The 112,135-nt window shown below is 71.8% G+C and carries 109 protein-coding genes and 2 pseudogenes (1 of these 111 only partly in view); 53 read left to right on the top strand and 58 right to left on the bottom strand.

Annotated elements, in window-relative coordinates; genetic code table 11:
* Positions 1-323: 323 nt before the first annotated feature.
* Entirely contained in the window at positions 324-1,211 is an 888-nt protein-coding gene (locus ACIRL2_RS09405; RefSeq protein WP_395858877.1) for a TIGR03620 family F420-dependent LLM class oxidoreductase, read from the top strand.
* On the opposite strand, the gene ACIRL2_RS09400 is transcribed toward ACIRL2_RS09405, so the two are convergent.
* Positions 1,212-2,210, bottom strand: a complete 999-nt coding sequence (locus ACIRL2_RS09400) for a GlxA family transcriptional regulator (protein WP_395858875.1) — start codon at positions 2,208-2,210, stop codon at positions 1,212-1,214.
* Between the two features lie 141 nt (positions 2,211-2,351).
* Here ACIRL2_RS09400 and ACIRL2_RS09395 point away from each other — a divergent pair, with 141 nt between their 5' ends.
* The 8 genes from ACIRL2_RS09395 (at position 2,352) to ACIRL2_RS09360 (ending at position 14,434) form a co-directional block, all read left to right on the top strand.
* Positions 2,352-3,191: a S1 family peptidase gene (locus ACIRL2_RS09395; RefSeq protein ID WP_395858874.1), complete on the top strand. Its 840-nt coding sequence runs from the start codon at positions 2,352-2,354 to the stop codon at positions 3,189-3,191.
* Positions 3,192-3,364: 173 nt separating this feature from the next.
* Positions 3,365-4,342 (top strand): GlxA family transcriptional regulator, encoded by a 978-nt coding sequence (locus ACIRL2_RS09390; RefSeq protein WP_395858873.1) that lies wholly within the window; start codon positions 3,365-3,367, stop codon positions 4,340-4,342.
* Between the two features lie 128 nt (positions 4,343-4,470).
* Complete coding sequence (locus ACIRL2_RS09385; protein WP_395859313.1) at positions 4,471-4,806, top strand: winged helix-turn-helix transcriptional regulator; 336 nt, start codon at positions 4,471-4,473, stop codon at positions 4,804-4,806.
* Positions 4,807-4,927: 121 nt separating this feature from the next.
* On the top strand, positions 4,928-5,437 hold the full coding sequence (locus tag ACIRL2_RS09380; protein WP_395858872.1) for a DUF664 domain-containing protein: 510 nt from the start codon (positions 4,928-4,930) through the stop codon (positions 5,435-5,437).
* Positions 5,438-5,573: 136 nt separating this feature from the next.
* On the top strand, positions 5,574-6,245 hold the full coding sequence (locus ACIRL2_RS09375) for a class I SAM-dependent DNA methyltransferase (RefSeq protein ID WP_395858871.1): 672 nt from the start codon (positions 5,574-5,576) through the stop codon (positions 6,243-6,245).
* 146 nt (positions 6,246-6,391) lie between these two features.
* Positions 6,392-8,464, top strand: a complete 2,073-nt coding sequence (locus tag ACIRL2_RS09370) for an FUSC family protein (RefSeq protein ID WP_402231257.1) — start codon at positions 6,392-6,394, stop codon at positions 8,462-8,464.
* Between the two features lie 67 nt (positions 8,465-8,531).
* Positions 8,532-9,275 (top strand): Clp protease N-terminal domain-containing protein, encoded by a 744-nt coding sequence (locus ACIRL2_RS09365; protein ID WP_395858869.1) that lies wholly within the window; start codon positions 8,532-8,534, stop codon positions 9,273-9,275.
* A gap of 923 nt (positions 9,276-10,198) precedes the next feature.
* Positions 10,199-14,434: a molybdopterin-dependent oxidoreductase gene (locus ACIRL2_RS09360; protein WP_402231255.1), complete on the top strand. Its 4,236-nt coding sequence runs from the start codon at positions 10,199-10,201 to the stop codon at positions 14,432-14,434.
* A gap of 220 nt (positions 14,435-14,654) precedes the next feature.
* Here ACIRL2_RS09360 and ACIRL2_RS09355 read toward each other — a convergent pair whose 3' ends face one another.
* Both ACIRL2_RS09355 and ACIRL2_RS09350 read right to left on the bottom strand, forming a co-directional pair.
* On the bottom strand, positions 14,655-15,236 hold the full coding sequence (locus ACIRL2_RS09355) for an ABC transporter permease (RefSeq protein WP_402231253.1): 582 nt from the start codon (positions 15,234-15,236) through the stop codon (positions 14,655-14,657).
* 95 nt (positions 15,237-15,331) lie between these two features.
* Positions 15,332-15,862: an MOSC domain-containing protein gene (locus tag ACIRL2_RS09350; RefSeq protein WP_402231552.1), complete on the bottom strand. Its 531-nt coding sequence runs from the start codon at positions 15,860-15,862 to the stop codon at positions 15,332-15,334.
* 413 nt (positions 15,863-16,275) lie between these two features.
* Here ACIRL2_RS09350 and ACIRL2_RS09345 point away from each other — a divergent pair, with 413 nt between their 5' ends.
* The 5 genes from ACIRL2_RS09345 to ACIRL2_RS09325 all read left to right on the top strand — a co-directional run bounded on the left by ACIRL2_RS09345 (position 16,276) and on the right by ACIRL2_RS09325 (position 19,709).
* The gene (locus tag ACIRL2_RS09345) at positions 16,276-16,725 is read left to right on the top strand and encodes a hypothetical protein (protein WP_402231251.1); all 450 of its coding nucleotides are present in this window, start codon (positions 16,276-16,278) and stop codon (positions 16,723-16,725) included.
* The gene (locus ACIRL2_RS09340; protein WP_402231249.1) at positions 16,722-16,937 is read left to right on the top strand and encodes a hypothetical protein; all 216 of its coding nucleotides are present in this window, start codon (positions 16,722-16,724) and stop codon (positions 16,935-16,937) included. The genes ACIRL2_RS09345 and ACIRL2_RS09340 overlap by 4 nt, the downstream gene beginning before the upstream one ends.
* Positions 16,938-17,360: 423 nt before the next feature.
* Positions 17,361-18,020 carry a pentapeptide repeat-containing protein gene (locus ACIRL2_RS09335; protein WP_402231248.1) on the top strand — a complete coding sequence of 220 codons (660 nt, stop codon included), beginning with the start codon at positions 17,361-17,363 and terminating at the stop codon, positions 18,018-18,020.
* 372 nt (positions 18,021-18,392) lie between these two features.
* Positions 18,393-18,725, top strand: a complete 333-nt coding sequence (locus tag ACIRL2_RS09330) for a hypothetical protein (RefSeq protein ID WP_402231246.1) — start codon at positions 18,393-18,395, stop codon at positions 18,723-18,725.
* Between the two features lie 201 nt (positions 18,726-18,926).
* Complete coding sequence (locus ACIRL2_RS09325) at positions 18,927-19,709, top strand: AAA family ATPase (protein ID WP_395858861.1); 783 nt, start codon at positions 18,927-18,929, stop codon at positions 19,707-19,709.
* A 34-nt stretch (positions 19,710-19,743) separates the two neighbouring features.
* Here the strand turns inward: ACIRL2_RS09325 and ACIRL2_RS09320 are convergent, their stop codons facing one another.
* The 3 genes from ACIRL2_RS09320 to ACIRL2_RS09310 form a co-directional block, all read right to left on the bottom strand.
* Positions 19,744-20,892, bottom strand: a complete 1,149-nt coding sequence (locus ACIRL2_RS09320; protein WP_402231244.1) for an aminoglycoside N(3)-acetyltransferase — start codon at positions 20,890-20,892, stop codon at positions 19,744-19,746.
* A gap of 212 nt (positions 20,893-21,104) precedes the next feature.
* A complete protein-coding gene (locus tag ACIRL2_RS09315; RefSeq protein WP_402231242.1) occupies positions 21,105-21,311 on the bottom strand; it encodes a hypothetical protein in 207 nt (68 codons plus the stop codon).
* A gap of 242 nt (positions 21,312-21,553) precedes the next feature.
* Complete coding sequence (locus ACIRL2_RS09310; RefSeq protein ID WP_402231240.1) at positions 21,554-22,633, bottom strand: enoyl-CoA hydratase/isomerase family protein; 1,080 nt, start codon at positions 22,631-22,633, stop codon at positions 21,554-21,556.
* A gap of 149 nt (positions 22,634-22,782) precedes the next feature.
* Here ACIRL2_RS09310 and ACIRL2_RS09305 point away from each other — a divergent pair.
* A pseudogene (locus ACIRL2_RS09305) lies at positions 22,783-22,911 on the top strand (SIP domain-containing protein); the annotation flags it as partial.
* Positions 22,912-23,005: 94 nt separating this feature from the next.
* A pseudogene (locus tag ACIRL2_RS09300) lies at positions 23,006-23,146 on the top strand (siderophore-interacting protein); the annotation flags it as partial.
* A gap of 196 nt (positions 23,147-23,342) precedes the next feature.
* On the opposite strand, the gene ACIRL2_RS09295 reads toward ACIRL2_RS09300, so the two are convergent.
* From ACIRL2_RS09295 to ACIRL2_RS09285, 3 genes are all read right to left on the bottom strand, one after another.
* Positions 23,343-23,945, bottom strand: coding sequence for a TIGR03086 family metal-binding protein (locus ACIRL2_RS09295; RefSeq protein ID WP_402231238.1), 603 nt, complete (start codon positions 23,943-23,945; stop codon positions 23,343-23,345).
* A gap of 240 nt (positions 23,946-24,185) precedes the next feature.
* A complete protein-coding gene (locus ACIRL2_RS09290) occupies positions 24,186-24,407 on the bottom strand; it encodes a hypothetical protein (RefSeq protein WP_402231236.1) in 222 nt (73 codons plus the stop codon).
* A complete protein-coding gene (locus tag ACIRL2_RS09285; protein ID WP_402231234.1) occupies positions 24,404-24,949 on the bottom strand; it encodes a carboxymuconolactone decarboxylase family protein in 546 nt (181 codons plus the stop codon). Before ACIRL2_RS09285 ends, ACIRL2_RS09290 begins: the two co-directional genes overlap by 4 nt.
* Positions 24,950-25,053: 104 nt before the next feature.
* Here ACIRL2_RS09285 and ACIRL2_RS09280 point away from each other — a divergent pair, with 104 nt between their 5' ends.
* A complete protein-coding gene (locus tag ACIRL2_RS09280) occupies positions 25,054-25,611 on the top strand; it encodes a TetR/AcrR family transcriptional regulator (protein WP_395858853.1) in 558 nt (185 codons plus the stop codon).
* Between the two features lie 124 nt (positions 25,612-25,735).
* Here ACIRL2_RS09280 and ACIRL2_RS09275 read toward each other — a convergent pair whose 3' ends face one another.
* The 3 genes from ACIRL2_RS09275 to ACIRL2_RS09265 form a co-directional block, all read right to left on the bottom strand.
* On the bottom strand, positions 25,736-26,347 hold the full coding sequence (locus tag ACIRL2_RS09275) for a CatB-related O-acetyltransferase (protein WP_395859310.1): 612 nt from the start codon (positions 26,345-26,347) through the stop codon (positions 25,736-25,738).
* Between the two features lie 163 nt (positions 26,348-26,510).
* Positions 26,511-27,215: an MSMEG_1061 family FMN-dependent PPOX-type flavoprotein gene (locus ACIRL2_RS09270; protein ID WP_402231232.1), complete on the bottom strand. Its 705-nt coding sequence runs from the start codon at positions 27,213-27,215 to the stop codon at positions 26,511-26,513.
* A gap of 10 nt (positions 27,216-27,225) precedes the next feature.
* A complete protein-coding gene (locus ACIRL2_RS09265) occupies positions 27,226-27,561 on the bottom strand; it encodes a hypothetical protein (RefSeq protein ID WP_402231230.1) in 336 nt (111 codons plus the stop codon).
* Positions 27,562-27,673: 112 nt separating this feature from the next.
* On the opposite strand from ACIRL2_RS09265, the gene ACIRL2_RS09260 reads away from it, so the two are divergent.
* Positions 27,674-28,351, top strand: coding sequence for a TetR/AcrR family transcriptional regulator (locus ACIRL2_RS09260; protein WP_395858850.1), 678 nt, complete (start codon positions 27,674-27,676; stop codon positions 28,349-28,351).
* 71 nt (positions 28,352-28,422) lie between these two features.
* On the top strand, positions 28,423-29,178 hold the full coding sequence (locus tag ACIRL2_RS09255) for a helical backbone metal receptor (protein ID WP_395858849.1): 756 nt from the start codon (positions 28,423-28,425) through the stop codon (positions 29,176-29,178).
* A gap of 84 nt (positions 29,179-29,262) precedes the next feature.
* On the opposite strand, the gene ACIRL2_RS09250 is transcribed toward ACIRL2_RS09255, so the two are convergent.
* The 11 genes from ACIRL2_RS09250 to ACIRL2_RS09200 all read right to left on the bottom strand — a co-directional run bounded on the left by ACIRL2_RS09250 (position 29,263) and on the right by ACIRL2_RS09200 (position 35,664).
* A complete protein-coding gene (locus ACIRL2_RS09250) occupies positions 29,263-29,694 on the bottom strand; it encodes a GNAT family N-acetyltransferase (protein ID WP_402231228.1) in 432 nt (143 codons plus the stop codon).
* Positions 29,695-29,977: 283 nt separating this feature from the next.
* Positions 29,978-30,313 (bottom strand): MazG-like family protein, encoded by a 336-nt coding sequence (locus ACIRL2_RS09245; RefSeq protein ID WP_395858847.1) that lies wholly within the window; start codon positions 30,311-30,313, stop codon positions 29,978-29,980.
* Positions 30,314-30,339: 26 nt separating this feature from the next.
* The gene (locus ACIRL2_RS09240) at positions 30,340-31,161 is read right to left on the bottom strand and encodes an endonuclease/exonuclease/phosphatase family protein (RefSeq protein WP_402231226.1); all 822 of its coding nucleotides are present in this window, start codon (positions 31,159-31,161) and stop codon (positions 30,340-30,342) included.
* Positions 31,158-31,772: a dTMP kinase gene (tmk, locus tag ACIRL2_RS09235; protein ID WP_402231224.1), complete on the bottom strand. Its 615-nt coding sequence runs from the start codon at positions 31,770-31,772 to the stop codon at positions 31,158-31,160. Before tmk ends, ACIRL2_RS09240 begins: the two co-directional genes overlap by 4 nt.
* Positions 31,772-32,884 carry a radical SAM protein gene (locus ACIRL2_RS09230; protein ID WP_402231222.1) on the bottom strand — a complete coding sequence of 371 codons (1,113 nt, stop codon included), beginning with the start codon at positions 32,882-32,884 and terminating at the stop codon, positions 31,772-31,774. The genes tmk and ACIRL2_RS09230 overlap by 1 nt, the downstream gene beginning before the upstream one ends.
* Before the next feature lie 85 nt (positions 32,885-32,969).
* Positions 32,970-33,305: a hypothetical protein gene (locus tag ACIRL2_RS09225; RefSeq protein WP_402231220.1), complete on the bottom strand. Its 336-nt coding sequence runs from the start codon at positions 33,303-33,305 to the stop codon at positions 32,970-32,972.
* A 358-nt stretch (positions 33,306-33,663) separates the two neighbouring features.
* Positions 33,664-34,038, bottom strand: a complete 375-nt coding sequence (locus tag ACIRL2_RS09220; protein ID WP_402231218.1) for a hypothetical protein — start codon at positions 34,036-34,038, stop codon at positions 33,664-33,666.
* 184 nt (positions 34,039-34,222) lie between these two features.
* Positions 34,223-34,405, bottom strand: a complete 183-nt coding sequence (locus ACIRL2_RS09215; RefSeq protein WP_395858840.1) for a hypothetical protein — start codon at positions 34,403-34,405, stop codon at positions 34,223-34,225.
* 10 nt (positions 34,406-34,415) lie between these two features.
* On the bottom strand, positions 34,416-34,838 hold the full coding sequence (locus ACIRL2_RS09210; protein WP_402231217.1) for an ATP-binding protein: 423 nt from the start codon (positions 34,836-34,838) through the stop codon (positions 34,416-34,418).
* A 92-nt stretch (positions 34,839-34,930) separates the two neighbouring features.
* The gene (locus ACIRL2_RS09205; protein WP_402231215.1) at positions 34,931-35,461 is read right to left on the bottom strand and encodes a hypothetical protein; all 531 of its coding nucleotides are present in this window, start codon (positions 35,459-35,461) and stop codon (positions 34,931-34,933) included.
* Positions 35,458-35,664 carry a hypothetical protein gene (locus ACIRL2_RS09200; RefSeq protein WP_395858837.1) on the bottom strand — a complete coding sequence of 69 codons (207 nt, stop codon included), beginning with the start codon at positions 35,662-35,664 and terminating at the stop codon, positions 35,458-35,460. Before ACIRL2_RS09200 ends, ACIRL2_RS09205 begins: the two co-directional genes overlap by 4 nt.
* A gap of 220 nt (positions 35,665-35,884) precedes the next feature.
* Between ACIRL2_RS09200 and ACIRL2_RS09195 the strand changes: the two genes are divergently transcribed.
* The 3 genes from ACIRL2_RS09195 to ACIRL2_RS09185 all read left to right on the top strand — a co-directional run bounded on the left by ACIRL2_RS09195 (position 35,885) and on the right by ACIRL2_RS09185 (position 38,570).
* Positions 35,885-37,192 (top strand): hypothetical protein, encoded by a 1,308-nt coding sequence (locus ACIRL2_RS09195; RefSeq protein ID WP_402231213.1) that lies wholly within the window; start codon positions 35,885-35,887, stop codon positions 37,190-37,192.
* Positions 37,192-37,758 carry a GNAT family N-acetyltransferase gene (locus tag ACIRL2_RS09190; RefSeq protein WP_402231211.1) on the top strand — a complete coding sequence of 189 codons (567 nt, stop codon included), beginning with the start codon at positions 37,192-37,194 and terminating at the stop codon, positions 37,756-37,758. The genes ACIRL2_RS09195 and ACIRL2_RS09190 overlap by 1 nt, the downstream gene beginning before the upstream one ends.
* A 398-nt stretch (positions 37,759-38,156) precedes the next feature.
* Complete coding sequence (locus ACIRL2_RS09185; protein WP_395858833.1) at positions 38,157-38,570, top strand: hypothetical protein; 414 nt, start codon at positions 38,157-38,159, stop codon at positions 38,568-38,570.
* 424 nt (positions 38,571-38,994) lie between these two features.
* On the opposite strand, the gene ACIRL2_RS09180 is transcribed toward ACIRL2_RS09185, so the two are convergent.
* Together ACIRL2_RS09180 and ACIRL2_RS09175 are read right to left on the bottom strand one after the other, a co-directional pair.
* Positions 38,995-39,648, bottom strand: coding sequence for a M15 family metallopeptidase (locus ACIRL2_RS09180; protein ID WP_402231209.1), 654 nt, complete (start codon positions 39,646-39,648; stop codon positions 38,995-38,997).
* Between the two features lie 92 nt (positions 39,649-39,740).
* Entirely contained in the window at positions 39,741-40,196 is a 456-nt protein-coding gene (locus ACIRL2_RS09175; protein WP_402231207.1) for an ankyrin repeat domain-containing protein, read from the bottom strand.
* Between the two features lie 193 nt (positions 40,197-40,389).
* On the opposite strand from ACIRL2_RS09175, the gene ACIRL2_RS09170 reads away from it, so the two are divergent.
* Positions 40,390-41,364: a zinc-binding dehydrogenase gene (locus tag ACIRL2_RS09170; RefSeq protein WP_402231205.1), complete on the top strand. Its 975-nt coding sequence runs from the start codon at positions 40,390-40,392 to the stop codon at positions 41,362-41,364.
* Between the two features lie 186 nt (positions 41,365-41,550).
* Positions 41,551-42,654 (top strand): WD40 repeat domain-containing protein, encoded by a 1,104-nt coding sequence (locus ACIRL2_RS09165; RefSeq protein ID WP_402231203.1) that lies wholly within the window; start codon positions 41,551-41,553, stop codon positions 42,652-42,654.
* A 109-nt stretch (positions 42,655-42,763) separates the two neighbouring features.
* Here the strand turns inward: ACIRL2_RS09165 and xylA are convergent, their stop codons facing one another.
* Positions 42,764-43,975 carry a xylose isomerase gene (gene xylA, locus ACIRL2_RS09160; protein WP_402231202.1) on the bottom strand — a complete coding sequence of 404 codons (1,212 nt, stop codon included), beginning with the start codon at positions 43,973-43,975 and terminating at the stop codon, positions 42,764-42,766.
* A 160-nt stretch (positions 43,976-44,135) separates the two neighbouring features.
* On the opposite strand from xylA, the gene xylB reads away from it, so the two are divergent.
* From xylB to ACIRL2_RS09145, 3 genes are all read left to right on the top strand, one after another.
* Positions 44,136-45,566: a xylulokinase gene (gene xylB, locus ACIRL2_RS09155; RefSeq protein ID WP_402231200.1), complete on the top strand. Its 1,431-nt coding sequence runs from the start codon at positions 44,136-44,138 to the stop codon at positions 45,564-45,566.
* 74 nt (positions 45,567-45,640) lie between these two features.
* Positions 45,641-46,813, top strand: a complete 1,173-nt coding sequence (locus tag ACIRL2_RS09150) for an ROK family protein (RefSeq protein ID WP_395859309.1) — start codon at positions 45,641-45,643, stop codon at positions 46,811-46,813.
* Between the two features lie 181 nt (positions 46,814-46,994).
* Positions 46,995-47,630 (top strand): acyl-CoA thioesterase/BAAT N-terminal domain-containing protein, encoded by a 636-nt coding sequence (locus ACIRL2_RS09145; RefSeq protein ID WP_402231199.1) that lies wholly within the window; start codon positions 46,995-46,997, stop codon positions 47,628-47,630.
* A gap of 244 nt (positions 47,631-47,874) precedes the next feature.
* Here ACIRL2_RS09145 and ACIRL2_RS09140 read toward each other — a convergent pair whose 3' ends face one another.
* From ACIRL2_RS09140 to ACIRL2_RS09110, 7 genes are all read right to left on the bottom strand, one after another.
* Positions 47,875-48,912, bottom strand: coding sequence for an NADP-dependent oxidoreductase (locus ACIRL2_RS09140; protein ID WP_402231197.1), 1,038 nt, complete (start codon positions 48,910-48,912; stop codon positions 47,875-47,877).
* Positions 48,909-50,447 (bottom strand): long-chain fatty acid--CoA ligase, encoded by a 1,539-nt coding sequence (locus tag ACIRL2_RS09135; protein WP_402231195.1) that lies wholly within the window; start codon positions 50,445-50,447, stop codon positions 48,909-48,911. Before ACIRL2_RS09135 ends, ACIRL2_RS09140 begins: the two co-directional genes overlap by 4 nt.
* 145 nt (positions 50,448-50,592) lie before the next feature.
* The gene (locus ACIRL2_RS09130; protein WP_395858822.1) at positions 50,593-51,045 is read right to left on the bottom strand and encodes a MaoC family dehydratase; all 453 of its coding nucleotides are present in this window, start codon (positions 51,043-51,045) and stop codon (positions 50,593-50,595) included.
* A 55-nt stretch (positions 51,046-51,100) separates the two neighbouring features.
* A complete protein-coding gene (locus ACIRL2_RS09125) occupies positions 51,101-52,219 on the bottom strand; it encodes an acyl-CoA dehydrogenase family protein (RefSeq protein ID WP_402231193.1) in 1,119 nt (372 codons plus the stop codon).
* Positions 52,216-53,394, bottom strand: coding sequence for an acyl-CoA dehydrogenase family protein (locus ACIRL2_RS09120; protein ID WP_402231191.1), 1,179 nt, complete (start codon positions 53,392-53,394; stop codon positions 52,216-52,218). The genes ACIRL2_RS09125 and ACIRL2_RS09120 overlap by 4 nt, the downstream gene beginning before the upstream one ends.
* Positions 53,388-54,179 (bottom strand): SDR family oxidoreductase, encoded by a 792-nt coding sequence (locus tag ACIRL2_RS09115; RefSeq protein WP_395858818.1) that lies wholly within the window; start codon positions 54,177-54,179, stop codon positions 53,388-53,390. Before ACIRL2_RS09115 ends, ACIRL2_RS09120 begins: the two co-directional genes overlap by 7 nt.
* A gap of 522 nt (positions 54,180-54,701) precedes the next feature.
* Positions 54,702-55,853, bottom strand: a complete 1,152-nt coding sequence (locus ACIRL2_RS09110) for a PP2C family protein-serine/threonine phosphatase (protein WP_395858817.1) — start codon at positions 55,851-55,853, stop codon at positions 54,702-54,704.
* 320 nt (positions 55,854-56,173) lie between these two features.
* Here ACIRL2_RS09110 and ACIRL2_RS09105 point away from each other — a divergent pair, with 320 nt between their 5' ends.
* Positions 56,174-56,518: a zinc-binding dehydrogenase gene (locus tag ACIRL2_RS09105; RefSeq protein WP_402231189.1), complete on the top strand. Its 345-nt coding sequence runs from the start codon at positions 56,174-56,176 to the stop codon at positions 56,516-56,518.
* A 67-nt stretch (positions 56,519-56,585) separates the two neighbouring features.
* Here the strand turns inward: ACIRL2_RS09105 and ACIRL2_RS09100 are convergent, their stop codons facing one another.
* Positions 56,586-57,503 (bottom strand): SDR family oxidoreductase, encoded by a 918-nt coding sequence (locus ACIRL2_RS09100; protein ID WP_402231187.1) that lies wholly within the window; start codon positions 57,501-57,503, stop codon positions 56,586-56,588.
* A gap of 140 nt (positions 57,504-57,643) precedes the next feature.
* On the opposite strand from ACIRL2_RS09100, the gene ACIRL2_RS09095 reads away from it, so the two are divergent.
* Positions 57,644-57,913 (top strand): hypothetical protein, encoded by a 270-nt coding sequence (locus ACIRL2_RS09095; RefSeq protein WP_395858814.1) that lies wholly within the window; start codon positions 57,644-57,646, stop codon positions 57,911-57,913.
* A 393-nt stretch (positions 57,914-58,306) separates the two neighbouring features.
* Here ACIRL2_RS09095 and ACIRL2_RS09090 read toward each other — a convergent pair whose 3' ends face one another.
* From ACIRL2_RS09090 to ACIRL2_RS09070, 5 genes are all read right to left on the bottom strand, one after another.
* Complete coding sequence (locus ACIRL2_RS09090; protein ID WP_395858813.1) at positions 58,307-59,488, bottom strand: ROK family protein; 1,182 nt, start codon at positions 59,486-59,488, stop codon at positions 58,307-58,309.
* 56 nt (positions 59,489-59,544) lie between these two features.
* On the bottom strand, positions 59,545-60,807 hold the full coding sequence (locus ACIRL2_RS09085) for a sugar ABC transporter permease (protein WP_395858812.1): 1,263 nt from the start codon (positions 60,805-60,807) through the stop codon (positions 59,545-59,547).
* Positions 60,804-61,613: an ATP-binding cassette domain-containing protein gene (locus ACIRL2_RS09080; protein WP_395858810.1), complete on the bottom strand. Its 810-nt coding sequence runs from the start codon at positions 61,611-61,613 to the stop codon at positions 60,804-60,806. The genes ACIRL2_RS09085 and ACIRL2_RS09080 overlap by 4 nt, the downstream gene beginning before the upstream one ends.
* A gap of 99 nt (positions 61,614-61,712) precedes the next feature.
* Entirely contained in the window at positions 61,713-62,819 is a 1,107-nt protein-coding gene (locus ACIRL2_RS09075) for a sugar ABC transporter substrate-binding protein (protein WP_395858809.1), read from the bottom strand.
* Between the two features lie 1,178 nt (positions 62,820-63,997).
* The gene (locus ACIRL2_RS09070; RefSeq protein WP_402231183.1) at positions 63,998-64,861 is read right to left on the bottom strand and encodes a LysR family transcriptional regulator; all 864 of its coding nucleotides are present in this window, start codon (positions 64,859-64,861) and stop codon (positions 63,998-64,000) included.
* A gap of 93 nt (positions 64,862-64,954) precedes the next feature.
* Here ACIRL2_RS09070 and ACIRL2_RS09065 point away from each other — a divergent pair, with 93 nt between their 5' ends.
* On the top strand, positions 64,955-65,839 hold the full coding sequence (locus ACIRL2_RS09065) for an aldo/keto reductase family oxidoreductase (protein ID WP_402231182.1): 885 nt from the start codon (positions 64,955-64,957) through the stop codon (positions 65,837-65,839).
* 327 nt (positions 65,840-66,166) lie between these two features.
* Here ACIRL2_RS09065 and ACIRL2_RS09060 read toward each other — a convergent pair whose 3' ends face one another.
* The gene (locus ACIRL2_RS09060; protein WP_402231180.1) at positions 66,167-66,514 is read right to left on the bottom strand and encodes a hypothetical protein; all 348 of its coding nucleotides are present in this window, start codon (positions 66,512-66,514) and stop codon (positions 66,167-66,169) included.
* A gap of 544 nt (positions 66,515-67,058) precedes the next feature.
* Here ACIRL2_RS09060 and ACIRL2_RS09055 point away from each other — a divergent pair.
* Positions 67,059-67,379, top strand: coding sequence for a DUF6191 domain-containing protein (locus tag ACIRL2_RS09055; protein WP_395858805.1), 321 nt, complete (start codon positions 67,059-67,061; stop codon positions 67,377-67,379).
* Positions 67,380-67,567: 188 nt separating this feature from the next.
* Here ACIRL2_RS09055 and ACIRL2_RS09050 read toward each other — a convergent pair whose 3' ends face one another.
* Positions 67,568-68,461 carry an NAD(P)-dependent oxidoreductase gene (locus tag ACIRL2_RS09050; protein WP_402231178.1) on the bottom strand — a complete coding sequence of 298 codons (894 nt, stop codon included), beginning with the start codon at positions 68,459-68,461 and terminating at the stop codon, positions 67,568-67,570.
* A gap of 106 nt (positions 68,462-68,567) precedes the next feature.
* Between ACIRL2_RS09050 and ACIRL2_RS09045 the strand changes: the two genes are divergently transcribed.
* Both ACIRL2_RS09045 and ACIRL2_RS09040 read left to right on the top strand, forming a co-directional pair.
* On the top strand, positions 68,568-68,975 hold the full coding sequence (locus ACIRL2_RS09045; protein WP_402231177.1) for an ArsR/SmtB family transcription factor: 408 nt from the start codon (positions 68,568-68,570) through the stop codon (positions 68,973-68,975).
* Between the two features lie 232 nt (positions 68,976-69,207).
* A complete protein-coding gene (locus tag ACIRL2_RS09040) occupies positions 69,208-70,686 on the top strand; it encodes a hypothetical protein (protein WP_402231175.1) in 1,479 nt (492 codons plus the stop codon).
* On the opposite strand, the gene ACIRL2_RS09035 is transcribed toward ACIRL2_RS09040, so the two are convergent.
* The gene (locus tag ACIRL2_RS09035) at positions 70,639-71,838 is read right to left on the bottom strand and encodes a helix-turn-helix transcriptional regulator (protein WP_402231173.1); all 1,200 of its coding nucleotides are present in this window, start codon (positions 71,836-71,838) and stop codon (positions 70,639-70,641) included. The two genes, ACIRL2_RS09040 and ACIRL2_RS09035, sit on opposite strands and share 48 nt — an antisense overlap.
* Positions 71,839-72,096: 258 nt before the next feature.
* On the opposite strand from ACIRL2_RS09035, the gene ACIRL2_RS09030 reads away from it, so the two are divergent.
* The 5 genes from ACIRL2_RS09030 (at position 72,097) to ACIRL2_RS09010 (ending at position 78,707) form a co-directional block, all read left to right on the top strand.
* Positions 72,097-72,519, top strand: a complete 423-nt coding sequence (locus ACIRL2_RS09030) for a VOC family protein (protein ID WP_402231171.1) — start codon at positions 72,097-72,099, stop codon at positions 72,517-72,519.
* A gap of 439 nt (positions 72,520-72,958) precedes the next feature.
* A complete protein-coding gene (locus ACIRL2_RS09025) occupies positions 72,959-74,059 on the top strand; it encodes a winged helix DNA-binding domain-containing protein (protein WP_395858799.1) in 1,101 nt (366 codons plus the stop codon).
* A 635-nt stretch (positions 74,060-74,694) separates the two neighbouring features.
* A complete protein-coding gene (locus tag ACIRL2_RS09020) occupies positions 74,695-75,387 on the top strand; it encodes an alpha/beta fold hydrolase (RefSeq protein ID WP_402231169.1) in 693 nt (230 codons plus the stop codon).
* A gap of 157 nt (positions 75,388-75,544) precedes the next feature.
* Positions 75,545-76,291, top strand: coding sequence for an alpha/beta fold hydrolase (locus tag ACIRL2_RS09015; RefSeq protein ID WP_395858797.1), 747 nt, complete (start codon positions 75,545-75,547; stop codon positions 76,289-76,291).
* Between the two features lie 484 nt (positions 76,292-76,775).
* Positions 76,776-78,707, top strand: a complete 1,932-nt coding sequence (locus ACIRL2_RS09010) for a LamG-like jellyroll fold domain-containing protein (RefSeq protein WP_402231167.1) — start codon at positions 76,776-76,778, stop codon at positions 78,705-78,707.
* 148 nt (positions 78,708-78,855) lie between these two features.
* Here the strand turns inward: ACIRL2_RS09010 and ACIRL2_RS09005 are convergent, their stop codons facing one another.
* Both ACIRL2_RS09005 and ACIRL2_RS09000 read right to left on the bottom strand, forming a co-directional pair.
* Complete coding sequence (locus ACIRL2_RS09005) at positions 78,856-80,508, bottom strand: long-chain fatty acid--CoA ligase (protein WP_402231165.1); 1,653 nt, start codon at positions 80,506-80,508, stop codon at positions 78,856-78,858.
* 58 nt (positions 80,509-80,566) lie between these two features.
* The gene (locus ACIRL2_RS09000) at positions 80,567-81,055 is read right to left on the bottom strand and encodes an SRPBCC family protein (protein ID WP_402231163.1); all 489 of its coding nucleotides are present in this window, start codon (positions 81,053-81,055) and stop codon (positions 80,567-80,569) included.
* A 351-nt stretch (positions 81,056-81,406) separates the two neighbouring features.
* On the opposite strand from ACIRL2_RS09000, the gene ACIRL2_RS08995 reads away from it, so the two are divergent.
* Entirely contained in the window at positions 81,407-82,621 is a 1,215-nt protein-coding gene (locus tag ACIRL2_RS08995) for an alpha/beta hydrolase family protein (protein WP_402231161.1), read from the top strand.
* A 192-nt stretch (positions 82,622-82,813) separates the two neighbouring features.
* Here ACIRL2_RS08995 and ACIRL2_RS08990 read toward each other — a convergent pair whose 3' ends face one another.
* Entirely contained in the window at positions 82,814-84,370 is a 1,557-nt protein-coding gene (locus ACIRL2_RS08990) for a cellulose binding domain-containing protein (protein ID WP_395858792.1), read from the bottom strand.
* 813 nt (positions 84,371-85,183) lie between these two features.
* Here ACIRL2_RS08990 and ACIRL2_RS08985 point away from each other — a divergent pair.
* From ACIRL2_RS08985 to ACIRL2_RS08975, 3 genes are all read left to right on the top strand, one after another.
* Entirely contained in the window at positions 85,184-86,083 is a 900-nt protein-coding gene (locus ACIRL2_RS08985) for a lytic polysaccharide monooxygenase (protein ID WP_395858791.1), read from the top strand.
* 294 nt (positions 86,084-86,377) lie between these two features.
* The gene (locus ACIRL2_RS08980) at positions 86,378-88,498 is read left to right on the top strand and encodes a glycosyl hydrolase family 18 protein (protein WP_402231159.1); all 2,121 of its coding nucleotides are present in this window, start codon (positions 86,378-86,380) and stop codon (positions 88,496-88,498) included.
* Positions 88,499-89,023: 525 nt separating this feature from the next.
* A complete protein-coding gene (locus ACIRL2_RS08975) occupies positions 89,024-89,215 on the top strand; it encodes a hypothetical protein (RefSeq protein WP_402231157.1) in 192 nt (63 codons plus the stop codon).
* Positions 89,216-89,351: 136 nt separating this feature from the next.
* Here ACIRL2_RS08975 and ACIRL2_RS08970 read toward each other — a convergent pair whose 3' ends face one another.
* Complete coding sequence (locus tag ACIRL2_RS08970; protein WP_395858788.1) at positions 89,352-90,194, bottom strand: carbohydrate-binding protein; 843 nt, start codon at positions 90,192-90,194, stop codon at positions 89,352-89,354.
* A 77-nt stretch (positions 90,195-90,271) separates the two neighbouring features.
* A complete protein-coding gene (locus tag ACIRL2_RS08965) occupies positions 90,272-91,210 on the bottom strand; it encodes an AraC family transcriptional regulator (protein ID WP_395858787.1) in 939 nt (312 codons plus the stop codon).
* Between the two features lie 373 nt (positions 91,211-91,583).
* On the opposite strand from ACIRL2_RS08965, the gene ACIRL2_RS08960 reads away from it, so the two are divergent.
* Positions 91,584-91,919 (top strand): alpha/beta fold hydrolase, encoded by a 336-nt coding sequence (locus ACIRL2_RS08960; protein ID WP_395858786.1) that lies wholly within the window; start codon positions 91,584-91,586, stop codon positions 91,917-91,919.
* Here ACIRL2_RS08960 and argF read toward each other — a convergent pair.
* Positions 91,903-92,886 (bottom strand): ornithine carbamoyltransferase, encoded by a 984-nt coding sequence (gene argF, locus ACIRL2_RS08955; protein WP_395858785.1) that lies wholly within the window; start codon positions 92,884-92,886, stop codon positions 91,903-91,905. The genes ACIRL2_RS08960 and argF overlap by 17 nt on opposite strands.
* A 436-nt stretch (positions 92,887-93,322) precedes the next feature.
* On the opposite strand from argF, the gene ACIRL2_RS08950 reads away from it, so the two are divergent.
* Positions 93,323-94,576, top strand: coding sequence for a Cmx/CmrA family chloramphenicol efflux MFS transporter (locus tag ACIRL2_RS08950; RefSeq protein WP_402231153.1), 1,254 nt, complete (start codon positions 93,323-93,325; stop codon positions 94,574-94,576).
* A 96-nt stretch (positions 94,577-94,672) separates the two neighbouring features.
* Here the strand turns inward: ACIRL2_RS08950 and ACIRL2_RS08945 are convergent, their stop codons facing one another.
* Genes ACIRL2_RS08945 through ACIRL2_RS08930 form a run of 4 tightly spaced genes read right to left on the bottom strand, consistent with a single transcriptional unit; the run spans position 94,673 to position 99,552 of the window.
* A complete protein-coding gene (locus tag ACIRL2_RS08945) occupies positions 94,673-96,481 on the bottom strand; it encodes an SDR family oxidoreductase (RefSeq protein ID WP_402231151.1) in 1,809 nt (602 codons plus the stop codon).
* Positions 96,478-97,353 carry a M24 family metallopeptidase gene (locus ACIRL2_RS08940; protein WP_402231149.1) on the bottom strand — a complete coding sequence of 292 codons (876 nt, stop codon included), beginning with the start codon at positions 97,351-97,353 and terminating at the stop codon, positions 96,478-96,480. Before ACIRL2_RS08940 ends, ACIRL2_RS08945 begins: the two co-directional genes overlap by 4 nt.
* Positions 97,354-97,411: 58 nt before the next feature.
* On the bottom strand, positions 97,412-98,545 hold the full coding sequence (locus ACIRL2_RS08935) for a PDR/VanB family oxidoreductase (RefSeq protein WP_402231148.1): 1,134 nt from the start codon (positions 98,543-98,545) through the stop codon (positions 97,412-97,414).
* A 53-nt stretch (positions 98,546-98,598) separates the two neighbouring features.
* Positions 98,599-99,552 (bottom strand): metal-dependent hydrolase, encoded by a 954-nt coding sequence (locus tag ACIRL2_RS08930; protein ID WP_402231146.1) that lies wholly within the window; start codon positions 99,550-99,552, stop codon positions 98,599-98,601.
* Positions 99,553-99,935: 383 nt separating this feature from the next.
* On the opposite strand from ACIRL2_RS08930, the gene ACIRL2_RS08925 reads away from it, so the two are divergent.
* The 6 genes from ACIRL2_RS08925 (at position 99,936) to ACIRL2_RS08900 (ending at position 104,749) form a co-directional block, all read left to right on the top strand.
* Positions 99,936-100,619 (top strand): TetR/AcrR family transcriptional regulator, encoded by a 684-nt coding sequence (locus tag ACIRL2_RS08925; RefSeq protein ID WP_402231144.1) that lies wholly within the window; start codon positions 99,936-99,938, stop codon positions 100,617-100,619.
* Between the two features lie 198 nt (positions 100,620-100,817).
* Positions 100,818-101,783: an ATP-binding cassette domain-containing protein gene (locus ACIRL2_RS08920; RefSeq protein WP_331770861.1), complete on the top strand. Its 966-nt coding sequence runs from the start codon at positions 100,818-100,820 to the stop codon at positions 101,781-101,783.
* On the top strand, positions 101,783-102,634 hold the full coding sequence (locus tag ACIRL2_RS08915; RefSeq protein ID WP_395858778.1) for an ABC transporter permease: 852 nt from the start codon (positions 101,783-101,785) through the stop codon (positions 102,632-102,634). The genes ACIRL2_RS08920 and ACIRL2_RS08915 overlap by 1 nt, the downstream gene beginning before the upstream one ends.
* Entirely contained in the window at positions 102,631-103,842 is a 1,212-nt protein-coding gene (locus ACIRL2_RS08910) for a sensor histidine kinase (RefSeq protein WP_402231141.1), read from the top strand. The genes ACIRL2_RS08915 and ACIRL2_RS08910 overlap by 4 nt, the downstream gene beginning before the upstream one ends.
* Before the next feature lies 1 nt (position 103,843).
* Positions 103,844-104,512: a response regulator gene (locus ACIRL2_RS08905; protein WP_395858775.1), complete on the top strand. Its 669-nt coding sequence runs from the start codon at positions 103,844-103,846 to the stop codon at positions 104,510-104,512.
* Positions 104,513-104,557: 45 nt separating this feature from the next.
* A complete protein-coding gene (locus tag ACIRL2_RS08900; protein WP_395858774.1) occupies positions 104,558-104,749 on the top strand; it encodes a hypothetical protein in 192 nt (63 codons plus the stop codon).
* Between the two features lie 143 nt (positions 104,750-104,892).
* Here ACIRL2_RS08900 and ACIRL2_RS08895 read toward each other — a convergent pair whose 3' ends face one another.
* Positions 104,893-105,786, bottom strand: a complete 894-nt coding sequence (locus ACIRL2_RS08895; RefSeq protein ID WP_402231550.1) for an alpha/beta fold hydrolase — start codon at positions 105,784-105,786, stop codon at positions 104,893-104,895.
* Positions 105,787-105,885: 99 nt separating this feature from the next.
* Here ACIRL2_RS08895 and ACIRL2_RS08890 point away from each other — a divergent pair, with 99 nt between their 5' ends.
* On the top strand, positions 105,886-106,638 hold the full coding sequence (locus ACIRL2_RS08890) for a TetR/AcrR family transcriptional regulator (protein ID WP_395858773.1): 753 nt from the start codon (positions 105,886-105,888) through the stop codon (positions 106,636-106,638).
* Between the two features lie 75 nt (positions 106,639-106,713).
* Positions 106,714-107,406: an RraA family protein gene (locus tag ACIRL2_RS08885; protein ID WP_395858772.1), complete on the top strand. Its 693-nt coding sequence runs from the start codon at positions 106,714-106,716 to the stop codon at positions 107,404-107,406.
* A 106-nt stretch (positions 107,407-107,512) separates the two neighbouring features.
* Here the strand turns inward: ACIRL2_RS08885 and ACIRL2_RS08880 are convergent, their stop codons facing one another.
* The 5 genes from ACIRL2_RS08880 to ACIRL2_RS08860 all read right to left on the bottom strand — a co-directional run bounded on the left by ACIRL2_RS08880 (position 107,513) and on the right by ACIRL2_RS08860 (position 111,555).
* A complete protein-coding gene (locus ACIRL2_RS08880; protein WP_402231139.1) occupies positions 107,513-108,646 on the bottom strand; it encodes a PP2C family protein-serine/threonine phosphatase in 1,134 nt (377 codons plus the stop codon).
* 199 nt (positions 108,647-108,845) lie between these two features.
* Positions 108,846-109,625 (bottom strand): VOC family protein, encoded by a 780-nt coding sequence (locus tag ACIRL2_RS08875; protein WP_395858770.1) that lies wholly within the window; start codon positions 109,623-109,625, stop codon positions 108,846-108,848.
* A gap of 176 nt (positions 109,626-109,801) precedes the next feature.
* The gene (locus ACIRL2_RS08870; RefSeq protein WP_402231137.1) at positions 109,802-110,674 is read right to left on the bottom strand and encodes an arginase family protein; all 873 of its coding nucleotides are present in this window, start codon (positions 110,672-110,674) and stop codon (positions 109,802-109,804) included.
* A gap of 108 nt (positions 110,675-110,782) precedes the next feature.
* On the bottom strand, positions 110,783-111,244 hold the full coding sequence (locus ACIRL2_RS08865; protein WP_402231135.1) for a universal stress protein: 462 nt from the start codon (positions 111,242-111,244) through the stop codon (positions 110,783-110,785).
* 110 nt (positions 111,245-111,354) lie between these two features.
* Positions 111,355-111,555, bottom strand: coding sequence for a DUF1918 domain-containing protein (locus ACIRL2_RS08860; protein ID WP_331770851.1), 201 nt, complete (start codon positions 111,553-111,555; stop codon positions 111,355-111,357).
* A gap of 181 nt (positions 111,556-111,736) precedes the next feature.
* Here ACIRL2_RS08860 and ACIRL2_RS08855 point away from each other — a divergent pair, with 181 nt between their 5' ends.
* Positions 111,737-112,135, top strand: partial view of an ATP-binding protein gene (locus ACIRL2_RS08855; RefSeq protein WP_402231133.1) — the 5' portion only. 117 nt of this gene lie beyond the right edge of the window; 399 of the gene's 516 nt are visible here — the first part of the coding sequence; its start codon is at positions 111,737-111,739; the stop codon falls past the right edge of the window.

Genomic DNA, 112,135 nt, shown 5'->3' with positions numbered 1-112,135 from the left:
CGCGGGCGGGGCGATCGTGCCGGACTCCGAACCGGTCGCCGAGTACGCCGAGATGTCGCCGAAGGCATGCGCCACGCTGCAGGCATTCCCCGATGCGCGTGGTCGACCGGCATAGGGTGCGAACGGGCCGTTTTGCCCCGGTACGCGGAGGCCGTCGGGTGGTGATTCGGCTCGACCTGCGGGATCGGGAAGAGAATGCCGCGCCGAGGACTTCGGATGGAGGGCCGGCCCCGGACCGCCGGCGGTGGAGCGGCCGCGGTCCCGACCACCGTCCCCGGAAACCGACCGAGGACCGACGCAAGACCGACGGAAGGACCGAACTCATGGACGCGCAACGGGCAATCGAGCGAGTCGGCCGGATCGGCGTCTGGCAACACCACGACCGGTACGCCGCCGACGCGGACGCGGCGGGCGCCGCGGCCGAGTTGGAGGAACTCGGCTTCACCGGTGCCTGGATCGGCGGCGCGCCGGTGGACGGGCTGTTCGCGGTGACGAACCGACTACTCGGCGGCTCCCGCCGGCTCGGCGTCGCGTCCGGGATCCTCAACATCCGAACCTTCCCCCACCCGGACACGATCGCCGAGGTGTCCGCGGTCGAGAAGGCCCATCCCGGCCGGTTCCTGCTCGGACTGGGGGTGAGTCACGTCGAGTTGACCGACCATCTCGGCATCGAGTACACCCCGCCGCTGGCCGCGATGAACGCGTACCTGGACGCCCTGGACGCCGACGGCCCGGAGGTCCCGCGCGTGCTGGCCGCGCTCGGCCCGCGCATGTTGCGTCTGTCCCGCGATCGTGCGCAGGGCGCGCACCCGTACTTCACCACGCCCGCGCACACCCGCGAGGCGCGCGAGACGTTGGGCGAGGGGGTGTTCCTGGCGCCGGAGCAGAAGGTGGTGCTGAGCACCGACCCGACGGTCGCGCGGGCGGTGATCCGGGATGCCTCGGCGCTGTACCTCGGCCTGGACAACTACCGGCGCAGCTTCCTCCGGCTCGGCTTCACCGAAGCCGACCTGGCCGACGGTGGCAGCGACCGGCTGATCGACACCCTGGTGGTGTGGGGCGACGAGGAGACCATCGCCGCCCGGGTCGGCGAGCACCTCGCCGCGGGCGCGGACCACGTGGGCATTCAGGTGCTCACCACCGAGCCCGGCCACACCGGTCTGCCGCGCGCGGAGTGGGCCCGGCTGGCCCCGGCGCTGCGCGAGCTCTGATCACCCACCCGACCCGGTGAGGTCGGCGACGAAGGTGCGAAAGACCGTGCGGTAGGTGCTCGGGGTGGTGCCCGTCAGACGTTGGAAGTGGCGGCGCAGATTGGCCGGGGTACCCAGGCCGGTCTGCGTCGCGATCCGCTCCACCGGGTCCTCGGTGCGTTCGAGCAACCATTGGGCCCGCTGGATCCGGGTGCGCAGCAGGTACTGGAGCGGGGTGAGCCCGGTCTCGGCGCGGAAACGACGGGTCAGGTTGCGCACGCCCAGCCCCGCGTGCGCGGCGATGTCGTCGAGGGTGAGCGGGAGCCGGAGGTTGGCCTCCATCCAGCGGGTGGTCGCCGCGACGGTGCTGCCGGGTGGTGTGTAGGCGCTGTACCCCGCGTCGGCGGCGCCGCGGGCGAGGTCGTCGGCCGGGTCGTGGAGGTGCAGGAAGACCTGCCGCTCCGTCTCGATGGCCACCGGCACACCGTGGTCCAGGGTGATCAGATCCAGGCACAGGTCGATGCCTCCCAGCACCCCGGCGGCACTGTGGAAGGGGCCGTCCGCGACCACCGAGCCCTCCGGGTCGACCTCGACCAGCGGGTACCGGCGGGCGAGTTCAGCGGTGTCACGGCGGCTGGTCGCGGCGCGCCGGCCGTCGAGCAGACCGGTCGCCGCGAGCGTGAACGTACCGGTGCCGACCGCGCCGATGCGGCAGCCGCGCGCGGCGACGGCACGAAGGGCGTCGACGACGTCGTCCGGGGGCGCGTCACGAAAGCCCGCGTGGCCCGGCAGCAGCACGGTGTCGCCGTCGTCGAGCCCGGCCAACGTGTCCAGACCCCAGGGGGTCTCGATGTGGAAGGATGCGGGGCCGCCCGTCGCCGTGAAGCCCGGAGCGGTGCAGATCCGCAGGTCGTAGCCGATCCGAGGGTGATGCCGGGCGGCGGTGCCGAACGCGAGTCCGGGCGCGGTGAGCTGGTGCCCGGGGACCCCGTCGAGAGCGAGGACGGCGATCACTGGCATGTCCGGAATCTAGCCGAGGATGACATCGAGACGGCTGTTTGCGTCGGGGACGCGCCACGGAGGATGAGTGGGACGAGGACGGACGCGGGGGACGTCCGACTCGTGTACGGCAGCACCACCATCCTCTCGAAAGGTCACCACATGCCCTCTTCGAACTCTCGGCCCACGCTCGACGCCCGCCCCGAGCGCCGGCGGCGCGGCCTGTTCGCGAAATCGATGGCGGCGGTCGGCGCCGCGGTCGTGCTCGGCGCGACGGCGATGGCCGGCAGCGCGGGCGCCATCGTCAACGGGCAGGACTCGACGCAGCGCTACCCGTTCATGGCGATGGTCCCGGAGGTCGCGGCAGGCATCGACGCCCAGTGCGGGGCGACGTTGATCGACCGGCAGTGGGTCCTCACCGCGGCGCACTGTGTCGATCCCGAACTGCCGATCGTGCTGGAGGGGAAGGTGCGAATCGGCAGCCCGGACCGCGCCACCGGAGGCACGGTCCGCAACATCGACAAGATCGTGACCCACCCGGGCTACAAACTGGACGACCCCAACAAGGACGACCTCGCGCTGATCCGGCTGGACCGCCCGGTCTCCCAGCAGCCGATCAAGATCGCCAAGAAGGCGGGACCGGTCGGTACGCCCACCCGGATCCTCGGCTTCGGCACCACCGTCGACAAGGACATCGAGCACGCGGTGTTCCCCGACCGGCTCCAGCAGTTGGACACCCGCCGCGGCTCCGAGGCGGAGTGCTTCGGCCGCGCCGATGCGACCCGGTTGTGCACGGTCAGCCAAAAGCCCGGGGCCATGGCGTGCTTCGGGGACTCCGGCGGCCCGCAGATCCAGCGCGGCAAGGGTGGCCGCTGGGAGCTGATCGGGACCACATCGGGCGACGGTGACGGCAAGGAGGGCTGCGCGACCGGCCCGGGTCTGTACACCAACGTGACCGTCTACAAGGACTGGATCAACAAGACGATCCGGCACAACCACTGATCCCGAAGACGTGACCCGGCCCGCGCCGGTGGCCCCCGTTCCGGGCCATCGGCGCGGGCCGACCCGGTCCCGTCCGCATCCGCGCCGTCCCCGCGAACGGCGCGGATGCGGATGGGACCGATGTCGAGGCCGAGAACAGGAGAAATCGTCCGGTCGCGGACTAGATTCCAGGTATGTCAGTGATCGCCGTCCTGGCCTCGGAGGGGGTTCCGGGGTCTCAACTCACCACTCCCGGACTGGTGTTCGGGACCGCCTGCCGTGAACATCCCGGTGTGGCGTACGAGGTCCGGCTCTGTGCGGCCCCCGGACTGCGCACCACCGGCGCCCCGGGCTCGCTCCGGATCGACACGCCGTTCGGCCTCGACGGCCTCGCCGACGCGGACGTCGTACTGGTCCTCGGACACGACGGCCATCGCGACGAGCCACCCGCCCGCGTCACGGCCGCGCTCCGCGCGGCGGCGGCGCGCGGCAGCCGGATCGCCGCCGTCGGCACCGGCACGTTCACCCTCGCCGCGACCGGACTCCTCGACGGCCGCCGCGCCACGACCGCGTGGCGACACACCGAGGAACTGGCGGATCTGCATCCGCGGATCGAGGTCGACCCACTGGGCACCGTGGTCGAGGACGGGCCGTTCCTGACGACGGCGGGCATCTTCGGGGGCCTGGACGTCTGCCTGTCCGTACTGCGCCGGGACCACGGCCGGCGGGTGGCGGTCGAGACGAGCCGCGAACTCATCACACCGCTGCACACCTACGCCGACGACGTCCGGGACACCATCGACCGCGAGGTCACCGAAAGCGTCGGTCTGGAACCCACCCTGCGCTGGATGGAAGCCAACCTGCACCGCCCGCTGACCGTCCCCGACCTCGCCGCCCACGCGCGCACCAGCGTCAGCAGCCTCACCCGCCGCTTTCACGCCCACACCGGTCTCAGTCCGCTCCGATACCTGCTCCGCGCCCGCCTGAACGAGGCTCGGCGACTGCTGACCGAAACGGACGTCCCCGTCGAGCGCATCGCGGCCCGAACCGGATTCGGCTCGCCCGCCGCCCTGCGTCGACACTTCCGCGCCCTCACCGGCACCGCCCCCCGCGATTACCGCCGGGCCCACCGCGAGTGTGACCATGGCGGTTCGTGCGAGGAGGTACTTTGACGTCCCGGAGCAACATCGACGAACCCGTCCAGGTCACCGAGTGTCCCGCGGCCCGAAGCCCGGGGCGGGAGGACCGGGATCTCCCGGACACCGACCCGGATCGGGTCACCTGGGCGAACGCGTGTCGGGTGGTGGGCACGCTCGACCACGTCGCGGGCAAGTGGAGTATCGGCATTCTCGTGTCCGTCGCCGAGGGCCCGATCCGCTTCACCGAGCTCGAGCGCATGCTGGAGGGCATCAGCAGACGGGTCCTCACCTTGAATCTGCGCCGGCTGGAGCGCGACGGACTGCTGATCCGCACCGTGTATCCGACCGTGCCGCCGAGGGTCGAGTACACGCTCACCGACGTGGCGCGCGAGCTGACCGTGTCGCTCAGCGGCCTGGTGCGTTGGGCCGATCGGCACGGGCCGAGCATCGAGGCGGCCCGGCAGGTGTACGACCGGGAGCAGGCTGGGCAGGAGTAGCAGGGTCGACGGGGTCGAGCACCGCGCCGGAGCGCGGCGGCGGGGCTCGATGGGCCGATCGGGTCGGATCGGATCGATCGGGTCGGGTGGATCGGGTGGGACGGACGGAGCGAGGAGTTCGATGAACAGCGCGGAGCTACTGGTCGACGGGTTCGGTCGGGTGCGCGAGGTGGTGCACGAGGCGGTCGACGGGCTGACCGCGAAGCAGTTGACCGAGCGGCTGGACGCCGACGCCAACTCGATCGCGTGGCTGATCTGGCATCTGGCCCGGGTCCAGGACGACCACGTCTCGGACGTCGCGGGCCTGGAACAGGTGTGGACGGCGAAGGACTGGCACGGTCGATTCGAACTGCCCTTCCCGGTCCGGGCGATCGGCTACGGCCACGACACCGAGGCGGTGGCCGCGGTCCGGGTCGACTCGGCGGAACTGCTCACCGGCTACTACGACGCGGTGCACGAGCAGACCATCGGGTTCGTGCGCGGTCTGTCGGCCGCGGACCTGGATCGTGTGGTCGACGAGGCGTGGACCCCGGCGGTCACCCTGGGCGTGCGGCTGGTCAGCGTGATCGCCGACGACCTTCAGCACGCGGGGCAGGCGGCGTTCATCCGGGGCATCCTGCTGCGCCGATAGCCCGTGCTCCCGCGGCCGGACCCGGGAGCCGCGCCGGCGCGGTCGGACGCTCGCCGACCCGGTATCCGCATCATCGACTCGTGTTTCGCGCGAGAAGATCGGGACCACTTACTCAAGGATTAGGACGCCCTCTCCCATGAGCCCCGAACCTGCTTCGCACTCGCCGCTGGCCCACGGCGCCGAGTCCCCGGCCGCCGCCCTGTTCGACGCCGTCGGGGCCGCGTACGAGACCGCCTTCGCCGGGTTGCCCGAGCAACTGGCCGCGCTGGACTGGCTGATCGCCGAACTCCCGCCCGGCTCGAAGGTGCTCGACATCGGTTCCGGAACCGGGCGGCCGACCGCCGAACGGCTGGCCGCGGCCGGTCATCGGGTGACCGGGATCGATGTCTCGGCGACGATGGTCGACCTGGCCCGGACCCAGGTCGAGAGCGCGACGTTCGAGCAACTGGACGCGCGCGATCTGGTCGACGACGACGGCGCGTGGGACGCGGTGTGCGCGTTCTTCCCGTTCCTTCAACTCCCCAGGGCCGATCTGGACGCCCAACTGGACCGCCTCGGCGCGCGGCTGGCCCCCGGCGGGCTGCTCGCGTTCGCGACGGTACCGGCCGAGGCGGACGGCGTGGAGATCCTGTGGCTGGGTCACCGGGCGCGGGTGACCAGCCACGGCACCGACGAACTGCTCGTACGGCTGCGCGCGACCGGCCTGGAGATCGTCCACCACGCGGTCACCGTCTTCCGGCCGAACCACCCCGAGGCCGGGCCCGAGGAACAACTCTTCGTTCACGCGCGCAAGTCCGCGTCGGGCTGAGCGCTTGGCCGGGCGACGCGCGGGCGGGGCGGGGCGGTCGTCGGCGCGCGGCAGGCGATCGGTACCGTGGTCCGCGTAGCGGAATGCCGCACTCGTCCGGCGCCGCGCGCCTTGTCCGTTTGCCTCGTCTCGTTCGGGATCCTGTGATGACCATGACCGAACGTGAGGATCCGAGCGGTGACCGGCGCGCCGAGGGTACGGAGAGCGCCGACGGCGCGGCCCGCCCGGGTCGGCTCGCGCCGCCCGAGTGGCTCACCCTGACACTGCGCGCCACCCCCGGTCCGATGCCCAAGGCCGCCGCGGTACGGGCCGCGATCGGCATCGCGGCGCCGCTCGCGGTCGGGGTGGCCGTCGGCGACAGCGCGTCCGGCGCGTTGGTGTCCATCGGCGCGCTCGGCGCGGTGTTCGGGGACACCGCGGACGCCTACCGGCTGCGCGTCCTCAACATCGCGGTGCCGCAGATCGTGGGCGCGATCGGACTCGCGCTCGGCAGCGCGCAGTTCGGCCACGGCTGGTCGGCCGTCGCGATGCTGACCGTGCTCGCCCTGGTCGCCGGGATGATCAGCACGATCGGCGCGGTGGCCTCCGCGTCCGGGCTGAACCTGCTGTTGATGGCGGTGATCGGGGCGGGCCTGCCGATGCCCTCGCCGTGGTGGCGGGCGCCGATGTTGACGCTGGTCGGGGCCGGGCTGGTCCTGGTGATGGCGCTGCTCGCCTGGCCCGCGCGCTCGCGCGTTCCCGAACGGGCCGCCGTCGCCGACGCGTACGACGCGACCGCGAATCTGCTCGCCGCGGCGGGTACCGCCGAGTGGGAGACGGCCCGGGCCGAGGTGACGGCGACCCTCAACCACGCGTACGACCTGCTGCTCGGCCGCCGCGCGGTGGCGCCCGGCCGCAGCCGCGGCATGTCGCGCCTGGTCGCGCTGCTGAACTCGGTCGGCCTGCTGGTCGAGGCGGCCACTGCGGTACACGCCGACGACCGGCGGGTGGGCGAGGCGGACGTGGACACGGTACGGGAGATCGCGGCGGCGGTCCGCGGCGGCACGGTGCCCACCGGCGCGGCTCCGCGCAGCGCCGCGACCGACCCCGCGGACCGTGCGGTCGCCGCCGCCATCGAGCACGCGCACGAGACGTTGTCCGGCGCGTACCGCACCCCCGACCGGGTCGGCCGGCCCGGAACTCTGCCCGAACGGGTGGCCGCCGGCGCGCGGAACCTGCTGGTGTCGGCGGAGTCCTGGCGCTACGGCCTGCGGCTGACCCTGTGCATCGGGGTGGCCCAGGTGCTGGTGTCCGTGGTGGACGTACCGCGCTCGTACTGGGTGCCGCTGACCGTCACCTTCGTGCTCAAGCCGGATTTCGGTTCGGTCTTCTCCCGCGCCCTGCTGCGCGCGCTGGGCACGGCGGCGGGGCTGGTGGTGGCGGGCGTGATCCTGGAGTTCGTGCCGCGTGGCTGGTGGGAGGTGCCGGTCGTGGTCGTGCTCGCGGCGGCGTTGCCGATCCTCTCCCGACGCGGCTACGGCTATCAGACCGCGGTGATCACCCCGCTGATCCTGATCCTGTCCGACCTGCTCGGGCATCAGGGCGTCGGGCTGCTCGCGCCGCGCCTGGTGGACAGTCTGATCGGCTGCGCGATCGTGTTGGTGGCGGGCTACGCGTTGTGGCCGGAGAGCTGGCACACCCGGGTCGGCGCCCGACTGGCCACGGCGGTCGAGGATACCGCGCGGTACATCGAGTGCGCGTTCGACGAGAAGACCGATCAGGCCGCGCGGGCGCGGACCCGGCGGCGGATCTACCGCGATCTGTCCGACGTGCGTACCGAGTTCCAGCGTGCGCTGGGCGAGCCGCCGCCGGCCGGCGCGCGGGCCGCGGCGTGGTGGCCGCTGATCGTCGCGGTCGAGCGGGTGATCGACACCGGCACGGCGGCGGCGGTACACACCGCGCACGGCGCGCCGCCGCCCTCGCCCGAGGCGGCCGCGCACATGGCCGCCGAACTGCGCGCGCTGGCCGCCTCGATGCGCAGCGGTGACGCGCCCGATCGGGCGGCGCGGCCGGCCGCCGAGGACCCGCGCGACGCGCTCACCGACGTGCGCCGGGAGGTCCGCTCGGCACGCTCGATGCTGGACGGGCCGGCAGGCGCGGGGGACGGGAAGGACGCGGGAGGCGGGACGGGCGCGGGCGAGCGGAAGGGCGGGGCGGAATCGGGGGAGGAGAGCGGGTAGGAGAGCGGATGGGATCAGCCGTCAACTGTTGGTTGACGAACCATGATCGTCAACCTATGGTTGACGCATGGAGAATCCTGTGCGCATGACGAATCCGGTGCGGCTCGACGACCTCATCGAGAGCATCAAGCAGACCCATCCCGACGCCCTCCGGCAGTTGTCCGACGCGGTACTCGTCTCGGACCACCTCGGGGAGTTGGCCGACCATCTGATCGGGCACTTCGTGGACCAGGCGCGTCGATCGGGCGCGTCCTGGAAGGACATCGGTACGAGCATGGGCGTCACCAAGCAGGCGGCACAGAAGCGCTTCGTCGCGAAGGCGTCCGGCGAGGCCGACCTCGATCCGAGCCAGGGCTTCGGCCGGTTCACCGACCGGGCCCGCAACGTGGTGGTGGCGGCGCAGAACGAGGCCCGGGCGGCGGGCAACTCCGAGATCGGTCCGGCACACCTGGTGCTGGGACTGCTCGCCGAGCCGGCGGGCCTGGCCGGGCGGGCCCTGGTCGCCCAGGGCGTGACCCCGGAGGCCCTTCGGGAGGCGGTCGTCGCCGTGCTGCCGCCGACCGCCGAGCGGGTACCGGACCTGATTCCGTACGACGCGTCGGCCCGCAAGGTACTGGAGTTGACCTTCCGCGAGGCGCTGCGGCTCGGGCACAACTACGTCGGCACCGAGCACCTCCTGCTCGCCCTGCTGGAGTTCGAGGACGGCACGGGCGTGCTCGCCGGCCTGGGCGTGGACAAGGCCACCACCGACGCGCACATCGTCGCGGCGCTCGCCGCGCTGCTCGCCGGGCAGCAGGGGCAGGAGTCCTGACGCTCGCCGCAAGCTCGGCGTCTCGACCCGCGCGGAGTTGATCCGCCGAGGCATCGCCCCCAACTCCCCGGCGCGGCCCGGGGAGCGGGGCGTCCATCCGGATCGAACACGCGCGAACAAGGGCCGAGTTCGCCGGTGCGTACGCGGCCGAGACGGATCGGCAATGGCCGGCGCCGTGGCCGATCACCCACGAATCGCGGTTCGCGAAGGCGCTCGTGCGCCCGGACGTGGCGGGGCTGCCGGGCCGGCGCGCTCGCGGTCGCACCCGTCGACGAACGCCGGCGCCGCGTCGAGGACACCGTGCCGACCCGCCGGCGAGGAGGGCGCGGCGCGCCGGCGTACTCGCCGTCCGGCGGGTCCTCGTCGGCCGATTCCTCGTCCGATCCGCCGGCGTCTCGCGCGGGCAATCGCGGCGGAGGACGGGAAGCGGTATCGTCCGCGGCCGATCCGTACGGCGCCCGCCGCGGACGGATCCGGATCCCGCGCCCCGTCCTTCGAGCCCATCCCACCGTCCCCACCGCCGACCGAACCGGGCCGGCGTTTGCGGCGCCATGCTCCCGGCGCGGGCGATGCGCCGTATCGTCACGACAACTCGTGAATCGACCGAGAGTCCTCGACGCGTTACGGAGCGCCCCCGCGCGGCGGATCGCCACACCGGGTACGCGGCGCGCCTCACCGTCCGGCCATCGCGCCCGTGCGATCGACGTAACCCCCGACGCCGAGGTGTGTCACGCCGCCGAAACCACCGCTCTCTAGCGTCCGGAACGTGGGCTTCACCCCGCCATGGGCCGAGACCACGTGCGCGCTCCGCGTAACGGCATATCGAGCCTCTGAGGCCCGAACCGCCCGAACCGCCCAAACAACCTGAACAACCCGAACAACCCGAACAACCCGAACAACCCGAACGACGAGGAGGAACGCCCGTGTCGGCAACGGTTCCCCGGGCAGCCGACACCACCGTGCGGACCGTCTGCTCCTACTGCGGCGTGGGCTGCGGCATGCTGCTCGACGTCACCATCGACACCGCGACCGGACGCCGCACCGTGGTCAAGGCCCGTGGTGACAGCAAGCATCCGACCAACCGCGGTCGGTTGTGTACGAAGGGTGCCACCAGCGCCGATCTGCTCGCCGCGCCGGGCCGACTGGGCACTGCCCTGGTCCGGGACGACCGCGGCGCGCCGCCCGTGCCGACCGGCGTGGACGCCGCGATCGGCGCGACCGCACGGCGACTGCGGGAGATCCTGGACGCACACGGGCCGGACGCGCTGTCCTTCTACGTCTCCGGCCAACTCACTCTGGAGGCCCAATACTTGGCCAACAAGCTGGCCAAGGGCTTCGTCGGGACCAACCTGATCGAGTCGAACTCCCGGCTGTGCATGGCCAGCGCGGGCAGCGGCTACAAGCTCTCCCTCGGCGCCGACGGACCGCCCGGCTCGTACCAGGACTTCGAGCACGCCGACGTGTTCTTCGTGATCGGCGCGAACATGGCCGACTGCCACCCGATCCTGTTCCTGCGGATGATGGATCGGGTCCGGGCCGGCGCCAAGCTGATCGTGGTGGACCCGCGCCGCACCGCCACCGCCGACAAGGCCGATCTGTTCCTGCGGATCAAGCCCGGCACCGACCTCGCGCTGTTGAACGGTCTGTTGCACCTGCTGGTGGAAAACGGCGACACCGATCCCGCGTTCATCGCCGAGTTCACCGAGGGCTGGGAGGTGATGCCCGACTTCCTGCGGGACTATCCGCCCGCCCGGGTCGCCGAGATCACCGGCATCCCGGAGGCGGACATCCGGCAGGCCGCGCGCTGGATCGGCGCGGCGGGGGAGTGGACGAGCTGTTGGACGATGGGGCTCAACCAGAGCACGCACGGCACCTGGAACACCAACGCGCTGTGCAACCTGCACCTTGCCACCGGCGCGATCTGCCGACCGGGCAGCGGCCCGCTCTCACTGACCGGTCAGCCGAACGCGATGGGCGGGCGGGAGATGGGCTACATGGGGCCGGGACTGCCCGGCCAGCGCTCGGTCATGGTGGCCGAGGAGCGGGAGTTCGTCGAGGACCTGTGGGGTGTGCCGCCGGGCACGCTGCGGCCGGAACCGGGTCTGGGCACGGTGGACATGTTCACCCGGATGGCCGCCGGCGAGATCAAGGCGTGCTGGATCATCTGCACCAACCCGGTCGCCTCGGTGGCGAACCGCGCGACCGTGATCGCGGGTCTGGAGGCGGCCGAATTCGTGGTCGTCCAGGACGTGTTCGCGGACACCGAGACCAACGCCTACGCCGACGTGGTGTTGCCGGCCGCGATGTGGGCGGAGACCGAGGGTGTCATGGTCAACTCCGAGCGCAACCTCACCCTTTCCCGGCAGGCCGCCGATCCGGTCGGCGAGGCGCTGCCGGACTGGCGGATCATCGCCCGGGTGGCGAGCGAGATGGGGTTCGCCGACGCCTTCGACTACGACAGCGCCGAGGAGGTGTTCGAGGAGCTGAAGCGGGCGTGGAACCCGACCACCGGCTACGACCTGCGCGGGGTCGGTTACCGGCGACTGCGCGATACGCCCGTGCAGTGGCCGAGTTCGGCTCCCGACGGCCCAAACCGGAACCCGATCCGCTACCTGGTCCAAGACGACACACCGACGGCGGGCGGCCGGCCGCGGTTGCGCTTTCCGAGGCCCGGCGGTCGGGCGGCGTTCTTCGCCCGGCCGCACCTGCCGCCGGCCGAACTGCCGGACGACGACTACCCGATGGTGCTCAATACCGGACGACTACCGCACCAGTGGCACACCATGACCAAGACCGGCACGATCGCCACCCTCAATCGGCTCAACCCAGGTCCGTTCGTCGAGATCCACCCGGAGGACGCACGCGCGCTGGGCGTCGCGGCGGGCGATCGGGTCGAGGTGGCCTCCCGGCGCGGGCGCGCGGTACTGCCCGCTCAGGTGAGCGACCGCGTCCGGCCCGGCGATTGTTTCGCGCCGTTCCACTGGAACGACCGGTTCGGCGAGTACCTCGGCATCAACGCGGTCACCAACGACGCGGTCGACCCGATCTCCTTCCAGCCCGAATTCAAGGCCTGCGCGGTGGCGTTGACCAAGGTGGCCGGGCCGTCCCGAACCGAGTCCGGAAACGCGCACCCGGTACCGGAGCAACAGCCCGCGGCGTCGCCGGGCGGCGGCGAACCGGCCGGGTTCGGCGATTTCGCGGACCTCGCGCCGCCCGTGTTCACCGACGAGGAACGACGTTACCTGGCCGGGTTCATGGCCGGCGCGACGCGCTCCCTGGCGACGGTCGGAGCCGCCCGCGTCCCGGTGCTGCCGGCGCGCTCCCCGATCGCGCCGGAGCGGGTGACCTGGGTCAACGGGTATCTGGCCGGGATGTTCTCCGGCGCGGACGCCGAGCCGGCGCTCCGACCCGAGCCCGCCCACCGACCGGAGCCGGCGACCGAACCCGGGCCGGCGAGGCCGGCGGCGGATGACGACCACGACGTGCTGGTGTTGTGGGCCTCGCAGACCGGCAACGCCGAGGACGTCGCCGGCGCGGCCGCGCGCCGGCTGACCGAGGCGGGCCTGCGGCCGAGCGTTGTGGAGATGGCCGACCGCACCCCCGATTCGCTGCCGATCGGCGTGCCCGTCCTGATGATCACCAGCACCTTCGGCGACGGTGAGGCACCGGACGGCGGGGCCGGGTTCTGGGCCGCGCTCGCCGTGGACGGGCGGCCCCGGCTGGACGGGTTGCGCTACGGCGTGCTCGCCCTCGGCGACTCCGGCTACAGCGACTTCTGTGCGCACGGGCGGCGGCTCGACGAGCGGTTCGCCGAACTCGGCGGCACCCGGATCACCCCGCGCGCCGATTGCGAACCCGACTACGAGCGGACCGCCGCGCAGTGGCTGGAGCGAGTGATCGCGGCCCTGACCGGCGATGGCGCACCGGGCTCGCCGGCCGCGGACGCGGCCGGCCCACTCTCGACCACCGCCGTGCAGCCCGCGCCCGCGAGTGCACCTCCCACCGCGCCGCCCGCCGGCCTCGGCTACTCGAAGGCGACGCCCTTTCCCGCTCCACTGATCGGCGATCGGCTGCTCGGGCTGCCCGGATCCGCCAAGGAGGTGCGGGAGTTCGTCTTCGACGCGCGCGGAGGCGGCGAGCAGGCCGCCCTGGAATACGCGCCGGGGGACGCGCTCGGGATATGGCCGGTCAACCACCCCGAGACCGTGGCCGAGTGGCTGGCCGCGACCGGTCTGGACCCGACGGCGCCGATCACCCTGCCCGACCTGGGCGAACTACCGCTCGGCGAGGCGTTGCGGACGCGGTTGGAGATCGCCCGGATCACCCCGGAACTGTTGCGGTTCGTCGCCGATCGCACCCGCGACCGGGACCTGGCGCGGTTGCTCCGCGCGGACAACCGGGGCGAACTGGCCAAGTGGAGCTGGGGTCGACAGGCGGTCGATGTCCTGGAAGCCTTCCCGATCCGTGCCGCGGCGGACGAATGGGCCGGTGTGCTTCGCCGGTTGGAGCCGCGGATGTACTCGATCTCGTCCAGCCCACTGGCCCACCCCCACGAGATTCGGATCACGGTGTCGGTGGTGCGCTACCGCAACGAGGCCGGCGCCGTGCGCAAGGGGGTGTGCTCGACCTATCTGGCCGAGGCCGCCGCGGCCGGCGGTCCGGTGTCGATCTTCGTCCGGCGCGCGCCGCACTTCCGGCCGCCGGCCGACCCGCTGGCACCGGCCATCATGGTCGGCCCGGGCACCGGGGTGGCGCCATTCCTCGGCTTCCTGGCCGACCGCGAGGCACGCGGCCACCCGGGCCCGAACTGGCTGTTCTTCGGCGAGCAGCGCCGGGCGACCGACTTCTACTACCGCGACGAGCTCGCCGAGTTCCGGCGCACCGGCCGACTGGAACGCCTCGACCTGGCGTTCTCCCGCGACCAACGGGCCAAGATCTACGTCCAGGACCGGATGCGTGAGCACGGACCCAGACTGTGGGACTGGCTCCAACGCGGAGCGCACTTCTACGTCTGCGGCGACGCGGGCCGGATGGCCAAGGACGTCGACCGCGCGCTGCGCGAGATCGCCACGGCGCACGGTGGCCTGTCCGAGGACGACGCCGAGGCGTACGTGCGGCAACTCGCGGGCGAACGAAGGTACGTCCGAGACGTGTACTGAGGCGACCTCCACCTGCCGCGGTCAGGCGGCCTCGTCGGGTCGGGCGTCCTGCGCCGCCAGTGCGCGCCGGGCCACGCCGATCGCCCGAGGGTCCCAGCCGGGACGCGGCACCAAACCAGCGCGACCGTGTCGGACGCCCCGACGCTCAGGTCGACGCCGTCCAGGACCGGGCGGGCGGTGTGCGGGAGCCGCAGCCGCAGCCCGCGGATGTCGAGTGTGCTCACCGCCGCCTCCCGGCTACTCGGTCGGCCCAGCGCTCGCCGACGACGTTGAAGGCGACAACGGTCAGGACGATCACCACACACGGGACGATTGCCGAGAGCGGATAACCGCTCTGGATGGCGGATTTGCCGTCGAAGACCATGCGTCCCCAGTCGGGGGTGAGGGCGGGCACGCCGAGGCCGAGGAAGGACAGGCCGGCCAGGTCGATCAGGGCGTACCCGAAGTTGACGGTGGACTGCGCCGGCACCACCGGCGCGATGTTGGGGATCACGTGCCGCAGGCAGATCTGCGCCCCGGAGTGGCCCTGCACCTTGTACGCGGCGATGTAGGGGCGTTCGCGTTCGGCGAGCACGAGCGAGCGGGTCAGCCGACTCACGTACGGGAAGTACGCGATCGCCAGCGCGACGACCGGTGCCATCAATCCCTCGCCGTACACCGACACGATCAGGATCGCCAGGAGCAACCCGGGAAAGGCGAGGGTGAGTTCCGACCCGCGCGAGAGCAGCGAGTCGAGCAGGCCGCCGCGCCATCCGGCGGCGACACCGACGGCGGCGCCGAGCAGCGTGGAGAACACCACCACCGGCGCGGGCCGGTGTGGCCGGCCATGGGGTGGATGGCCGCGACCTTGATCGCCCTGGCGGCGTTCCGGAACTCGGTGCCGGGCGAGTGGGTCGCTCAGACGCGTTCGAGTGCGCGGTGGGGTGGCGCGGGCAACTCGACGGCGATCGCGTCGCCGGGCCGGATGTCGCCACCGGTGCGCACGATGGCCATGATGCCCGCCTTGCGGACGATGCCGCCCGCCTCGTCGCGGCCGACGACGGCCTTGAGCAGGCCGTCCTGGAAGGCGTTGATCTGCGGACACGGGTTGCGCAGCCCGGTCACCTCGACCACGGCTTCGGCGCCCAGGCGCAGCAGCGTCCCGGTGGGCAGACCGAGCAGGTCGACCCCGCCGGTGGTGACGTTCTCGCCCAACTCGCCCGCCGCGACGGTGAAGCCGGCCTCGGCCAGTTCCTCGAACAACTCGGCGTGGATCAGGTGGACCTGACGCAGATTGGGCTGCGTGGGGTCGGCCGCGACCCGGGAACGATGTTGCACGGTGACCCCGAGATGGGCATCGCCCTCGACTCCGAGTCCGGCCAACAGCCGAATGCTCTCCACATTCGCCTTCGTGAACCGATGCTCCGCTTCCCGGCTCACCGCCACCACACGCGCGCCCACGCCCACACCCACTCTCCCGAGTCTCGATTCGATACCCACGACCCTAGGGCCCGAGCGCCCACGGGACACAAGAGGGCGTCGGGGCGGTGCGTCGGTGCGTAGGGTGCGGGCCGTCGGGTGTCGGTGGGCGTGGCCGCGTCGGCGTGGTTCGGAAACGTGTGGGTCGTGGGTCGGCGTGGGTCCGGTTCGCGTGGGCGCGAGCGGGAAGTGGCCGGTGGGGGCGGCGCGGGATCCGTGACGCTCCATCGTGGGTGTCGGCCCGGCCGCCCGGGGTGGGTGTGGGCGTCCCGTGGTTTGGGTGGGTCGTGGATGTCGATCCGAGTGGTCAGGGTGTGGTTGTCGTGCCCAAGGCCAGGCTTACGCCGGTGCGCTCGAACCAGCCGGTGACGCGGGATCGGGTCGTGCGTGTGACCACCGCGTTGACCGCCGAGGTGGGGTTGGAGGGCTGGACGATCCGGAGTCGGGCCACCGCGCTCGACTCGTGGCCGCAGGTGCTCCAGCACCACGTGGGTGATCGGGACGCGGTGGCACACGCGGTGGGCGAGGAGGTCGTGGCCCGCTTCCCGGTGCCCGATCCCGATCTGCCGTGGCGGGAATGGTTCCGCGAGTTGTTGTTGGCCGCCCGGCCGATCCTGCGCGCCTATCCCGGGGTCGCGCGGCGGCTCGCGCTGCGTGGGCCGAACGTGCCGGCCGCGCTGCCGATCATCGACCACGGTGTCGCGCTGCCGGCCCGCAGCGGCCTGGGCGTCGAGGCGATGGCGGCTTGCCACGTGCTGTTCGCTGGGGCGATGTCGCCGATCGCGATCGAGGACGACCGTTCCGCGGCGGGGGTGTGTCCGCGGTGGACATGAGCGAACTCTGCGAGCAACCGGCCGCCGGCGGCCAGGGTCTGCGGGCCTTCGCCGCGACGCCGGCCCACCTGCGCCAGGGCCCCGACGAACGCGAGGCGTACGCCCTGCACATCTACACCCAGACCCCCGATCGATCCCTGGACGGCATCGCCGCGCGCATCGAGGCCCTGGCCGCCGGCGCAGAACCACCACTGGCCCCGTTCCCCTCCTGACACACGGATGACCGTGAAGCGAGCCGGACCGGCAACGGCACCTCGGCCGCAGAATCGTTTTCAGCGAACTCGGCGCGGAGGGCACGTTCGCGGCCGCCGTGCGCTCGACCGTGCGGCAACAGCCCTGGTGGGACGCTCGGTCGGGTTGTGGCGAGGGCTCGGAGGGCGGCCGGCCGGGCAGCCGATGGCGGGGAGTGACAAGAATTACAGGTGCCCTTCGGCGCTGAAATGGGGTGATTTACGACTGCCTTCGCATCGGTACGGCGCTATCCGATCGACCCTCGTGCGCGCCTCGACGATTCGGTGAAACGGCGCGTCGCACGATAGGCATGGGGCACTCCCGCCCCGGCCGAACGATGCACTGTCGCGGGTGGGAGTCGCCAGTGGGACCCGGTCCCGACGATGCGTCCATGGAGGATTCCGATGCGTGCCCGCACCCCGCGTGAACTCGCGCAACTGCCCTACGCACACCGCCTCGTGGCGTTCGAGGGCGAACTCGACCGGGACGGCGACCACGAACTCGCGCACTTCGACGGCAATGCCTTCGTGGAGGTGGAGGGCGGCGGCTCCGCGTTCACGTCGTCGGCGTTCTCGGCGGTCACGTTCACCGGCGGCCGGTACCGGCGGGCCCGGTTCGACGACGTGTGGCTGCACGGCGCGCGCGTCGTGGGGGTCGACTTCGCGGAGACCGCGTGGATGGACGCCGAGTTCACCGCGTGCGTACTGGCCGGGACCGAGGTCTTCGGCGCCACGATGCGGCGCGTGGTCTTTCATCAGTGCAAGTTCGACTCGGTCAACCTGCGGCAGACCAAGCTGCGCGAGGTCACCTTCGTGGACTGCCTGCTCCGCGACGTCGACTTCGCCGGCGCGACCCTGACCGACGTGGGCTTCCCCGGCTCGACCCTGGAGCGGGCCCGCCTGGACGGCGCCCGAATGACCCGGGTCGACCTGCGCGAGGCCGGCGCCCTCGACATCGCGTCCGGCCTCGAAGCGCTACGCGGCGCCACCATCAACACCGCCCAACTCCTCACCCTGGCGCCCGCCTTCGCGCATCTCCTGGGCCTGACCGTCAAGGACCACTGACGGCCCCCCTCCCGCCCACCACGCCGCCCCCGGCACCACCGCCGCAGTCGCCCGCCCTCACGCACCGCACTGCGCTTGAGACCGGGTCCGGTCCGCGCCGATGCCCGACGCCGCCGCGCACCGGCCCGCCGTCGTGTGGACCGTGCTGCTTCGCCGCATGAGCCGCGCCTACGAACGGCCCGGCCACGCACTCCGACTCGGCCATAAGCGCGCCGCGCCCTCAGCGCCACCGCCTCGCCATCCGTCGGAGGCGGCCCACCCGGTTCCGCGCCCGGCCCCGCTTTCCGCTCCGCGTCGCGCCCGACTCCGTCCCGCAGCCACGTTCAGGCCGCGTCCCCGGCCGCGGCCGCCCGGGCCTCCGGTGCGACCAACATGCTCTTCTCGCTGGGCACTTCGATCGGGGTCGCCGCCGGCGGCGCGCTGCTGACCGCACGGGTGGGGGACGAACTGGGCGGCGACGTGCCGGCGCGCGGCGGGGTGCCCGAAGGCGCCGTCGACCAGGCTCGGGACGGCGTGGTCTCCGGGCGGTTCGAGCCGCTGTCCGAGCATCCGGCCGCGCTGGACAGCGCCCGCGAGGCGTTCACGGCGGGCCTGGCACAGGTGTGCCTGCTGATGTCCGTCCTGGCGTTCGCGGCGGCGGTGTTGTGCACGTGGCTGATCCGGGACGGGGACCGGCACGAGCCGCGGGAGGCGAAGACGGGCTGAACATCCTGGGGCCCCGCTCGCCGGTCCGGTCGGCGGGCACGTGCGGAAGTCCGGGCCGGCCACCGACCGGGTGACCGGGCGGTGGCCGGGCGCGTCCACTCCCACGCGGCGGCGGCCGTCGACGATGATTATCGTTGGCGGCCCCGGCTGCCCCGCAGGCGGCGCGACCTGTGAGGATGTCCGCTTGTGGGGGAGGCGACAGTGGGCGAGCCGCACAGGCCGGACCGGACGGACGCGCGGGAAAAACCGCCGGCCGATCCCGGCCTGCCGCTGCGCCCGCGCGGGATGGTGGACCTGCGCGGACGCGAGCGCGGGCCCGCCGTATTGGGCTACCCGAGCGACTCGGTGGTGGTGGTCTCCGGGCTGCCCGGCAGTGGCAAGAGCACGTTGCTGCACCGCTGGTCCCGATCGGCGACGGTGATCGACCCGCGCACGGTGCACGTCGAATATCAGACCCGGATGCCCGGCTGGCTGCCGTACGCGGTCTATCGGCCGTGGGTGCGACTGCAACACGTGCGGCGGCTGCGCACGCAGGTGCGCGGCGGCGGACCGGTGCTGGTGCACGACTGCGGCAGCAGACCCTGGATGCGCCGCTGGCTGGCCCGATCCGCCGGCCGACAGCGGCGCGAACTTCACCTGGTACTGCTCGCGGTGGACGCGGCCGACGCGCTGGCCGGCCAAGAGCGGCGCGGGCGCTGGGTCCCCGGGCGGGTCTTCGACAAACACCGGCGCGGTCTGGCGCAGTTGTTGCTGGCGCTGTCCGTACAGGGCGGCGCGGTCGTACCCGAGGCGGCCTCCGTCGTCCTGCTCGACCGCACCCTGCGCGAACACGTGATCGCGCTCGAGTTCGGCCCGGGGCGGACCCCTCGCCCGCTGCCGGGGCCGGTGCCGGAGCCCACCGAACCACCCCCGATTCTGCCCACCACCACAACCACCCGCGTGATCACCCGGCGGGGCCCGCGCACACCCGAACCGACGCCGTGAAAGCGAAGCCCACGGCGGACCCGGGCGGCCGGACTCACTCCGAGGAGATTTCCCGGGGGCGCGACACCGCGGCTCGGTAGGCCGGGCTCTGGTCGGTCACCCGATCGCGGTGACTGAGGTCCTTCCGGGGCGTTCGCAGCGCCTCGGACGCGGGCGTCATGGTCAATCCGAGCTGCTTCGACGAAATACGCGCCCCCACCGGGCGGAGCAGAAAGCTCTGCCGCTCCTGCGAGAACTCTTTGGTCTGGGTATACCCGTCGACCAGGTCCCGCTGCATCGTGAATTTCCTCAGGTCCTCCGGCGCGAGCGGTACACGATTCTCTTCCATGTACCGAACCGCAAAGTCGACGGCCGGTTTGAAGGGCACCAAAAGGCATTTCGCGCCTCCGATGAAGCCACCCTTCGTGAGGCCGGCACCGTGTTCCATGAAGGCTTTGCCGATGCCCATGAAGTCACTGTCGTCAAGGACCACGTCGCGGTACTGGGTGAATTCACCGCGACCGTTGAGCGGGCTGTACACCCGAGTCTGGTAGTGCCGCTCCTGTGGATTCTCCCGCTTGTACTCCGCCAGGTGGAAGGCCGTGCACGTGTCCCAGTCGGTGCCCGCCATGAGAATGTGGGTGTTCGGCGTTCGGTACAGGGCGCCGAGCGGGGAAGCCTCGCCCAAGTGACTGCGCGGGTCGTGACCGTCGACAATTTCGCGACCACGTTTCCCGATGGCGGCAAACGACGTCTGTGGATGTCTGCTGCGAAATCCGCGCCGCCGGATCACCTCGGTCAGGAAGCCGACCTCCTCCGACGGGGTGGTTGCGGGATCGAAAGCGGGCAGGGCGGCTTCGATGCGGGCGCGATCCTCGGGGGTCTTCCCCTCGACCGCGGCCCGATAGGCGTGCGAGGTCAGCGAGTTCCAGGAGGTGAAGGTCGGTACGGCAAGGGTGGCGTCGCGTCCCAGGCCGTCGACGACCCCGTCCACGACGACCTTCGCCATATCGGCCTCGGGGCCCGACCGTACGACACCGGGACCCGCACCGTCACGACCGCGGGTCGCTTCCCGGGCGGACAGGGGCTCCAGAAAGGCTCTGAGCGATGAATGCAGCAAAATCGTGCGGTCGGGCGGGATGTCACGAAGCAGGTACCGCGTATCCTCGGCGATGCGCTCTGGAGTGAGATCGAGGACCGACACAGTTCCACACCTCTATCGTGCCCATCCGGGGTTCGGCGCGTGCGGCGATCACTCTCCCACGGGAGTCGTCGCGCGGGAAGAGCCGACCACGGGCCATGCTCGGCGGCGCCCGAGGACACCCGCCGCGCGACGGGAACAGACCTGCCACGAAGCGCCGTTGGGCGTGCTCCCGGTGCTCCCGGTGCTCCCGGTGCTCCCGGTGCTCCCGGTGCTCACCGAGCCAAGAGGTGCAACTGCCGGTGCACGTCGCCTACCTCGATCACCGCGAGGGTGGCCAGCGCCGCCGCCCCCACACGCTCGGCCCGGCGCGCCTTCGCCTCGGCCCGGCGCGCCCGCCACGCCGCCTGCCGCACTCGTGACTGCTCCGCGCTGGCGAGGATCTCGCGCTCACGTGCCTTGAACATGTCGTACTCGACCATGACCCGCTCCCGTTCCCTCCGACCCGGTGCGTCCGGCTCGTGGTCACAGCCTCGCGGGCCAGTCGGGTCGCCGACATCGGGCGGATGCCGCATCCGCCGGGCCACTCCCGCCCGGCGGGTGCCTAAGGTGGCTCAGGCATCCCTGGGACAGGTCTCGCCCGCCGGGGCCACGTGGCACCGCGGCCCGCGGCCGGATGGGCCCGTCGGGTCGGCGACGGACGAACCGACCGGCGACGCAGCGCTCAGCGGGTCGTCGCCGCCAACCCCAACTCCCGTTCACCCAGCGGCGCGAAGAACGCCGCGACCTCGGCCGGACCGACCTGCGCCAACGTCGCGGGCGACCAGCGCGGATCACGGTCCTTGTCCACCACCTGCGCGCGGATGCCCTCGACCAGGTCCGCCGTGGCCAGCGACGCGCACGAGACCCGATACTCCTGGTCCAACACGAGAGCCAGCGAATCCAACTCCCGGGCCCGGCGCAGCGCGGCCAGGGTGACCTTGAGCGACGTCGGCGACTTCCCGGCGATCGATTCGGCGGCCTCCTTCGCGGCCGGCTCGCCGCTGCCGAGCAGCCGGTCCATGATCTCCTCGACGCTGTCCGCCGCGTAGCACGCGTCGATCCACTCGCGCCGCTCGGCCAGTTCGCCCGCCGGCGCGATCTCGGCGTGGCGTGCGGCGGCATCGGCCGGGTCCTCGGCGGCGAGCGCGTCGAGCAGCGCCGGCAACCGGTCGACCGGTACGAAGTGGTCGGCGAGCCCGCACAGGATCGCGTCGGCGGCGCCGATCGGCCCGGCGGTCAGCGCCAGATGCGTGCCCAGTTCGCCGGGCGCGCGGGAGAGCAGGTAGGTGCCGCCGACGTCGGGCACGAAGCCGATCCCGGTCTCCGGCATGGCAACCGTCGAGCGTTCGGTGACGATCCGGACGTCGCCGTGTGCGGAGACGCCGACGCCGCCGCCCATCACCACGCCGTCCATGATCGCCACGTAGGGCTTCGGGTAGGCCGCGATCCGCGCGTTGAGCAGGTATTCGTCCCGCCAGAACTCGCGCGCCGCGTGCCCGCCCACGAGTGCGTCGGCACGGATCGCCCGGATGTCGCCACCCGCGCAGAGCCCGCGCTCGCCGGCTCCGGTCACCAACACCGCGGCGACCTCGTCGTAGCCCGCCCATTCCGCGAGCGCGGCGTGCATCCGGCGCACCATCGGGTGGTCGAGCGCGTTGATCGCGCGCGGGCGGTTCAGCGTGATCCGTCCGAGTCGACCCGCCGGGCCGACCCGATCGACCAGCACCGTGTCCTCGTGCGGGCTCTGCGCTTGCGGCGTCATCGTGCGGCTCGTTCCCTTCGCGGTCCGTGCTCCCGGAAGATCCGGTACGCCTCGCACGCTACCCGGCCGCCGCCCCGGCGGTTCGTAGCGGGCTCTCGGTCTCTCTCGAACCCTTGGATTCTCGGGCCCGGACGGCCCGGCCCGGCGACATGCTGGGCCGCTGCGGCCCGTCGGCGAGCTACGCCCGCGCGCTCGGCGCCGCCGATACGTACCTCCTCGTCGGCGACGAGACCGCGCTGCCCGCGATCGGCTCGATTCTGGCATCGCTGCCGGCGGGCGCTCGCGCGATCGTGTACGCCGAGGTGCCGACACGGCCGAGAATCAACACTTCGCGAGCCGAGCCGAGCCGAGCCGAGCCGAGCCGAACTCACCGTGCACTGGCTGCATCGCGGCGAAGTCCCGCCCGGGGACCGCGACGTGCTGTTGGGCGTGGTGCGCGGTGCGGAGCTGCCCGGCGGCTCGGTGCGGGCCTGGATCGCGGGCGCGGCCGGTGTGGTGCGGGCGCCGCGCCGACACCTGGTGGACGAACGCGGCCTGGCCAAGGGGCGGATCGAGTTCGCGGGCTACTGGCGACCGCGGCTGACCCAGGACGACGCGCCGACGGAGGAGGACCTGGCCGAGGCGCACGAGCGTTCGGCGGACGCGGCGCGGGCGGGCGACTCCGCAGCGATCCGGCCGGTACGATCCGCCCGCCCGTCGCGGCCCGCGCCTACTCCGCCGCAGGCCAGTTCGGGGCTCGTCCGGCCATGGCCACCACGCGGTCGAGCAGCGGAGCGTCGGCAGGCAGCGGCACCGCGCGGGCGAACAGGCCCTGGGCGTCCACGGGGGCGTCGACGGAGTGGTCGGCGTCCGGCGGCGGGGTGAGGAAGGCCAGGGACGCCTCCAGGTTCGCGGTGTCCACCGTGTAGTCCCGGCCCAGCGCGCGGGCCAGGTCCCAGCCGTGCAGGACGAGTTCGTTGTGTGCGACCAGGCCCATGATCTCGGCGGGCAACGTCACGCCACCGGCCTGGGTCTCGCCCTCCCACGCGTCCGGCTTGCGCCAGGCGTCCACCATCTCGGGCAACTGCCGAGACAGCAGATCGCGCCACCGCGGATCCAGGGCGGGCATCGTGCCACCGGGTGCGGTCTGCGTCGACGGGCCGAACTCCTTGCGCGCCGCGTCGCGGAACGCGGCGGTCAGCCCGACCAGGTGGGAAAGCAGATCCCGGATCCTGTAGTGCGTACACGGCGTCGGATCGTCGAGTCGTTCGTCCTCGATCCCGTCCGCGAGCCGGGCGATGGTCGCGGCCGGCGATTGCAGGTCCAGTGTCATGGGGTGACTCCTCTGCGGCGGTGCCGCGCGTCGTCGTTCGATTCCGGTCCGAAATCCACCGCGGGTCCACTACGAGTCCAGCGGGTCCTCGAGGGGTGGACTCGAATGGTCGGAAGAACTCATCGCGATCGGTCGGGAAAACTCATCGCGATTACCCGACCGCGACGACGCGCATGCCGCTGTTGCCCGGGACGGGCGCGCCGGCCGGACTCCCGTACCGGCCGGCGCGCCACCGCGGGGTCAGCTCGCCGTCGGCTCGATCCGGTGGGTGATCCGGCGTACGGCAGGCGCCGAGACGATCTGGACGACGCCGGTGCCGGGGATGCCCAGGTGTGCGAACCCGCCCTCGAAGGCGACCCGGGCGTTCGGCACGAAGACGGTGGACTCGCCGTCGGCGCCGATCACCGGGTAGCCGTCGACGAGCTCGACGGACGCGTCCAGCCAGGTGCGGTGCGAGGTCATGCCTGCACCTCCGGGAAGTCCAGCTCCGGCCGGGCCAGGTGGTTGTAGTAGTTGGACAGCGTGTTCAGCGCGATGTGCGCGACGATCTCGGCCTGTTCGGCCTCGGTGACCCCGGCCGCGCGGGCCGCCGCGCGGTCCGGCTCGGCGACCCGGCCCCGGGTGCGCAGGATCGCCCGGGCCAGGCCCAGGACGGCGTCGGTGTGCGGATCCGCGTCGTGCCCGTCGCGGGTGGCCCGCAGCTCCTGCTCGGTCAGCCCGATCAGGCCGCCGCGGAAGGAGTGCGCGCTGACGCAGTAGGTGCACTCGTTCTCCTGGGCGATCAGCAGCGCGAGCTGCTCCCGCAGGCGCGGTGGCAGCACGCCTCGGGTGAGGTGGTCGCGCATCGCGAGGTAGCCCTCCAGCGCGGCCGGGCCGCTCGCGAGCGCGGCGTACAGGTTCGGTACCCGGCCGAGTTGGCGGGCGACCCGGGCGAGGAGTTCCTCGCCGTCGGTCTCCTCGGCGGCGACCGCCGGGGGTGTGGTCGTGGTGGGTGTGGACGACATGCGGACTCCCGAGAGCCTCGAAACCCAAACGGTACCGATCGGTGCCGTTTCGCAGACGGTACTGATCGGTACCGTTTTCGGTCAAGAGGAGTTAGGATCCGAACGTGCCCGTCAACGCCCGCGACCGCCTGCTCGCCACCGCCGAGGAACTCTTCTATGCCGAGGGCATCCGTGCCGTCGGCGTCGAGCGCATCCTGGCCGAGTCCGGCGTGGGCCGGGCCTCGATGTATCGGCACTTCCCGAGCAAGGACGACCTCGTGGTCGCCGTCCTGGAGGCCCGTGACCGGCGGTGGCGAAGCTGGCTCGCCGAACGGGTCGAGGCCCTGGGCGGGCATCCGCTCACCGTCTTCGACGCGCTCGCCGAGCGCTTCGAGCGGGAGGACTTCCGGGGCTGCGCGTTCATCAACACGATGATCGAGTCGGCCGACCCGGACAGCCCGGCACATCGGGTCGCGGCGGCCCACAAGGAACACGTGGTCGACTACCTGGAACAACTCCTGACCGCCGCCGAAATCGCCGAACCGGCCGTCCAGGCAAGCCGATTCGCCCTCCTGATGGACGGCGCCATCGTCACCGCGCTCCGCGAGCGCACCCCGGCCCCGGCCACTCGGGCCCGCCACCTGGCCCACGCCCTGCTCGCGGCCGTCCCGCCCGCGACATGAGCCCGCGCCGCGCCCCGGTGCGGGGGCGGCGCGGTACGGGCGGTGCGGGGCGCGCCGTGGGTGCGGCGCAAAACAGGCGCGACACGCCGCGACCCGGCGAAGGTTTCCGGGGCGCGGCGGCCGATCAGTCGGTCGGGGTGGGGGCGACCGCCGCCAGTTCGGCGACCGTGCCGGACATGACGGTGCGCAGGTGCCGGGTGATGTGCTCGATCGGCCAGTCCCACCAGGCCAGTTCGAGCAGACGGGTGATGTCTTCGGGACTGTGTCGGGTGCGGATCGGGCGGGCCGGATTGCCGCCGACGATCGTGTAGTCGGGGACGTCGTCGACCACCACCGCGCCCGAGGCGACGATCGCGCCGTGGCCGATGCGTACGCCCGGCATCACGGTGGACCGGTAGCCGAACCACACGTCGTTGCCGACCACCGTGTCACCGCGACCCGGGAGGCCGGTGATCAGGTCGAAGTGCTCGGCCCAGGACCCACCCATGATCGGAAAGGGAAACGTCGAGGGGCCGTCCATCCGGTGGTTGGCGCCGTTCATGATGAACCGTACGCCCTCGCCCAGCGCGCAGAACCGGCCGATCACCAGTCGATCCGGGCCGTAGTGGTAGAGCACGTTGCGGGTCTCGAACGCGGTGGGATCGTCCGGGTCGTCGTAGTACGAGAATTCCCCGACCTCGATCAATGGCGACGTCACCAACGGCTTGAGCAGCACCACGCGCCGCTGCCCCGGCATCGGGTGCAGCACGGTGGGATCGGCGGGTGGCAGCGCGTTCACGTGATGTACTCCAAGGTCTCGAAGTCCTCCGCGGGTCCGTCACTCGAAAACGGGAGGCGGATTCCCGGTCCGGTCCGGTGCCAACCCCGGAGCGGCCGGCCCCCCCCGCCGACCCCTTCGGCTATTCGTAGCGGTACTTGAGCGAGTCCGCCTCCGCCTGCCGGATGTCCTCGATGGTCAACCCGGGCATCCGCAGTTGGGCCAGCGTCACCTCGGCGGAACTCGGCTGCGCGTCGGCGGGCAGCCAGCCCTCCGGCTTCCAGGCCGAACTGCGCAGCAGTGCCTTGGGGCAGTGCGGGTAGACCTCGTCCACCTCGACCACGAGGGCGCTCACCGGCGGCTTGCCCACGGGGGTCAACTGCTCCAGCAGGTCCGGTCGCGCCGACACGCACGCGCGGCCGTTGGCGCGCAGTGTGGTGGTGCGCCCGGGAATCACGAACAGCAGCCCGACCCGGCCGGTCTCCAGCACGTTGTGCAGCGTGTCCAGGCGCTTGTTGCCGGTGGCGTCGGGGATCACCAGGGTGCGGTCGTCCAGCACGGTGACGAAGCCGGCCGGGCCGCCGCGCGGGGTCACGTCGCAGCGGCCCTGCGCGTCCGTGCTGGCGACGAAGACCAGCGACGCGCAGCCGACCAGCGCGCGGGTCTTCTCGGTGAGCCGGTCCATCTCCTTGGCGGCCGCGGCCGCGCCGGGTTGTTCGTACAACTCGCGCAGACTCGTGACGTCGGCTATCGCGTCCGCGCGCAGTGCGTCGAACAGCCCGGTGTCGAAGCGTCCCTCGGCGCCGGCCGCGTCGTCCGAGGTGCTGCTTTCCGTGCGTGTGCTCATGGAACCCACCCTAGGAGAGGCCCCGACCGCCGACCGGGCCCGGGTTCCCCGTGGTCCACGGGCCGGCGGTCCGCACCCACCCGACTCGGCCCACCACCCGGCGCCGGAAATGGTGGACTTCCCGCCCGAGCAGCGGTGCGGTGCGGCCGAGCAGCACCGGATACACGACATACAGCCCGAGGTGATCGGCCGGCGTGACCGCGGCGCGGAAGCCCTCGCTCACGTAGGTCAGCGGATTGAGCAGGGATACGGTCTGGACCCAGCGGATCGTGCCCAGTGTGCTCCACGGGTACAGCGTGCAGCCGAGATAGAGCAGCGTGGTGAGCAGGATCGAGAACAGGGCCATCACGCTGCGCGCCTCCAGGCAAGGAGGGTGACGACGCGGCTGCTCCCGGGTGTCGACCGAATTTGTTGACTGGACCGTCCAGTAAAAATACTGCTCCGCTAGTATTGGACGCATGAGTCCAAGTGGTCAAGGCCGACGGGATACCGGATCGGCCGGGCAGTCGCCGCGTCCCGCCGCGCGGCCGGGGCGACCCGACAAGCGCCAAGCCATCGTCGAGGCGGCCAAGCGGGTGTTTCTGCGGTACGGCTTCACCGATACGAGCGTCGATGTGATCGCCGCCGAGGCGGGCGCCTCCAAGCAGACCGTGTACAACCACTTCGGCGACAAGAAGACGCTGTTCGTCGCGGTTGTCGAGACGGCCCAGCGGGACGCGGCGAATCGTTCCGTCGCCCGCTTCGCCGCGCTCTTCCACGAGTCGGGCGACCTGGAGCACGACCTGCGCGCGGCGGCCCGGATCTGGACCGAACTCGTGCTGGATCGGGAGATGGTGGCCCTGCGGCGGGTGATAGTGGCCGAGCAGTGGCGTCATCCCGAACTGGCCGAGGAATGGGCCCGGCCCCGCCCGGCCTTCGACGAGGCGGTGGCCCGCGAGATCGGCAAGTACGTCGAGGCGGGCGTCCTGGACATTCCCGATGTGCCCCTGGCGACACACCAGTTGGTCCTGCTCACCGCGCACGAGGCGATCCATCGCTCCCGGGACGGCCTGCACGAGGTCACCTCCGCCGAGATCGGGCGGATCGTCGACGACGGCGTGCGGATGTGGCTGCGCAGCTACCGGGCGCGCCCGTGACGCGAGCCCGCGGCGCGACGACCGCCCCGGTGCCCGGGCGTCCCGCGCCCGCGCGGTCGTAGGGTCGGCGTATGCGTGACGACCTCGACCTGAGCGTGCCCGTACCGGACGACGTCCGTCGGGTGGTCTCGCTGGTGCCCTCGCTCACCGAGGCGGTCGCGGCGAGCGCGCCCGGATTGTTGGTCGGCGCCACCGACTGGTGCACGCATCCCGCCGAGCTGGACGTGGTCCGGGTGCGCGGTACCAAGAACCCCGACCTGGACACGATTCGCGCGCTCGCCCCGGACCTGGTCCTGGCCAACGAGGAGGAGAACCGCGCGGTGGATCTGGCCGCGCTGCGAGCCGCCGGAATCGCCGTGTGGGTTACCCGGGTTCGCGGCCTGGACGAGGCGTTCACCGCGCTCGAACGCATGCTCGCGATCGGGTGCCGGCTGCCCGTCCCGCCCTGGCTCGACCGCTGCCGCGCCGCGTGGGCCGCGCTGCCGCCGGCTCCGCCGCCGCGACGGGCGATCATCCCGGTGTGGCGCCGTCCCTGGATGGTGGCCGGCCGGGACACCTTCGCCGGCGACGTCCTCGCCCGCTTCGGCGTCGTGAACGTCTTCGCGTCCCACCCCGAGCGCTGGCCCGGGATCCCGTTGGAGGAACTGCGGGCCGCCGCACCGGATCTGGTGGTCCTGCCGGACGAACCCTACGCGTTCAGCGCGGACGACGGCCCCGAGGCGTTCCCCGGCGTCCCGGCCGCACTCGTCAGCGGCCGCCACCTCACCTGGTACGGCCCGTCCCTGGCCGAGGCCCCCGCGCTGCTCGCCGCCCGACTCGCGCCGTAGCCGCACACGCCGCGCCCGGCGTCCCGGCGTCGCCGGTGCCCTGGGCCCCCGGGCCCGGTGCCCGGTGCCCGGTGCCCGGTGCCCTCAGAGGGTGATCTGGTACAGCACGAAGCCCCGGTTCAGCCCCACCCGGTCGTAGAGCCGGCGGGCCGGGGCGTTGTCCTGATGGGTCGACCAGTACACCCGCGAGCACTCGCGTTCGCGGGCCCAATCGGCCACCGCGGCGATCAACGCGCCCGCAACCCCCTTGCCCCGGGCCTTCGGTGCGGTGAACAGGTCCTGGAGATAGCACACGTCGGGCGCCGTCGTGCTGGCGTGCACGAGGAAGTGGGTGATGCCCACCAGCTCGCCGTCCACCTTCGCGCCCAGCGCGTGCATCCGGGTGTCCTCCCCTCGCGCGGAACCCCGCCTGACCTGCGCAAATGCCGCGACCTCGACTAACGCGAACCCGTCCCGGCACGTCTCGGCCCGTTCCAGCCCGACACTACCCGGATCGGCACAGGCCCGTGCGCCCATGGGTACACGGGCGGGCGAACCTTCGAACAAGCAAGGGGGCCCGGCGCCGAATCAGCGCCGAGCCCCTGCTCAGCGGGCCACCAGCTTTGCGGAGCACGGCCACCCGCCGGCCACCGCAGCCCCGAAGGGCGGGTGGGGCCCGACACGCCTCGGCGATGGCCGAAACGCGTCTGTCCACGGTTAACGGGTGAGCCCGAGCGTTCGTCACGCTCATTTGAGCAAGACCCAGCAGAGCCGACTCTGCCCCATCCCCCGGGCCACCCGTTCCCTCTCGCGCCCGGCTCTACGAGGACCCGGCGGACGGCGACAGGACGCGATCCACGAGACCGTTGAGCCGCTCGTCGAAGACGTTCCGCGCGTCGGGGGTGAGTGTCGCGAGTGCTACCAACGTCGTCACCGCGACGTCCACCAACTCCTTCCGCACGTCATCCCACGAGTGCGACGCGCCCTTCCTCGGGTTCGCGGCGAGAGCCCCGTGCAGGGCCTCCGCGACCTCGCCGTACTCCTCGCCGACCTTGAGCACGCGCAGCAGCGTGCGTTCCCGCTCGGTCTGCTCGCCGGCGTTCTCGTCCAACCAGCGGCGGAGCCGGTTGATCTGTTCCCAGGTGTTCTCGTCCATCCACATCTCCCACGGTCGTACGGGTGTCAGAACAGGGCGGGCACGGGTTCTTCGGCCCGCGTGGGGTCAGTCACCGGCAGCGGCACCGAAGCGGTGACGGCGAGCCGCACGGTCAGCGCCGAGTGGTCGGTCAGCCGATTCGGTCCGGTGCGGGGCTCGTGGACGTACGAGCAGTCGAGCAGCGCGCCGCCCAGGCCGGCCGAGACGTGCGCGTGGTCGTAGCGGTATCCGTCACCGGTCTTCCCGACCCACGAATACTCGAGTGCGTCCGCGTACAGCGTCCGGAACGCGTCCGCGTACCCGGCCCGGCCGAACGCCCCGTAGAAGTCGTACTCGAACGGGGCGAAGAACCGGTAGCGCGGGGAGTGATCAGGCTCCAGGACGTTGAGGTCACCAAGCACGACCCGGGCGCCGGTCCGGCCATCGGGAAGCACCGCCGCGCACTCCCTCAGCCATCGCTCTTTGCGTTCCCGCTTCTCCGGTGACGCGTCCCGCGACGGCACGTACAGACCGATCACGTCGAGCGGCCCCCGGTCGGTGTCGACCGTGACCGCGACCGCGCGGTGCGGCAGGTACCCGACGGCGAACGGCGCCGGACGGGTGGCGAGACGGCTGACGACCATCACGCCGCGTTCGCCCCGCTGCTCGGGGCGGGGGAACGTCACCGAGTACCCGGCCGCGGTGAAGCGCTCCTCCAGGAACGCGCACCCGGCGCTGTCGGCCGTCTCGGTGAGCACGTGCACCTGCTCGGGCCGCGCCGCGAGGTAGGCGAGCTGGCGCTCGGCCCGCTGCCGGCTCGGGTTGTTCAGGTTGAACGTCAGCACGTCGAGCGTGCTCGGGCTGGTCATGAATTGCCTTTCATCCACGGGCCCCTGACGGCCGCGACCACGGCACTGGCGACGGCGGCCGGGCCTTCGTCGCTCGCGTCGAGTTGGAGGACGCGGACGCCGGCGGCCATGAGGAACGTAGCGGCCTTGCGGAACGCAGCGCATTCCCGCGCGGTGCTGCCAGGGTCGCGCTCGTACCGGCTGTGCGCGCCACGGCTGGTCAGCCGCGTCTCGATCACGTCGGTGCGGGCGTTGAGGATCACGGCGACGTCGGGCATGTCGGCGTGCCGGTTCAGCTCCCACACCACATCGACGTTCACGCCGTCCAGGACTTGGAGCACCAGCGACGAGGCGATGTACCGGTCACACACGACCGTCTCGCCGCGCGCGAGCGCCGGCCGAATCTCCTCGTCCAGGTGCGCGTACCGGTCCGCCGCGATCAGGCAGGACATCGCCATACCCCGGTACGTGTCGGTGCCATTCCGGGCGAGCAGCCCCAACGGAGTGTCGCTTGGCTCCCGGGTCTGGCACACCGCGACACCGATCGTCCGCAGCTCCAACGCCACGGCGGCCGTCACCGTCGACTTCCCCACGCCGCCCGGCCCGTCGATCGTGAAGAACTCCCCGGCCATCACGCACCGACCACGGGCAACATCCGTGCCTGCCTCGGGACGACTGGGCACTGCTCGGTGTCGAGCGCGCCGATCCGTTCCCCGGCGGCCACGACAGCCGCAGGGCATCCCTTCCCGCACGAGGCCGACATCGAGCAGGCCCCGCACGTCGAGTTGCCGCCCAAATCCCACCGATCACTGAACTTGCCGTACGCGTCCAGCCGCGCCGCGACATCGTCGTGCTCCCACACGTTCCCGACAAGGAAGTCGGTGTCCGGGTGCCGGGAAACCTTCGTCCGGGCGGCGAACACCAGGTACGGGCAGATCGCCACACCACCATCGGTGAAGACGTAGATGATGTTCCCGGCCTCGCACGGCGCCAACGGCTTGTCCGCATTGGGGAACCGGATGTTCACCATCTCCAGGCCGTCGGCCTCGAACGGCGCGGTCATCCGCCGGATCTCCCGCATCTGCTCGTCGGGCGTGCGCAGCTTCTCCTGCGCCGACTTGGACGCGCCCCGCCCCATCGACCCCAGCGGGATCATCAGCACGTACTTCGCGCCCTGGTCCCGGGCGAACTCGACCAGCTTCCGATACTCCTCGTCCTCCGCGAGGTTGTTCGGCGTGCAAAGCAAACCCTGGAGGATGCCGGCCGCAGCGAACCGCCGGATCGTTAGGACCGTTTCCTCAAAGCACCCAGGGAGGCCGCGGAACACGGAGTGCGACTCCTCCGCGAACCCGTCCAGGCTCACATTCATGTGGGCGTCCAGCGCGGCCAGCGCGGTCACGTCCGCGTCGCTCACGCCCGTGCCGTTGGTGCAGACGCCGACGGAGAGCCCGGCCGGGCGGAACTCCGCGACGATCTCGATCAGGTCCTCGTGGACGAACGGCTCCCCGCCGGTCACCGTGACGCGCGTGACCCGGGCGGCCAGGAGGGCCGGGATCAGCCGCTCCCGGATCTGGACGACGGACATGAACGTGCCGCGCTTCGTGGCGTTGACGAAGCAGTGACGGCACAGCATGTTGCACGGCTCGCAGATCTGAACGAGCGCCTTGCGGTAGGGGTGATCGACCGTCGTTCGGAAGTAGCAGGACGCGGCTTGATCTCCGGTGCTGATCGGACGTGCGGTCACGCGGACCTCCACGATGAGATGGAAGGGGCCCGCTCCCCGGCCGGGCGCACAACAGCACGGCCGGGGCGGGAGTTCGATGGGCCGGTCAGGAGACGAGCCGAGCCGGCTCGATCACTTCGACGTTGATGCTCGTCGACTCGGCGATTCGCCAACCGGTGTCGATCAGGAACCGCCGGTACTCCGTGTACCAGTCGTGAACCTGAGCCGCGGTACCGACCAACCAGCGCGCCCCGATGTCGTCCACGCGAGCCCCCGCCGGCAGCACCTTGAACCAGACCGGCCCGGTGCCGTCGATCGGGAACTCGCGGAGCAGGGTGACGTGCGATCCAGTCGGGCAGTCCAAGGCGTCGTACACCCCGCCCCGGTCGGGGTGCTCGAACACCTCGGTCAGATATGAGTCCGGGGCTCGCGCGGCAGGCACCACCCGGCGCCCGCCTCCGCGATTGCCTCGTCCAGACGGCGCAGTCTCTCGGGATTGACTTTGTTCCTGTGGTGCACTCGAACCAACCTCCTGCACGTTCTGTCGTCGGTGCCCCACGCCCGGCCTCGCGGTGGGCGCGGCTTCTCCGGCCGGGCGTGGGGCAATGGGGGACCGGTCCCGCAGCCGCGCGAGTTTGCCCGCAGGACCGGGTGCCGCCCGTCTCGTGGGACCGGGAGCGGGCGGCGGCAGGGGACAGGTCTGGGTCAGCCGTACACCGCAGTGGGTGGACGGCCATCGAACCGCCCGGCGGACGCGTCCCTGATCGCGTCCCCCAGGCGCCGGTAGGTCTGCTCCCGGATCACTCGTCCAGCCACCTTCCGCGACCGGCGTTGACGAGCCGGGTCAATGCCCGTGTCGAACAGAAGCCTTTCGACTCCTCTACCGAGACCACCCACCACGGGCCGGTGCGCTCCGGCGTGTACCGATCGGGCGCGGGAATCAGCAGGGGCCGGTGAGCAGGCTCCAGGGTCGTCAACGGCACGACCCAGCGGCGACCCACGGAGTAGGGCACGAGACCCGTGTACGTGTCGTCGTCGCTGCCGCGCGTCCTCGGCCGGTAGAACATCGGCCCGTCGATCACCGACGTGAGGTGTTCGGCGAACTGGTTCCACGTCCGCCAGTTGCCGATCGCGGCGTGAACCGCCCCGGCCGGGAGCGACACGGCGGAGAACACCGTTCCCGGCGTGAACCACCGGCCCGAGCGTGCGCCCACTCGGCGCGCGCCTGCGGCGCCAACGGGGCTGCTTTCAGCAGCCATTCCCACGGCTCACCCCCCTCCGGCGATGCGTCCGAAGGAACAGGAGGATCAATGGACATCGTGGTTCCCTTCACGACAAGAGGGATGGCGGATCGCTTCGTCATTCACCGGCCCGCTGGTCCTGGTAGGCACGGACGAGGGCTTCCAGGCGGCGAATACACGGCTCGCAGACGTAGAAAGGTCCGGCGCCCTCGAAGTCGGTGTGCACGGGGCCGAGCCACAACACCGGAACGTCGACCTGCTCGCACCGCCAACACAGGCCGACCACCCATCGGCGATCCACGGCTCGCCCCTCACGTGGGACCGTCCGCTGCGGTCACCGTCACCTGCGCCCACACCCGCTTGCCGACAGGCAACGGCTCCACCCCCCACCGACCCTGGGACAGCGCGTCCACCAGCGTCAGCCCCCGTCCGCCGACGGAACCGGCATCCGGGGGCCGGACCAGCGGCATGACGTCCGACCGGTCCACCACGAAGACCCGCACCAGTCGCGGCCCCATCCGCCGTACGCCGACGCGGATCGTCGGGGTAGCGGTGTGGAGGTGGGCATTCGACACCAACTCGCTGATGACGACGAGCGCCTGGCCGTCGTCGTCGGCGAGCCCCCACGCGGCCAGCGCCGAGGTCACAAACCGGCGGGCTTCCCAGGCGGATTCCCGCCGGGACGGCAGGCACCTCGTGTAGACCTGGCTGCCAGCGCTCGGGCGGCTGGTCATCGGGGCGGTACTCCTCACCGCAGCGCTCTCCCGAGCAGGTCCCCCGATTCGGCGGACCGTGGCCCGCCTCGACAGCAACCACCGGCGCCTCATCACCCCGACCACCGCAACGGTTCCGTGCGAGAGCGCAGAACGAGCGCGGCCAAGTCGACCGCCGCGCACAACGAGTCGCCGTCACCGGCGACAACCCACCACGGACACCCATCGGGCGCCGGCAGGTACCGGCCGGGCGCCGGCACCCACAGCAGCCCCTGACCCGAGCACAGCCGCGTCTGCGGCTCGCGCCACGTCCGTCCCTCCGCCACAGGCAGCAGCGCCGTGTACGACGACTCGTGCTCGGCCCCCGGGGGGCTGTAGAACACCGGACCGGCCAGGAGCCGCGCCAACGGCTTGACGCACTCTTCCGGTTTCCGCACTCGGAGCGCGACGTGAACCAGCCGGGCCGGGACGACGACGGCCGAGAACACCATCCCCGGGCGCAGCCACGCCGCGCCCGACTCGTACCACTGCACATGTGCCTGCGCCTTCGACGGCGCGGCCGACGACAGCCATGTCCCGAACGCCACCAGACGTGCGGGACGTCCGGCGTTGGGAAGGCGAACACCCGGCGAACGACTCGTCATCGCGCATCACCAGTCGTCAGCGAGGGCGCGGGGTACCGGGCGAGCCGGGTGCCGATGTGCGCGTGCAACTCCCAAAGCTGGGTCAGGGTGACGTCGAAGTCTCGGCCGTCGGGCTCATCCCAATTCACCTGGAGCTGGAGCTGTACGGGCTGTTCCGGGTCGTTGGTCTCCACGACACGAACCGCGGTGAGTCGATCACTCACGAGGGTGCATCCTCCGCGTGTGTGCTCGGCATTGCTCTGCAACTTCCGAGCGGGTCGATGGCTAGTACGTGCTTGTCGAGCTCTCAAACCAGCCAACGCCCCTAGAACCGGCGCAACCGGACATTCCGGCGGACTTTCGGCCGGACTCTTCGCGGACATCGGACCTTGCGGCGCCCGGAGAGTCGCTACCGTTCGTAGTGATTCAGATCACGGAGGTGACGTGGTGCCGGAGCAGACGCCCTTCGAACACGCCTGTAGCGCGCGCGGCTGGGACAAGCCGGCGGACTTTCTGCGGGCCTTCCACACCGCGGCACACCTGCTCGGCGAAGCGGTCACCCTGACGGACCGCCAGTACCGCCGGTGGCGTCAACCCGACCCACCTGCACCCCGGGCACGCGCCTGGCGGACCCTCCACGCCATGTTCGCCGTCTGCCCAAGCGAGATCGGGTTTCCTGGACCACCGCCAGGTGTCACCGTGGGGAGTGCACCACTCCTCGCGCAGAAGGGCACCGGCGTGGACCGACGGGCTTTCCTGGCCGACTCCATCGGCGCAGCCTCCGCTTTGAGCTTGCCCGCCCACGTGGTCCCCCTGAACCCGGCCGGAGGCACCGGCGCCATCGGCACCACACATCTGCTCGAACTCCGGGACGGCCTTCACGTCCTCTTCCAGCTCGACGCGACGTACGGCGGCAGCGACGTCCGATCCCTGGCCGTCCGCCACCTGAGCCGCGTCCGCCGCATCATCAACACCAGCAAGTATCCGGACACGATCGGCCGTCAACTCCGCCTCCTCTCGGGGGAAGTCGCCGAACACTGCGGCTGGCTGTACTACGACGCCGACAAGCAGGACGACGCGCGACGCTATTGGGGCGAGGCCCTGACGACGGCCACGATGCTCCGCGACACCAACCTCGAAATCCTGGTCTTCTCCTCCATGAGCCTCCAGGCGTGCCACGAGGGACGACCTCGCGACGGCCTCGACTTGGCCCGGGCCGCTCAGGACCGTGCGACCCGCCTGGGGTCGCCGATCCTCCAATCCCTTATCGCCGCCCGGGAAGCACGCGCCTTGTCGCTGCTGGCCGACGACACATCCGCTCGACGTCGCATGAGCGACGCCCTGCGGCTCGTCGACCGCGACGGGCGCGGGCGCCCCTCCCCCGAGTGGGCCGCGTTCCACGGGCATGCCGAGCTGGACTACGCGCAGGGACTCCTCTACACCGAACTTGGCCACCACCAAGCGGCAACCGCGTTCTTGCGAGCTGCGCTCGCCCATCAGGAGGCCAACTACGGACGCAACCGGGCCCTGTACCGCCTCACTCTGGCCCGGGGCCTGATCGGCGCCGGGGAAGTCGACGAAGGCGCCGCCCAAGCCGTAGCAAGCTTGACCGACCTGGAAGAGGTGGAATCGGGACGCGTCATGCGACGTCTCACCGAGGTGGTCGGCGCGCTGCGCGCCGTCGACGCCGTCTCCGCCCGGGAGGCCACCGACGAATTGGCCGAATACGTGAAAACGAAGGGGGCAGCGTGATGACCGAGGTGACGTACGAGCGATACGAGGGCCAGGAGGCCGCAGGACAGCTCGACGCCTTCCTGCCGGCCTACGAGGAGGTCTACGCCGAACCGCCGTACAGCGAAGGCCCCTCGGACGTAGCCCAGTTCATCGACCACTATCTTTTCCACACGCAGCGGCCGGGCATGCGTCTGATCATCGCCCGCGACGGCGAAGACGTCATCGGGTTCACGTACGGATACCTTCTCCCCCGCGACACCGGGTGGTGGAACAACGTGGACCAGGTCCTCGCGGACGACTTCAAGCGCGAGGACGGCACCCGCACGTGGGTGATCCTCGAACTCGCGGTCCGTGAAAAGTGGCGCCGCCGCGGTATCGCCGCTGCTCTCCACGCCGCGCTACTCGAGGGCCTGCACGTCGAACGGGTGACACTCACCGTCCGCCCGGAACCGGAGGCGGTCCCGGCGCAGTCCGCGTACGCGTCGTGGGGTTACCGCCCCGTCGGCGTGTCCCACCCGTGGGACGGCGCGCCGTTCTACAACGCCATGGTTCTCGAACTCGCCGACCGGCCCGCCCGAGCCTGACGCCGGCCAACACGGAGCACGTCAGGCCGCATTCACGTCCAACCCATGAATCGAAAAGAACTGGAGCCACTCGCTCACTGCCGCCTGAGCGAGGTCGAGCGCGTCTCGGGTGCCGGTCGTGCCGTCTGGAGCGGTCCACTTGATCGTGAAGCGTGCCGCATTTCGGTCATCAATCCAGGCTTCCGACACCACAGCCGTCGTCTGCCCATGGCGTCGCGTGTGGTGCTTGTAGGTGTTGATGACGTCACCGGATCTCCGTAGAAACGCCGCCGAGCCCCGTGCTGCAGTTCGTACATGAGAGGGGCCACTCGGGTTCTTCATTGCTCGACACGATCAGCTCCGATCCTGCCGCCCGATTTCCAAAGTAGGTCCAGGTTGCCGAGAGAGCCCGGCATGCGATGATTCGAACTGATGAACGAGCACGACGACGTCGCACCCTGGGAGCAGCCCAGCCGGTTCGACGTCGCGAGCCAACGGGCCGCTACCACGCCGGCCCGGCGACTCTGCCCGTCCCGGCCGCCCTGGATCCGCGCACGGCCGAGGCGCTGTACGAACTCTGCCCGCCCGGGTACCGCGACCACGAGGTCCTGCGCCGCCACCCGCGCCTGCTGCCCCGCCTCGCGCGGCATCACCTCCTGGCCGACCTCGCTGAGCTCCGCCAGGGCTACTCCGACCTGCGCCGCGACCTGCGAGACCAGGTGCCCGTACACGTCATCCCGCAGGCCCTCGCGACCTACAAGGCCGAGGCCGCGGAACTCCACCGCGCGCTCGAACGCCTCAACGCCATCGAATGGACCCTGCCGCCCCGCTGATGCCGCGTCCGTCCTCACGATCGAGCCCACTTGCGCGGGGATCTGCGTACGACGCTGCGAGCTGTGCCGGGACGTGGTGGCGCTTGTCGGGCCCAACTCCCTCGGATGAACGACGCTGGGCGTGAGCGTTCTGGTCGCGTGACCGGCACGTCCCAGATGCGAAAGGGCAAACCCTATCCACGTGTTCGGCCCGAGCGTCCGCCGGCACGGCCGGTGCCCGAACATGCCGCTGCCCGCAGGCGGGTGCCCGCGGGCAGCGGTGCCGGGCAAGGCCGAACGCCCGACCGGGTCGAGGGGCGAAGAACAGATGACGTGTCGAGTACGGCCGCGTGGCCGTTGCCCGCCCCCCACAAGCCGAGGGAATCCGCCGAAATGCCGAGCGGTGTGGCACTGTCCGTCATCGCAGTGCCACCCGCCGGCATCGTCAGTCGAGTTCGCACGGGCCGTAGCGGGCGGCCTCCGCGTTCGTGGCCAGCGCCCAGTAGCGGTCGCCGTAGGACCAGTGCCACCACTCCGTGGGGTAGTTGACCAGTCCGGCGGCGGTCAGTGCGGCGCTCAGCACGTCGCGGTTGGTGCGGGCGGTCGCGTCGATGTTCTCGGCGGCGGTGTAGCAGGCTTCGGCGCTGTCCTCCGGACTGGCGTTCATCGGGGTGCCGAGGTCGAGTTCGCGGCCGTCCGGGTCGACCAGCGTCAGGTCGACCGCCGCGCCGGCGCTGTGCGGAGCGATGTCGGGTGGTGAGACGTACCGGCTGGCCGCGACGTGGATCCGGTCGGCGGACCAATCGGGATGCGCGGCCCGCAACTCGTCCGAGTACTCCTCGAAGTAGTGCCGTTGCAGTGCCGGCGGCCGGTACCCCTCGACGAACAACAACCGCAGCCCGTCCGGCAGCGCCGCCTGGGCCTTGATCAACCGGTCGAGCACGCCCACCCGCAGGAACGAGAACGTCTCGGCTCGATCCGCCTGGCGCAGGTCCACCGGCAGTGAGCCGTCCAGGCGGACATCGACGAGCGGTTCGTCGCACTCGTGTACGGGGACGGCGGCCACGCGAGGATCGGACATCAAGATGATCTGTTGCATGCGGTGATCATCTCGTGCCGCACCCGGAGCACTTGCGCGTGGTCCGGTCGTGGCGTCCCGGGTCGCGTGCGGCGTGCCGGGGTGTGCCCCGATCAGACCACGGGAGCGCCATGCTCGCGCAACAACCGCACCAGTTCCGTCCGGTTGCCCGGCACCCGTCCCAGCGCGGTGTACCCCTCGTCGTTGCGGACTCCGGCGTCCGCTCCCGCGTCGAGCAGCAGTCGGGCGCACTCCAGGTTCCCGGCGTTGCACGTACGCATCAGCGCCGTCCATCCCGACGCCGACCGGGCGTTCACCGCCGCGCCGTGGTCGAGCAGCAGCCGCACCAGGTCCGGGTGTGCCATCGAGGCCGCGGCGATCAGCGGAGTCGTGCCGTCGAGGAAGCTCGATCTCGGATCCCGCCCCTCGATCTCCGCGCCGGCGGCCAGGAGTTCGCGCACGGCCTCGGGATCACCCCGCTCGATGGCCACGAACAGCTCGCTCCCGGGCGCGTGCGGATCCCATCCGGCGGGCCCCGGGCCCGGCCCCTGCGACTCGGTCGACGACATTCCGACACCCTCGCACACCCGCGCTCCCCGGGCCGGGAACCGGCACTCGATGTGCGGACCGGGACAGGGGTCGGCGGGGCGACCAAGGGCCGCTTGACCTCAACTCGACTTGAAGTTCGATAGTGATCTCGGAACCGGCGAACGCGGGCCATCGGGCCCGCGAACGTCCACCATCGAACCCGGGAGCCACCACATGCGCGCGATCCGACTGCACTCCTTCGGTCCCGCCGAGAACCTGCGCCTCGAAGAGCTGCCCGAGCCGGTGCCCGCCGAGGGGCAGGTGCGCGTGGATGTCCGAGTGAGCGGCGTGCACCTGATCGAGACCAGGCTCCGGCGGGGCATCGCGGTCGGCCCGCACCGCCCGCCCGAGCTGCCGATCACCCCCGGCAGCGAGGTGGCGGGTGTGGTGGGGGCGGTCGGCCCCGGCGTGTCGGCCGACTGGCTGGGCCGCCGGGTCGTCGTGCAGCTGGGCGACGCGGGCGGGTACGCCGAGCAGGCGCTCGCCGACGAGTCCGCGCTGTACCCGATCCCCGACGAATTGGCCGACGACGTCGCGGTCGCGGCGATCACCACCGGCACCACGGCGCAGGGGGTGCTGGGTGTGGCCCGGTTGACCGAGCGGGACGTGGTGCTGGTGATGTCGGCCGCCGGTGGTCTGGGCAGCCTGTTCGTCCAGGCGGCGAAGGCCGCGGGCGCGCTGGTGGTCGGGGTCGCGGGCGGCGCCGCGAAGGTGGCCCGGGTGCGTGCGCTCGGCGCCGACGTGGCGGTGGACTACTCCGCCGCGGACTGGCCCGAGCGGGTACGGACGGCTTTGGCGGGCCGCGAGGTCGGCATCGTGCTCGACGGCGTCGGCGGCGCTTCGGGCCGACAGGCGCTGGAACTGCTCGGGCCCGGTGGGCGCTTCCTGATGTACGGCTGGGCGGCCGGCGAGCCGACCGAGATCACCACGCGCGACCTGGTCGAGCGCCAATTGACCGCGACCTGGGCGATCGGCCCGAACATGGTGCCGCCCGGCGGATGGCGCGAGTTGACCACCCGGGCGTTGCGCGAGGCGGCCCGGGGCCGGCTGGTCCCGACCATCACCCGCTTCCCGCTCGACCGGGCCGCCGACGCGCACGCCGCGCTGGAGGGTCGGGCGGCCGAGGGGAAGGTGGTGTTGACGGTGTAGCCCCACCGCCGTCGACGCGCCGGGCGGGCACAACCGCGTCGGCGGGTCGGGTTCGCGACGCCGGAGGCGGCCGTGACGGCGAGGGTGATCGCGAGGTCGAGGGCGACCGTGATCGTGACCGCCACGGTCACGCGGATCGGCTCGGCGATCGTGCACCCGAGGGGCTATGACGGGCACAATGGTGATATGTCCCACGTTGCGCAGGACGATATTTCTTGGCTCGCGACGGTCGACGACCTCGGCGCCGCCGCCGGTGGCGGGTCGGCGGTGCGCACGCCCGCGGCCCCCACGGGGCGCGAACTCCCTTCGCGATGGCGGTTGGACTGGGTGACCGGGCCGTGGGCGGCGGCCGAACACCGGGCCGCGCCGCCGGTTCGGGTAGGACAGCCGGGCGGGTCGGGCCCATCGGCCGAACTCCCGGCCGAGCAGGCCGCGGGGGACGACCGCCGCCCGCCGCCGGTGCGCGCGGTGGTCCCCGAGCAGCCGATCGGTGAGCCGCTGACCGGTCACGACGGGCGCGTGGACGCGGTGGCCACCGCGCTGGTCGGTGGTCGTCCGGTCGTGGTCGCGGGCACCGCCGGGTGGGGTGCGACGGTGCGTGTGTTCGACCTCGAACGCGGACACCAGTTGTGCCGGCCGCTGACCGGCCGGACCGCGTGGGTGGGTGCGGCGCGGGCCGTCGTGGCCGGCCGGCCGGTCGCGGTGACCGGCGACGCGGCCGGTGTACGGGTATGGGATCCGGCCACCGGGCTGCCGGTCGGTGAACCGCTGTCCGACTCGGTGTGGGCGGTGGCCACGGCCGTGCTGGACGGCCGCGCAGTCGTCGTCGCCGGGGTGGAGTCCGGTCGGGACGCCGGGCACGAGCACCCGGTGCGGATCTTCGACCTGGCCACCGGCGCCGCGTTCGGCGCGCCCCTGGTCGGACACACCTGCGTGGTCACGGGCGTGGCCACGGCCGTGGTCCGAGGCCGCCCGGTCGCCGTCACCGGCGGTTGGGACGCGGCGCGGCTGTGGGACCTGACCACCCGCGAGCCGATCGGCGAACCCCTGGCCGAGTACGTGTCGGCCGTGGCGACCGGGCTGCTCGACGGCCGCCCGATCGCGGTGGTCGGCGGCGCGAGCGGTGCGACCGAGGAGCGCGGGACGGTACGGGTGTGGGACCTGAGCACCCGCAGCCCGATCGGCCCCTGCCTGGTCTTCCCGTTGTCGGTGGACGCCCTCGCGGTGGCCCCGGGCGGCCGGCTGGTGGTCGGCTTCGGCCGCGAACTCGCCGCGCTGCGGTGCGACTGAGCGGCGGACCTCACGGCGCCACGGTTCCACGCCACCGACGACCCGGCCGGCCGACACCCGGCACCGGCGTCGGCCAGGCGTCGACACCGGCAGCGCGTCGGGCGCTCGCTCAGCGGGTCCCGAGCAGGTGATCCATCGCCAACTGGTCCAGTCGCTCGAACGCCATGCCGCGTCGGGCCGCCGCCTCGACGTCGAAGTCCTCGTAGGCCGTGCGGTCCGCGAGCAGATCGGCCGCGGACTCGCCGGCGCCCAGCGTCGGCTGCGCGAGCCGGTCCGACCGGGCCGCCGCGAGCGCGTCGCGGACCGCCGGATCCGCCCGGAACGCCGCCGCCTTCGCCTTGAGCACCAGGTAGTTGCGCATGCAGGCGGCGGCCGACACCCACACCCCGTCGACGTCCTCGGTGCGCGGCGGCTTGAAGTCGAAGTGGCGCGGCCCCCGGTAGCCCGCCGATTCGAGCAGGTCGACCAGCCAGAACGCGGCGCGCACGTCGCCCGCCCCGAACCGCAGGTCCTGGTCGTACTTGATACCGGTCTGTCCGTTCAGATCGATGTGGAACAGCTTGCCCGCCCACAGCGCCTGCGCGACGCCGTGCGCGACGTTCAGGCCGGCCATCTGTTCGTGGCCCACCTCCGGATTCACCCCGAACAGGTCGGGGTGTTCGAGCCGTTCGATGAACGCGAGGGCGTGGCCGATGGTGGGCAGCAGCAGGTCGCCGCGCGGCTCGTTCGGCTTGGGCTCGATCGCGAAGCGCAGCGGGTAACCCTGGTCGAGCACGTACCGCGCGAGCAGGTCGAACGCCTCCTTCAACCGGTCCAGCGCGGTCCGCACGTCCTTCGCGGCACCCGACTCCGCGCCCTCCCGACCGCCCCACGCGACGTACGTCTCGGCACCCAGTTCGACCGCGAGATCGATGTTGCGCAGGGTCTTGCGCAACGCGTACCGCCGCACGTCGCGATCGTTGGCGGTGAACGCCCCGTCCTTGAACACCGGGTGGGTGAACAGGTTGGTGGTGGCCATCGGGACCTTCATCCCGGTCGCGTCCAAGGCCTGCCGGAAGCGCTTGACATGCATCTCGCGCGCGGTGTCGGAGCTGCCGAACGGGATCAGGTCGTCGTCGTGGAAGGTCACGCCGTACGCGCCGAGTTCGGCCAGCCGGGAGACCGTCTCGACCGGGTCGAGCGCGGGTCGGGTCGGCTCGCCGAACGGGTCGCGGCCGGGCCAGCCGACGGTCCACAGGCCGAAGGTGAAGCGGTCGTCGGGGGTGGGGATGAAGGGATCCTCGGGGGTGAAGGGATCTTCGGGGGTGAAGGGGTCCGTCATGGGTGCCGCTCCCGGATCGTGGCGGATGGTGGCCGAGCCCTATTAGTAAACGCGAAAAACAAACTAGTATCGGCGCGGTACGGAAGGGAACCCTCGCCCGTCGACCCGCGCCCGCGCCGCCCGGGTCGATCCGGCCTCGGACACGACACCAGGAGGCGGCATGCGCGCACAGCGTGTGGTCATCGGCGTGGACAGTTCCACCCAGGCCACCAAGGCCCTCGCCGTGGACGTCGACACCGGTGAGGTCCTGGCCGGCGGCCGAGCCCCGCACCGGGTGAGCACCGGCGACGCCCGGGAGAGCGATCCCCTCCGGTGGTGGCACGCGCTGTCCGCCGCCCTCGCCGCTACCGGTTGGGCCGAACACGCGCGAGCCGTGTCGATCGCCGGCCAACAGCACGGTCTGGTCACCCTCGACGCCGCCGGTGATCCGGTCCGGCCCGCCATGTTGTGGAACGACGTACGCGCCGCGCCCCAGGCCGCCGCACTGGTGGCCGAATCCGGCGCGGCCGACTGGGCCGCGCGCGCCGGCAGCGTACCCACCGCCGCGTTCACCGCCGCCAAGTGGCGCTGGCTCACCGAACACGAACCCGCAGCCGCCGTGCGCGTCGCCGCCGTCCGGCTCCCGCACGACTTCCTCACCGAGCGGCTCACCGGCGCGGCCGTCACCGACCGCGGCGACGCGTCCGGCACGGGGTGGTGGACCCCGACCGGATACGACACCGAACTGCTCGACCGTCTCGGCCTGCCCGTCGAGTTCCTGCCCGCCGTCGCCGACCCGGGCGTGCCGGTCGGCAGCGCGCGGCCCGGAACCCCGCTGCGACCGGGCACCCTCGTGGCCGCCGGTACCGGCGACAACATGGCCGCCGCGCTCGGCCTGGGCATCACCGCAGGCCTGCCCGTGCTCAGCCTGGGCACCTCGGGCACCGTGTACGCGGTCACCCGCGGCCGGCCCGCCGACCCCACCGGCACGGTGGCCGGCTTCGCCGACGCGCTGAGCGGCTGGCTGCCCCTGGCCTGCACGCTCAACTGCGCGGTGGCCGTCGACCGGATCGCCGCGCTGCTCGGCCGCGAGCGCGACGCGGTCGAACCCGGCGGCGACACCGTGGTCCTGCCCTTCCTCGACGGCGAGCGCACCCCCGACCTGCCGTACGCCGCCGGCCTGATCCACGGCCTGCGCCACGAGACCACCGGCGGGCAACTCCTCCAGGCCGCCTACGACGGCGCGGTTTACCCACTGCTCACCGCGCTGGACGAGGTGCTGCGCGCGGGCGGCGAATCCGACGATTCCGACGTGCCGTTGCTGCTGATCGGCGGCGGGGCTCGGGGCAGTGCCTGGCGGGACACCGTACGCCGACTCTCCGGTCGCCCGGTGCGGATACCGGTCGCCGAGGAAGCGGTCGCGCTGGGCGCCGCCGCGCAGGCCGCCGGACTGCTCACCGGCGAACCCGCCGACGCCGTCGCGCGTCGGTGGCGCACCGCCGACGGGCCGCTGCTGGAGCCGCTGCCCAGGGACGACGCGGCGATGGAGCGGATCGCGGATACGCTGCGCAACGCCGGGCCCCTGTTCGACGCCGCACCCGGCCGGCCCTGATCGGGAAGAGTCCAGTGCCCCGCGCCCACCGATCCACCGACCGCCCCGAGTCGCTGCCCGCGTCGCAGCAGGGCATGCGGCGACAGAACCTCGCCCTGGTGCTGCGCGACGTCGCCGCCCGGGGTCCGCTCTCGCGCGCCGACGTCGCGGCCGGCACCGGACTGACCCGCGCCGCGGTGTCCAGCCTGGTCGAGGAACTGCATGCCGCGGGCCTGGTCACCGAGTTGGGCAGTGCGCCGAACGGGCGTCCCGGACGGCCCGGCCGGGCACTGATGGTGGGGGATCGGGGGCCGGCCGGACTGGGCCTGGAGATCGGCGTCGACCATGTCGGCGCGTGCGTGGTCGACCTGCGCGGCGAGGTGCGCGCGTGGGAGCACGCCGCCGCGCCGAACCGCGATCGCCCCGCCGCCGAGACGCTGCCCGCGCTGGCCCGGGTCGCCGCGCGGGCCGCCCGCACCGCCGCCGCACTCGAACTGCGGCCGGCCGCACTCGTGTTGAGCGTGCCCGGTCTGGTCGGCGCGGCCCCGGGGCGGGTGCAGCACGCGCCCAACCTGGGTTGGCGCGCGGAACCGGTGGTCGAACCGCTGCGCGCGCTGCTCCCGGCGGGCCTGCGCGCGCTGCCGCTGACCGTGGAGAACGAGGCCAACCTGGGCGCGCTGGCCGAGTTGTGGCACGACCCGGCCACGACCGACTTCGTGTACGTGTCGGCCCAGGCCGGGATCGGTGCGGCCGTGGTCGCCGACGGACGGCTGTTCCGGGGCGCGCGCGGCTTCGCGGGCGAGTTGGGCCACGTCCCGGTGCACCCGGACGGCCCCGCCTGCGCGTGTGGCGCGCGCGGCTGCCTGGAGCAATACGCGGGCGAGGCAGCCGTGTTCGCGGCGGCCGGTCTCACACCCACGACCGACGACCCGATCGCGACCCTGGCCCGGTACGCGAGGGACGGTCACGCGCCGGTGGTCGCCGCGCTGGATCGGGCCGGCAGCGCCCTCGGCACGGCCCTCGCCGGTGCGATCAACCTGCTCGACCCGGCCGGGGTCGTGCTCGGCGGCGCCGCCGCCGAACTGGGGACGTGGCTGCTGCCGGCGATGCGCCGTGAACTCGCCGCCCGCGTGACGATCCGCCCCTGGGCTCCCGAAGCCCTCACCGCGTCCGCGCTGGCCCGCCGAGCGCCCCTCCTGGGGGCGGCCACCACGACCATCCACGCCATCCTCGACAACCCGATCACCCACGCCGCCGGATCCGGCTGACCCGGTCGACCCGACCGGCCGGAAGCAGGCAGCCAACGGGTGTGGTTTCTTCCGGAATATGGAGAAGCCGGGCGCCCGGAGGCGAACCCACCGTGCGGTGTCGTACCGGCTTCGGTGGGGCGGTGGGTGGGTGTTCGCGCACCGGAGGTCGGCCGGGCTCGGTGTCGGACCGAGGCGAGGCGTGCGGAATCGGCTGTGGGCGGGGCTGTGCGGGCTCACGATGCTCGCGGTGCTCGGAAGCGGGGTGGCCGGGTGCACGCCGGAGCGGGGCAGCCCGGCGGTGATCGAGGTGGACGCGCAGGTGGCCCAAGTGGATCAGGCGGTGCACATTCGCATCGGCGGACTGACACCCGGTGAGCAAGTCACCGTCGGCGCGCGGGCGGTGGATGCCCTGGGCAGGCAGTGGCGCGCGCGGGCCACCTTCCTGGCAGACCCGCAAGGTGTGGTCGACCTGGACACGGCGAACCCGAAGCCGGGTGGCACGTACCGGAATCCGGACGGTATGGGCCTGTTCCGGTCGATGAATCCGCTCGGCGGTGCCGCCGAAGCGTCCTTCGTTCCGGCCGGCACGTCCGCGCGCGGCTACGTGGTCACCCTCACGGCCGTTGCGTCCGGACGTGCGCTCGTCTCCCGTACGCCGAACCGCGGCTGGTGCGGAACCGGCGTCACGAGCGCGGAGATCACCCTCGCGACCGACCGGATATCCGGGCAAGACGGAACCGAGCTGGACCTCGGCGGCACCCGGGCCGCCGACGCCGCCGCCCGGGCCGAGGGCCGGCCCAAGGTGCTTGCGCTGCTCGCCTCGCTCACCCGCTGAGCGCACGCCCCGGCGCCCGGACGTCGGATGCCCGGACATGCCTTGCCGGACGCCGCGGCACCCGGCCCCTCGCGCCTGGGGCCGGGTGCCGCGCGGTCGGCCGGCTATGCGCCGCGCCACACCGGGGCGCGCTTTTCCGCGAAGGCGCGGGCATCTTCCAGGGCGTCGGCCGAGCGGAAGATCGACGGGACCCAGTACTCGCCAGGATCGGTGCTCGCCAGGATCGGTGATCACCGGGTCCCGTTCACCGGATCCGCAGCACCAACTTGCCCGTGTTCGCGCCGGAGAACAGTCGCAACAACGTCTGCGGAAACGCCGTCACGTCGCCCTCGACCACGTCCTCGCGCGAGCGCAACCGCCCGTCCGCGAGCCACCCGGCCAATTCGGCCGTCGCCTCGGCGTAGCGGTCCGCGTAGTCGAACACCACCATGCCGGTCATCGAAGCCCGATTCACCAGTAGCGAAAGGTAGTTCGACGGGCCGGGACCCTGCTCGGTGTTGTTGTACTGCGAGATCGCGCCGCAGATCACCACCCGCGCGCCGCGCGCCAGCCGGGTCAGCGCGGCATCCAGGATCTCGCCGCCGACGTTGTCGAAGTACACGTCGACACCGTCCGGGCAGTGCTTGCGCAGTGCGGCCTTGACGTCCTCGCTCTTGTAGTCGACGGCAGCGTCGTAGCCGAACTCCTCGACCAGCAGGCGGCACTTGTCCGCGCCTCCCGCGATGCCCACGGTCCGGCAGCCCTTGAGCCGAGCGAGTTGGCCGACCACACTGCCCACCGCGCCCGCCGCGCCGGACACCAGCACGGTCTGGCCCGGTTGCGGGTCACCGATGTCGAACAAGCCGAAGTACGCGGTCAGTCCGGTGATCCCGAGCGCGCCCAGATAGGTCGACAGCGGCGCCGCCGCCGGATCCACCCGGCGAACGCCGCGCCCGTCCGAGTCCGCGTACTCCTGCACGCCGAACTGGCCGTACACGTGCTCCCCGACCGCGAAATCCGGGTGACGCGAGGCGATGACGCGGCCGACCGCGCCGGCCCGCATCACCTCGCCGATGCCCACCGGCGGGATGTAGGAACGCACGTCGTTCATCCAGCCGCGCATCGCCGGGTCGAGCGAGATGTGCGAGATCTCCACCAGCAGCCGGCCGTCGGCAGGCTCCGTCACCGGTTCGCCGACCAGGTCCCAGTCGGTGGCCTTGGGCAGCCCGAACGGGCGTGCGGCCAACCGGATCTGCCGGTTGACCAGGTCGGCGGGCAGCGGCCCGCCGGCGAGCGTGGTCATATGGAACGCAACTCCTTCTTCATGATCTTGCCGGAGGGGCCCTTGGGCAGTTCGTCGAGGATCCGCACCACCCGCGGATACTTGTACGCGGCCATGCGCTCCTTGCAGAACGCGACGATCTCGTCCGGGTCGGCCGCCTCGCCCGGGCGTAGCGCCACGACCGCGACCACCTCCTCGCCGAGTCGCTCGTCCGGCCTGCCGACCACGGCCGCCTCGGCGATCGCCGGGTGGGTGTACAGGACTTCCTCCACCTCACGCGGATAGACGTTGTAACCGCCCCGGATCACCAGGTCCTTCTTGCGGTCCACGACGAACAGGAAGCCGTCCTTGTCGAGGTAGCCGAGATCGCCGGTGTGGAACCAGCCGTTGCGGAAGGCCTCGGCGGTGGCCTCCGGGTCGTCGCGGTAGCGGGTGATGATGTTGTGCCCGCGCAGCAGGATCTCGCCCACGTGCTCGGCGCCGGGCGGCAGCGGCAGGTCGTCCGGGTCGGCCACGCGCAGTTCGACGCCCCAGATCGGCTTGCCCACGGACAACACCCGACGGTCGTCGGCGCGGTTGAAGGTCGCGGTGCTCGCGCTCTCGGAAAGCCCATAGCCCTCCAGGATGACGACGCCGAACGCCTCCTCGAACTCGCGGATCACCTCGCCGGGCATCGACGCCCCACCCGAACTGCCCACCCGCAGCCGGGACAGGTCGAGCCCGGTGCGATCCGCGGCCAGCAACGCGACGTACATCGTGGGCACGCCCACGATCACGCTCACCCCGTCCCGGGCCATCTGGTCGAGCACACTCTGCGCCTCGAAGCGCAGTACCAGCGACAGCGTCCCGCCGTAGCGCACGCACACATTCAGCACGCCGGACAGGCCGTATACGTGGAACAGCGGCAACGCGCCGATCGAGACGTCACCGGGGAACAGGCCGAACAGGTCACCCGAGACGGTGCAGTTCTGGTAGAGCTGGAAATGGCTCAGCTCGGCGCCCTTGGGCCGCCCGGTGGTGCCGCTGGTGTACAGCAGCACGGCCGTGTCGTCGCTCGACGTCGGCTCGATGTCGCCGTGGAGCGACTCGGCCCGGTCCGGCGGCCCGTCGGGCAGCAGCAGGGCGAACGCGAGGGTGTCCTGCGGCACCGCGGTGCCCTCGACCAGGTTGACGGTGTACACAGCGGTGCCCGGTACGGCGGCGGCCGCGCCCAGCGCCTCGGCGGCGAACACGTCGAAGGCGATCAGGGTGCGGGCACCGGAGTCGGTGAGGTGGTAGGCGATCTCGGTCGCCTTCAGCAACGGGTTCAGCGGCATCAGCGTGACGCCGGCCTTGAGCGCGCCGAAGTAGGCCACCACGAACTCGGGGACGTTGGGCAGGGATATCGCCAACACGTCGCCCCGGCCGAGTCCCTTCGCACGCAGGCCGCGGGCGAACCGGCTGCTGAGGTCGTCGAGTTCGCGGTAGGTGATCGGGGTGCCCTGGTGGATCAGACACGCCGTGTCCGGAGTCGCGAGGCGGGACTCGCGGAGCATGACGGCGAGGTTGAAACTCACGCGTGATCCTTTACTGATCGAGGTGCCGGGGGTGGCCGGACGTCGGGGAACGCCCGGCCGGGGACGGGTCCGCGGGACGTTGCGGGTCCCGCTGCCGCGGCGCGGTGCCGATGCGGGCGAAAGGCGCCCGACATCGGCATCGGCACTACGGGACGACCAGGGACAGTGTGTCCGCGACGCACGCGGGCTTGGCGACGCCCTCGATCTCGACGGTGTGCCGCACCGTCAGCCGCACGCCCTGCGCGGTCTCGACCGCATCGATCAGCACGGCGTGGTCGCGCACCCGGGCGCCGGCCGGAACCGGGGCCGGGAAACGCACCTTGTCCGAGCCGTAGTTGACGCCCATCCGCACACCCCGCACGGTGAACAGGCCGGCGGCCAGGGTCGGGATCAGCGACAACGTCAGGTAGCCGTGCGCGATGGTGCCGCCGAACGGGCCCTCCTTGGCCCGCTCGACGTCCACGTGGATCCATTGGTGGTCGCCGGTGGCCTCGGCGAACGTGTCGATGCGATCCTGATCGATGGTCAGCCAGTCGCTGGTGCCGAGTGGTTCGCCCTTGGCCGCGAACACCTCGGTGACGTTCTCGAAGACGCGCATGATGCTCCTTCGTGGTGGCGGCGGGATCCGGGCGGGTCGCCGCCGCCGAGCCGGGTCAGGCGGGCAGGTCGACCAGGTGCGCCAGGGTCGCGCGGTGCCGGTCGGGGGTGCCGAACGCGAGCGCGTCGGCCTTGGCGCGCTTGAGGTACAGGTGCGGATGGTGTTCCCAGGTGAAGCCGATGCCGCCGTGCAGCTGTACGCATTCCTCGGCGGCGCGGACGGCGATCTCCGAGCAGTGCGCCTGCGCGACGGCCACCGCGACGGGGGTGTCCGGGTCGTCGGCGGCCACGCACGCCGCGGCATACCGGGCCACCGCGCGGGCCTGGGTGATCGACACCCACAGCGCGGCCAGGCGGTGCTTGGGCCCCTGGAACGAGCCGACCGGGCGGCCGAACTGGTTGCGGGTCTTGAGGTAGGCGACAGTGCTCTCCAGGCAGAACTCGGCGATGCCGAGCTGCTCGGACGCCAACAGGGCCGCGCCGGTGCCGATCGCGGTGGCCACCGCCGCCTCGGCCCGCTCGCCGCGCGCCAGCGGTACGCCGGTCGCGCCGGTGAACACGACGTCGGTCAGCGGCCGGGTCAGGTCGAGCGAGACGACCGGGCGGCGGTGCACGCCGACCTGATCGGTGTCGACCGCGTACAGCGCGGGCCCCTCCGCGCTCCCGACCGCGACGACGAGGACATCGGCGGTGCCGGCGTCGACGACCGAGGTCGCGGTACCGGTCAGGGAGTCGCCGTCGGCCCGCACCCCGTCGGGGAATCGGGCACCGGGTGCCGTGGCGAAGGAGACCGCCAGGGTCGCGCTGCGCCGGCCGCCGGCCAGGTCGGTGAGGAGCGGCCCGGCGTCCACCGTGTCCACCGCGCGCAGCGCGGCGGTTGCGAGCACCGCGCTGCCCAGGAACGGGGTCGGCGCGACCGTGCGACCCAACTCCTCCAACACCACGGCGGTTTCCCGCCAGGTGGCGCCGCTGCCGCCGTGCTCCTCGGCGACGGCCAGTCCGGCCGCGCCGATCTGCTCGGTGAGCACACGCCACAACTTCGGGTCGTACGGCTCGTCCGTCTCGATCCGGGCGAGCAGCGCGGCCAGGGTCACCCGCTCGGTGAGCAGGTCGCGGATGCCGGAGCGCAGTTGGTTCTCGTCCTCGGTGTGCACGAGGTGCTCGATGACACTCATCGGGGCAGGTCCTTCCACGCGACGTCCTTGTCCACCCGAGGCTCCGCCGGCAGGCCAAGCACGCGCTCGGCGACGACGTTGAGCAGGATCTCCGAGGTGCCGCCCTCGATCGAGTTGCCCTTGGCGCGCAGGTAGCGGTAGCCGGGCGAGCGGGTGGTGAAGTCCACCGACGCCGGTCGGCGCATGGTCCACTCGTCGTGCCGCAGCCCCTCTTCGGCCAGCAACTCCACTTCCAGACCCGAGATTTCCTGGTTGAGTCGGGCGAAGGCGAGTTTGGCCGCCGAGCCTTCGGGGCCGGGTTCGCCGGCCGCCAGTTGCAGGCGCAGTCGGGCCGAGGTCAGGCGGGCCGCCTCGGCTTCCACCCACAGCCGCAGCAGCCGGTCGTGCAACCCGGCGGTGCGCAGTTCCGGACGCGTACGCCAGGTGTCCGCGACGATGCCGATGATGCCGCCCTCGCGTGGTGCGGCACCGCCGCCGATGGCCACCCGCTCGTTCATCAGCGTGGTGCGTGCCACGCTCCAGCCGTCGCCGACATCGCCGAGGCGATGCGCGTCGGGGATGCGCACGCCGGTGAGGAAGACCTCGTTGAACTCGGCCTCGCCGGTGGCCTGGCGCAGCGGACGCACCTCGACGCCGGGCGCGGTCATGTCGCAGACGAAGTAGGTCATACCCCGGTGCTTGGGCAGTTCGGGGTGGGTGCGGGTGACCAGGATCGCCCAGCGCGCCTCGTGGGCCATCGACGTCCACACCTTCTGGCCGTCCACCACCCACTCGTCGCCGTCGGGCACCGCCCGGGTGCCCAGCGCGGCCAGGTCCGAACCGGCCCCGGGTTCGCTGAACAACTGGCACCACACCTCCTCACCGGTCCACAACGGCCGCAGCCAGCGGGCGCGTTGGGCCTCGGTGCCGTACGCGAGCACGGTCGGCGCGGCCATTCCCAGCCCGATGCCGATCCGGCCCGGGTCGTTGGACGGCGCGCCGGCGGCGGCGAATCGCGCGTCCACGGCCGGTTGCAGCGCACGCGGCGCGTCCAGGCCGCCGAGGCCGGCCGGGTAGTGCACCCAGGCCAGTCCGGCGTCGAAGCGGGCCCGCAGGTAGCCGAGCGCGTCGTCGGTGTCCGGATGGGCGGCGATGAACTCGCCCACCCTCTCGTCGAGTTCGGCGGCGGTCAGCACAGCGGACCGCCGGCCACGTAGATCACCTGGCCGGACACGAAGCCCGCGCCCTCGCTCACCAGGAACGCGATGGTGTTCGCGACGTCCTCGGGCCGGCCGACCCGGCGCACCGGGATCTGCTCGGCCGCGGCCTGCTGGAAGGCCTCGAACTCCATGCCGACCCGGGCCGCGGTCGCGGCGGTCATGTCGGTGACGATGAAGCCGGGTGCCACCGCGTTCGCGGTCACGCCGAACTTGCCCAGTTCGAACGCCAGCGTCTTGGTGAAGCCTTGGAGGCCGGCCTTGGCCGCCGAGTAGTTCGCCTGGCCCCGGTTGCCCAGCGCGGACGAACTGGAGAGGTTGACGATCCGGCCGTAACCCGCCGAGGTCATGTGTGCCTGGACCGCGCGGCTCATCAGGAACGCGCCGCGCAGGTGTACGTCGATGACCGTGTCCCAGTCGCCGTCGGACATCTTGAACAGCAGGTTGTCGCGGATCACACCCGCGTTGTTGACGAGTACGGTCGGCGCGCCGAGCACGTCGGCCACGCGCGCCACCGCGGCGTCGACCTGCTCGCCCACGGTGACGTCCGCGCCGACCGCGAGCGCGTTGCCGCCGGCCGCGACGATCGCGGCCACGGTGTCCGCGCAGGCGGCCTCGTCCAAATCGAGCACGGCCACGGCCATGCCCTCGGCGGCGAGCCGGCGCGCGGTGGCGGCACCGATGCCCCGGGCGGCGCCGGTCACGATGGCCACGCGTGGTGCGGTCGCGTCCGCGGTCGAGGTCGAGGGAGTGTTCTCGGTCATGGGTGGGGGATCCTCCGGGTCGTCGCGGGTCACGAGGTCGGCCGGCGAATGCCACGCACCGCCGTCCCGAGATGCGACCCGCACGCCCGGTCGTGAGGTGCCGACCGGTCGGTATGCACATGCATCGGAAGCGGAGGAGCGGGAATCACGCTGTGCCTGTCACGGTACCGACCGGTCGGTATCAAGGCTAGAGCGCAACGCGAACTCGTTCGGGTGGCTCGTGGGGCGGGGTGCCCGGGCGCGCCCGCGCGGGAGGGCCTGTCGTAGTCGCGCGAGGGGGTCGACGCACCCGCGAGAAAAGGTTCCCGGGTACGGGGGCGGGGCTGTCGCGGGCGCGCGGGGAGGGCCGTCGTGTCCGCGCGGAGAGCGCCCGCAGCACCGCACGGAGGCCTGCGACGACGCTCGGGAGGGGCCGGCGGTGGCACGCGGCGGCCGGTTCGGCGGGCGGCCCGCCCGCCACGCCCGTCCCGCTCGGCGCCGCAGGCCCGGGCGCGGCTCGGGCGGCGTCGAGCGGGACGGCGGTCACCGGGACCGGCCGACCACCTTCGGTACCTCCGGGCGGAGCAGCATCAGGGCCGCGTCGTCGGTGAGCCGCTCGCCCACGTGTGCCAGCAGCGCCCGCTGCAGCAGGGTGAGCAGTTCGTTCGCGGGCAGGTTCGGATCGGCGTTCGCGGCGATCCACTCGCGGAGCGGAAAGAACCGGCCTTGGGCGTCCCGGGCCTCGGTGGTGCCGTCCGTATACAGCAGCAGCGACTCGTCCGGCGTCATCCGGAACCGGTAGGCCGACACCCGCTCGTCGCCGGGAATCAGGCCGGCCAGGCCGAGCGGCAGTTCGGTCGCCACATCGAGCCAGCGCACACCGGACGGGCCGATCAGCGCGGGCGGCTCGTGGCCGTAGTTGACCAGCTCGACCAGGCCGTCCGGGCCGAACTGGGCGATCAGCGCGGTGGCGAACCAGTCCGTGTCCGGCTCGCCGAGCAGCACCTGATTGCGGCCGAACCGTTCCAGTCCCTCACCCATCCGCCGCCCGACCTGCCACAGGTCCGACGTCGTGAACGCCGCCTCGCTGAACGTGCCGACCAGGGCCGCGCTCGCACCGACCGCGGTCAGCCCCTTGCCCTGCACGTCGGCGATGAACGCGCGTGTACCGTACGGCGTGGCCACCACGTCGTACACGTCGCCGCCCACCTCCGCGTCCCGTTCCGCCGCCAGGTAGCTGCGCGCCACCCGGATCCCGCCCACCACGGGCGGTGCGGGCGGCAGCAGCGCACGCTGGACGTGCTCGACCACATTGCCCAGCCGGGATACCCGCTCCTGCAGGCGGGTCCGCAACAACACCGCCGCCACCGCGATCGCGCCGCCCAGCACGACCACCACGAACCCGGCCCAGTCGTGCTCGTAGCCGGTCGGCGCCAACCACGGGTCCAGCACCAGGAACGTCAGCGTCGCGAGCACCGCGTAGACGACCGTCGCGCGCACCGAACTCAGGCTCGACGCGGTCATCGGCACCAGACACAACATCGTGTCGGTACGAAACTCGTCGGGTGTGCCGAAGTCGACGGCCACGATCACGACGTACAGCAAGGCCGGCAACAGCGGGATCAACCACCGCATCGGCCGCGCGCCGCCCGTGTCGCCCGTGTCGCCCGTGTCGACCACCGGGGCCTCGCTCATGCCGGGGTCTCACTCATCGGGAAGGCACCGTCCTGGATCACCCGGGGTGGGCCGGTCGTCGGGCATCGGTTGTCGGGCATCGGTCGTCGGGCAGGGCACGGGCCGGTCATCGGTCATCGGTCTGCTCAGCCCTTTCCCGATCCGACCCGTGCCCAGCTACGCCACACGGTTGATCATTGCCGGCCGGCCCGGCCCTCCCCGTCCTGTTCCGCCGCGCCGCCGGGACGCGCCGCCGAGAGGGACGGCCGAGACGCGCGGCCGCGCGGCGGAATGCCGTCGGTGTCAAAGGAGTTGCCGTTCGTGGCAAGCCGAACCCAACCGTGGGAGTACCCCTCCCGCTGGACGTGGTCCCGGACCACGTGGGCGGCCCGCTGCCGACCGCACTGGTGGGTCGACTCGCGCCCGGCGGGCGGGTGATCGCCATCGGCGCCGTGTCCGGCGAGCGGGCGGACTTCTCCTCCCACGACCCGATCGGCCCGCAGACCTCGGTCATCGGCTTCCAGCGCGGCGGCGACTCGGCGGCGGATCCGGCGTACGTGGTCCACCTGGTCGCCGACGGCCTGTTGCACGCGCCCGTCGACTGGCAGGCGGACTGGACCAGGGTCGGCGAGGCCACCGCGCTGCCGCTCGGCCGCCGAGTCCGCGGCAAGGCGGTGCTGCCCTGAGTTGACCCGAATAGATCCCAACTTCCCGATCGGATCCGGCCGATCGGGGAGTTGGCGCCGGCGCCGCTCAGCGATAGCCGGTCTGGTCGGCCGGCAGCCCCGGATCCTGGACCTCGACCAGGTAGCGCCACGCGTCGGGTCGGCTGCCGTCCAGGTCGGTGAAGCCGTACACGCCCGCGAGCTGCCCGCTGGAGAGGGACTGCCCGTTCCAGCGAGCCACTTCGGGGTCGCCGGCCAGTGCCACCACGGCTCGGCCGACGTAGGCGGGGGATTCCGAGATGCCGAAGTGCGGCTGGATCTTCGTGCCCTCCCGCCAGTTGGCCTCGGTCACCCCGTAGTTGTCGAGCATCATCTCCGACCGCAACCACCCGGGAGTCAGCGCGACGGCGGTCGCCCCGCGCGACCCCAGCTCGTGGCCGAGCGCGAAGGCCATCCGCAACACGGACGACTTGGCCAGGTCGTAGAACAAGGACACGCGATAGTTGTCCCGGTTGTACTCGTTGGTGCCGTCGGTCATCTCCACCACCAGGCCGCCGGGCCGGCGCAACAGCAGCGGCAGTGCGTAGTGGTTGGTGATCACGTGCGTCTCCACCGCGAGCCGGAGCAGCCGCAGCCCGTCGTCCAGGTCGTGCTCCCACACCGGGGTGTCCCACGCGAACAGCTTCTCGCCACCCCAGATGTCGTTGACCAGCACGTCCAGCCGACCCTGCTCGGCCTCGATCCGGGCGATCAGCGCCCGTACCCGCTCCGGATCCAGATGGTCCGTGGGCACCGCGACACCGCGACCGCCCGCCGCGGTCACCAGGTCGGCGGTGTCCTCGATGGTCTCCGCACGGTTGTACTCCGAGCGCCGCTCGCGGGTGCTGCGCCCGGTCACGTACACGGTCGCGCCGGCAGCGCCGAGTTCGACCGCGATCCCGCGCCCGGCGCCTCGGGTGGCCCCGGCCACCAGGGCGACCCTGCCCTGGAGTGTGCTCGTCGACATGGTGATTCCTTTCGACATGGCGACTCGTTCGGATCCACTCCGCCCGCCGGCCTTCCCCGCGTGCCCGCGAACGCGTGCACGTACTCGACCCGAGGGAAACACCCACAGTCGCAAGCCGCTCCGACATGTAGCGTCCGGTCATGCGTTCCGGCATATGCACGAAATGCGGCCAGGCAAGCGTCGTCCGGCGCGTGGGCGGCCTTCGCGAGGGCGCGGTGGACATCCTGGCGTGGATCCGTTTCGCCACGTGGCGCAAGACCCGCGCGACGCACTACGTGTGCACGGGGTGCGGCTTCTTCGAGGTGTACCTCACCAAACCCGAGACCCTCGCCGCCCTTGCCCGGGCCTGGGAACCCTGCCCGCCCAGGCCCTCCACGCCACCGCGACCACCACACCCGCCCGGCCGGTGAGATCCGATGCGCAGGGGAGAACCGCTTCGGGAGGTCGGTTCACCGGCCGTACCCGGTGAACCGACCGCCGCGTTCGAGGATGCTCGGGCGCGATGCATTGTCCGAACGCGGCGGCGACACGCGCACCATGAAACAGGGGCCGCCGCGCTGCACGACCCGATGCTTCACCCGGCCGGCGGAGTCGGGCGACCGAGTCCACCCGAACGCGAGGCCGCACGCCCCTGGCGCGCCGCGTGGTGCGCACCGGGCCGCGCGTCCGGTGGGCCGGCCGAACCGGTGGGCCGGCCGAACCGAGGAGCGGACGAATCGTGGCCGGACGGTCCGTGGGGCGTACCACCCATGGGCCGACGAACCCGGGCCGCAGGACTCGCCGGGGTCGAGTCCCGACAGCCGTCAGCCCGCCGGCGCCAATCCCGACTCGAGCGGGTTGTCCAGCAGGCGGGCGAAGGCCAACTCGGCCGCGCCGTACAGCGGGGCGTCGTCGCCCAAGGCCGCCGTGCGCAGTTTGAGGTGCTCGCGGGTGACCGCCAGCGAGGTCCGGTTGAGCCGACTGCGCACCTGTGCGGCGGTGGCCAGGTACACCTCGCGCAACGTCCCGCCGAACACCACCATCTGCGGGTTGAGGATGTTGACCAGGTTGGCCACACCCAGGCCGAGCCAGTCACCGACCCGGCGCAGACCCTCCTCGGCGTCCTGGTCGCCGCGCGCCGCCGAGTCGGCGAGCCCGCCGATCGCGTGCTTGGCGGTGCCGCGGGTGAGCGCGAACTCGCCGATCTCGGTCTCCCAGCACCCGCGCGAGCCGCACCGACACGGCCGGCCGTCCGGGTTGACCACCATGTGCCCGATCTCGCCCGCGTACCCGTCCCCGCCGGTCACCGGCCGCCCCGCGGACAGGATGCCGCCGCCTATGCACACGTCGCCGTGCAGGTAGATCACGTCGTCGCAGCCCACCGCCGCACCCCGGGTGTGCTCGGCGAGCACCCCCAGATCGGCGTCGTTGCCGACCATGACCACCGTGCCGATCGCCGCCGACAACCGCTCGCCCAGCGGCTCGTCGCGCCAATCCGGGGTCGGTCCCTCGGGGATGGTGCCGTCCGAGCCGCGCACCATCGCGCACACCGCGACGCCGCCGCCCACGCACACCCCGTCGCGCGGCGTGGTCAGCCGCATCTGCGCGACGAACCCGCCGAGCGCGTCGGCCACCTCCTTGGGCGAGAACCCGCTGCCCGGACGTTGCAGTTCGCGGCGATCCAGGATCACCCCGCCGAGCCCGACCCGGGCCGCGACCACTCGGTCCACACCGATCGTGAACGCGTACACGTACACCCGCTGCGACTGCGCCCGGACCACCAGCGAGGGCCGGCCCCGCCCGCCACCCGAGGTGTCCCGCGGGGCCTCCTCGACGATCAGGCCCGCCGCCGCCAGATCGGCGGTCAACGCGCCGATCGTGCTGCGGTTGAGCCCCATGCCCGCGGTCAGCTGGGCCCGTGAGGTGGGGCCGAGCACGTGCACGTGGCGAAGCAGCGCCCCCAGGTTCTGCCTGCGGATGTCCTCCTGGGTGGGCGCTGCGCGCATGGGGCTGCGGACCCTGCCTTTCTCATCCGTGGCGTCGATCGAGGGGGAGGGCGGCGTCACCGCAGCCCGGCGGCTTCGGCCCGCCGCCGCGACAGGGCGTCGACCCCGGCGGCGAGGAGCAGCACGACGCCGGTCACAACGTACTTGACGCCGGCGCTGTACCCCATGAGGCCCATGCCGTTGTCGATCACCGCGACCACCGCCCCGCCGAGCACCGCGTCCAACACCCGTCCCTTGCCGCCGAACAGGCTGGTGCCGCCGATCACCGCGGCGCCCACCGCGTACAACAGCACGTTGCTGCCACCGGTGTTGGAGTCCACCGAGTTGGCCCGCGACGCGGCGACGATGCCGCCGATCGCGGCCATCGTGGAACAGATCACGAACGCCGAGATGCGCACCCGGTCCACGTTGATGCCCGCGCGGCGGGCCGCCTCGCGGTTGCCGCCGACCGCGTACAGGCTCAGCCCGTACGGCGTGCGCCGCAGCACGAACGTGCCCACCAGCAACAGCACCACCAGGACGGGCACCACGATCGGCACGCCGCGCAGCGAGGAGATCACCACATTGCGGCTGCGCTCCTGGTTGAGCACGTACACCGCGAGGCCGACCAGAACGGCCAGCGTACCCACCCGGATCCCGGTGATCGCGATCGGTTCGGCGCTCAGGCCCCGCCGCATCCGGTTGCGATTGCGCCGCAGTTGCAGCGCCGCGTACCCGCCCACGGTCGCGGCGGCCAGCAGCCAGCCCACGATCGGCGCGAGGTTGCGGTTGGAGATGGCCAGGATGGTCGAGTCGCGTACCGGCACGTTGGTGCCGCCCTTGACCAGGAGCAGCGACACGCCCTGGAAGGCCAGGAACGCGCCGAGGGTGACCACGAAGGAGGGGATGCCGACCTTGGCCACCAGTACGCCGAGCACCAGGCCGATCACCGAGCCGACGACCAGGGCGGCGAGCACGCCCGCGTACCAGGGCCACCCGTGTTCGGTCAGCAACACCGCGAGCACCGCGGCACAGACCCCGCTGGCGAAGCCCGCGGACAGGTCGATCTCGCCCAGGACCAGGACGAAGATCAATCCCATCGCGATCACGGTGACCGCGGCGCCCTGGGTGAACAGGTTGGCGAAGTTGCCCGCGCTCAGGAACCTCGGGCGCATGATCGCGAAGACCGTGCACAGCACCACCAGACCGAGCACGGCGGGCATCGCGCCGGTGTCGCCGCCGCGCAGTCGGGCGACGTAGTCCTTGATGTGCGTGACCACCGGCGACGCGGGCGCATCGGACTCGCTCTTCTCGGCGAGAGGCAGGACGCTGCTCGTCATCGGTTCACTCCGTTTCGACCCGCGCCGGGACCGAGTGCCTCGGTCTGCCCCGACGTGATGAGTTCGACGATCTGGGAATGGGTGATCTCACTCGTGCTCACCTGGGCTGCGGTACGGCCCAGGTAGAGCACCGCGATCCGGTCGGCGACCGCGAACACGTCGTTCATGTTGTGCGAGATGAGCACGACGGCCAGGCCGTTGTCGGCCAGCCGACGGACCAGTTCGAGCACCTGCGCGGTCTGCGAGACGCCGAGCGCGGCGGTGGGTTCGTCCAGGACGACCACCTTGCTGTTCCACAACACCGCCTTGGCGATCGCCACGGTCTGGCGCTGGCCGCCGGAGAGGCTGGAGACGCGCTGGCGGATCGAGGAGACGGTGCGTACGGACAGGCCGGCCAGGGTCTCCTCGGCGATCTGCTCCATGCTGTCCTCGTCCAGCACCCAGCCACGCCGGCGTTCCCGACCGAGGAACATGTTCTGCACGATGTCGAGGTTGTCGCACAGGGCGAGGTCCTGATAGACGATCTCGACGCCGAGCTCGGAGGCGTCGCGGGGGCTGTTCACGGTGACCGGCGCGCCGTCGAAGAAGTACTCGCCGGAGTCGGCGGTGTGGATGCCGCCGATGCACTTGACCAGGGTCGACTTGCCCGCGCCGTTGTCGCCGACGAGCGCGGTCACCTGGCCCTCGTACACGGACAGGTCCACGTCGCGCAGCACGTGCACGGCGCCGAAACTCTTGTTGATGCCGCGCAGTTCGAGCACGGGATCGGCCGCGGGCGGCGGGGCGGGGGTGGGGGACAGGGCCACGATGCGGGCTCCTCGCGTCGGGGTGGCGGCAGGGTACGCGCCGGGCCGGAACCGACCCTCGTGGGTGTCGGCTCCGGCTCGACTACGCGGTCCGGGTGGCTAGTTGATGCCGAACTCGGTGCACTTGGCGGCGTACGCTCCGGTGCACAGGGTGTCCTTGGTGACGTAGCCGTCGGCGACCACGTCCTTGACGTTCTCCTTGTAGATGGCCACCGGCTCCAGCAGTACGGACGGCACGTCGCGCTTGCCCTCGGGGTCGCGCACGGTGGCGGGCACGGTCGGCTTCTGGCCCTTGGCCAACGCGACGGCCAGTCCGGAGACCGCGTCGGCCTCCTTCTTGATCGCCTTGTACACCGTCATGCACTGGTCGCCGACCAGGATGTTCTGCAGCGCGGTGGTCTCCGCGTCCTGCCCGGTGACCGGGACCTTGCCGTTGAGTTTCTGCTTCTTGAGGATCGAGATCGCGGCGTTGCCCAGGCCGTCGTTGGCTGCAACCACGCCGGAGATGTTCGGCGACTGGGTGAGCATCTGCTCGAACATGTTGGCGCCCTCGGTGTTGTTCCAGTCCGGGACGGCCTGGTCCGGGCCCTTGACGTACTCGCCGGAGTCGAACTTCGGCTTGAGCACCGCGTCGTAGCCCTGCTTGAGCAGCGTCGCGTTGTTGTCGGTGGCCGAGCCGTTGAGCATCGCGACGGTGGGCTTCTGGGCGTTGGCGGCGGACAGGCACTTCTCGATGCCCTGGCCCATCAGCGTGCCGACCTTCACGTTGTCGAAGCTGACGTAGTACTGCGCGCTGCCGCCGAGGGTCAGCCGGTCGTAGTCGATCGTGGCGACGCCCTGCGACTTGGCCTTGTCCAGGACGGCCTTTCCGGTACCGCTGTCCAGGTTGACGATGATCAGCACGGTCGCGCCGTTGGTGATCATCTGGTCGGCGAGGGTCTGGAACTGCGACTTGTCGCCCTGCGCGTTCTGGATGTCGTAGTCGACGCCTGCGGCCTTGAACGCTTCGGTGAGGTACTTGCGGTCGTTGGTCTCCCAGCGGCCCGACGTCTTGCTGTCGGGCAGGATCACGCCGATCTTCGCCTTCTTGCCACCGCCGTTGGTCGCGCCGGACGAGCCGGTGCCGGAGTCGTCGGAGCAGGCGGAGAGGGTGCCGGCGGCAAGCACGGCACAGGCGGAGACGGACACGAGGAACCTCTTGCGCATGGTGGATCCCTTCGGGCACGCGCCGGTGGGGCCGGCGGGGGACGTGGAGGCGTCGTCGAGGGGTGGTGCCGGGTGTGGTGGTGCCTGGGGGTGGTGCCTGGCGGGGTGGTGCGGCCGGTTTGTGTGGCTGGGTGGTGCGGGGTGCTCGGCCGGGTGTTGCGGGCGGTGCGACCTGCGTGGTGCGGCGCGACGTGCGTTGTGTGGCAGGTGGATGCGGGGGGTGCGACAGCGGGTATCTGCAACACGTGAAGGCGGTGTCGCCTAAATGTTGTGGGCGACAACGTAATAGGCCCACCGGGTGTTCGCCAGACCCCGGAACCCCTGAGAAATGCCGGTTTCGGTAACGGTTGGGAAACGTAAGCGAACCAAAAACCGGTTGTTCGTGAGTGATGTCTTCAGAAATCAACATCGAGCGGCTCGGGTGAGGTCGAGTGGCTTCGGATCACGAACCCTGGTGGGTGGGGCCGTGGGAGCGATTAAGTTCCAAGCCACAACTTAGGCTGTCCGTTGGGGTGTTGAGGCAGGCTGGGCGGACGGCAAGGAGGGACCCGGCAACCTTTTCGGGGTTCTTGCCTTGGTTGAGCGGTCGCGTTTCGGTGCGCGAGCGGGCGTGGGTGCGGGTGCGTTGCGGGTGCGCCGGGCGCGAAGTGCGAGGTGCGAGAGCGAAGCGCGGGTGGGGGCGGGGCCGAGGTGCGGGTGCTCGCGCGTCAGGCGGGGGCTCTCGTCTCGGTCGGGTGCTCGTGTTGCAGAGCGGTGCTCTGGATTTGGTCGGGTGCTCGTGTTGCGGAGCAGTGCTCTGGCTTTGGTGGGGTGCGCGTGTTGCGGAGCGGTGCTCTCACTTTGATTGGGTGCGCGCGTTGCGGAGCGGTGCTCTCGCGATCGGTGCTCGCGTCGCAGCGCGGTGATTCGGCTTTGAACTGGTGCTCGCGTTGCGGAGCAGTGCTCTCGTTTCGATTGCATGCTCTTGCTTGTGGAGCGGTGCAGGGACGTCAACGACGACGAGTTGATGCGGCAAGCCAGTGCGGGATGATCGGCCCGCCACACTCGCTGCCGCGGCGCGAAGGTCGGCAGTCCACGGAGTCGCGGCCGTGCCCGTGCCCGTGCCCGTGGGCAGCGGCGGTGGGGTGTGGGAGCCGGCCGTCAGGCGGCGTATCGGGGCGACGGAAGGCGAGGGCGGGTCAAAGCCGTGTGGCCGTGCGGATCAGCCCGGCGAGGGCGAGGGAGCGGCTGTGCGCGGGCCACGCGATGTGGGTGACGACGGGGGACGCGTCGGCCAAGGGGACGGCCGTGTGCTCGGCCCATAGCCAGGCGCGGGCGGAGTCGGGGAAGACCGCCACGGTGCGTCCGAGGGCGATGAGCTGGGCGAGCTGCGTCTGGTCGTGGATCTCGGGGCCCGGGCCGGGTGGGTACGTGCCGTCGCGGGACCAGCGCGCGAGTGGAAGATCGGGGATGTCGCCGACTTCGGCCAGGGACAGCGTCTTGCGCGCGGCGAGGGGGTGCCCGGCGGGCAGGATGGCGATCTGCCCCTCGGTCATCAGTTCCTCGCTGTCGAACCCGGTGAGGGAGTTGAACGGCGCGTGCATGAGCGCCACATCGGCACGGCCGTCACGCAACATCTCGCCCTGCTCACAGGTGCCACTCGGCAGCACCTCGATCTCGGCGGCATCGGGCTCGGCCGCGTAGGCGTCGAGGAGCTTGTGCAGCAGTTCGTGAGACGCGCCGGCCTTCACCGCCAGCACCACGCGATTGCGGGGGCCGCCCGGACCGTCGGCGCCACCTGCGCGACGGGTGCGGCGAGCGGCGGCGATGGTCGCGTCGAGAGCTGCACGGCCCTCGTGCAGCAACATCTCTCCGGCGACGGTCAGGGCGACGCCGCGGCGGTCGCGTTTCAGCAGCGAGACGCCGAGGCGCCGTTCGAGGTGCTGGATCGCCCGGGACAGCGGTGGCTGGGCCATGCCCAGGCGCTCGGCGGCGCGGCCGAAGTGCAGTTCCTCGGCGACGGCGATGAAATACCTCAGCTCGCGGGTCTCCAAGGTGTCCATGGGCGCAGCCTAGCTCGGTGATACCTACCGGGTATGACAGGGCGCTGCATCAGTATTGGATGCACCGCTCGACCGCGAGCCAACATCGACGGCATGAGCGAAACCGTGAACACTCCCTCCGCCGCACTGCCCGGCGGTACCTGGACCCTGGGCGACCTGACCGTCACCCGCTTCGGCTACGGCGCCATGCAGCTCGCCGGTCCCGGGGTGATGGGCCCGCCCGCCGACCGCGACGGTGCGATCGCCGTCCTGCGCGAGGCCGCCGGCCTCGGGATCAGCCACATCGACACCGCCGGTGCATACGGACCACGCGTCACCAACCGGCTGATCCGTGAAGCGCTGCATCCCTATCCCGAATCGCTGCACATCGTGACCAAGGTCGGCGCGGTCCGCGATCAGCACGGCGGCTGGCCCCCTGCCCGACAGCCCAAAGACCTGCGCCACGCCGTCCGCGAGAACCTCGAGGACCTGGGCCTCGATACGCTGGACGTGGTCAATCTCCGACTCGGCGACGCCCGGGGCCCTCGTCCCGGCTCGCTCGCCGAGCCCTTCGAGACCCTCGTCGAACTCCGGCAACAGGGCCTGATCCGACACCTCGGAGTGAGCAACGCGACACCGGAACAGGTCGCCGAGGCGCAGGCGATCGCGCCGATCGTGTGCGTACAGAACATGTTCAACCTCGCCTACCGTCAGGACGACGAGCTGATCGACGAACTCGCCGACAAGGGCATCGCCTACGTGCCCTTCTTCCCGCTCGGCGGCTTCACCCCGCTGCAGTCCACGGCTCTTTCCGCCGTGGCCACCCGGCTGAACGCGACACCGATGTCGGTCGCCCTGGCCTGGCTGCTGCGGCGGTCGCCGAACATCCTGCTCATCCCCGGCACTTCGTCGACAGCGCACTTGCGCGAGAACGTCGCCGGCGCGCAACTCCCGCTCTCCGACGAGGACCTCACCGAGTTGGACAACATCGGCCACTAGCAGGACACGGCCCGGCCCCGGCAGGCTGGACGAAAGGCCGGTGGCGGCGCGATGCGGACCTCATCGTTGGTGACCGACAGGCGCGTTCACACAGTGCCCGGGTCCGACGACCCCCCTTGTGTCCGGTCAGGTGGCTTCCACGCGCGCGCCGCGTCTTGGAGCACCGCTCTTGTCCGGTCTCGTGCCTGCGTCTCGGAGCGGTGCTCTCGTTTTGGTCGGGTGCTCTGGGTTGATGCCTTGGGCTCGCTGACGAGGGCGGTCCCGAGCGTGCCGTGGCCTGGGTGGATGGGTGGTCCGGTCTCGGGGCGCGTCGCCCAACTGGCTCGGTCAGCGGCGCGGGTGGCGGCGAGCGAGGCGGGCAAGGAGGCGCGGGCGGTGGGGCCGCCGGGTGTGGGCAGGGTGGTGCGGCGGCTCCGGGCGGGTGAGTTCGGCTCGGTGAGGATGCCACGGGTCGTCGGGGGAGCGCATCGGGACCTTGCGCTGTGCTTGGACTTGGATCTCGAGGTGGGCGTCGTTCGCGGTGCCGTGCAGCGCCTCGTCGTAGGACGCCATGGCCCTGCGGATGGCCGCGCCGGCGAGTCCTCGGCGTCGAACGTGCGAGGCCAGCCACACGCAGCAGGCCAGCATCGTGCCGAGGCAACCGGCGACGGTCAGGAATCCCAGGAAGCCACCCATGGCGTCGAGCCTACGTCCGGGCGCGGCCACGCCGGCCACGCCGAAGTGAACTCGGCGAATACGTGCCGGTGATCGTCGTCCGCGTGGGCGTGCGGAGGTCAGCGTGAGCCCCCGGCCCCGGCCGTGACCATGGCCCGCCCCCGGCTTGGTCCTCGGCCTGGCCCCGACCCGGGCCCACCCTGCCCGGTTCGCCCCGCCACATCTCGGCCCGGGCCCGCCCCGCCCTGCCCCGCCCCGCCTCACTTCGGTCCGGGCCCACCCTGCCCCGACCCGGGCCATCCCGTCCGGTTCGCCCCGCCACATCTCGGTCCGGGCCCACCCCGACCCGCCCCACCCCACCCCACCCCGCCCCGCCCCGGCCCATCCCGCCCGGTTCGCCCCGGCGTGGTTGTGGGGGGTGCGGGAGGGGCGTCCAGCCGGGAGCGTGGAAGGCAAAAGGCGTTGCGAGGAGGGGCTGTTCGCTTCGTGCTCACTGTTTCGACGAGGACGGAAAGTTCCGCGCGAGGTGGGTGAGGTTCGGGGCGGCGGCGCTGATACTGAGGACATGGAACCCGTTGTCTTCATGACACTGCCGACCATGGTCGTTCTGCTGACGGTCGTGGCGTTCGTCGATCAGATGATGCTTCGGGCCGGGCGGGCGGGGCTGTTGCCGTGGCGGAACAGCGGGAGTCGGGGGCAGGTTTCGGCCACCGGCTTCGAGCAACTGCATGCCACTTTCTCGCCGGGGAAGCAGAGCGAGCTCAAGGAGCGGCAGACGGCGCTGCTGCTGCGGGACGACGAGGAGGACGGGGCGCCACCGAACCGGACGACGGTGGATCTGGAGCGCGGTACGGCAGTCGTCCGCATGCCGCGGGCCGATCGGTAGGAGGTGGGAAGCGCTCCCACTCTCCGCGCTCGGCTGCGCGGTGTGGTGACCACGTTTGAATTGGAACCGTCCGACGGGAAAAGGCGGTTGGTGTCGGGGAGGGCGATCCGCGCCGAGCGTGGCCCGGGCGGAGGCGCCGTCGGATGGATGTGGCTATGGATGTGGATACGGGGCGACGCGCGGTTGGGTTACTTGTCGAAGGCGGCGAAGTAGGCCGCTGCCATGTCCTGGTCGCCATGGCCCTGTTCGGAAGCACGGCGGAAGCGAGCCGCGCCGGCTGCGACCACGTCCATGCGGATGCCCGTGTGTTCGGCGGCCTGGAGGACCAGGCGTGCGTCCTTCTCCGCGTTGTCCACCGAGAAGCTGGGGGTGTAGTCGTCGGAGAGGATGGCGGCGGACTTGAGTTGGAGGTAGCCGCTGTCCATCGGGCTGCCGCCGACGACGTCCAGGAAAAGTTGCGGGTCCACGTCCAAGCCCTTGGCCAGGGCCAGGGCCTCGCCGACGCCGTGGGTCAGCGCCAGGACCCACGTGTTGAGGACGAGCTTGAGTCGGGTGGCCGCGCCGGAGGTACCGTCCTCGCCGACCCACAGGGTGCGCCGACCGATCGTGTCGAACAGCGGCTGTACGGCTTCCCGAATCGCCGGCGTGCCCGCCGCCAGGACGACCAACTGCCCCTGCTCTGCGGGTCCCCGGGTGCCCTGGACCGGGGCGTCCACGAGGGTCAGTTCGTGTTCGCGGGCAAAGATGACCAGGTCGTCCAGCGCGTCGACGCCGACCGTGCTGATCTGCACCCACACCGTGCCCGGGCGCAGACCCGGTGCCGCCGCGCGCATCGCGTCCAGGACACGCGGGCCGTCGTTGAGCACGGTGAGCACGATGTCCGCGCCGGTGACCGCTTCGGCGGGTGACGCCGTGGCCGTCACGCCGTCGGTGGCCAGTGCCGCGGCCTTGTCGGGCGTACGGTTCCACGCCCGCACCGGGAAGTCGTCCCGGGATAGATTGCGGGCGATGGCGGCGCCGATGATGCCGGTGCCCAGTACGGCGACGGTGGGTCGGATCGGGGCGGGTTGGGTGCTTGTCATGGCATGGCTCCGCATCAGGTGGTTCGAAAATCTTCGTACCCAGGTACCGTAGACACCCACGGCATGCGCCGGCAACCGTGGGGTCGAAGCAAGGAGCGGATGCGGGATGCCCGTCCAGATGCACCACCCGTCGCTCGACGACGTGCCGTTGAGCGCGGTCTTCGCCGCGCTGTCCGACGACCACCGGCGTGCGGTGGTGGTCGCGCTGGCCGCGGACCCGAACCGTGAGCAGCCGTGTTCGGCGTTCGCGGTGCCCGGGACCAAGTCCACCCGCTCGTACCACTGGAAGGTGCTGCGCGAAGCGGGCCTGATCGTGCAACGCAACACCGGCACCGGGATGCTGTTGCGTCTTCGTGAACCCGAGTTTGATCAACGGTTTCCGGGGCTTCTGGCCAACCTGATCCGTCTCGAAGGCCTCCCGTCGCCGGATGTGACGGGGCCCGTGGAGGCGGCGGAGGCTTCGGGTGCCTCCGAGGCGATGGGCGAGAGGGGCGACCAACCGCTCGGCTTGTGAGCGCGCGGCAGCCTGCCCGACGTGGTGAGGGGGCGGGTCGCGTGGCCGATAGCGGGTTGTGTTGACGCCGATCGCGGAGAGTGACGCCATGCGCCGAATGTCGAGTGCCGAGTCCCATTTGCCGAGTGTGGAGTGCCGCCGGCCATAGGTGCCGGTCATCGGGCTCTGCTGCGCAGTATCTCGGCCGTCATCCGGACTCCCTTGGTAACTGGCCTATGGATAAAGGGAGTTCATGGTGATCTCCGACGGTGGTGGTGGCGGCGGCGGCGACTGCGACGGCTGCGGTTCCGGCGTCGACGGTTGGAGCCTCGTCGAGCGATCCCGTGAGCGGTGGGCTCGGTTGGCCGCGATGTTGGCCGTCAATTCGCATACCCCGGACGCCTTGTTACAGCGGTTGGCGCAGAGTGAGGATGTGCTCACGCTCGTTTCCCTCGGTGGGCGTGCCGGGTTGCCCAAGGCAGTGGTACGGCGGTTGCTCGGCCATCCCGATTCGGCCGTGCGTGAGCGGTTGCTCGATCGATCCGACCGGGCCGTGGAGATTCGGATCGCCCTGCACAACGACCCGGATCCGGCAATCCGCAGCGCGTGCGTCGAGGCGCGCTTCGGAGGACTCGGCGGACTCGGTGACGTTCCCGAACTCCCGCATGCCGTCTATGCTCGCCTGGCGATCGACCTCGATCCGAAGGTGCGCCGGGTCCTCACCCTCGTCCCCCATCTCCCCGACGACCTGGTCGAGTTGCTGGCCCGGGACCGCGACCGGCTCGTCCGACTGGGCCTGTTGCAGCGCTGGAGTACGCTCCCGGCAGTCGCTCGGACCATGCTCGAAGCCACTGCGGACGAGGCCACGCGCCGCGACCTCGCGCTGTATGTACCGGGCCATCGGCCCACCCCGGAGGTGCGCCGCGCGCTGCTCGACGACCCGTCGTCGGCCCGGCGGTTCGCGCTGGTGGCGCCGCTGGACGCGGCCGAGGCGGCCGAGTTCGCGGGCCACCCGGATCCGGGGGTACGCGCCGCGGTCGCGGCCAATCCGACCCTGCCCGCGTCGACGCGCGTGTTGCTTGCCGAGGACGTCTCGGCGACGGTCCGCAGTCACGTGGCGATGCGTCCGGACGTCGGGCCCGAGGAATGCGCGGCGATTCGCCCGTGGCCGGCAGACGCCGTGGATACGGTGGACTGGCTCGTCGATCGCCTCGACGACGTCGACCTGCTTCTGCGCTACCTGGATAGCCCGCATCCCGCCTTCCGCCGCAGCGTCGCGTGCAGCCCGGCGCTTCCCTCGTACGCCGTGGCCCGGCTCGGGACCGACCCGGATCACCGCGTACGCCGGATCCTGGCCGAGCACCACCCCGACGCCCCGACCCAACCCCTGGTGGGCCGGATACCGCCGCTGCGCCGGGGGCCGGGCGGGCCGGCGATCGACCATCCCCGCTTTCCGCCTGCGGCGCTGCGCCGGTTCGCCGATTCCCGCGACCCGCACCTGCGCGCGCTCGCGGCGCTGAGCCGGCGGAGCTCGCCCGACCTGGTCGAACGCCTGAGCCACGATCCCGAGTCCCGAGTGCGCGTCTGCGCGGCGGGCAACGCCCGGCTGAGCCGATCACGCGCTCTGGCGCTGCTGGGCGACCCGGACCCCAGGGTTGCGGAGGCGGTGGTTCGGTACACCCGACTACCCGAGGCGACGATGTCCCGCATCCTGGCCCGAGCCGGCCTCTGAACCCGGGGCCTCCGAACCCGGGCCGACCTCCGAACCCGCAGGGTCGGGACGCTCGCCGGCTCGGGTCGGGTGCGGCGTGGTGGGTGTGTTGGTCGCGGCTTCGGCGTAGCGGCGAGCCAAGTGCGCGAAGGCGTCCCTGAGTTCGGCCGGGCCGACGACCTCGATGTCGGCGTCGAAGCCGCCGATGGTGGCGGCCAGACCGGGCCACGACCACGAGCCGAGGAGCAACCGGCAGCGGTGCGGGCCGAGTTCCTCGACGAGCCCGTCGCGGCTGTAGCGGGACACGTCGGCGGCGGGCAGGTCGAGGATCACCTCGCCGCGGCAGGGCCAGTCGGTCGAGTTGTCGGAGCCGTGGAACCTGCCGGCGACGAAGGCGGACACGTCGACTCCGCCAGGCAGTTCACGCGGGGTGAAGCGGGGTCCGGTGGGGGTGCGCGGGGTGATCCGGTCGGCGCGGAAGGTACGCCAGTCCTCGCGGTCGAGGTCCCAGGCGACGAGGTACCAGCGGCCGCTCCAGGTGACGATGTGGTGGGGCTGTACCCGGCGCGGAAGGGGGAGCGCACGGCGTTCGTCGTTGCCGTTGCCGTTGCCGTTGCCGTTGGCGTTGCCTTGGCCGCCTTCGCCTTCGCCTTCGTCCTCGCCTGCGCCGGCTTCCGGCGGGGACGTGCGGGCGTAGTCGAAGCGCAACACTTCGCGGGCGTGGACCGCGGCGCCGAGGGTCATGAGCACGCCGCTGTCGACCTGTGGGTTCGGTCGGGCCGTGGGTCGCTCGACGGCGGTGACCTCGAAGGTGTCGATGCGCCGGCGCAGACGGGCCGGCATGACCTGGCGGACGGTGGTCAGCGCGCGTGCGGCGGCCTCCTCGATACCGGCACCGGTGGTGGTGGCGATCCGGAGGGCGACGGCGAGGGCGACGGCCTGCTCGTCGTCGAACAACAGCGGCGGCAGTTCCGTGCCGGCGTCGAGCCGGTACCCGCCGTCGGGTCCCTTGAAGGCCACGATGGGGTAGCCGAGTTCGCGCAGCCGGTCGACGTCGCGGCGCACGGTGCGCGGGCTGATGTCCAGGCGCTCGGCCAGCAGCGCCCCGGGCCAGTCCCGGCGCGCCTGGAGAAGCGAGAGCAGCGAGAGCAATCGGGCCGAGGTCTTCTGCATGGCTCCATGATGCCTGGAGAAGCGGCCACAACCTGACCTCTTCTGCTGCGACTGTGATCTCGGGCCGGACGGGGAGAACGCACGGACCAGCCGGGGCACCCGCTCCCGGCAGACACCGTCGACGTGATCGCGGTCCGTGGTGAGCGGTGCGCGCTCTGCGGTGCGCGGGCCGCGGTGTGTGGCCTGTGGTCCGCGGTTCGGTACGGCGGGCGCCGCATGGTGTCCGGAGAAGGCGATCATCGAAGGTCAGGAGCCAGGATGTCGGTTAAGTCGGTCACTCATCTGAACTTCCGGGGCGAGGCTCGGGCGGCGCTCGAGTTCTACCGGTCCGTGTTCGGTGGTGACATCGCCGTCGTCGCGTACGGGGATGCCGGGAACGTGTCGGATCCCGTCGCGGCGGGGCAGGTGATGTGGGGTCAGGTGGTCGCGGACAACGGCTTCCACGTGATGGCGTACGACGTGCCTGCGGGGATGCCGTGGGATCGGGGTGTGAACTCGTTCTTCGTCTCCCTGCGCGGCGAGGACACGAAGGAGATCACGACGTACTGGGAGAAGCTCTCCGTCGGGGCGAGCATCGTGCAGCCGTTGGCGCCGGCGCAGTGGGCTCCGCTCTACGGGATGCTCACGGATCGCTTCGGCGTCGTCTGGGTGCTGGACGTGACGAGTCCGTACAGCGGGTGAGAGCGGCGAGCGTGATGGGGAGGCGCGCGCGCCGTCCGCCCCTTCCCGTCACGCTGCCGGGCGACGCTCCTGTGACCAGGCGGCAGTGCGGCGGGACGGCACTTGAAGAACCGGAACCGGAACCGGACCAGAACCAAGAACGACGAACGAAGACCGACGAACGACGAACGCGACGGGTGCGACCGCCGCGATCGACGGAGCGGCCGAGCGCCACCGCCGGAGTCTCGTGCGGGACCGAAGAAACCATGACCGGCACCGACAAGCCATCGAAGGGAACACCCACCATGAGGATGCGGCCCCTGGGACGGACCCGAACGCGGGTCGGTCCGCACTGCCCGGGCACGATGACGTGCGGCCCGTCCCGGGGCTCTGCCCCGCGCATCGCCGCGGTGTCGCTGCGCCGGCGGGCCGTCGACGAGTGCGCGGCGGTGTGCGGCCGATGACCGTTCTCGACACGCGGGCGCTCAACCGCGCGACGCTGGCCCGGCAGTTGTTGCTCGATCGCGCGGACGTACCGACCCTGGACGCCGTCGCGCACCTGTGCGGTTTGCAGGCGCAGGAGCCGCAGGAGCCGTTCGTCGGGCTTTGGTCGCGGCTGCGGGCGTTCGATCCGGCGGTGCTCTCGGGTCTGCTGACCGGACGGCGCGTGGTACGGACCGGTCTCATGCGCCGCACCGTCCATCTGGTCACCGCCGAGGACGTCCTGGCCTGGCGGGCGCGCCACGACGACATGCTGCGCCAACGGGTCCTCGGCGTCTACCGTCGCGATCTCGACGGGGTGGACCTCGACGCGCTCGCCGCGGCGGGCCGGGCGGTGATGGCCGACGGCGAACCCCACACGACGGCGGAGATCACGCGGGCGCTCGCCGAGACGTGGCCGAAGACGGAACCGCGGGCGCTGGGGGAGATGGTGATCAGCGCCCTGGTCCCGATGGCGCAACTGCCGCCGCGCGGAGTGTGGCGCACCAGAGCGGGCGTACGCCACCTTCCGCTCGCCACGTGGCTGGGACGCGAGGTGGATCCGCCGGCGCCGGACGGGTCCGATCCGGTGGGGCGGGCGCTGGTACGGCGATATCTGGCCGCGTTCGGGCCGGCCGCCTCGGCCGACCTGCGCGCCTGGTGCGGGCTCGCCGGGCTGCCGGCCGCGATCGCCGCGGTCCGGGAGGAACTGGTGAGCTTCCGCGACGAGCGGGGCCGGGAACTGTTGGACCTTGCCGACGCGCCGCGTCCGGATCCCGATACGCCCGCCCCGGTACGGTTCCTGCCGGCGTTCGACAACGCGATCCTCGGCTACCACGACCGCACCCGGATCATCGACTACGAACACCGCGGCCTGTCCGTCGCCGGTGCGCGCGTCGTCCTGGTCGACGGTCGGGTCGCCGCGACCTGGACCGTGGAGACGGGCACCGTGGTGGTCACCCCACTGCGCCCCTTCTCCCGAGCCGACCGCACGGCCATCACCGAACAGGGCCAGGAACTGGCCGGGTTCCTCTCCGACAACGACAGCCACCGAATCCGGATCGACCCACCGACCGACTGACCACCCGCAAGCACGATCCGCGTCCACGACTCCGGCCTCGGCGGCGCCCCCGGCGCCCCCGACGCCCCCAGTGCACACGGTCTCACCCAGCGGCACCGTTGCCGGCGCCTGCCGCCTGACCGCACACTGCCGCCCTACTCCGTTTTTACGACCACTTCGCCGTCGAGCCCGCTGCCCCTTGCGCCGTGGCGCACCTCGTGCCGTCCCAGTCCTTCGACCCCGGACGCCCGGCTGCCGATGGTTGTTGGGCGACCGGGTCGCCTGCGCCGCCCCGCGCATGACCGGCTGGGCGTGGCCCTCCCCGTTCCACGCTGCGTCGGCGCCTGTGCTCGCGCCTCCGTTCGGGTCCGCCTGGCCTGCTTGGGGCAGGGCGACCGGGCCCTCCCGTGCCGGGCTCCCCGAGACCGGCATCCGGTGGCTCGCAAGCTGCCATCCGACGTGGCTTCCGGGTTCTTCGCCGTCGGGCTCGCTGCCGCCCGTGCCCGGGGGTACCTCGTGCCGCGCCGCTGTTGGGTTGGGGGCGGCCTGGTTGGGGTGTCTGGTTGTTTTGGGTGGGGGTGGAGTAGCATCCCGAGGAGTTGCTGAATCGTGTCAGCGTTGGTTCGGTCGGGTGGGTCGGCTGGGAAGGGGTCGTTGTGAAGTTGCATGTTCATGAGCGTGGGGACGGGGACAAGGTTGCGCTGCTCGTGCACGGAGGGATGTCGGATCACGGGACGTGGCACGCGTTGGAGGATGTGCTCGTGGCGCGGGGGTATCGGGTGTACGCGCCCGACCTGCGGGGGCACGGGCTGAGTGGGCGAGGCGAGTACAGGCCGGAGTTGATGGCCGACGACCTCGTCGAGAGCCTGCCCGTGGGCGCCGATGTGGCGATCGGGCACTCGCTCGGCGCGCTCGCGCTGTCGTTGGCCGTCGAGCGGTTGCGGCCGGGGAAGGCCGTGTACTCCGACCCGGGCTTTCGGCTTGCCACCGTGCCCGCCGGGGCCTACGAGGGGATGCGGGCGATGGTGGCCAACGCCTCCTCGGAGAGCATTCGTGCGATGAACCCGAGGTGGTCCGAGGCGGACGTGCGGGCCGAACTCGAGGGCTTCCGCAAGTTCGACCTGAGCTTCCTGGCCGAACTCGGCGGCTTCGACGGGGAGTACGTCCCCGCCGCGCCGGTGGTGCCGAGTCTGGTCCAGTCCGCGGCGAACAGCTTCATCATGACGCCCGAGCTCAACGAGGAGCTGCGCGCGAACGGCTTCGAGGTGCGTGTGGTGGACGACGTCGCGCACTGCATCCACCGCGACGACTTCGACGCGTTCCTGAAGTCGCTCGACGGCTGGATCTGACCCACTCCCGGCGGAGCGGGCCGACCTCCCGCGCGGTACGCCCCCGCCCGATCGCCCCGGGCGAGCGGCGGTACCACGCGGGAGGCGCGTCGGCGCGCCGGTTCGGCCCGGAGCGAACTCGATTCGCCGACGTGCGTGCCATCGATATGGTCCCGATATGGGGCGATCGAGTGGTGTGTCGAGTGGTGAGTCCGGTGGTGCGTCGCGCGTGGTCGAGGTGGGCGGGATTCGCCTGGTGCACGACGTGTGGGGCGAGCCGCAGGCCCCACCGCTGGTGCTGTTGCACGCGCTCGGCGAGGATGCGCGGGACTGGGCCCGGATAGCCGAGACCCTGGCCGAACAATGGCGGGTGTACGCGGTCGACCTGCGTGGGCACGGGCGCAGCGACTGGCCGGGTGACTACTCGCTCGAACTCATGCGGGACGACCTGGTCGGCTTCCTGGACGCGCTCGGTCTGGAGCGGGTGGACCTGATCGGGCACTCGATGGGCGGCATCGTGGCCTATCTCATCGCGCAGGAACATCCGGATCGGGTGGGCCGGTTGGTCCTGGAAGACGTATCCGTCCCGCTGCCGCGCGAGGCCGTGCCGCCGAGCCGACCCGAAGGCGAACTCGGCTTCGACTGGGACATGGTCGTCGCCATCCGCAAGCAGATCGACAGCCCCGACCCGCAGTGGTGGGACCGCCTGGGCCGGATCACCGCCCCCACCCTCGCCGTGGCCGGCGGTTCGACCAGTCACATCCCGTACGAGCGCATCACCGAGTGGTCCCGTCGCCTTCCCGATGCCCGAGTGGTGACCATCCCGGCCGGCCACCTGATCCATGCCGTCGAGCCGGACGCCTTCACCGAGGTGGTCCAGACCTTCCTGCGCACCCCTCCGCGCGAAGACCGCCACCCGCACTGACCCCGGACATCCGCGCGACCCGGGTACACACACCCGGACGCCGGACGCCGGCCTCCCGCACGCGGCCCGTCGCCGGCCGCCCGCCGCACTCGGACCCACGACCCACGCCCGTACTCGTTCCCGTCCCTTCCGCCGTGTGCCCGAGCGCCCAAGCGCGCGACTGCGCGAGTGCCCGACCGCTCGACTGCCCGACTGCCCGACTGCCCGACTGCCTGACCGCCCGAGCGCCCGAGCGCTCGACTGCGCGCGTGCCCGACTGGCCGAGCCCCCGAGCGCCCGGCCACCCAGCCGCGCCCGCCAACCCCGCCGTCATCCGAAACAGCACAGCACAGAGCACCCCATGACCGGCCGGATCAGCGCCCCCTGCCACCACGGCGCGAATTCACACGGTCGACGTCCGTTGTTGGCGATACGGATGATCCACATGGGTTTTCCACCCAATACCGTGCGCATGCCCCCCAACCGACAGCGCCGGAGAACCACCATGTGCCAACAGCACGACGACGATTGCGCCCAGCCCGTCACACCGTTGTCCGGGCCCGCCCGGAGGGCGTTCCTGCGCTCCGCGGCCCTGGCCGGCGCCGGCGCCGCCGTGGTGGGTGCGGTCGGCATCTCGCCGGCCGCCGCCGCGGCAGCCGACGACGAAGCCGCCGCCGCGGGGGCGGTGGATGCGCAGCACCTGCCGGACTGGCGTCCGGATCGGGACAGTCGACGGTTCACGCTGGTGGTGATGCCCGACACGCAGTACATGTTCGACGAGGCGAGCATCACGACCGCTCCGATCGAGGCGTCCTTCCGGTACATCCTGGAGCACGCCCGCGACGACAACATCGTCTTCATGTCGCACCTGGGCGACCTCACGCAGAACGGCCGCAAGGCCGAGTTCGACGGGATCGGCCGGGCGTTCGAGTTGTTGGACCGCAAGGGCGTCGCGTACAGCGTGATGGCCGGCAACCACGACATCGACTCCAACACCGACGACCGGCGCGGCCGGTCGCCGTACCTGGACACGTTCGGCCCGCAGCGCTTCCGCGGCAAACGCTCCTTCGGCGGGGCGACCCCGGACGGATACAACACCTACCACCTGTTCCAGGCGGCGGGCCGGGAATGGCTCGTTCTCGCGTTGGACTGGCGGCCCTCGCCGGCCGGCATCGCGTGGGCGAAGAAGGTGATGGCCGAGCACCCGCACACGCCGGTGATCCTGACCACCCACGAACTGGTCTCGGCCGACCGGCCGGGCCAGGAGGCGGAATTCTCGGAGCACGGAAGGCAGTTGTGGAACGACCTGATCAAGAGCAGCGATCAGATCTTCCTCACGCTCAACGGCCACTACTGGCCCGCCGGTCGCACCACGCAGCGCAACGACGCCGGTGGTGAGGTGCACCTGCACATCACCAACTACCAGAACCGCTACTTCGGCGGCGCCGCGATGATCCGGCTCTACCACTTCGACCTCGATCGCGACACGATCGACGTCGAGACGCTCTCCCCGTGGATCCTCGGGCGCAGCAACCGCGGGCTCAACGAACTCGAACGCCGTGAGATGGAGTTGACCGGACCGCAGGACTACTTCTCGGTACCGATCGACTTCGAGAAGCGCTTCGCGCGGTTCGCCCCGATACCCCAGCGCCCGGCCCGCCCGGCGCAGCGCTTGGTGGTGCCCGGCACGGTCGCCTACTGGCGCTTCGACGGCGCGCACCAGGACGGCGCGCCGATTCCCGGTGCGCAGCGCTTCGCGGACCTGTCCGGGCGCGGCAACGATCTCACGCTGGTGCCGGCGCCGGGAGCCGCGGCGGGTGCCGTCAGTTGGTCCCACCAGTACCACCCCGATCAGCCCGGGCACGGCAGCATCCGGCTGGCCGGCGGCAAGTCCCCGCTGCGGGGCGGCCACCTCCAGACCGCCGCCGGAGCCCCGTTGAACACCGCGACGTTCCGTTCCGGATACACGATCGAGGCGTTCTTCAAGCTGCCCGCCGACTGGGACGGGGGCCGCGACGCCTGGTCGGCGCTGCTGAGCCGCTGGGGCATGAGCGGCGAGGCCCGCAAGCCCAACGGCGATCCGCAGGAGCCGGTGGTCACGCTGAGCCTGTCCGGTGGCCGTGAACTCCAGTGGTGTGTCTACCCGTTGAACAGCGACGGGTCGGCGACCAACTGGGGCCACGAGTTGGCGCTGGACACGTGGTGGCACGTCGCCGTGGTCAACGACGCGCGGCAGACCACGATGTACGTCGACGGTTGCCCGGTGGTGCGCAACCCGACGGCACGCTCGATCGGCCTCACCACGCTCAACCTGCCGTGGATGCTTGGCGGTTACGCGTACGACGGCAAGCTCGACCAGACCATCAATGCCTGGGTGGGGGACGTGCGGATCGTCGAACGCGCGCTGCGGCCGGACGCGTTCATGATCGCCCGGTAACCGGCGATCCGTGGCGTGGGTTCGACGCGTGGCTCCTAGCCATCGACCCGAGCCGTCGACCCGAGCAATCCGACCCGCGGCATCGATCCACCGGGATCGGTCGGGAGCGAGCGTCGCGACGACGCGACGCTCGCTCCCCACCCGCCCCTCAACCGCCGAATCGTGCTCGCAGTTCGCGTTTGAGCACCTTGTGGCTCGGGCCCAGAGGCAGTTCGGTGACGAACTCGACGCGGCGCGGATATTTGTGGCGGCCCATGCGATCTCGGGCCCAGGCGATGAGTTCGGCCCCCGTCGGGGGCGGGTCGGTGGTCGGGGCGAGGACGATCACCGCGCAGATCTCCTCGCCGAGCAGCCGGTCCGGCAGGCCGATCACCGCGGCCTGGGAGATGGCCGGGTGGCGCAGCAGCACCTCCTCGATCTCGCGCGGGTAGATGTTGAAGCCGCCTCGGATGACGATGTCCTTCTTGCGGTCGAGGATCGTGACGTACCCGTCGGCATCCTTGATGCCCACGTCCCCGGTGCGGAACCAGCCGTCCACGAGGGCCTCGGTGGTGGCCTCGGGGCGATTCAGATAGCCGGTGAAGACGTTGTGGCCCCGGACGACGATCTCGCCCGACTCGCCCGGCGCCAGCAATTCGATCGCGTCCTCGGTCTCGGCCCGGGCGATCTCGACGTCGACGCCCCACACCGGGTGTCCGACGGTGCCGGGCCTGGCGCCGAAGACCTCCTGGTTCACGGAGGCGGTCGGGGACGTCTCGGACAGGCCGTACCCCTCGTACACGATGGCGCCGAACGCCGCCTGGAACCGTTCCAACACCGGTACGGGCAACGACGCCCCGCCGGACAGACACAGGCGCAGTTCGGGCAACGCCGGTGCGGTGCGGGCGGCGTCGACCAGTGAGATGTACATCGTCGGCACGCCGTGGAAGGTGTTGACGCCCTCGGCGACCATCAGCGCGATCGCCGTTACCGGGTCGAAGCGCGGCAGCAGGACCAGGGTCGCGCCCACCCGCCAGGTCGAGTTCATGCTCACCGTCTGGCCGAACGCGTGGAACAGCGGAAGCGCGCCGAGCGCGATGTCGTCCGGGAGGGCGTGGTTCGCGTCGAGTGCGCTGACGGTCGCGTTCATGACCAGGTTCAGGTGGCTGAGCACGGCGCCTTTGGGCGTGCCGGTGGTGCCGCTGGTGTAGAACACGACGGCCGGGTCCTCCGGGGCGCGGGTGGCATACCCGACCATCGGCTCGACCGCGTCGCCCAGTTCCTCCAACCGCTCGGTAACGGCGGCGACTTCCGCGATCCCCTCGGCTCCCGCGATCCCCACCTCCTCGGTTCCCGCGACCTCCTCGATCCCCGCGATCCCCGTGATCCCCATGTCGTTCGGGATGGGGTCGCCCGCCGCTTCCTCCGACCGCCCGATCGTGAGCATCCGCACCCCGGTCGCGCGGGCCGCCCGTTCGCCGACCGCGCGGTGCCTGTCGTGGCACAGCAGCAACTTCGCGCCGCTGTCGCGCAGCACGTACGCGGTCTCGTCCGAGGTGAGCAGGAGATGGACCGGGACGACCACGGCCCCGGTGGCCAGGATCGCGTAGTAGGCGCGTGGGAATTCGGCGGTGTTGGGTGCCATCAGCGCGACCCGGTCTCCCGGCCGTACCCCGATTCGGATCAGTGTGGCGGCCTGCACCCGGGCCTGGCGCCACAGGTCGGCGAAGCCGATCCGCACGTCGCCCTCGACCAGTGCGATGTGATCGGGCCTGCGCCGAGCCGCCTCGGCGAGGATCGCGGCGAGGGACAGGGAGGTCATTCGACGGTGCTCCTTTCCCCGGCTTCCGGCCTTTTCCGCGACCATCATCCGACCGGGGCTACGCGCCGAAGCGCAGCGGTTCGCCGGTTTCCAGGAGCGTCTTGAGGTTGGAGAGGATCATCGGCCAGCCCTCCCGAACGCTCTTGAGCATCTCGGAATCGGCCGCGAAGCCGTCGTGCAGGACACGGAGCGCGACCACTTCGCCGAGCGGTACCAGGTCGAAGGAGACCCGGGAGATCGGCTCCCGGCGGTGCTCGGCCAGTTGTTCCGGGCTCCAGCCGAACATCTCGCCGATCTCGGGCTCGTAGTTGTGCCAGGTGTAGGCCAGTCGGACCGGCGGTTCGGCCGTCAGGACCACCTGGCCGGCGTCGCGGGGAGCCATCCGGGGCGCCATCGACCAGCGGACCGGCGAGCCGACCTGCCAGTCGGACTCCGGTCCCGAGCCGTCGAAGTAGCGACTGATCTCGGTCCGGTCGGTCAGCGCGTGCCACAACACCTCGGGGGTGGTGCGGATGTACAGGACATAGGTGAACTGCGTGTCGGACACGGGGTTTCTCCCAAGTGGGGCGGCATCGCTCACGGGGCGACCGATGCCCGGGGATCGCCTTCGTCCAACTATCCGACGGTTCGGCCCGGTCGTCCGGTACCGTGCGCGCGCCACGCCGTAGGAGCGTGCCGAACCACCCGGAGGTGGGCCGGTCCGCCGGTCGGCTCCGCGCGGACGACACCCGCCGCTCACCGGGAGTGGGCGGCCCGTGTTCGGGCGGGCCGAACGGGTCACGGCCATCGTCGTCGTCCGTGAGAGGGTCGTGTGCCCCGTGGGAGGTATCCGGATCGCCTGCGGCGCTGCACCGGTCGGCCGATGTGCGCGAGCATTCGAGGGCTCCAGGATCGGACCATGACCGGATCCCCACCACGCCGGAGGGCCGCACCATTCGCTCTCGCCCTCTCCCTGGCACTCGCCTTGGCCCTGCTCACAACAGCGGCATCGCCCGCCTTCGCCTCCGCCCCCACCACGACAAAGGTGTCCGCCGGCTCCGCCGCCACCCCGCGCACCTCGCTGCCCCGTCCCACCGGCCCCCATGCCGTCGGCCGGGAAACCCTCCACCTCGTCGACCGATCCCGGCGCGACCCGTGGGTGCCGGAGGCCGAAGCGCGTGAACTGATGGTCGGCATGTTCCATCCGGCCCGGCCCGGCACCGGTACGCCCGCGCGCTACGCCACGCTCGAGGAGGCCCGGCTGCTTGTGGCGGATCGTGGGCTGGGCGGCGTGCTCCCGGCCGAGACGCTGAGCGCCACCGGCATCGACGTCGCGGTCGACGCACGGCCCGCGCGTGGCCGGTTTCCGCTGGTCGTGTTGTCCCCGGGATTCGGTGTCTCGGCCTGCACGCTCACCGGCCTGGCCGAGGAACTCGCGAGTCGGGGGTACGTGGTGGCCGCCGTCGACCACGCCTACGAGTCCGTGGGCACGGCCTTCCCCGGTGGACGGATGCTCACGTGCGTGGCATGCGAGAAGGCGCGTACCGAGGCGGATCTCGCGGCGGTGACGGCGGGCCGGGCCAAGGATGTGTCCTTCGTCCTGGATCGGCTCACCGGATCACGCCCGGCCTGGCGGTACGCCGCCCTGATCGACCGCAGCCGGATCGGCATGGTCGGCCACTCGATCGGCGGCGCGAGTGCGGCGGCGGCGATGGCGGTCGATCCGCGCATCCGGGCGGGCCTGAACATCGACGGCGCGTTCCACTCCGCCGTACCCGAAGAGGGCCTGCACGGAGGGCCGTTCCTGATGCTCGGCACGGACGACGACACGCACCGTCCCGGTGGCACGGACCGAAGCTGGGACGAGGCATGGAGCCGACTCGACGGCTGGAAGCGGTGGTTGACCGTGGCCGGCGCGAACCACTACACCTTTACCGACTTCCCGGTCTTCCTCGACGAACTCGGTCCGCCCGGAACCCCGTCACCGCCCACCACCCTCACCGGCCGTCGCGGGTTGGACCTGACCCGTGTCTACGTCGGGGCGTTCTTCGAACTCCACCTGAAGTGTGTTCCCCAGCCCCGGCTGACGGGCCCCACGTCGGCCGATCCGGAAGTGCGATTCCACAACCCGTGACGGGCCTTCGAGCCGATCCCCTTCCCCGGAACGGACCCGACCGCCTTCGGATCGAGTAATCCAGGCCGACCCTCCGGACCCGAAGACGGTCCGCCCGCCCCGAAAGGAGTGTGGCCCGGCGGCGCCGCGTGGGCGCCGCCGGGCTCGGGACGCACCGGCCGAAAGGGGGTCGACCGATGCGAGGTCGTCGGGTCAGCCGGTGAAGTTCTTGAAGAGGTTGGTGAATTCGTACGGTGACTGGCTGATGCTGCTGCACGTGGGCGAGACGCCGCCACCGGGGCAGGAGCCGTTGTCGCGACCCACCGACCAGAACGCCAGCCGACCGATGTGGTTGGTGTTCGCCCAGGTGACCAGCTTGGTCGCGTCCGACTGGACGAAGATCTTGCCGTTGAAGTTGCGGCCGATCATCGGGGTCACCGCGAGCATGCCCTTGAGTTCGGCGTCGGACTTGGTGGGCCAGATCTCCTTCATCTGACGCAGCGTCGATTCGGCCGCGGCGATCACCGCGTCGCCCCAGACCGGACGCGAGGTACCGAACTCCATCGTCATCGCGTTCACGACGTCCACTCGAACCCCGTTGTCGCGCGCGTTCTTGAGCAGGTCGACGCCCAGCGCCGGGGTGAGTCCGTAGTCGTCACCCTGGATCATCAGGGTGAAGCTGACGGTGGTGGCCGGCCGGTCGCGCTGCACCTTGGCGAGTGCCTTGTTCATGGTGCCGATCGGGATGGACGCCTCGATGTCGATGTCGAGATGCTTGACGCCGAGCGTGTCGATCACCTTCGTGTACGCGGCGGCGAGCGTGTCGACGCTGCCGCAGGACGCCTCCAGGTACGGGCCGGCCGCTCCGCCGAAGGCGACCACGACGTCACCGCCCTGGGCACGAAGCGCGGCGATCTGGTTGACGATGCGCGGTTCGTCGAGCGCGATCGTGCCGCCCCACTTGGGGTCACAGCCGCTGTTGCTGCCCAATACGAAGGCCAGCGTGAACAACTTCTGGCCGGTGGCCGCGGCCACGTCGGTCAGGGTGGGGGTGGGTGCGGTGATGTCGATGTAGGGGACGCTGCGCACCGATCCCGGCGGGTCGCCGCCTCCCGTCGTGGTACGGGCGATCAGCTCGGGCGTGAACGGGGACACGTTGCCCGATGCGTCCTTCGCGCGGACCTTGATCGGGTAGTCGGTGCCGGGGGTCAGCCCGGACAGGGTGACGCCTGCCGTGGCCGTGGTCGCGGTCGCCACGCCCGCGACGTACACGTCGTAGCCCGTGATCCGGTCGTTGTCGGTGGACGGGGTCCAGGCCAGGGCCAGCGCGGACGGGCCGGCGGTGGACACGCGCAGGTCGGTCGGTGTGCTGGGCGGGGTCGTGTCGGGTACGGCCGGTCCCACGCACGGGTTGCCGTTGAGCTTGCAGTCGACGGGAGTTCCCGGCCCCGCGCCGAGGAAGCCGAAGGTGACCGAGGCGCCGGGCGCGAGGGTGCCGTTGTAGTCGCGGTTGGTGAATACGTGATGGTTGCCGGATCCGGTCTTGAGGGCGTCCCAGTACGAACCGACGGTGGTACCGGCGGGCAGGTCGAACTCGACTCGCCACCCGGTGAGCGTGCCGGTGCCCTGGTTGCGGATCGTGTATTGCCCGGTGAAGCCGGAACCCCAGTCGGACGCCTTGGCGAAGGTCGCTTCGGGAGTCGCGGCGTGGGCGGCACCGGTGGGCAGGACCACCAGCGCGATCGGTGCGGCGACGGTCGCGGCCAGCACCCGGGCGAGTGCGCGCCACCCGCGTCGGGTGCGGTGGGGATGCCCCGTCTGAGACGAACGGGGCCTGAGAGAGCGCGAGTTGCGGTGTCTTGCGCGGAACACAGGGATCATCGAGCCGGCTCCTGGACACGTCTTGGGACGCGAGTCGGGGGACACGAGTCGGGGGACGAGAGACGTGGGGTGTGGGATGCGGAGGTGGGACATGCCGGGCGCGCGCCGCCGGTTGGCGTGCGCCACCGCTCGCGGCCGGACGGTGGGCTGTCGCTGCCTCCTTGCACGGACAATGGTCTATACCAACCCTGTTCCCGTCCATAGGTGCGCGGGCACTTTTTCGAGCCGCCCGGCAAGTATTGGCAAGACGCCTCCGGGGCGCGGGAAATTTTTCCTCGCCACAATGACGACACATCTGACGGTGCGTCAGAAGTGGAGCGATGCAGGCCAAGCCGAGTTTTCGACGGAGTTCGCGACACCTCGGTTGGGGATTAATGAAGCCTTCCCGGCCCGATCCCCTCGGAAAGACCGGCTCCGTGCTCTTGCGCGACCGGTCGAGCACGGCGACTCTGAGTACCGCCACGCCATTGGTCTATACCTGTCCCGCCGGACCGCAGGCGGCGGCACCCGTATGCCGGAACACCGGGATCCGTCGCGGCCGTCGCGGATCCCCGTCCCACCCGTGTCGACCCACCCCACCCGTGTCGACCCACCCGTCCGCGCCGACCGTCCCATCCGCGCCGATCCGCCCCATCCGAGGGCTCCCGTACGAGGCCTCCCGCACGTCCGCGTTTTCGGCAACTCCTTTACCCGGAGGGCTTCATGAAGTCTCGCCGCAAGGTGGCGGCTTTCGCCGCGACCTGCTGTCTGGCGCCCCTGACGATCGCCGCACTCTCCACCGGCACGGCCCAGGCACACGGCACGCTGAGCAATCCGCTCAGCCGCACCGGCACGTGTCGTGCCGAGAATCCGGAGAATCCCACGTCCGCCGCGTGCAAGGCCGCGGTCGCGATCGGCGGCACGCAGGCCGTGTACGACTGGAACGAGGTCAACCTCGCGGACGTTGCCGGCCGGCATCGTCAAGTGATCCCCGACGGCAAGTTGTGCAGTGCCGGGCGGGACAAGTACAAGGGCTTCGACCAGGCGCGCGCCGACTGGCCGGCGACCACCGTCGCCGCGGGCAGCACGTTCAACTTCCTGTTCCGGGCCACCTCCCCGCACCGGGGCACCTTCGAGTTCTACGTGACCCGGGACGGCTACGACCCCACCGTGCCGCTGAAGTGGTCGGACCTGGAGCCCACTCCGTTCCTGACCCAGACCAACCCGCCACTGGACAACGGGTCGTTCGTGATGAACGGCCGGATGCCCACCGGCAAGACCGGTCGCCATCTGATCTACGTCGTCTACCAACGCACCGACAGTCCCGAGGCGTTCTACTCGTGCTCGGACGTCGTCTTCGGCGCCGCGCCCGCCGCCGCGCGGGTGAACGCGGCGACCGCGCCGCTCGCGCACGAGACCGGCGCGCCGTACATCGAGCCTGCCGGACACAACCACCAGACCATCCACGAGGCCCCGGTCGCCGCGGCCGTGCCGGACAACGGCCCCGCCGGCGTGCCACGCGCGGCCGGCGTAGGCGCGGCGGGAGCGGGCGCGCTGATCGTCCTCGGCGGCGGCGTCCTGGTGCTCACCAACCGGCGCCGGGAGGCCCACGCGCGGCGCTGAACCACGCGCCGACGCCCCACAGATGCCACCTCCGGTCCGGACGAAGCCGACGGGCCCGACCAACCCGACGGCCGCCGCCGGGCCGGAGGTGGGCCAACTCCCCGCCCGACCCGCCGCCCCACGCACCCCGCCCCATCCCCGTGCACCGCGCCCCGCGGCGCCGGTGGATGCCGCACCCGCGCACGCCGCATCGCATCGCACCACCGCACCACCGTCTCGGATCCGCCGCCCCGCATCACCGTCCCGTCCCACCCGGCACCGTCCCTTCCCGTCCCTTCGAAAACGGGAGCACCGATGAGACGAGCACATCCGCTCCGCGCCCTGGCGACCGTGCTGACCACCGCAGCCGCGTCGCTGGGCCTCGTGTTGTCCGCGGGCGGCGCCGCGCCCGCCGCACCGACGACAGCCACCACGACCGCCACCGCCGCCGCGACGCCCGCCGCCGCGCAGCAGGCCCTCGGCACGCCGATGCCCGCTCGCGTGTTCGCGCCGTACTTCGAGGCGTGGACCGGCGAGAGCCCGGCGACGCTGTCCGCGCAGTCCGGTGCCAAGTACCTGACCATGGCCTTCATCCAGACCCCGAGCCGGGGATCCTGCACGCCGTACTGGAACGGCGACACCGGGATGCCGATCTCGCAGTCCACGTTCGGCGCGGACATCGCCACGATCCGCGCGGCCGGTGGCGATGTCATCCCGTCGTTCGGCGGCTACACCGCGGGCAACACCGGTACCGAGATCTCGGACAGCTGCACCAACGTCAACTCGATCGCCAGTGCCATACAGAACGTCATCTCGACCTACGACCTCACCCGGATCTGCCTCGACGTCGAGGACAACTCGCTCACCAATACCGCCGGCATCGACCGGCGCAACAAGGCGCTCAAGCAGGTACAGGCCTGGGCCGCGAGCACCGGCCGGCCGTTGCAGATCCAGTACACCCTGCCGACCACGACGCAGGGCCTGGCCCCCAGCGGCCTGGCCGTGCTGCAGAACGCGGTCACCAACGGCACCAAGGTCGACGTGGTCAACATCATGACCTTCGACTACTACGACAACCAGCCGCACCAGATGGCCGAGGACGCCAAGACCGCCGCGACCGGCCTGAAGAACCAACTCGCGCAGTTGTACCCGACCAAGACCCAGGCGGAGCTGTGGGCCATGGTCGGTGTCACCGTGATGCCCGGCGTGGACGACTTCGGCCCCGCCGAGACCTTCACCACCGCCGACGCGGTCACCGTCTACAACTGGGCCAGGACGCAGGGCATCAGCACCCTGTCGATGTGGGCCCTGCAACGTGACAACGGCAACTGCCCCGGCGGCGGGGCGGCCGACAACTGCTCCGGCATCCCGCAGGAACTGTGGCAGTTCACCCGTACGTTCGCGCCCTTCACCAGCGGGGGACCGGTCACCAACGACTTCTCGCTCGGGGTCAGTCCAGGGGCCGGTTCGGTGGCCAAGGGCGCGAGCACCTCGGCGACGATCAACACGGCGGTCACGGCCGGCAGCGCGCAGAACGTCGCGCTCACCGTCACCGGCGCGCCCACCGGGGTCACCGCGACGATCACCCCGACCTCGGTCACCGCGGGCGGGTCGGCGACGGTGAACATCGCCGCCTCCGGGTCCGCGACGCCGGGTACCTATCCGCTCACGATCAACGGAGTCGGGCCCTCGGCGACGCACAGCGCGACCTACCAGCTCACCGTCACGTCCGGGCCGACCACCGACGACTTCTCCATCCTCGTCGCACCCGCGTCCGGCACCGTCGCCCAGGGTGGGACCGGCACGGCGACGATCAACACGGCGGTCACGGCCGGCAGCGCGCAGAACGTCGCGCTCACCGTGACCGGTGCACCCATCGGGGTCACCGCGACGGTCGATCCGACGTCGGTCAGCGCGGGCTCGTCGGCGACGCTGAGCATCGCCGTGTCCACATCCGCGCAAACGGGCACCTTCCCGCTGACCGTCACCGGTGTGGGTCCCTCGGCGACACACAGCGCGACCTACCTGCTCACCGTCACCGCCATCAGCGGCGGCGGCCTGCTCAACGCAGACCTGGAGAGTGGCACGCTCAGCCCGTGGACCTGCCAGCCGGGCGGCGCGGTGGTCACCACCGTCGCGCACGGCGGCACCCACGCCATCGAGGCGGCGGCCGGCCCGGCGCAGACCGGGGAATGCCGGCAGACGCTGCAACTCGCCCCGAACTCGACGCATACGCTCACCGGTTGGGTCCGCGGGAATTACGCGTACCTGGGCGTCAGCGGCGGCGCGAGCGGCAGCACGTGGGCCTCGCCCGGGGCGACGTGGACCAAGCTGACGGTGCCGTTCACCGTCGGCGCGTCCGGCTCGGTGACCGTCTACCTGCACGGCTGGTACGCGCAGGGTTCGGTCTACGGCGACGACTTCGCGATCAGCTGAGCCCGGTTCGCCGGAGCGGGCCCCGCGGATCCGATCGGGTCCGCGGGGCCGGCAGCGCATGTCCCGTCGATCGCTCATGAACCCCGGTCGTCGGCTCGCGACCCCACCGTGAGCCGGCGGCCGGTCGTCGGCGTGAGAGCGGTGGAAGGTCTCGACGCGACCGGGTCGGCTCGGCGTCGGTGCGTTCGGGCGGCACCCGCGGGCAATACCCGCACGACGACGCCCGCGGGTGCCGCTCGTGGTGCCGCCGAACGCACCGACCCGACACGCGAGACTGCCGCGCGGATCAGTCACAGAGAGCCGCGCGGTGCACTTGGACGGCCGGATGCCGTGCGCCGAACCGACGCAGCGGATCGGCCTGTCCCCGGGCGCGACCCGGGCGCGCATGTTGCGGCTGCCGGACGCGGGGTGTTGCGGGTGGCAGCGCCGGTGCGCCCGGGCACCTGGGCGCGGGTCAACTGGCGTGCTTCGCACTGCGGTTGGCCGATCGGGGAGACACCATGGAGCGCATCACCGTGCACTCCCGTGTGCAGTTCGTCGCGGGCCGGTGTGGGCGGCGTCGACACGGTGGGTGCGGTCGGTGGGGACTCGACCAACGAACTTCGGTCCGGTCCGGCACATTTGCGCGGTCCGCCCGGCGTGCACGACCCGCGGACGCGGCTGCGCCTGGAGATGGTCGAGGAGGGCTACGACACCCCTATGCTCGACGCGGGTTGATGCCACCGGTCCGCCCGCCACCGGCCGACCTGTGCCGCGGGGCCGCCGTCGGCGCCCGGCGCCGGACATGCCTCGGGCCCCGGCGGGTGGCGCCGCCGGGGCCCGTGATCGACTCGCCTCCCCCCGAGGGTGTCGATCAGACCCGCTGCCACAGAGCCGGCACGTTGGGCGGCTCCCAGCCCGGTTGTGCCGTGTGGCCCTGCAGACAACGGTAGTTCTGGCCGCCATAGGTCGCCGTACTGCCGGCCGCGTAGTTGGTGCCCACGCGCCAGGTGCCGCCCGGCGGGTTGGTGGGCGGCTCGCTCGTCGGCGGTTGCGTGGTCGGCGGCACGCCGTTCACGTTCAGCACGAAGTCGAAGGACGCCTCCCTGCCGTTGCCGACCGTACGCACCGTCATCAACAGTCGGGGGTCGAAGATGGTGTCGGTGTTGTTGCGCGGCTCACCCGGGAAGTACGTCTGCGTGGTGAGGATGCCGCGGTTGGGCGCCTGGACCTTCATGTGCAGGTGCCGGGTGCGGCCGGGGTACAGGCCCGGCACGATCGTGGTCAGCGAGTACGCCCCCTGGGCGTTGGTGAACTGGTGGCCACGGAAGGTGAATCCGACGTTGTCGTAGTTGCCGTTGGTGTCCGCCTGCCAGAAGTCGAGCAGGACGTTCGCCAGTGGCTGACACTGCCGGCCGAACACGTATCCGGAGACGGTGAGCGGCACACCCGGGGTGTTGGGGGTGGTGAGCACCGAGCGCAGCGGTGAGTTGGGCTTGAAGTACGGGCCCTCGGTCTGCGCGATCGTCGGCTCGTCCCCGTCGTGGCAGAAGGGGGTGGGTTCCAGTGTGCCGGACTCGCGCTGCGACCTGGCCAGCGCGGGCACACCGCCGATGAGCAACGGGAGTGGGGCGGCCACCAGGGCCGCCTTGAGCAGATTCTTGCGGGTGATGCCGCGCCTGACGGGCTCGTCCTGATCGGTGTTGTCGGTGTCCACGGCGACCTCTCCTCGGCGAGGGGGACGGGCGGGCAGGGTCGAGGCATCGATCCGGCCCACTCGCGATTGGTCTGAACCTATGCGCGCCGCTCGGGTGCGTCGATGGACAAAGCACGGCCCTCGTGGTGCTTCGCGTTGATGTCCCGGCGATACTCCCCGGGGGTGCTTCCGGTCTCCCTGCGGAAGAATCGGCAGAAGTACGCGGGGTCCGCGAATCCCACCCGATCGGCGACCTGGCGCACCGTCAGATCACTGCCCGCGAGCAGCCGTTTGGCCTCGACCACCTGGGTCTGGCGGATGATCTGGCCGGGGGTGCGCCCGGTCGTGCTCTTCACCGCGTGGTTGAGGTGGCCCACCGATACACCCAGTTGGGCGGCGTACGCGCCGACCGTGCGATCCAGGGGATCCAGGTCCACCGGCCCGTCCAGCAGCCGGGTGAAGCGCTGGGCGATGACGGCGGTGGGGCCCGGATCGGGATCGGGGTCCACGTCCGCGCCGTTTCGGGCCGCGAGTCGTGCCGCGCGCAGGATCAGCACGTGCAGGTACGCCTGCAGGATCGGGATGAACCCCTCGCCCTGCTCGGCGTATTCGCGCCGCATCTCGGCCACCACCCCGGCCAGCCCCGGCGCCGCCTCGGGCGTGGGACGCAGCTTCGGGTGTCCGGCCAGGTCGCGTACCGTGTCCCGGTCCTCGGGGTGGGCGAGCAGGAAGTCGTCGTTGAACAGGACGACCCAGCCGCTGAGTTCCTGCATTCGGTGCCAGAAGTGCACCTGACCGGGCGCGACGAAGAACAGGTGTGGCGGGTTGACCGTGCGCGGTACCAGGTCGATCACGTGGGTGCCGCGGCCGCCGGTCACGAAGGCGATCTCGTAGAAGGTGTGTCGATGGGGGAAGTCGGCGCGCGACATCGGCCCGATGGTGTCGAACGAGCCGATCGCGAACGGCAGGATGCTCGGCGCGGGGACGTCCAGTCGGTGCAGGGGGACCGCCGGACGAAGCTGGGTCGGCGAACTCATCGGCTCACCCCGACGCGTTCATCCGGCCGGTCCGGCTGGTCCGGTCGTTCGCCGGGCCTGGGCCGCCGGCTGGGCCCGTCCGGCCCTTCCGGCCTGTCGTAGCTGCGCGAATACCATGCCATGTCGGCCCCCTGTGGTTCCGGTCGATGCGGCCGGCGCTCGTTCGCGGCCAGGCTAGAGCGATCGATACCCGCCGTGGGCGACTTCGCACCGTCCGTCACGAACTGGCAAACACGGCCGCCCTGGTGGCCGCCGTGCGGGCGGCCGTGGCACGAGGGACGCCATCGCGCCGTTCGCCTACGGTGTCCGGGACGAACGGGCCCGGGCGCATCGCGCGGCCGAGGATACCCAGCGCAACGACGAGGCGGCGGCCGTGTTCGGGGCGGAGGGCGCCTTCGACCCGGCCGACACCCGTGCGGTGCCGGCCCGGTTCGAGGCGCCGGTCCTCCTGCTCGCCGGCGAGGTCGACGTCTCCGGTCCGCCGCGCGTGATGGGGGAGTTCGCCGCGTTGTTCCCGTACGCCGAACTCGTGGTCCAGGCCGGGGCCGGCCACTTCCCCTGGCTCGACGGCGCCGACCGTTTCGCCCGGACCACGGCGACGTTCCCGGGGTGGCGATGTGCCGCGCCCAGGAGCGTCGCGCGCCGGGGCACCGAGCCGTCCGCACCGGGGGTGTGGGCGCGAGCGCCTTCGGTCAGCCCGCGATGGTGAGCTGCATCAGGGCCTTCGCGGTGTGCATACGGTTCTCGGATTGCTCGAAGACGCGGCTTCGGGGCCCTTCGAAGACCTCGTCGTCCACCTCGAGGATGTCCGGCTGGGCGCGGGCGGTTTCGGTGTCGAGGTCGTGGAAGGCTGGGAGGCAGTGCAGGTAGATGGTGTCCGCGCGGCCGGTGCCGGCCATCAGGTCGGGGGTTACCTTCAAGTCCCGGAGCAGGTCGATGCGTTCGCGGGTGTGCGCCTCCTCGCCCATGGACACCCACACGTCGCCGTAGACGGCCGCCGAGTCGGCCAGGGCTCGGCGGGGCGACGCGGTGACGGTGATCGCGGCGTGCGGGGACTCGGCCTCGGCGAGCAGTTCGGCGATGGATCCGGGGTTCGGGTGCAGCGGTTCGGGGGCCAGGACGCGCAGGTCCAGACCGAGTTTGGCGGCGGCGATGGCCAGCGTGTACGCCACGTTGTTGCGGCCGTCGCCGACGTAGGTGACGGGCAGGCCCTCCAGGCGACCGAAGTTCTCGCGCAGGGTGAGCAGGTCGGCGAGGACCTGGGTGGGATGGTACGAGTCGCACAGGCCGTTCCACACCGGCACGCCCGCGTGGCGCGCGAACTCGGCGATGGTCGCGTGTTCGAAGCCGCGGAACATCACACCGTCGAAGACCCGACCGAACACTCGGGCGATGTCGCGGACGGACTCCTTGACGCCGAACCGGATGTCCTCGCGGCTGAACAGCTCCGGATGCGCGCCGGACTGCGTCGCGGCGACCACGAACGAGACCCGGGTGCGGCACGAGGGCTTGAGGAAGATCAGCGCGATGTTGCGACCGGCCAGGACCGGGACGCGTTCGCCGTGCGCGGCCCGCTCCTTGGTGTCCGCCGCCCGGTCCAGCAACTCGGTGATCTCGTCCGCTTCGACGTCGCGCAGGGAGAGCAGATTGCGGCTTTTGAGGGTGGAATACCCCATGGGACGACCTCGATTCGACGACTCGATGTTGCATGAATATTCCTTACTCGGCATCATCATGCACTATGGCGCGTCGGTGCGGCATCTGTTTCCACCCGGAAACCGGTGGAGGCCGGGCGGGTCCGGCTGGTAGCTTCCCGATCGTGTCCAGCCCCGAGTCGGACAGACGACGGCCGCCGGTGAAGCGGTGGCCGACCTCCTGTCGAACGTGTCGATGAACTGAGCCGCCCGGCCGCAGCAGCGAGCCGAGGGCGTGCTCGGACCCGTCCGCGGGCATGACCGCCACCCGAGTCGCCGGAGCAGCGAAGTGTGGGCTCCCGCGCCGCCGTTGCGACACCCGTGCAAGCAAGCCGGTGTCGTACGCACGCGCGGACGTGGCCCACCCCTGCCCAATCGGATCCGGATCGGATCCCTCGGACGTCCATGGGGTTTCGTCATGCCATTCGCTGTCTACGTGCTCGGGCTCGCGGTCTTCGCCCAGGGCACCTCGGAGTTCATGTTGTCCGGCCTGCTCTCGGGCATCGCCACCGACCTGCACGTGTCCATTCCCACTGCCGGGCTGCTGACCTCGGCGTTCGCGATCGGGATGGTGGTCGGCGCGCCCGCGATGGCGCTGCTGAGCCGCACCTGGCCCCGTCGGCGCGCGCTGTTGTCGTTCCTGGGCGTGTTCATCGCCGTGCACGTGGTCGGGGCGCTCGCCCCGAACCACCCGGTCCTGCTGGCCACCCGGGTGATCGGCGCGCTCGCCAACGCCGGGTTCTGGGCGGTCGCCCTGGTGACCGCGATCGACCTGGCCGGGCCCGAACGCCGAGCCCGAGCCACGTCCGTGGTGGTCGGTGGGGTCACCCTCGCGTGTGTGGCGGGCGTGCCCGCCGGCGCGTTGCTGGGCGCGTGGTGGGGGTGGCGCTCGGCATTCTGGGCGGTGGCCCTGGTGTCGCTGCCGGCCGTGTTCGCGATCGCGCGCACGGTGCCGAACCGGCCGGTCCAGGTGGATGCCACGGTCGGCGCGCGCCGCGAACTGCGAGCCCTGGCCACGCCGCCGCTGCTGATCACGCTGCTGCTGAGCGCGCTCGTGCAGGGCGCGACATTCGGTACGTTCTCCTACCTCGAAGCGCTGGTCACCGACGTCGCCGGGCTCGGCGACGGCTGGGTGCCGCTCGCGCTCGCGCTGTTCGGGGCGGGCTCGTTCATCGGCGTCACCGTCGCGGGCCGCGTCGTCGACGCGCGGCCGAACACGCTGATCACGGCCGGGATGGCGGCGCTCGCGGTGGGATGGGCCCTCCTCGCGGCGACGGCCGCTCATCCGGTCGCGGTGATCGTGCTCGTCCCGGTGCAGGGGATGCTCGCGTTCGGTACCGGAACGGCGCTGATTTCCAGGGTGCTTCGGCTCGCCCCGGCGACCTCGGCATTGGCCGGAGCGGGCGCCACCGCCGCCTTCAACGTGGGCGGCGCTCTCGGACCCTGGCTCGGCGGCCTGGCCATCGACGCCGGGTTCGGCTACCGCGCGCCGGTGTGGGTGAGCGCGATCATGATGGGTGCGGCCCTTGCGGTGGCGGGGCTGACGTATCGGGCGACCCGGGCGAGCGCGGCGACCGAGGCGTCCGACGCGATTCAGGTGCCCGAGATGTCCCAGGCGCCCCAGGCGCCCGAGGCGGGGCAAGCGCCTGAGCCCCGCGGACGCGTCCGGTAGTTCCCACGGTTTTCACTCCACGACGCCGGTCGGGCGGGTCCACCCACCCACCCACCCACCCACCCGACCGGCATCGCAGCCGTCGGTCCGGAGTCGTCAGCCCATCCCGACCCGCGCCAGCACCCGCATCGCCCCCGGCGACACCCGACTCAGCAACCGGCCCGCCTTCGCCTCCGGCGTCACCGCCACCACCGCCCGCCGCCGGCGGATCGCCCGCACGATCTGGTCGGCGACCTTCTCCGGCGGGTAGTTCCGCCGCGCGTACAGCCTGGAGAACCGTTCCCGCCGCGCGTCCTGTTCGGTGTCGTCCACGCCGGAGAAGGTGGTGCTGCGGGTGATCCCGGTGTTCACGATGCCGGGGCAGATCGTGCTCACCCGCACGCCCGAACCGGCGAGTTCGGCCCGCAGGCAGTCGGACAACATCGCCACCGCGGCCTTGCTCGTCGCGTAGGCCGCCAGCATCTTGGCCGGCGTATACGCCGCCGCCGACGCGAGGTTGACGATGTGCCCGCCTTCGCCGCGCTCGGCCAGCAGGGTGCCGAACGCCCGGCAGCCGTGGATCACGCCCCACAGGTTGACGTCGAGCACACGCTTCCACTCGGCGTTCGTCGTGGCCAGGAACGTGCCCGAGTGACCCACACCGGCGTTGTTGACCACGATGTCCGGGACGCCGTGCGCGTGCACGACCTCGGCGGCGAACGTGTCCATCGCCGCGCCGTCGGCCACATCCACCCGATACGCGTGCGCCGCCCGCCCGTACAGCCGGGCCAGTTCGGCCGTGCGCTCGGCGGCGGGCAGATCCAGATCGCACACCACCACATCCGCGCCCTGTTCGGCGAACGCGACCGCGGTGGCCCGCCCGATCCCACCACCCGCGCCGGTGACCAGCGCGAGCCGTCCCGAGAACGGGTCCCTGCCGGGCGGGCGTTCGCGCTGCCGGGCCAGGTCCAACACCGGTGTCGCGGTGCCGTGCTCGATGTGTTCGACGAACTCGCGGGTCATTCGGGCCACGGTCGGTCCCTTCTCCAGGAGGGCGGACCAATGGCCCGCGGCGACGGTCCGCCGCCACAGCCGGGGCACCCAGCGTTCCAGGCCCTCGGACAGCGCCGCCCCGACGTAGCGGTCGTCGGTGAGCGTGATCAGTTGTACCGGCACGGTTGTCTCCCGGCGACCCGGCAACACCATGCGCGGCAGCATGTTGGCGCGGTACAGCGCGATCCCGCGCACCGCGTCCTCGACCAGCGTGGCCTGCGGGTGCCCGGCGCGTGGCCGGATCCCCTCCGCCCCGGCCAGCACCCGATCCCAGCGGGCGGCCAGTCCCCGCCGCCAGGTCGCGGGCGCGAGCACCGGCAGGTGGAACGCGGTGATGTACCACGAGCGCACGGACTGCGCCGCGAGTTGTCGCAGATGCCGGGGGGTGGGCCGGGCGAACCGGGCGCGGGCCCAGTGCCCGACGTGGTCCAGACACGGCCCGGAGATCGAGGTGTACGAGGCGATCCGGCGCGGGCCGGCCCGATCGGTGACCGCCTCCCAGGCCTGGATCGAGCCCCAGTCGTGGGCCAGCACGTGTGCCGGCCGATCCGGGGCGACCGTCGCCAACACCGCGAAGAGGTCGGCCGCCAGTTGTTCGAGCCGGTAGCCGTAGCGACTCCCGGGCGCGCCGGAGGCACCCGCGCCGCGCACGTCGTAGCGGACCACCCGGTGATCGCGCTCCAGGTCGGCGACGACGTCGTCCCAGACCCGATGGGTGTCCGGATAGCCGTGCACCAGCAGCACCAACGGCCGGTCCTCCGGGCCCTGTTCGTACACCGCAAGGGGAACACCGGCGGAGACCACCGTGCGGGTGCGCGGGGCCTCGACCGCGCCGACCACGCGCTTCGCGTCGGACGCGGGCGGCGCCGTCATCGCCCACCCGCCGCACGCACCCGGTGCACGTGCGGCACGTCCTCGTCCAGCCAGTACGCGTCGTCGTCGGTGACCACCAGCAACTCCTCGAATTTGACGCCCACCGCACGCAACGCGATGTGCGGCTCCACCGCCCACAGTCCCGGCGTCGGCGCGTGCCGGGACGCCCGGCCGTCCGCCCACAGCGGCGAACGCCCGTGCAGGCGCTCGCCGATCAGTTCCCGGCCCAGGGTGCGCAGCGTGCGCACGCCGAAGCCCAGGGCGTTCACCCCGACCGGCCGGCGCAGGGTCACCCGGGTGACCCGATGGCCGATCACCCGGCCGGGATAGACCCGATGCCGGTTGTCGTAGCCGTGTTCGAGGATCAGCGCGTCCACCGCGCGGTACACGTCGTCGAGCGCCTTGCCCGCCCTGACCTCGCGCAGGATCAGGTCGCGGTACGCGCCGAGGTCGAGGACCAGGCGATCCCACACCGCGTTCTCGCCGACTTTGCCGGCGTAGCCGATGTCGGCGGTGTACCCGTCCACGATCGGCGCGCAGTCCAGCACGTACGGCATGCCCTCGGTGAGCACCCGGTCGGTGGCGAAGAACTGGAGCGGGGTGTGGAAGTTCCGGAAGGCGGTGCGGTCGCCGAACCACGCGAACGGGATGTGGAAGAAGTCCCGGACTCCCTCCGCCACCAGTTCGCGGCGCAGCCGAGCGGCGGCCCGACGCTCCGTCACGCCCGGCTCGATCCAGGCCGCGACGCGCTCGGCGCAGCGGTAGGCCAGCCGCTGCACGTCGCGGAAACGATCCAGGTCGACCTCGTCGAACGCGAACGCCGGGATCCCTCGGGGCGGTCGCGCCGCCGGAACCTGTAGCCGTGTGCTCATGTCCTCCGCCTTCGGGGGGGGTGGGATGGCGGCCGCGGGCGTTCGCCCGCGCGGTCGCTCACAGGTCCAGAACCAGCCGCTCGCCTTCCGCGGCGCGCGACACGCACACCAACATCGCGCCGGCCGCCCGCTCGTCGTCGGTCAGGCGCAGATCGCGGTGGTCGACCTCGCCGGCCAGTACGCGCACCCGGCACACACCGCAAAACCCCTGCCGGCACGAGTAGGCGGTCTGCGGCAGGGCCTCGCGCAGCACGTCCAGGGCGGGCCGGTCGGCGGGCACGGCCAGATCGATCCCTGCGCGCCGCAGGCGCAGTTCGAAGGGTCGCCCGTCGACCACCGGGGCGGGCGCGAAGCGCTCGAAGTGCAGGCCGCCGCCCGGGCCGGCGTCGACGGCGGCGCGGACGCCGGCCAGCATGGGCGCCGGCCCGCAGCAGTACACCGCGGCCCCGGCGGGTGCTCGACCCACCAGTTCGGCGCAGTCGGGCGGGCCCGCCTCGTCGTCCGCACGCACCTCGAACCGCCCGCTCGAAGCGCACAGTTCGCTCAGCTCGGCGCCGAATGGCAGCGAGGCGCGGGTGCGGCCGAGGTGGATCAGCCGCCAGTCCAGGCCGGCCCGCGCGGCCTGACGCACCATCGGCAGGATCGGGGTGATGCCGATGCCGCCGGCCAGGAACAGCACGGCGGGCTCGGCGGCGAAGGGGAACGCGTTGCGTGGACCGACCGTGCGCAGCGTCGCGCCCACCGGCAACGCGTCGTGCATCTCCACCGATCCGCCGCCGCCCTCGGGCAGTCGGCGGATCGCGATCCGGTAGGTGTAGCGGTCCTGGGGGTCGCCGCACAGCGAGTAGTGGCGGCGGCGTCCGGAGGGCAGTTCCAGGAGCAGGTGGGCGCCGGGCTGCCAGTCGGGCAGCCGGCCGCCGGCCGGCGCGGTCAGCCGCAGCGAGATCACCTCCCGCGCCTCGACGACCCGCTCGCGGACCACGAGTTCGAGCATTCCCGCCCGTCGGGTCGGGGGATGGGGCGCGCCGGATCGGGCCCGCCGCCGGCCCCGGTGCGCGACCGCGTCGGTGTGCAGCCGGCCGAGCACGGTCAGCGCGCGCATCATCCGGTCGGCGCGCTCGCGCCCGTACAGGTCCGGCGGCGCGGTGCTCGGCCCGCCGGATATCGAAGTCGGCGGCGTGGACGGGCTCATGGGCATCCTCGGCATCCTCGCTGTCCGGGACGGACGGCCGGGCGGGTGCGCGCTCACCGGGCGGCGGCGCGGGCGGCGGGCGAGCGGGCCAGGTACGCGACGGCCTGGCCGGTCGAGCCCTCCTGGGTGGGGTGGTAGCGCGGCTTGACGTAGCGCGCGGCGGACCGCGCGGCCCCGGTAAGTCCCGGCAACAGCCCCCGACGCGACGCCTGTACGTACGCACGCCAGGTCGGTTTTGCGCGACCCTCCAATTCGGGATCGGTGAGCATCAGGAACCGCACACCGCGCACCCACAGCCAGGTCAGCACCGGTCCGGTGACCGCCATCGTGCGCATCCGGCGCAGGTAGCTCGGGTCCAGGTGGACCAGCAAGTCGTAGGCGACGCTGCGGTGTTCGACCTCCTCGGCACCGTGCCAGCGGAGCAGGTCGAGCATCATCGGATCCACCTCGGCCCGGTCCAGGCCGGGCGCGTTGAGCACCCAGTCGCCCAGGAACGCGGTGAAGTGCTCGATCGCGGCGATGATCGCCACGCGTTCGATCAGGTTCTCCCGGCCGGCCGCGCCGGTCGGGTCGTCCCGACGGCCGAGCACCCGGTGGAAGAGCCACTCGACCTGGCGCACGAACGGCGCCGGGTCCAGGCCCTTGGCGAGCAACAGGTCCAGTACGCCCTGGTGTGCCTCGGCGTGCACGGACTCCTGGCCGATGAAGCCGATCACATCCTCGCGCAGCCGCTCGTCGGTGATCAGCGGCAGCGCCTCCCGGAAGGTGCGCACGAACCAGCGCTCGCCCTCGGGAAGCAGCAGGTGCAGCACGTTCATCGTGTGCGTGGCCAGGGGCTCCTGCGGCACCCAGTGCATCGGAAGGCGCGACCAGTCGAAGTGCACGTCGCGCGGGTTGAGCGCCAGGTCGCGGTGTTCGTCGGTGCGAACGGCCGCCCTCTGCACCAGAGTTCGGGTCGAGCGCCGGGCGATCCGCGGGACCGCCGCGGCGGGTGGAACCGAGGACATGGCGATGCTCCTTCGTCGGAAGGATTCTTGTTACCTCACAGTAGGGAGTGTTGAATAAAAGTCAATACCTTGCTCGGACGGCACGAGTCCCGCCCCGGCGAGGCCCCGTCGAGGTGCGCCGAAGGGGCCTGGGCGCGATGTCGGTGGCGAGCCTGCCCGCGGGTACGAAGCCGGTCGGCGCGTACGTCGGTGATGAGGACGAGCGGCGGCACGATCGATGGACGGGCGTGCGACCGAGGGCTGTTCGGGAAGGAGTTCCCCGACTCTCGCGAGGTCGTCGCCGGTACTCTTGCCGTGGACGTGCGACATGGAGCGGAACCGCCCCCGCCGCGTCGCCGCCGACCCGTGCACGCACCTTGCCGCGATCGAGACCAGGGGCCGTTTTGAATCAGAGTCAACGCCCCCGACCGCAGGGTCGCCGGACCCCGCCCGACTCCGAACGCTCGCAGGCGCGCCGAGCCGAACTGGTGGCCATCGGTCGGCAGTTGTTCGCCAACACCTCCTACGACGCGCTGTCCGTGGACGAGATCGCGGCCCGCGCCAACGTGGCCAAGGGCCTGCTCTACTACTACTTCCGGAACAAGCGCGGCTACTACCTCGCGGTGATCGAGGACTCGGTCGCCGACCTGGTCGCCCGCGCCCGCAGCGACGCCGACCAGCCCGCCGCCGATCGGCTGCGCAACGTCCTGGACGGCTATCTGCGCTTCGCCCAGGGCAACGAGGCCGCCTACCGCACCGTGGTCAGCGGCGGGGTCGGCTTCGACACCGACGTGCTCACCATCCGCGAACGTGTCCGCGAGGAGATGCTCACCTCGCTCGCCGAGGGCGCCTACGGTCGGTCCGACCTGTCGCCGATCGCCCGCACCGCGCTGATCGGCTGGTTGTACTGCGTCGAGGGGGTCACCCTGGACTGGCTCGCCCGCCGGGAACCGGAGCGCGAGGTGGTACACCATCTGCTGGTGATGCTGCTCCTGGACACGTTCGTCACCATCGCCCGACTGGACCCGGCGTGGCAGCCCCCGGCGGCGGCCCTGGCCCTCCGGCGCTCGAGCGGGCACCCGGAGTAGCCGACGCCGGGCACCCGTCGGGTCATCCCAGCGACGGACCCGTTCACCCTGGGGGCGCATGAATCGGCGCTCCCGGGTTCGCCCCCACGGCGATCGGCACGGGCCGGGCCGCCGGCTAGCGTTGAGGGCAGATCGGGCACCCGCCCGGCGGCCCTCCACGTGGAGGTGCCCAGCACCGGAGCCACGGAGACGGCAGCGATGATCAAAGCCGACGCACTCACCAAGCGCTACGGGCCCAAGACCGCCGTCGAGGGACTGACCTTCACCGTCCGCCCCGGCGTGGTCACCGGCTTCCTGGGCCCCAACGGCGCCGGCAAGTCCACCACGATGCGGATGATCCTGGGCCTGGACCACCCCACCTCCGGCACGGTCACCGTCAACGGTCGCCGCTACGCCGACCATCGCGCCCCGCTGCACGAGGTCGGTGCGCTGCTGGAGGCCAAGGCGGTGCACACCGGGCGCTCGGCGTACAACCACCTGCTGTCGATGGCCGCCACCACCGGCATCCCCACCCGTCGGGTGCGTGAGGTGATCGAGATGGTCGGGCTGGACGAGGTGGCCCGCAAGCGGGTCGGCGGCTTTTCGCTGGGCATGGGTCAGCGCCTGGGCATCGCCACCGCGCTGCTGGGCGATCCGGCCACGCTGGTGCTGGACGAGCCGGTCAACGGGCTCGACCCCGAGGGCGTGTTGTGGATCCGCACGCTGCTCAAGTCGCTGGCCGCCGAGGGCCGCACGGTCTTCCTGTCCTCGCACCTGATGAGCGAGATGGCGCTCACCGCCGAGCACCTGATCGTGGTCGGCCGGGGCCGGCTGATCGCCGACGTCTCGGTCGCCGAGTTCATCCACAACGCCGCGCCCGACCAGGTCCGGGTCCGTACGCCCGACGCCGACCGGCTGCGCGCGCTGCTGTTCGGCCCGCGGGTGCGGATCAGCGGCCACGAGCGGGACGTCCTGGAGGTGTCCGGGGTGTCCAGCGACGACATCGGCCGGGTCGCCGCGGCGCACGGCATCACCCTGTTCGAACTGGTCCCGCAACAGGCTTCACTGGAGGAGGCGTTCATGGAATCGACCCGGGACGCGGTCGAGTATCGGGTGGCCGCGGGCGGACCCGGCCCGACGCGGACGACCGGCACGGGTCGCCGTCGCAAGGACGAGGTGGCCTGATGTCGACCACCACGACCATCGCCGGCGACACCACCGGCGTCCCCCGATTCGTCTCCACGGCAGCCGGCCGCGGCCGGATCACCTTCGTGCGGGTGCTCCACGCCGAGTGGATCAAGCTGCGCAGCCTGCGCTCGACCCTGTGGGTCCTGGCCACCGCCGTCTTCCTGGTGATCGCGCTGGGCCTGCTGGTCACCTCGGGCACGGTCGACCGCTGGCCGAACATGAGCACCGGCGAGCGGGAGCGATTCTCCGCACCCAACGCGAGCCTGACCGGGTTGTATCTGGCCCAGCTGGCGATCGGCGTACTCGGTGTCCTGGTGGTCACCGGCGAGTACGCCACCGGATCGATCCGGGCCACCATGTCGGCGGTGCCGCACCGGCTTCCGGTGTTGTGGGCCAAGACCGCGGTGTTCGCGACGGTCACCTTCGTGCTGATGCTCGCCACCTGCCTGGTCGCGTTCGTGACCGGACAGGCGGTGCTGGCGAAGGAGCACATCGACGTCTCGCTCGGCGACCCGGGCGTGCCGCGCGTGGTGGTGGGCGTCGCGGTCTACCTCGCCCTCACCGGCGTCCTGGCGATCGGGATCGGCGCGATCGTGCGCAACGCCGCCGGCGGCATCGCGATCGTGTTCGGACTGCTGCTGGTCCTGCCCGAGGTGGTCCGCGCGCTGCCCTCCGACTGGCAGGAGCGCATCACCAAGTACCTGCCCAGCGAGGCCGGTCAGGCGCTCAGCCGGTGGCACCCGACGGAGGGCGTGCTGTCCCCGGGAGCGGGCATCACGGTGTTCGTGCTCTACGCGGTGGCCGCGCTCGCGGTGGCGGCGGTGCTGCTCGGGCGGCGCGACACGTGAACACGATTCCCGCACGGTTCGGCGGCGAGCACGCGCTCGCCGCCGTACCGGCACGGGTGGTGGCCTTCACCCGCCGGCATCCGATCCGGGCCGACGCCACGCTCTCGCTCGCCCTGCTGTTCCTCTTCGAGGCCGGGAACGTGCTGCGGCTGTCCCCGTGGGGGGCGATGGGGGTGGTGCTGACCCTGCCGCTCGCGCTGCGCCGCCGGGCCCCGGTCGCGGTGTTCGTGGTGATCTCGGCCGCGGCGCTGGGGCAGTGGTCGATCGACGCGAAGACGGGCGCGGACGCGAGCCTGCTGATCGCGCTGTACACCGTGGCCGCGACCTGCGACCGGCGGCGCACCCTGTACGCGCTCGCCGTGGTCGAGATCGGCATCGTGCTCGCCGTCGCCCGCTGGACCGTGGACGGGTACCGGTTCGGCGCGTTCGTCGGGCTCAGCGCGATGGCCGTCACGGCGGCGGTACTCGGCGCCAACCTGCGCACCCGGCGGCGCTACCTGCTGGCCCTGGAGGAGCGCGCGCAACGCCTGGAACGCGACCAGGAACAGCAGGCCGAACTCGCGGTGGCGGCCGAACGCGCGCGGATCGCCCGCGAGATGCACGACATCGTCACGCACAACCTGTCGGTGATGGTGGCGCTCGCGGACGCCGCCACGATGACCGTGCACAGCAGACCGGACCGCTCGGCCGCCGCGATGGAGCAGGTCTCCGGCACGGGTCGGCAGGCGCTCACCGAGATGCGCCGCTTCCTGGGCGTGCTGCACGAGGACGAACCCGACGCCGCCCGGCACCCGCAGCCGGACCTGGCCCGGCTGGGCGCGTTGGCCGAACAGGTGCGCGCGGCCGGACTGCCGACCACGCTCACCGTGCAGGGCGACACCCGGGACGTGCCCGCGGGCGCGCAACTGGCGGTGTACCGGCTCGCCCAGGAGGCGCTGACCAACACCCTCAAGCACGCCCGGCCCGGCGCGAACGCGCGGATCCGGGTCCGGAGTTCGCCCGAGCGGCTGGAGCTGAGCGTGGTCGACGACGGCCGCCCACGCGCGCGCGACGTCGGCGATGGGGAGGAACCGCGCGGCGGGCGGGGACTGGCGGGCATGCGGGAACGAGCCGCCGTCTACGGTGGCGACGTGGAGGCCGGGCCGTTGCCCGGGGGCGGCTGGCGAGTGTCGGCGCTGTTGCACCTGACCGATCCGGGAGGATCCTGACGTGGCCATCGACGTACTGGTGGTGGACGACCAACCGCTGCTGCGGATGGCGTTCACGATGGTCCTGGACGCCCAGGACGACATGACCCTGGCAGGCGAGGCCGACTGCGGCGAGGACGCGGTCCGGCTGGCCGAGTCGGTGCGCCCGGACGTGGTGTTGATGGACGTGCGCATGCCCGGCATGGACGGCATCGAGGCGACCCGGCTGATCACCGAGCGTTGCCCGGCGACCAGGGTGCTCATCCTGACCACGTTCGACCTGGACGAGTACGCCTTCGCCGGACTTCGCGCGGGCGCCTCCGGGTTCCTGCTCAAGAACGCGCTGCCCGCCGAACTGCTGGGCGCGATCCGTTCGGTGGCGGCGGGCGACGCGGTGGTCGCGCCCCGCGTCACCCGCCGCCTGTTGGAGACGTTCGCGCACCGGCTGCCGCAGCACGATCTCGGGCCCGGCGCCGAGGATCCCCGGCTGGCGCAGTTGACCGAGCGCGAACGCGGGGTGCTGATCGAGGTCGCCCGCGGCCTGTCCAACGCGGAGATCGCCGCCCGGCTGCATCTGTCGGACGCCACGATCAAGACCCATGTGAGCCGGGTGCTGGCCAAACTCGGCGTCCGCGACCGCGTGCAGGCCGTGGTGGTGGCGTACGAGAGCCGCCTGGTGCAACCGCTGTGAGATCCGGCGCCGCGTGGGTCGGGTACGTCCCGCGCGGCGCCGGGGATGCACTGGCGCGGCGTGCCGCCGGTGGCCGGGGTGCGGCCGGCCCGCATCACCGCGGCCGACCCGACGCACGCCACGCCGGCGGCGGCCACCGCGCAGAGCCCGATCGTCCAGCCGTCGTCGGTGTACACCTGCGGGATGACGAAGGTCTGCGCCGGCGCGCCGGGCCGGGCGACGGTGGAGACCTGGTAGGTGTGCGCCGACAGAATCGCGGTCAGGATCGCGGTGCCCACCGCGCTGCCGAACGACTGGGTCAGCGCCAACATGTGCGCGCCGATGCCCTGCTGCGCCTGCGGTACCGCCTATGGCGAAATGCCCTCGTCCCTCGTGAACGGTCAGACCCGTGTAATCGACGCGAGGTCGCGCACCTCGTCGGCGACGGTCGTCCACAGGGCGGCGGGCAGGTCGTGGCCGACGCCCGGAAAGGTCACCAGGCGGGCGCCCGGCACCGTGCGCGCGGTGACCCTGGCCGCGTGCACGCGCAGCAGCGGATCCTGTTCGCCGTGCAGGACCAGCGTCGGCCGGCGCAGCTCGCGCAGCTTCGGGCCGTGCCACCGGGCGCCGATCTGCCGGCTCTGCGCCTTCTTGTCGCGCGGGCCGCTGTCCACGTCGGCCTCGACCCACGCGCGGGCCGCGTCCTCGTCGAACGGGTAGCCGGGCGAGGCGATGCCGCGCCACACGGTGAGCGCGGCCTCGATGTCGCCCTCGCGTCCCGGCGGGAACTTCGCCCGGGCGAGCCGGGCGAGCAGCCCCGGTCGCAGGTAGCGCAGGACACGCAGGCCGGACACGTCGCTGGGAAGCGCGGCCGAGGAGGTGACGCCGAGCACCCGATCCGGGTGCCGCAGGGCGATTCGCTGCGCGATCACCCCGCCCAGCGAGTGGCCGAACACGTGCGCGCGCTGCCAGCCGAGGGCGTCCAGTACGGCGATCGCGTCGTCGACCATGTCTTCGGACGTGTAGGCCTCGCCGCGTTTGCCGAACAGCGCCCGGAACGGATTGCCGGTGGCGGTCTCCGGCAGCCGGGTGGATTCGCCGGCGTCGCGCTGGTCGTAGCGGGCGACGGCGAAGCCGGCTGCGGCGAACGCCTCGCACAGCCCGGCCGGCCACCAGAACCGGGCCGTGGCCAGGCCCATGATCAGCAACAACGGTTCGCCCTGCGCGCCTTCGAGCCGGTCGTAGGCCACCTCCACCGCGCCGTTGCGGGCGTGACGAGTCGGCGTCCACTGCAGGTCGGGCATGGCGATTCCCTTCGGTGCTTACTGCGATCAATGTTCGCAGTTTTCGATCACTAAGCTACTGCATACGTCGTTCGCAGAACAGGGGAGTCCGTGACCGAGCAGTCCGCGCAGAGCATCTGGCTACGTCCCGAGCGCGCCGCCCGCGGTCCGGCGCCGGAGTACGACCGGGACCGGATCGCCGCGGCCGGCGTCGCCCTGGCCGATGCGCAAGGGCTCGCGGCGGTCACGATGCGCGCGGTGGCGGTCGCCCTGGGCGCGGGCCCGGCATCCCTCTACCGGTACGTGGCCACGCGCGACGAACTCCTGGAGTTGATGACCGACCGGGTCAACGGCGAGATCTCCTACGCCGGACTCGACGGCGGGCACTGGCTCGACGACCTGCTCGCGCTGGCCCGGGAGAGCCGGCGCGTGCACCTCGCCCACCCGTGGCTGTCGGAGGCCGGTGCGTCGCGGACGTCGATGGGACCGCACGCGGTCGACTACCTGGACCACGCGATGGCCGCACTCGCCGATCTCCCGGTCGGCCCTCGGGTCAAGCTGGAGGCCGTCGGCATCCTCAACGCCGTCGTCGCCGCGCTGACCCGCGCCGAGATCGAACAACGCCTGGCCGGGAAGACCATGGCGCAGTGGCAGCGGGCCCAGGCCGAATACCTCGCCCACGTGGTCGAGGCGGGCCGCCATCCGCACCTGTCCGCCGTGCTGACCGGGACGCCTCCCGGCGCGGACGAGGAGCCGGCCGAACCGCTCTTCGACCGGTTGGTCACCCGGGTCCTGATCGGCCTTCTGCACCCCGAGGACACCGGCCGGGCCGGAACGTCGACGCGTGCGAGCGGGCGCGGATAGCATCGCAGCGCTGTGCCGCCGCATCCGCGCGCGCCACTCCCGGGTCGGGAGGACGCCGAGCCACGGAGAACGCCCATGCCCGAGATCTTCGCCGAGCTGTCCACGCCACTGGTGGCCGACGCGTGTGTGCGTCACGGCGTACCGCTGCGCGTGGCGCCACCGGGCATCGGCGCGGTCGTGCCCGGACACCGCGTCGCCGGGCGGGTGTTGCCGGTTCGGCACTACGGCAGCGTGGACGTGTTCCTGGAGGCGTTCGGCGGAGCCGAGCCGGGCGACGTGCTGGTGATCGACAACGGCGGCCGGTCGGACGAGGCGTGCGTCGGCGACCTCGCGGTCCTGGAAGCCGAGGCGGCGGGGGTGGCGGCCCTGGTGGTGTGGGGGTTGCATCGCGATACGCCGGAACTGGTGGAGATCGCCCTGCCGGTGTTCAGCTACGGCGCCTTGCCGCCCGGACCGGTGCGGTTGGACGAGCGTGAACCCGAGGCGCTGAGCACGGCCCGGTTCGGGACGCACCTGGTGAGCACCGACGACCTGGTGTTCGGCGACGAGGACGGCGTGCTGTTCGTCGCCGCCGATCGGGCCGACGAGGTGCTCGCGACGGCCCATCGGATCCGCGACACCGAGCGCGAACAGGCCCGCCGGATCCGGGCCGGCGAGACGCTGCGCCGACAGACGACCTTCGACGAGTATCTGGCCCGCCGCGCGGTCGACCCGTCGTACACGTTCCGGCAACACCTGCGCCGCACCGGCGGGGCGATCGAGGAGTAGGCCGTCGGGCGTGCGGCGGGGCGCCCGGGGTCGAGTGGCGCGGCGCTCGCCCACCGGCGGGATCCGGTCGCCTCGACCGCGGCCGCGCACGACCCTCGCGCCGAGTTCACGGCGCGCGGTGCGGCTCCGGCGGGTCGGCCGCCCTGGCGAGCGCCAGGACCAGCGCGTCGTCGGTGAGCCGCAGGAGGCCGACATGCCGCATCAGGTCGTCCCCCAGCCGTTCCACCGCCACCACCGGATCGGCGTCCACCAGACGGCCCTCGCCGAACAACGCTCGGATGCGCTCGACCAGCGGATACGGCCCGCCCGTCGCGTCGCGCGCGTCCGCGAACCCGTCGGTCATCAAGAGCAGCAGATCGCCCTCGTGAAACGGCACCACCCACACGGGGGGCGGCTCCGGCTCCAGTTCGCCCAGGCCCAACGGCAGACCGGGATCCGGAGGTTCGAGCACATGCACACTGCCGTCCGCGTGGATCGCCACCGGTTCCTCGTGGCCGCGGTGGGCGAAGGCCACCCGGTCGGGACGGACCTCGGCCAGGAGCGCGGTGACGAACCTGTCCGCGGGCGCGTTCCTGGTCACGCTGACGTCGATGCGGCGGGCCACCGTGCTCAGTTCGGGTTCGTCGTAGGCGGCTTCGCGAAACGCGCCGATCGTGATCGCGGCCGTCCGAACCGCGCCCAGGCCCTTGCCGAGCACGTCGCCGATGATCAGCCGCACCCCGAACGGCGTGTCCAGCGCGATGTAGAGGTCGCCGCCGAGTTCGGCCTCCTCGGCCACCGCGAAATAGCGCACCGCCAGGCGCAGACCGCCCAGGTTGTCGCTCGGCGGCAGCAGGATCGCGCGCTGCGCGGCGACGGCCACCTCGGAGACGGCGACCAGGGACCGCTCGCGGCGGATCCGGGCGGCGGACAGGTACATGGCCAGCGCGGTCGCCATGACGTACATCCACGTACTGACCTCGAAGAGATCGTTGTACTCCGGGCCGAGATACCCGTCGTTGGCGGCCAACCAGTAGCGCAACGGCAGCGAGACGCCGCCGATGACCAGGATCGCCACCGGCGGCGCGGTGGCGGCGGCGAGAGTCGGCGCGAGGAGCAGGAACGGATAGAAGACCGTCGAGGTTCCGGTGGCCAGGTCCACCACCGTGACCACGACGAGAATTCCCACGGGCAGCGCGACCTGCCGGAGCAGCGACCGGGTCGCCGACCCGGCCACCCGCGGCGGTGCCAGGCTGTTCATCGTTGTGTCCATGATCGCCGGCAGGGCGGCGCCGTGTCGTCGCGCAGCGCCCGCCGAACAGGTGAAGCCGCCCGAACGGACGCGACGGACGACGCGTACCCGAACGGGCCCGGCGTCCGGCCCGCGAGTGCCGGACCCGGCGCCGCGACCGGAACGGCGCCCCCGCTCCCGGGCGCGGCGTCGGGACACCCGCGAACGACTACCCGGCCTGCGGTTCGCTCCGGATGATGGCGAAGGGTGCGCCGAACGGGTCGGCCAGCCACGCGAGGCGGCCCACCTGCGGGACGTCGGCGGCGGGCATGAGCACCGTTCCGCCGTGCTGCCGCGCCTTGGCGACGATGTCGTCGGCGTCCGCGACCTCGAAGTAGGCGATCCAGTGCGGGTCCTGGCCGTTCGAGTCCGGAACGACGCCGCCGAAGGAGGCGTCCTGCTGCTCGCCCTCGGCCGTGGACAGCACGGTGTACGTCATCGCGGGCATCTCGAAGTCCTGCGCACGCCAGCCGAACAGCCCGCCGTAGAAGGAGGTCGCCACGTCGAGTTCGACGCCGTGCAGTTCGACCCAGGACAGCGAGTTCGGCTTGCCCACCAGCTCCGAGCCCTGGAAGGTGCCGGATTGCCAGATGGCGAACTCGGCGCCGGCCGGGTCGGTGAGCGGCGACATCCGGCCCATCTCCATGACGTCGAACGGCTCCACCCGGACCGTGCCGCCGGCCTGCTTCGCGGCCCGGGCGGTGGCGTCGGCGTCGGGCGTCTTGAAGTAGACGGTCCAGGCGGACGAAGCGCCCTCCTCGGTGAGCGGGCCGATGCCGCCGATGGTCTTGCCGTCCTGCATGAACAGGCCGTAGCCGCCGGCGTCGGGTCCGGCGGACTGGAAGTCCCAGCCGAAGACGGCGGTGTAGAAGGCGGCCGCCGCGGTGGTGTCGGGGCTGCCGAGGTCGAGCCAGTTCGGCGCGCCGGTCACGTAGTCGGTGCTGAGCATGTCGCTCCTTCATCGGACTTCATCGGACCATCTGACCCGTTTCCGTCCGGATTGACACGTATTGTTCGGACGCGTCAAGTCTGGCTTCGGAAGCCGGTGCGAGGCTCGCGAACGCGCGGGTCCGGGAACGACGGATTCGCCGTGCTGCGCCGAAGGAGTGAGCGAGCCGACGCTCGTCATCCCACGGACACGCCGGCGAAGATCTCCCGGAGCACGCGGTCGTTGCCGGCCGGATCGCCGTCCGCCTCGGGTTCGGGCGCCGGTGCGTGCTCGGTGATGCCGAGTCCGGCGAGCGGGAACGCGTCGGTCAGCGCACAGAGCGCCGCGCGCAGCCGCGCGGGGGACAGGCCCTCGGGCTCGGGGAAGGACAGCGCGGTGAACTGCTCGGGATCCAGGACGTCGAGATCGATGTGGATGTAGACGTGCGTGGCCCCGGTCTCGGCCACGGCGGCGACCAGCGCGCTCGGCTCGTCGAGGCGGTCGACGGACACCCGTCGAATCCGCGCGGAGTCGATGAACCGCTGCTCGGCGGGGTCGATGGACCGTACACCGGCGAGCACGAGCCGTTCGGCGGAGAGCCGTTGTCCGGGCGGAGGGAGCAGGGCGGCGGGCCCCTGGCCGAGCACGGTGCGCAGCACCATGCCGTGGAAGCCGCCGGAGGGCGAGGAGTCGGGGGTGTTCAGGTCCGGATGGGCGTCGAACCACACCACCGCCAGGCGATCGCCGTGCCGGCCCACGGCGTGGGCGATCGGGGCGAGTTCGACACCGCAGTCGCCGCCCACGGTGAACAGGGCCGCCTCGCCCCACCCTTCCAGCGCCTGCCTGCTCGCGGCCAACGTGCGGGTCAGCACGTCGAGTTGCCGTACGCCGTCCCGATCGGGCGCCGGATCCGCGTCGACGCTCACGAAGGTGCGTCGTACGGCGGGCAGCAGCGCGCTCAACCAGTGGGCTCCCATGACGAGGCGGCGCGCGTCGACGGCGCTCGAACCCTGCCATTGCGGGACCACCAGCATGTGTTCGAGCGGTAGTGCCGAATAGGTATGCTCCATACGGCATATATTTACAGGGTGGTCGTGGCCTGTCCAGGGATTTGTCCAGTGTGGGCCGGGCGAACGCGCCGGCCGTCCCGTGCGGATCTCGGGCCCCGGGTGCGCGGTTCAGGGGACGACGGTGACCGGCCGGCGGGCCGAGCGGACCAGGCGGATGGCCACGGAGCCGATCAGGCGGTGGCCGAAGCGTTCGGAGGCGCCGACCACGACCGCGTCGGCGCGTACCTCGTCGGCCACCTTGGCGATCTGGTGCGCGACGTCGCCGCGTGCCTCGACGAAGCGGTGCCGTAACCGCAGTTCGGCGGCTCGTCGGGCGATGTAGTCCGCGATGTCGCGCATCGTGTCCTCGTGCGCCTGCTCCATCACCTCGGCGCCCTCGGGCGTGGTGGCGGCGAGCCCGAGCGGCGCGCGTACGTAGACGCCGACCAGTTCCGCGCCGCCGCGACGGGCCTGGCCCAGTGCGTAGTCGGCGGCGCGGAGGGAGGTTCGGGAACCGTCCACGCCGACCAGTACGGCACGGGGCCCGTCCGTACCGAGTTCGAACGCCGGCGGCGGCGCGGGGCTGGTCACCGGGGATCCTCCTCGGGGGGCGTGGGCACGGGCGGGCCGACGGCGGTTGCCGGGTGGCCGACTCGCCCGGGCCCTGTCCGGCGGACCCTGGCGGGTTTGCCGGACAGGGCCTAGTCGGAGTCGCCGGCCTTGCGGTGTTCGACCACCGAGTCCGGACCCGGCGACATGATCGTTTCGTGCCCGTTGGCGGCTCGTACCCGAAACGGCGGCGTGCCGTCGGGGCCCAGGACCTCGATGATCTCCACGAAATGGTCTTCCTGGCCGACGACTCGGCCGTGGATGAGAAGGCGATCACCCTTGGTGGCGTGCATGTCGACTGGCTCCTCTGGGGTGGATGGCGTGCGGTGGGACAGCAGGATATTCGAATGGTAACAGGATGATCACTGTGGGTGAGTAGTGCTCGGCCGCGGGTCCTGGTCGACGGCTGGAGTCCCGGCTCGATCTCTCCTACAGTGCGTAGGAGTTGCTTTGCCGGGTGAGGGGACGTGTGCGATGGCGCGGTTTGCGGGCGGCGGGCCGGCGACCCCGGCGGACGGGGTGCGCCCGGCGCCGGTCCAGGGCGGGGCGGTGTTCGACGCGGTCCCCGCCGAGGTGCCCCGGGCCCGGCGCGTGCTGGTCGCGGCCCTGCGCCGGTGGCACGTGCACGAGGACGACGTACACAGCGCACAACTGGTCGCGTGCGAGCTGCTGAGCAACGCGGTTCGCTACGGCAGCGGGCCGACGATGGACCTGGACGTGCGGATGGACGATGTGCACATACACCTGGCCGTGCGCAACCGGCATGCCCGACCCAGGCGCCTGGCGAGGTCCAACGGATCCGTCGCGCCGATCGGGTCGCCCGAACCGGACGAGGCGTCGGAGCCGAGCGAGTCGGTGTGGGGCAGCGAGTGC

It is taken from the genome of Embleya sp. NPDC127516, assembly GCF_044765325.1.
GTDB lineage: Bacteria > Actinomycetota > Actinomycetes > Streptomycetales > Streptomycetaceae > Embleya.
Note: the sequence above shows the minus strand (reverse complement) of the source record. Positions and strands in the feature narration are given on the sequence as shown.

Coding starts and splice junctions, on each gene's coding strand:
- argF (WP_395858785.1), bottom strand. CDS start 92,886: ATGGGGTATTCCACCCTCAAAAGCCGCAATCTGCTCTCCCTGCGCGAC.
- ACIRL2_RS09285 (WP_402231234.1), bottom strand. CDS start 24,949: ATGTCGTCCACACCCACCACGACCACACCCCCGGCGGTCGCCGCCGAG.
- ACIRL2_RS08995 (WP_402231161.1), top strand. CDS start 81,407: ATGACCGGATCCCCACCACGCCGGAGGGCCGCACCATTCGCTCTCGCC.
- ACIRL2_RS09265 (WP_402231230.1), bottom strand. CDS start 27,561: ATGGCCCTGTTCTCGATCCTGCTCACCACGCTGCTCTATCTCGGCTGC.
- ACIRL2_RS09150 (WP_395859309.1), top strand. CDS start 45,641: ATGCGGCGACAGAACCTCGCCCTGGTGCTGCGCGACGTCGCCGCCCGG.
- ACIRL2_RS09040 (WP_402231175.1), top strand. CDS start 69,208: ATGGTGATCTCCGACGGTGGTGGTGGCGGCGGCGGCGACTGCGACGGC.
- ACIRL2_RS09390 (WP_395858873.1), top strand. CDS start 3,365: ATGTCAGTGATCGCCGTCCTGGCCTCGGAGGGGGTTCCGGGGTCTCAA.
- ACIRL2_RS09260 (WP_395858850.1), top strand. CDS start 27,674: ATGAGTCCAAGTGGTCAAGGCCGACGGGATACCGGATCGGCCGGGCAG.
- ACIRL2_RS08900 (WP_395858774.1), top strand. CDS start 104,558: ATGCACTGGCGCGGCGTGCCGCCGGTGGCCGGGGTGCGGCCGGCCCGC.
- ACIRL2_RS08915 (WP_395858778.1), top strand. CDS start 101,783: ATGTCGACCACCACGACCATCGCCGGCGACACCACCGGCGTCCCCCGA.
- ACIRL2_RS09340 (WP_402231249.1), top strand. CDS start 16,722: ATGAGCGAACTCTGCGAGCAACCGGCCGCCGGCGGCCAGGGTCTGCGG.
- ACIRL2_RS09330 (WP_402231246.1), top strand. CDS start 18,393: ATGCTCTTCTCGCTGGGCACTTCGATCGGGGTCGCCGCCGGCGGCGCG.
- ACIRL2_RS08860 (WP_331770851.1), bottom strand. CDS start 111,555: ATGCACGCCACCAAGGGTGATCGCCTTCTCATCCACGGCCGAGTCGTC.
- ACIRL2_RS09045 (WP_402231177.1), top strand. CDS start 68,568: ATGCCCGTCCAGATGCACCACCCGTCGCTCGACGACGTGCCGTTGAGC.
- xylB (WP_402231200.1), top strand. CDS start 44,136: ATGCGCGCACAGCGTGTGGTCATCGGCGTGGACAGTTCCACCCAGGCC.
- ACIRL2_RS09395 (WP_395858874.1), top strand. CDS start 2,352: ATGCCCTCTTCGAACTCTCGGCCCACGCTCGACGCCCGCCCCGAGCGC.
- ACIRL2_RS09270 (WP_402231232.1), bottom strand. CDS start 27,215: ATGAGCACACGCACGGAAAGCAGCACCTCGGACGACGCGGCCGGCGCC.
- ACIRL2_RS08870 (WP_402231137.1), bottom strand. CDS start 110,674: ATGGAGCATACCTATTCGGCACTACCGCTCGAACACATGCTGGTGGTC.
- ACIRL2_RS09060 (WP_402231180.1), bottom strand. CDS start 66,514: ATGGGTGGCTTCCTGGGATTCCTGACCGTCGCCGGTTGCCTCGGCACG.
- ACIRL2_RS09075 (WP_395858809.1), bottom strand. CDS start 62,819: ATGCGCAAGAGGTTCCTCGTGTCCGTCTCCGCCTGTGCCGTGCTTGCC.
- ACIRL2_RS09095 (WP_395858814.1), top strand. CDS start 57,644: ATGCGTTCCGGCATATGCACGAAATGCGGCCAGGCAAGCGTCGTCCGG.
- ACIRL2_RS09165 (WP_402231203.1), top strand. CDS start 41,551: ATGTCCCACGTTGCGCAGGACGATATTTCTTGGCTCGCGACGGTCGAC.
- ACIRL2_RS09315 (WP_402231242.1), bottom strand. CDS start 21,311: ATGGTCGAGTACGACATGTTCAAGGCACGTGAGCGCGAGATCCTCGCC.
- ACIRL2_RS08920 (WP_331770861.1), top strand. CDS start 100,818: ATGATCAAAGCCGACGCACTCACCAAGCGCTACGGGCCCAAGACCGCC.
- ACIRL2_RS09175 (WP_402231207.1), bottom strand. CDS start 40,196: ATGTCGTCGACCGAGTCGCAGGGGCCGGGCCCGGGGCCCGCCGGATGG.
- ACIRL2_RS09255 (WP_395858849.1), top strand. CDS start 28,423: ATGCGTGACGACCTCGACCTGAGCGTGCCCGTACCGGACGACGTCCGT.
- ACIRL2_RS09295 (WP_402231238.1), bottom strand. CDS start 23,945: ATGACACTGGACCTGCAATCGCCGGCCGCGACCATCGCCCGGCTCGCG.
- ACIRL2_RS09055 (WP_395858805.1), top strand. CDS start 67,059: ATGGAACCCGTTGTCTTCATGACACTGCCGACCATGGTCGTTCTGCTG.
- ACIRL2_RS08885 (WP_395858772.1), top strand. CDS start 106,714: ATGCCCGAGATCTTCGCCGAGCTGTCCACGCCACTGGTGGCCGACGCG.
- ACIRL2_RS08985 (WP_395858791.1), top strand. CDS start 85,184: ATGAAGTCTCGCCGCAAGGTGGCGGCTTTCGCCGCGACCTGCTGTCTG.
- ACIRL2_RS09250 (WP_402231228.1), bottom strand. CDS start 29,694: ATGGGCGCACGGGCCTGTGCCGATCCGGGTAGTGTCGGGCTGGAACGG.
- tmk (WP_402231224.1), bottom strand. CDS start 31,772: ATGGCCGGGGAGTTCTTCACGATCGACGGGCCGGGCGGCGTGGGGAAG.
- ACIRL2_RS08980 (WP_402231159.1), top strand. CDS start 86,378: ATGAGACGAGCACATCCGCTCCGCGCCCTGGCGACCGTGCTGACCACC.
- ACIRL2_RS09370 (WP_402231257.1), top strand. CDS start 6,392: ATGACCATGACCGAACGTGAGGATCCGAGCGGTGACCGGCGCGCCGAG.
- ACIRL2_RS09335 (WP_402231248.1), top strand. CDS start 17,361: ATGCGTGCCCGCACCCCGCGTGAACTCGCGCAACTGCCCTACGCACAC.
- ACIRL2_RS09170 (WP_402231205.1), top strand. CDS start 40,390: ATGCGCGCGATCCGACTGCACTCCTTCGGTCCCGCCGAGAACCTGCGC.
- ACIRL2_RS08940 (WP_402231149.1), bottom strand. CDS start 97,353: ATGAGCACACGGCTACAGGTTCCGGCGGCGCGACCGCCCCGAGGGATC.
- ACIRL2_RS09405 (WP_395858877.1), top strand. CDS start 324: ATGGACGCGCAACGGGCAATCGAGCGAGTCGGCCGGATCGGCGTCTGG.
- ACIRL2_RS09125 (WP_402231193.1), bottom strand. CDS start 52,219: ATGAGTGTCATCGAGCACCTCGTGCACACCGAGGACGAGAACCAACTG.
- ACIRL2_RS09290 (WP_402231236.1), bottom strand. CDS start 24,407: ATGACCTCGCACCGCACCTGGCTGGACGCGTCCGTCGAGCTCGTCGAC.
- ACIRL2_RS09090 (WP_395858813.1), bottom strand. CDS start 59,488: ATGCGCGCAGCGCCCACCCAGGAGGACATCCGCAGGCAGAACCTGGGG.
- ACIRL2_RS09190 (WP_402231211.1), top strand. CDS start 37,192: ATGACCGAGGTGACGTACGAGCGATACGAGGGCCAGGAGGCCGCAGGA.
- ACIRL2_RS08875 (WP_395858770.1), bottom strand. CDS start 109,625: ATGCTCAGCACCGACTACGTGACCGGCGCGCCGAACTGGCTCGACCTC.
- ACIRL2_RS09035 (WP_402231173.1), bottom strand. CDS start 71,838: ATGCAGAAGACCTCGGCCCGATTGCTCTCGCTGCTCTCGCTTCTCCAG.
- ACIRL2_RS08945 (WP_402231151.1), bottom strand. CDS start 96,481: ATGACGGCGCCGCCCGCGTCCGACGCGAAGCGCGTGGTCGGCGCGGTC.
- ACIRL2_RS09130 (WP_395858822.1), bottom strand. CDS start 51,045: ATGCGCGTCTTCGAGAACGTCACCGAGGTGTTCGCGGCCAAGGGCGAA.
- ACIRL2_RS09050 (WP_402231178.1), bottom strand. CDS start 68,461: ATGACAAGCACCCAACCCGCCCCGATCCGACCCACCGTCGCCGTACTG.
- ACIRL2_RS09065 (WP_402231182.1), top strand. CDS start 64,955: ATGAGCGAAACCGTGAACACTCCCTCCGCCGCACTGCCCGGCGGTACC.
- ACIRL2_RS09140 (WP_402231197.1), bottom strand. CDS start 48,912: ATGACCACGCTCGCCGGCGGGCCGCTGCCCGCCGACCTGGTCAACCGG.
- ACIRL2_RS09115 (WP_395858818.1), bottom strand. CDS start 54,179: ATGACCGAGAACACTCCCTCGACCTCGACCGCGGACGCGACCGCACCA.
- ACIRL2_RS09185 (WP_395858833.1), top strand. CDS start 38,157: ATGATTCGAACTGATGAACGAGCACGACGACGTCGCACCCTGGGAGCA.
- ACIRL2_RS09005 (WP_402231165.1), bottom strand. CDS start 80,508: ATGACCTCCCTGTCCCTCGCCGCGATCCTCGCCGAGGCGGCTCGGCGC.
- ACIRL2_RS09070 (WP_402231183.1), bottom strand. CDS start 64,861: ATGGACACCTTGGAGACCCGCGAGCTGAGGTATTTCATCGCCGTCGCC.
- ACIRL2_RS09365 (WP_395858869.1), top strand. CDS start 8,532: ATGGAGAATCCTGTGCGCATGACGAATCCGGTGCGGCTCGACGACCTC.
- ACIRL2_RS09245 (WP_395858847.1), bottom strand. CDS start 30,313: ATGGACGAGAACACCTGGGAACAGATCAACCGGCTCCGCCGCTGGTTG.
- xylA (WP_402231202.1), bottom strand. CDS start 43,975: ATGACGGACCCCTTCACCCCCGAAGATCCCTTCACCCCCGAGGATCCC.
- ACIRL2_RS09010 (WP_402231167.1), top strand. CDS start 76,776: ATGTGCCAACAGCACGACGACGATTGCGCCCAGCCCGTCACACCGTTG.
- ACIRL2_RS09030 (WP_402231171.1), top strand. CDS start 72,097: ATGTCGGTTAAGTCGGTCACTCATCTGAACTTCCGGGGCGAGGCTCGG.
- ACIRL2_RS09180 (WP_402231209.1), bottom strand. CDS start 39,648: ATGCAACAGATCATCTTGATGTCCGATCCTCGCGTGGCCGCCGTCCCC.
- ACIRL2_RS08930 (WP_402231146.1), bottom strand. CDS start 99,552: ATGTCCTCGGTTCCACCCGCCGCGGCGGTCCCGCGGATCGCCCGGCGC.
- ACIRL2_RS09240 (WP_402231226.1), bottom strand. CDS start 31,161: ATGACCAGCCCGAGCACGCTCGACGTGCTGACGTTCAACCTGAACAAC.
- ACIRL2_RS09085 (WP_395858812.1), bottom strand. CDS start 60,807: ATGACGAGCAGCGTCCTGCCTCTCGCCGAGAAGAGCGAGTCCGATGCG.
- ACIRL2_RS08935 (WP_402231148.1), bottom strand. CDS start 98,545: ATGAGCCCGTCCACGCCGCCGACTTCGATATCCGGCGGGCCGAGCACC.
- ACIRL2_RS09015 (WP_395858797.1), top strand. CDS start 75,545: ATGGGGCGATCGAGTGGTGTGTCGAGTGGTGAGTCCGGTGGTGCGTCG.
- ACIRL2_RS09100 (WP_402231187.1), bottom strand. CDS start 57,503: ATGTCGACGAGCACACTCCAGGGCAGGGTCGCCCTGGTGGCCGGGGCC.
- ACIRL2_RS08880 (WP_402231139.1), bottom strand. CDS start 108,646: ATGAACAGCCTGGCACCGCCGCGGGTGGCCGGGTCGGCGACCCGGTCG.
- ACIRL2_RS09025 (WP_395858799.1), top strand. CDS start 72,959: ATGACCGTTCTCGACACGCGGGCGCTCAACCGCGCGACGCTGGCCCGG.
- ACIRL2_RS09275 (WP_395859310.1), bottom strand. CDS start 26,347: ATGCCGGGGCAGCGGCGCGTGGTGCTGCTCAAGCCGTTGGTGACGTCG.
- ACIRL2_RS09375 (WP_395858871.1), top strand. CDS start 5,574: ATGAGCCCCGAACCTGCTTCGCACTCGCCGCTGGCCCACGGCGCCGAG.
- ACIRL2_RS09205 (WP_402231215.1), bottom strand. CDS start 35,461: ATGACGAGTCGTTCGCCGGGTGTTCGCCTTCCCAACGCCGGACGTCCC.
- ACIRL2_RS09310 (WP_402231240.1), bottom strand. CDS start 22,633: ATGACGCCGCAAGCGCAGAGCCCGCACGAGGACACGGTGCTGGTCGAT.
- ACIRL2_RS09210 (WP_402231217.1), bottom strand. CDS start 34,838: ATGACCAGCCGCCCGAGCGCTGGCAGCCAGGTCTACACGAGGTGCCTG.
- ACIRL2_RS09400 (WP_395858875.1), bottom strand. CDS start 2,210: ATGCCAGTGATCGCCGTCCTCGCTCTCGACGGGGTCCCCGGGCACCAG.
- ACIRL2_RS09380 (WP_395858872.1), top strand. CDS start 4,928: ATGAACAGCGCGGAGCTACTGGTCGACGGGTTCGGTCGGGTGCGCGAG.
- ACIRL2_RS08950 (WP_402231153.1), top strand. CDS start 93,323: ATGCCATTCGCTGTCTACGTGCTCGGGCTCGCGGTCTTCGCCCAGGGC.
- ACIRL2_RS08965 (WP_395858787.1), bottom strand. CDS start 91,210: ATGAGTTCGCCGACCCAGCTTCGTCCGGCGGTCCCCCTGCACCGACTG.
- ACIRL2_RS09110 (WP_395858817.1), bottom strand. CDS start 55,853: ATGAGCGAGGCCCCGGTGGTCGACACGGGCGACACGGGCGACACGGGC.